Source organism: Amycolatopsis sp. MJM2582 (assembly GCF_000754115.1).
Classification (GTDB): Bacteria; Actinomycetota; Actinomycetes; order Mycobacteriales; family Pseudonocardiaceae; genus Amycolatopsis; species Amycolatopsis japonica.
This window is the reverse complement of record NZ_JPLW01000007.1, coordinates 416,434-531,776: the sequence shown is the minus strand read 5'-3', so window position 1 is coordinate 531,776 and position 115,343 is coordinate 416,434. Positions and strand designations below refer to the sequence as shown.

Genomic DNA, 115,343 nt, shown 5'->3' with positions numbered 1-115,343 from the left:
CGACGCGCAGGGACCCGCCGGAGGCGCCCCAGCCCGCGGCGGCCAGCGCGTCCTCCGAGTCGATCCACACCTGGTCGAGCCAGGGCAGCACACCGAACACCTCGCGGCCGGTGAGCTTTTCCAGCGTCTCCAGACCCGGCCGCAGCAGGCCCACGTCACCGCGGAACTTGTTGACCAGCCAGCCCGAAACCAGCGCCTGGTCCTCGGCGGACAGCAGCGCGAGGGTGCCGAACATCGCGGCCATGACCCCGCCGCGGTCGATGTCGCCGACGACGACCACAGGCAGGCCGAAGCGCCGAGCCAGCCCCATGTTGACGTAGTCGCCTTCGCGCAGGTTGATCTCGGCCGGGCTTCCCGCGCCTTCGCACAGCACGACGTCGAAACGCTTTCGCAGCGAAGAGAACGTGTCGAAGGCGATCTCGGCGAGCCCGGCCCGGCCCGTCGCGTACTCCCCCGCTTCCAGCGTGCCGAACGGTTTCCCGAGCGCGACGACATGGCTGCGCCGATCGCTCCCGGGTTTCAGCAGCACCGGGTTCATCGCGGCTTCGGGTTCGACGCGGGCCGCCCGTGCCTGCAGCCATTGCGCACGGCCGATCTCGGCGCCGTCGGCGCACACCATCGAGTTGTTCGACATGTTCTGGGACTTGAACGGCGCAACCCGCACACCCCGGCGCGCGAGCCAGCGGCACAACGCGGCGGTGACCAGGCTCTTGCCCGCGTCCGACGTCGTCCCCGCGACGAGCAGGCCGCTCATCGCGCGACCGCCACCGCGACGGCGAGCGCGGCGAGCCCGACCGCCCTCGACAGTCGGACCGCGCGGCGCACGTCCACCGGCTCCGGTTCGCGGCCGTCGCCGAGGACGCCGCGGCGTTCGGTGCGGCCGCCGTAGCTGTTCGTCCCGCCCAGTTTGATCCCGAGCGCGCCGGCGAAGGCGGCCTCGACCTGGCCCGCGTTGGGACTCGGATGGTGTTTCCCGTCGCGGCGCCAGATCCGGAACGCTGGCCTGGCGAAGCCGCCCGCCAGCGGCGCCGACGCCACGGTGAGCGCCGCGCCGACCCGGGACGGCACCAGATTCGCCAGATCGTCCGTCCGCGCCGACGCCCAGCCGAAGTTGGCGTATTTCGGCGATCGGTAGCCGACCATCGCGTCGAGCGTGTTGAGCGCGCGGTAACCCAGCAGACCGGGGATCCCGGCGACCGCGCCCCACAGCAGCGGCGCGACGACCGCGTCGGAGGTGTTCTCGGCGATGGACTCGGTGGTCGCGCGCGCCAGCTGTTCGGTGTCGAGGCCGGTGGCGTCGCGGGCGCACAGATGCGAAAGCCGCCGCCGGGCACCGGGCAGGTCGCCGTCGTCGAGCAGATGAGCCATGCGCGTGCCCTCGTCCGCGAGCCCCTTGCCGCCGAGAACCACCCAAGTGGACGCCGCGGTGAGCGCGAACCTCGCGAAGGGACGCTTCCGCGTCAAGAACTGGGCCGCGACCCCCAAACCGGTGACGGTGCCCGCACAGAGCGCGGTGTACGCGGCGCCCCGTACCTTCGAATCGGCGTAAACCCGCTGTTCGAGGGCTTGCGCGGCGCGGCCGAAGCCCGCGACCGGATGCCTCTTCCGTGGATCTCCGAACACGGCGTCGGCGACGTAACCGGTCACGAGTCCGGCTGCGGTGGCGGCTTGTCGGAGTGGCACGTGGCGAACGGTAGCGCGTGCACGAGAATGCGGGGTATGACCAAGCTGACGCATCGCCTCGCGAGGGTTCTGGAGACTCTCGCGCGGGCACTTCGCCGCTATTCGCGCGACGACGGCAAGGTGCTGATACTGGGCGGCGTCCGCTCTGGGAAGTCACACCACGCCGAGCGGCTCGCGTCCCGCCACCCGCACCTCACCTACGTCGCGCCCGGGCTGCCGCCGAGCGCCGAAGATCCCGAATGGGCCGCCCGGGTGGCCGCGCACCGCGCGCGGCGGCCGAGCCACTGGAAGACCGTCGAGACCACCGACCTGGCCACGGTGCTGCGCACGGCGACGCATCCGCTGCTCATCGACTGCCTCGGCACGTGGATCAGCCGGGTGCTCGACGAGGTCGGCGCCTGGGACCAGCGCAAGGGCTGGGAGCGGCGGCTCGACGACCGGCTGGAGGATTTCCTGGCGGCGTGGGCGCAGGCCGACGTGCCGGTGATCGCGGTCAGCAACGAGGTCGGCAGCGGTGTGGTGCCCGCGACGGTGTCCGGACGCGTGTTCCGTGATGTGCTGGGCGCGTTGAACAACCGGGTGTCCGCCGTGTCCGACCGGACCGTGCTGGTCGTCGCCGGACGGATGCTCGACCTGCCTTAGGGAGTCCCTATGCGTATCGCCACCCCGGACGCCGCCGCCGCGACCGCCGCGCGCGCCAGACTGGACGGACTGGTCAAACCGCTCGGTTCACTCGGACGGCTCGAAGACCTGGCCGCGTGGCTCAGCGCGGCGCACGGTGTCGTCCCGCCGCGGCCGCTCGACGACGTCCGCGTGGTGGTCTTCGCCGGGGACCACGGGGTTTCCGGGATGTCGGCTTATCCGCGTGAGGTCACCGCGGCGATGGTCCGAGTGTTCCTCGCCGGGAAGAGCGGGGTCAGCGTGCTGGCCGGGCTCGCCGGGGCGAAGGTGCGGGTGCTGGACATCGCGGTGGACTGGGACAGCGCGGACGTGCCCGCCGAGGTCACCGCGCACAAGGTCCGGCGGGGTTCCGGCGCGATCGACGTCGAGGACGCGCTCGCCGAGGGCGAGGCGCGGACGGCGTTCGAGCACGGGCTGGCGATCGCGGACGAGGAGATCGACGGCGGCGCGGATCTGCTCGTCCCCGGTGACATGGGGATCGGGAACACTACGGTCTGCGCGGCCGTGGTCGCCTCGCTGCTCGGTCTTTTCCCGGAAGACGTCGTCGGCACGGGCACCGGGATCGACGAGGCCGGGCGCGCGCGGAAACTCGCGGTCGTCGAGGCCGCGTTGATCAGGGCCGGTGCGGTGAAAGACCCCTTCACCTTGCTGACTTCGCTCGGCAGCGCCTGTCTCGCCGCGACGGCGGGCTTCCTCGTGCAGGCTGCGGTCCGCGGGGTGCCGGTGCTGCTCGACGGCGTGTTCTCCGGCGCCGCGGCGCTCGTCGCCCGCGAGATCGCGCCGGGTGCCGAGCGGTGGTGGCTGGCCGGGCATCGCTCGACCGAGCCGTCGCAGGCGTACGCGTTGAAGGCGCTCCACCTGGAGCCGATCCTCGACCTCGGGCTGCGGCTCGGCGAGGGCAGCGGCGCCGTGCAGGCGGTACCGGTGCTGAGGGCGGCCCGGGCGATCCTCGCGGACATGGGTCTGCTGGCGGATCTGGCTTGATCGCCGACGCGCTGAAAATGGCCGTCGGCACCCTGACCACCGTCCGGGTGCCGGCGCCGGGAGTGATCGACCGGCGGGTGGCGGGCGGGGCGATGGTGCTCGGCCCGCTGGCCGTCGTGCCGCTCGCGGCCGTCGCTTCGCTGATCGTCTTCCTGGGTGGGTTGATCGGTCTGCCCGCGTTCGCGTCGGCGGCGCTCGCGCTGGGCGCGGTGGCACTCGGCAGCCGCGGGCTCCATCTGGACGGGCTCGCCGACACGGCCGACGGTCTCGGCGCTTCCTACGACCGTGCTCGGGCGCTGGAGGTCATGCGGCGCGGGGATTCCGGGCCGACCGGGATCGCGACCCTGGTGCTGGTGCTGCTCGTCCAGGTCGGCGCGCTGGCCGGGGCGATCTCGGCCGGGCACGGGATCGCGGCGGCCGCCGTCGCGGTCGTCGCCGGACGCGGCGTCCTCTCGCTGTGCTGCGCGCGTGGTGTCCCGTCGGCGCGGCCGGAAGGGCTGGGCGCGACCGTCGCCGGTTCGGTGCCGGTGTGGGCGGCGGCCGCGGTCTTCGCCGTACTGGCGGGCGCGGCGGCGCTGGCGTTGCCGTGGTGGCAAGGGCTCGCCGCGGTGGCGCTGGGATATCTGGCCGCGTCCGCGCTGCTGGCGCGGTGCGTTCAGCGGCTGGGCGGGGTCACCGGGGACGTGCTCGGGGGTTGCGTCGAGGTCTCCGTCGCGGGGATCTTGCTGGCTTCGTCGTTCTGAGGAACCGTCAGTTTCTCGTCGATCTCCGGCAGCCAGAAGCACAACTCGAAGGTCTTCATCCCGGCCCACAAGCCGAGTTTGCGGCCCTGGGAAACCAAAGTGACCGACGAGAACAGCAGCAGCGCCGCGATCACGGCGGCGATGAACGGATGTTTGCCCGCGAAGATGTCGACGATCGCGGCGACGGCACCGAGCAGCAACGGCGGCGCGCAGTTGCGCACCATCAGCCCGGACGCGCGCAGCCGCGTGACGTCGGCCGCGACCTCCTTGTCGTGCAGTTGCAGCGCGCACAGCAGGAGATGCGGGCTCTCCTTCAGGAACGCGCGGTCCTTGGCCGCGGGCATCCGGCGCACGAACTCCACGGCGGCGTCCCGGTCCCGCCTGCGCGGCACGATCCGCTCCAGCGCTTCCCCGAGCGGATAGGCCAAATAGCCCAACAGGAAACTCAGGACCACGATCACGACGACCAGCACCACGGTCGGCACGCCGCCGATGCTCGCCGCCGTCAGGATGTGGAGCTTCGCCCCGAGGTAACCGAAGAACGCGACGTACAGCGCGCCGGGGATGGTGTAGGCGAAGAGATCGAAGACGCCGATCGCGAAGTTCACTCGCCTATCCAACCAGAAGCCGCCGTGCGCTTTGGCCGAGTTGGTCGTGAGTGGTAAGTCGCGTTCTAACGACACTTACCACTCACGAGCCCAAGGCGTCGGCGACTTCGTCGGCGTGCGGGATGGTCGCGGCGATGATGCCGTCCAGCACCTTCCGCGTCGCCGTCATCTCGTCGATCGCCGTGGTGATCCGGTCCCGCTCCCGGTACAACTCGGGCAGCAGATCGACGCAGGCGGGCGCCAGGCCGTTCCCCAGATCGACCATGCACGGCAGCACCCCGGCGATGGTCGCGGTGCCCAGCCCCGCGGACAGCAGGGTGCGGATGTTGCGCACCCGCGCGACATCCGCTTCCGAATATTCGCGGTAACCACTCGGCCTTCGCACCGGATGCAGAAGGCCCTGTTCCTCGTAATAGCGGAGCAACCGTTCCCGCACGCCCGTCCGCCGCACCAGCTCACCGATCCGCATGAGAACAACCATTACACGATCAGGAGTTGACTCTCACATCGATGAGAGACTTTAGCCTTGCCCCATGACCGATCAGAACCTCCCGGTGGCCGTCGCCGGACTCGGCCCGATGGGTGCCGCGCTCGCCGCCGCCCTGCTCGACCGCGGCCACGACGTGACCGTGTGGAACCGTTCCCCCGGCAAGGCCGCCCCCTTGGTGGCGAAAGGCGCGCGGCAGGCGGACGACATCGTGGACGCGGTGTCCGCGAGCCGTCTGCTCGTGGTCTGTCTCGCCGACTATGACGCGCTTTACTCCGCGCTCGGCCCCGCGCGGGAAGCCTTGCGCGGCCGCGTGGTGGTGAACCTGAATTCCGGCACGCCGAGGGAGGCACGCGAGGCCGCCCAGTGGGCGGAAGAACACGGAATCGGCTATCTCGACGGCGCGATCATGGTTCCTCCGCCCCTGGTCGGGCACCCCGGCTCGCTCTTCCTCTACAGCGGCCCCACCGAGGTTTTCGAGACGCACAAGGAGACCCTGGCCGATCTGGGCGATCCGACCCATCTCGGCACGGACCCGGGCCTCGCCGTGCTGTACAACACCGCGTTGCTGAGCATGATGTACTCGTCCCTGAACGGATTCCTGCACGCCGCCGCGCTGGTCGGCAGTGCCGGGGTCGGGGCGGCCGAGTTCACGGAGATCGCGGTGGACTGGTTCCTGCCCTCGGTGATCGGCGGGATCATCAAGGCCGAGGCGCCCACCATCGACAAGGGTGAGTATCCCGGCGAGCTCGCTTCCCTGGAAATGAACGTCACGACGCTGAAGCACATCATCGGCACCAGCGACGAGCAGCGAGTCGACGCCGGCATCCCGGCCGGGAACAAGGAACTGCTGGACCGGGCGGTCGCCGCGGGGTTCGGCAAGAGCGGCTACTCCTCGGTGATCGAGATCCTCAAGCGGGGAGCCGCCTGACCGCCGCGAGCGCCGCCAGGAAGCGGTCCGCCGTCTCCCGGTCCCGCACCGCCATCCGCAGGTACCGCCCGTCCAGCCCCGGGAAGGTGTCCCCACGCCGGACGGCGAAGCCGTTCTCCCGCAACCGTTCCCGAACGCCGTCGGCACCCGGCAGCCGCACGAGCACGAAAGGCCCCCGGGGCTCCCCCAGCACTTCGACACCCAAAGCGGTCAAGCCCGAAACCAGGTACTCCCGGTCCGCTTCCGCCGCCACGGCCAGTTTCTCGGCTTCCTCCAACGCCGCCGGACGGCAGCACGCCACCACGGCGACGGCGGCCAGCGACGACACCGACCACGGCGGCTGGACCGCGCGCAAACGGTCCACAATGGACTCATCAGCCAGGACGTACCCGGCACGCAGCCCGGCGATCCCCCACGTCTTCGTCAGGCTGCGGAGGACGACGAAACCCGGTTGTCCCGCAACGCTTTCGGTCTCGCCGGGGACGGCGTCGAGGAAGGCTTCGTCGACGACGACCAGCCGGTCCGGGCGGCCCAGCGCGAGCAGGTCCGCGGCCGGATGCAGGACGGAAGTCGGGTTCGTGGGGTTCCCGACGAAGACCAGATCGGCTTCCTCCGGGACTTCGCCCAGCCGGAAACCGTCGTCGGGCGACAGCACCACCCGGTGCACGGCATGGCCGGCCGCGCGCAGGGCGGCTTCGGGTTCGGTGAACTGCGGGTGCACGACCACCGCGCACGACGGCCGCAACGCCGTCGCCAGCAACGTGAACGCCTCGGCCGCGCCGGAGGTCACCAGGACCCGGGACTCGGGCAGCGAGTGCCGGGCGGCGACCGCGGCCGTGGCGGCGGTGACGTCCGGATAAGCGGCCAGATCGTCCAGTGCCGCCGCCAGTTCGGCGCGCAGCCAGGCGGGCGGCGCCGGCAGGCGGACGTTGACCGCGAGGTCGACGAGACCCTCGCCGACCTCGCGGTCGCCGTGATGCCAGAGGTCGTAGTCAGCCATGGGCGTGCACCGCGGCGGCGAACCGCTCGGCGAGTTCCGGGTAGCCCGCCCAGTGGACGTGCAGATACGACGCGTGCAGGGACGCCGACGCGAAACCGTCCGGAGTGCGGTCCCAGCCCCAGGCCGGGGTCGGGCCGCTCCCGGGTTCGATGATCGTGCGGTGGAATTCGTGCCCGGTGACGCGTTGCCCGGCGACCGCGAGCACACTGTCCGCGGGCGAGAAAGCCTTGCGGTATCCCAGCTTTCCGCGTTTCGTCATGGTGGCCGACGCGTCGAGGACGCCGGTCATCGGCGTCCCGTCGATGTCCTGGCACAGGTACAGCAGCCCCGCGCATTCCGCGACGACGGGCATTCCGTCGCCGACGGCGCGGGCGATCGCGGTCCGCAGCGGGAGGTTCGCCGAAAGCTCTTCGGCGTGCACCTCGGGGAAGCCGCCGCCGAAGTACAGCCCGGCGCAGCCTTCGGGGAGTTCCTTGTCCTGCAAGGGATCGACATCGACGACGTCGACACCGGCGGCGGCGAGCAGCTCGACGGCCTCGGTGTAGCGGAAGGTGAACGCCGGACCGGCCGCCGCGGCGACCACCGAACGTCGCCCCTCGACCGCGAACGGCGGTCGCCAGGGCTCCCCCGAAAGGCGGGAAGCCGAGCGCGCCACCTGCACGACGGCGCCGAGGTCCACGCCTTCGCTGATCCACGCGGCCAACTCCGGCAGCAGACGTTCGGACTCGCTCGCCCGTTCCGCCGCCGGGACCAGGCCGAGATGACGGCTGGGCGCGTGGATCTCTTCGTTGCGGTACAACGTTCCCAGCAGCGGGACGCCGGTCGCCTCCAGCGCGGTGACGATCTCGTCCGCGTGCCGCTGCGAGCCCAGCTTGTTGAGGATGACACCGGCGAGCCGCACGCGGGTGTCGTACTGCGCGAACCCGAGCACGGTCGCGGCGACACTGCGCGACGCGGCCGACGCGTCCACGACGAGCACCACCGGCGCGTCCAGCAACCGGGCGACGTGCGCGGTCGAGGCGAACCCCTCGGTGCCGAGCGCGCCGTCGAACAGGCCCATCACGCCTTCGATGACCGCGATGTCGGCACCGGCGGAACCGTGCCGCAGCAACGGGATCAGCCGGTCCTCGCCCTGGAGGAACGGGTCGAGGTTGCGCGGCGGCCGCCCGGTCGCCAGCGCGTGGTAGCTCGGGTCGATGAAGTCGGGCCCGACCTTGTGCCCGGACACCTTCAGCCCCCGCGCGCGCAACGCCGCCATCAGGCCCGCGGCGATCGTGGTCTTGCCGTGCCCGGAACCGGGCGCGGCGACGACCACGCGGTTCACCATTCGATGCCTCGCTGGCCCTTTTGCCCGGCGTCCATCGGATGCTTCACCTTCGTCATCTCGGTGACCAGGTCCGCCGCCTCGATCAGCTCCGGCGGCGCGTACCGGCCGGTGATCACCACGTGCTGGTGGCCGGGGCGTCCGGTCAGCGTCGAGACGACGTCGTCCACTTCGAGCCAGCCCCATTTGAGCAGGTAGCTGAACTCGTCGAGGACGTAGAAGTCGTGGGTCTCGGCGGCGAGACGGCGTTTGATCTCGGCCCAGCCCTCACGCGCGTTCTCGGCGTGGTCCTCTTCGGAGCCGGATTTGCGCGCCCAGCTCCAGCCTTCGCCCATCTTGTGCCACTCGACGGCGCCGCCTTGGCCGGTGTCCTCGTGCAGCTTGCCCAGCGCGCGGAACGCGGCTTCCTCGCCGACACGCCATTTCGCCGACTTGACGAACTGGAACACGCCGATCGACCAGCCCTGGTTCCACGCGCGCAGCGCCATCCCGAACGCGGCCGTGGACTTGCCCTTCATCTCGCCGGTGTGCACGGCGAGCAGCGGGCGGTTGCGCCGCTGGCGGGTGGTGAGGCCGTCGTTCGGCACCGTTTCCGGTTTGCCCTGTGGCATTACGCCGCCTTTCCGGAGATACGGCTGCGGACCGCGCCCGCGAGGGTGTCGGCGGCGACCTCGGTGACCGGAACGTGTTCCGCGCCAAGGTGTTCCGCCAGTTCGGCGGCGAGCCCGAGGCGCATCTTGCCGCTCTCGCAGTCCATCACGACCGAGGTCACGTTCCCGGCCAGCAGCCCGGCCGCCTGCCGCGCGCGCTGGACGGCGTCGGCACCGCTGGTCGCACGCCCGTCGGTGACGACGACCAGCAGCGGACGCCGCAACGGATCACGGACCGCTTCGATCCGCAGAACCCTTGCCGCTTCGAGAAGTCCCTCGGCCAGCGGCGTCCGGCCGCCGGTCGCGAGACCGTCCAAACGGGACGCCGCGGCGTCGACGCTGATCGTCGGCGGAAGCGCGAGTTCGGCGCCCGAGGCGCGGAAAGTCACCAGGCCCACCTTGTCGCGGCGCTGGTACGCGTCGAGCAGCAGCGACAGCACGGCGGTCTTGACCTCCCGCATCCGCTGGCGCGCGCCCATCGAACCGGACGCGTCGACACAGAACAGCACGAGGTTGCCCTCGCGTCCTTCCCGCCGCGCGAACCGCAGATCCTGGGGCCGCACCACGAGACCCGCGCCGCTGCGGCCGCGGGAGCGCTGATGCGGTGCGGCCGCGCGCACGGTCGCGAGCAGATGCGGATGCCCGTCCTTGGTCCCGGCGGGCTGGACGCCGATGGTCCGCCCGTTGTCGGTGATCGCCCTCGACCGCCGCCCGGCGGCACCCTCACCGGTGCCCTTCACCTCGAAACGCCGGGCACGGAAGGCTTCCCCGGCGCCGACCGGCTTCTGGTCGCCGCCACTCCCGCCGCCTGACGGCTCCTGGCCACCTTCCGAGGGCGGCGGGGCCTCACCGCCCTCGGGCGGGGTACCGGAACCGGAACCGGGACCGTCGTCGTCGGGACCGGGGCCTTCGGGTTCGGCGTCCTGCAACGCCTGCTCCAGCTGCTCCTCGGAGATCCCGGGCGCGTCGAAGGGATTGCGGCGACGACGGTGCGGCAGCGCGAGCCGGGCCGCGACCCGGACGTCGTCGGTGGTCACCTCGGTGCGTCCCGCCCAAGCGGCGTGCGCGACCGCGGTCCGCGCGGTGACGATATCCGCGCGCATCCCGTCGACCTCGAACGACGCGCAGACCTCCGCGATCTGCCGCAACGCATCGTCCGGCAGTTTGACCGACGGCAGAAGTCGTTGCGCCGCCTCGATGTCCGCGGCGAGTTCGGCGTCGGCCGCGGCGTACTGGCCGGCGAAACCGTCGGGATCCGCCTCGTAGGCGAGCCGCCGCCGGACGACCTCGACCCGCAGTTCGGGATCCCGGCTGGACGCGACCTCGACGGTGAGCCCGAAGCGGTCCAGCAGCTGCGGCCGCAGCTCGCCTTCCTCGGGGTTCATCGTGCCGATCAGAACGAACCGGGCCGCGTGCGACACCGAGACACCCTCGCGTTCGACGGTCGCGCGGCCCATGGCGGCGGCGTCGAGCAGCGTGTCGACCAGGTGATCGTGCAGGAGGTTGACCTCGTCCACGTACAGCAGCCCGCGATGCGCGGCGGCGAGCAGGCCGGGCTGGAAATCGGTGACGCCGTCGGCGAGCGCGCGTTCCAGGTTCAGCGAACCGATCACGCGGTCTTCGGCCGCGCCGACCGGCAGCTCCACCAGCCGCGCGGGACGACGGTGGGCGGGCGAGCCCTCCGCGTGCGGGCCGTCCGGGCAGGCCGGATCGGGCTCGACGGGATCGCAGGAGAACCGGCACGCCTCCACGACGTCGACGCCCGGCAGCAGACCGGCCAGCGCACGCACCATCGTGGACTTCGCCGTGCCCTTCTCACCGCGCACGAGCACCCCGCCGACGGCGGGCGAGATGGAGGAAAGCACCAGCGCCAGGCGCAGATCCGGCATCCCCACAACGGCGGTGAACGGGTACGGCTTCACAGCTCTCCCTCATCCTCGACGACCTCCGGCCGATCATCGCACAGGAAATCCGTCATCTACCGTGACGAACGTGCGCGAAAAATCACCCCTGACGGTCGTCGGGATCGGGGCCGACGGCTGGCCCGGCCTGTCCTCGCAGGCCAGGGAAGCGGTCCTGAACGCCGACGTGGTCGTAGGCGCTCCGCGTCAGCTCGCGTACCTGCCCGCCGGGCTGAAATCCGAGCCCTGGCCCAGCCCGCTCCTGCCCGCTCTGGACGACTTCCTCGCCGAACGCGAGGGCCGTGTCTGCGTGCTGGCCAGCGGCGATCCGCTGCTGTCCGGCATCGGCACGACACTGATCCAGCGTGGCTACGACGTCGAGGTCCTGCCCGCGCTCTCCTCGGTGACGCTCGCCCGCGCGCGGCTCGGCTGGTCGGCGGAGGAGACCGAGGTGGTGACCGTCGTCGGCCGCGCGATCGCCCGGGTGAGCCGCGCGCTCGCGCCCGGGCGGAAGATCCTCGTCCTCGGCGCGAACGCCGAAGACCTGCTCGACCTGCTCAAAACCCGCGGCTACGGCAAGAGCCGCGTCACCGCGCTGTCCGACCTCGGCGGCCCAGACGAACGCGTCGGCCCCGGCTCGCTGACCGTGTTCGCCATCGAGGCCGACGGCCCCGCGCTGCCGCTGACCGGGCTGCCGGACGACGCCTTCGAGCACGACGGCCAGCTCACCAAACGCGACCTGCGCGCGTCCGCGCTGGCCAGGCTCGCGCCGTCGCCCGGCGAACTGCTGTGGGACGTCGGCGGGGGCGCGGGCAGCGTCGGCATCGAATGGTCCCGGGTGCATCCGCTGAACCGGGCGATCGCGATCGAGCGGTCACCGGAGCGGGCCGCCCGGATCACCCGGAACGCGGACGCGCTCGGCGTCCCGGAACTCGACGTGGTGACCGGCGCGGCGCCGGAAGCCCTCGAAGGGCTGGCCACCCCGCAAGCGATCTTCATCGGCGGCGGACTGACCGTGCCCGGTGTCCTGGACGCCTGCCTGGCGACCGGCGCGCGGATCGTCGCGCACGGCGTGACCCTCGAAGCCGAACAGGCCCTGGCCCGCGCGTACGGCGAACGCGGCGGGGAACTGATCCGCGTCGCCGTCGAACAGGCCGCGCCGCTCGGCGGATTCACCGGCTGGACCCCGGCGCGAGCCGTGACCCAATGGAGCAAGTCGTGACTGTCCACTTCATCGGCGCCGGTCCGGGTGCGGCCGACCTCATCACCGTACGAGGCCGTGACCTGCTCGGCCGCTGCCGAACCTGCCTGTACCCCGGCAGCATGACCCCCACGGACCTGCTCGCCTATTGCCCGGACGACGCGGTGCTCGTCGACACCGCGAACCTCGACCTGCCCGCGATCGTCGAGCGCATGGTCGAAGCGCACGGCAAGGGCCACGAGATCGCGCGGTTGTGCTCGGGCGATCCGTCGATCTACAGCGCCGTCGCCGAGCAGATGCGCCGCCTCGACGCGGCAGGCGTTCCGTACGACGTCACGCCGGGCGTTCCCGCGTTCGCCGCCGCGGCCGCGCTGCTCAACCGCGAGCTGACCGTGCCCGAGGTCGGGCAGAGCCTGGTCATCACGCGGGCCCAGGCCCGGTCCACGGCCATGCCGCCGGGGGAAACGCTGGCGAACTTCGCGCGCACCGGCACCACGCTCGCGCTGCATCTCGCGATCAACCGCATCGAGCAGGTAGTCGACGAACTGCGGCCGTTCTACCGCGACGACTGCCCGGCCGCGGTGGTCGCGCTGGCCAGCCAGCCGGGTGAACAGGTGCTGCGCGGGACGCTCGGCACCATCGCCGCGCAGTCCCGCGAGGCCGGGATCAGTCGCGCCGCGATGATCTTCGTCGGGGAAGTCCTTGCCGCGGAAGGGTTTCCCGACAGTTTCCTGTATTCGGCCACCCGTGATCGAGCGAACCAACCGGAGTCGTTGTGAAGAGTCTTCGCTGGGGCCTGCTGGCCGCCGGGACCATCGCCGCCGAGTTCGCGGCGGGCGTCGAAGAGAGCAAGCACGGCGTGCTCGAAGCCGTCGCCGCGCGATCCGGTGACCGGGCGGCCGAGTTCGCGAGCCGTTTCGAGATCCCGAAATGCTACGGCGCCTACGAGGATCTGCTCGCCGATCCGGACGTCGACGCGATCTACATCTCGACGCCGCATCCGCTGCACGGCGAATGGGCGATCCGCGCGGCCGAGTCGGGCAAGCACATCCTGTGCGAGAAACCGCTGACGATGTCCGTCGCCGAGGCCGAGAAGGTCGTCGAAGCCGCCCGCGCGAACGACGTCTTCCTCATGGAGGCGTTCATGTACCGGCTGCATCCGCAGATCCGGCGGCTGGCCGAGCTGATCTCCTGCGGCGCCATCGGCGAGGTCCGCGCCGTGGACGTCGCCTTCAGCTACAACTTCGCCGTCCCCCGGCTCACCGATCCCGCGCTGGGCGGCGGCGGGATCTTCGACGTCGGCTGCTACTGCACGTCACTCGCGCGGCTGGTCTCGCAGGCGGCGACCGGGCAGGACGTCGTCGAGCCCGAAGAAGTGCTCGGGATGGCGAGGCTGGATGAGAACGGCGTCGACGAGGTCGCGTTCGGTCTGCTGCGGCTGCCGGGCGGGATCCTCGCGCAACTGGCCTGCGGTTTCCAGCTCACGCAGGACGATCACATCCGCGTGTACGGCTCGGACGGGCAGCTGTACGTGCCGAAACCGGCGTGGATCCACGAAATGCGCAAGCCGAAGACGTCGCGGATCGTGCTCACGCCGGAAGGCGGCGAGCCCGAGGTGATCGAAGTCGAGGCGACACAAGGCCTTTTCGCCCGCGAAGCCGACCACGTCGCGGCGCATATCGAAGACCGCCAGGCGCCTGAACTCACCTGGGCGGAGACGCTCGCGAACCTGCGCACGCTGGAACGGTGGCGCGAGGCTGTGGCCCGATGAAGCTGCTGATCCTGGGCGGCACCGGCGAAGCACGCGAGCTCGCGAAGGAGCTGGTGGCGCGCGGCGAGCACGTCGTGTCCTCACTCGCGGGCCGCGTCGCACGACCGAAGCTGCCTCACGGCGAGACCCGAGTCGGCGGTTTCGGCGGGCCGGAGGGGCTCGCGCGCTGGCTGACCGAGAACGACATCGACGCGGTGATCGACGCCACGCATCCCTTCGCCGAACGCATCGGCTCGAACGCGGCCATCGCGGCACGGGACACGGGCACACCGCTGCTCCGGCTCGCCAGGCCCGGCTGGACCGAAGAGCCCGGCGACACCTGGCACTGGGCCGACGACCTCGACCACGCCGCGCGGCTGCTCCCGGCGCTCGGCGGACGCGTGTTCCTCACCAGCGGGCGGCAGGGCCTCGCTGCCTTCGCCGGGCTGGATCTCTGGTTCCTGATCCGCTGCGTCGACCCGCCTGAGGCGCCGCTCCCCCGCCGTCACGAAATACTGCTGGACCGCGGGCCGTACACGGTGGAGAAGGAACGCGCGCTCATGGAGCGGCACGGCGTCGAGGTCCTCGTCACCAAGGACAGCGGTGGCGCGATGACCGCGGCGAAGCTCACCGCGGCCCGCGGGCTCGGCCTCCCGGTGGTCGTCGTGCGGCGGCCGGCGCGGCCGGAAACGGCCAGCGTAACGACAGTTCAGGGCGCTATAACCTGGCTTGGCGACAGGACGAAGGGCAGCCCTGCGTAAGCCGTTCGGACCAGACCCGTTAGCGTTGCGCCGATGCGTTTGATCGCTGTCACGCTGGGGTTGCTGTCCGCCTTGTGCGCATTGGCTTTCCCCTTCCTGCCGGTGGTGCAGGACACAGCGGAGGTCGTCTGGCCAACGGGCGGCGACACCCGCTCCGTCAACGCGCCCTTGACCGGGTACTGGGCGCAGGACCTGCGCGTCGACCTGCCGTGCACGACCGTCCGTTCGCTGGACGCGCGTTCGCAGGGCCAGGCGCTGTTGTTCTCCACCGTGCCCGACGGCCGCACCGACCCGCGCGCGGGCAAGGGCGTCGGCCTGCAGCTGCGCATCGACAACGGGGTGCTGCTCGCCTCCAGCCAGGGGCAGCAGATCGTGCAGCAGCCGCTTCCCGAGAACAAATGTGACGTAAAGCTGTCGGCGGACGCGAACCAGATGACGCTGACCGTCGCCGAGACCGTGGTGTTCCACGCCGAGGGCGACGTCCGGCCGCGGCTGGTCGGGATCTACTCGTCGATCAACGCGGGCAAGGACCCGATCGCCGGTCTGCACGTCTCGGTCGTCCCGGACACCCGCTACCAGACGTCGCCGACGGTGTGGAAGTGGATCATCGGCGTCATCGCGGCGCTGTCGTTCATCGGCTGCCTGATCGCGGTGTGGCGGATGGACTCCGGATTCGCCCGCCGCGCGCCGCGCTGGGCGCCGGTCGGCTGGTGGCGGCTGACCGCCCGCGACGCGACGGTGATCATCGCGCTCGGCGCGTGGGTGTTCATCGGCCCGGTCACCTCGGACGACGGCTACATCCTCACGATGTCGAGAGTGGCCGAAGAGACCGGCTACCTCACGAACTACCACCGCTGGTTCGGGGTCGCCGAAGCGCCGTTCGGCTGGTTCTACCACGTGTATCAGCTGATGGCGCACGTCAGCACGGTGCCGCCGTGGATCCGGCTCCCGTCGTTCGTGCTCGGCGTGCTGAGCTGGCTGCTGATCAGCCGCGAGGTCATGCCGCGCCTGGGCACCCAGGTCCGCACGAGCCGCGCCGCCGGCTGGGCCGCCGCCGCGGTGTTCCTGGTCTGGTGGATGCCGTTCAACAACGGGGTCCGGCCGGAACCGGTCGCCGCGCTGGGCTCGCTGCTGGCGATCTGCGCCGTCGAGCGCGCGCTGGTGACCCGCCGTCTGCTGCCGTTGTGCCTCGGGCTGACCGCGGCCGGGTTCACCCTGGCCGCGACGCCGACCGGGCTGATCGCGGTCGCGCCGTTCCTGGTCGCCGCGCGCCCGCTGTACAAACTGGTCCGCCAGCGCGCCGAGAACGGCTGGCTGCCGGTGCTCGCGCCGGTGCTGGCCGCCGGGCTGCTGGTGCTGGTCGTGGTGTTCGCCGACCAGACCTTCGCCACCGTGCAGGAGGCGACCCGGATCCGCACCCTGGTCGGCCCGAACCTGTCGTGGTTCCAGGAACTCGCGCGCTACCAGCTGCTGTTCGAAAGCCTGCCGGACGGCTCCGTGCCACGCCGGTTCCCCGTGCTGCTGGTGCTGCTGTGCACCGGGACCTGCCTGGTGGTGCTGCTGCGCCGCGGCCGGATCCCCGGCGCCGCGCTCGGCCCCAGCCGCCGCCTGATCGGCACGGTCGCGCTGTTCTTCCTGCTGCTGGCGCTGACCCCGACCAAGTGGACGCACCACTTCGGCGCGTTCGCCGCGGTCGGCGCGGCGATGGCGGCGTTGACCGCGCTGGCGACCAGTTCGACGGTGCTGCGCTCACGGCGTAACCGGGCGGCGTTCCTCGCCGGGCTGCTCGTGGTCGGCGCGCTGGCCGCGACCGGGCCCAACTCGTACTGGTTCGTCTCGAAACTCGGCGTGCAGTGGACGGCGGTGGCGCCGTCGATCGGCGGGATCCCGCTGTCGACCATCCTGCTGATCGCGGCGGCGATCTCCGGGGTGTACGCGTTCGTGGAGAACGTCCGCGCGCACCGGCCCGGCCTGCAAGCGGGACCGCAAGAAGGGCGGAGCCGGTCGCTGCGGCTCGGTTCGCTCTCGCTGGTGGTGGTCTGCGGTCTGATGGCCACGGGCGAGTTCGTCAGCATGGCGTGGGCGATCCACAACCAGCAGGGTTCCTACAGCCTCGGCGCCGCGAACTTCGGGCATCTGTTCGGCAAGAGCTGCAACCTCTCCGACCACGTGATGGTGGAACGGGACGCCGCGACCAGCATCCTGCGGGCCCAGCCCGAACAGCGGACGGTCCCGGTGAAGAAGGAGGAGCCGCCCGCCGGGCAGACCCCGCCGCCACTGCCGGATCCCGAGCAGGACAACGGCCGGGTGCAGACCGGGTTCCACACCCGCGCGATCGACGACAAGGATCCGCTGGCCGAACCGCCGCACGGCTTCAAACCCGACGAAGTCCCGATGTGGAGCAGCTTCCTCGACCCCGAGACGCGGGCCGGGCGGCTGCGCAGCGACTGGTACGCCCTCTCCGAGAAGCCGGCCGACGGCCAGATCGTGGTCGCCACCGCGGGCGCGGCCCGGCGACCGACGTCGGTCAGCCTCGACTACGGCGTGAACACCAGCGAAGGCGTGAAGGTCGTGCGCAGCCAGTTCGTGCTGCCGCCCGGCGCCGGGACCAACGGCTGGAACGACACCCGGATCAACCTGCGCGACCTCCCCGCCGAGACGACATCCGTGCGGATCAACATCGTCGACAACGACCTCACCGAGGACGGCTGGATCGCCGCGTCCGCGCCGCGCGTGCCGACGTTCACCACGCTGACCGAGAAGATCGCGGGCAAACCGGTGTACGTCGACTGGCCCGCGTCGTTCGTCTACCCGTGCGTGCAGCCGGTGACCTCGCACGACGGCATCTCGAAGATGCCCGAGTACCGGATCACCGCCGGCGCCGTCGCCGACGAGGCGAACTGGGCGTCCAGCACCAACGGCGGCCCGATCGGCTGGCTCGAAGAGGTCGCGGCCGAACCCGAGGTGCCCAGCTACCTGATCGGCCAGCCGAGCCAGTCCTGGGGCCAGCTGCTGCAGGTCGAACCGTTCACCGAGGGGATCGCGCCGACGATCGTCCACGGCGAGAAGGTCGTCCCCGGCTGGTGGTCCCCCGGCCCCGGACCGCGGCAGCCGAACGGCAAGGACCCGACCCGCTAGCCGTCACTCGCGTGATTGAGCCCGTAACACGCGTGATTGGGGCCGGAACTCACGAGTTCCGGCCCCAATCACGCGAGTGCGCTGTCTGATCACGCGAGTTACGCGTTCAGGCCCGCCAACGCGGGCGGCAGCGGAGCCTCGTGAAGGACGCCGAGGCGCTGCGTAGCGCGCGTCAGCGCCACATAGAGCTCAGCGGCACCTCGCGGTCCGTCGGCCAGGATCCGCTCGGGGTCCACGACGAGGACGGCGTCGTACTCGAGCCCCTTCGTCTCCGACGCGGGCACCGTGCCCGGCACGCCGGGCGGCCCGATCACGACACTCGTGCCTTCACGCCCGGCTTCGTCCTTGACGAACTCTTCGATGGCACCGGCCAGCGATTCCGCGTCGACCTGCCGTGCCCACGGCCGGACACCGTTGGACCGCACCGATTCCGGCGCCCGGACCTCGGGCGCGAACTCGGCGAGCACCGACGCGGCGACAGCCATGATCTCGGCCGGGGTGCGGTAGTTCACCGTCAGCGAGCGGTACACCCAGCGCCCCGGCACGTACGGCTTCAGCATCGCGTCCCACGAACGCGCTCCGGCCTCGGAGCGGCGCTGCGCCAGATCGCCGACGACGGTGAACGACCGGTTGGGACAGCGCCGCATCAGCACCCGCCAGTCCATTTCGGACAGTTCCTGCGCCTCGTCGACCACGACGTGCCGGTACGTCCAGTCCCGGTCCGCGGAGGCACGCTCGACGAGGCTGCGCGTGTCGTGCTCGACGAACCGGTCGGCGAGTTCGTCGGCGAAGAGCAGGTTCTCCGCCGACAGCATGACGTCCTCGTCCATCTCCTCGCGGTCGAGCTTCATCGTGTCGAACACGCCTTCGGCGTACTCGGCCTCGGCCTTCTTCTCCCGCGCGAGCGCCATCTCGGCGGCCTTGTCCTCCGCCTTGTCGCGGCCGAGCAGGTCGACGAGTTCGTCGAGCAGCGGCGTGTCCGACACCGTCCATGCCTCGCCGTCGGCGCGCAGCAACGCCTGGTCGGCCCCCGCCGCGCGAAGCCGCTCCGAGGACGACAGCAGCGTCCCCAGCAGACTTTCGGGCGTCAGGATCGGCCAGAGCGCGTCGAGCGCGGCGGTGAAGGTCTCGCTCTCCGCCAGTTCCTTCAGCAGGTCCTTCCGCAGCCGCTCCCATTCGTCGCGGTCGTCCCGGCTGAGCCAGCCGCGGCCGATCCGCGCGATCGCCCGCTCGGTCAGCACGTAGGTGACGATGTCGGTGAACGTCCCGCGCGCCTCGTTGTGCGGCAGGCCGCTCTTGCGTGCCTCGTCACGGGCCCATTCCGCGGTCTCGGCGTCGATCCGCACGGTGACGTCGGCGAGGTCGATCAACACCGGCTCCTCGGGCAGCCGCTGACGATCGGCGACGGCGGCCTTGAGGACGTCCAGCATCTTCAACGAACCCTTGAGCCGCGTGACCTCCGGCCCGTCCTCGGCGGTGACGTGCTTGCCGGGCACGAAATCGCCGGTGGTCATGAACACCACATCGGTCTCGCCCAGCGACGGCAGGACACGGCCGATGTGGTGCAGGAACGCCGGATTCGGTCCGACCACGAGCACGCCGTGGCGCTCCATCCGCTCGCGCTGCGTGTAGAGCAGGTACGCGACGCGGTGCAGCGCGACCACGGTCTTCCCGGTCCCCGGCCCGCCCTCGATCACCAGTACCCCGGGGTGCTCGTGCCGGATGATCTCGTCCTGTTCGGACTGGATCGTCGCGACGATGTCCCGCATCCCCTCGCCACGCGGCGCGTTGACGGCCGCGAGCAGCGCCGCGTCACCCTCCGCGTCGCCGCCGGGGCGGCCGAACACCTCGTCGGTGAACCCGAGCACCTCACGGCCGTGCGTGTGGAACTGGCGGCGACGGCGCATCTTCTCCGGCGTCGCGGCGGTCGCGGTGTAGAACGGGCGCGCCGCCGGCGCCCGCCAGTCGAGCAGCACCGGTTCGTAGTCGTTCTCCTCGTCGAAGAGACCGATGCGGCCGATGTACGAGGTCTCCCCCGCGAGGCTGTCGAGCCTGCCGAAGCACAGCCCGTTGTCGACGACGTCCAGCCGACGCGACTCCCTGGCCAGCGCGCGCACCTCGACGTCACGTTCCATCGCCGTCCCGCCGGTTCCGCCCAGCGCGGCCTGGTACTCCCCCTTCACCCGCGCGCGTTCGGCGTCCAGGCGCGTGTAGAGCCCGGCGACGTACTCGCGTTCGGACCGGAGCTCTTCTTCATGACCCTGAGTTGACACAGACTCCCATTTCGCCAGGTTTCGGCTACGGCGAGTGAGTCTGAGGCATCACCGGGGTCTTGTGGCAAGTCCCCCCATGCGCTATATGTTTATTACGGAGGAAGTTGCTCCGTCTACTTCTTGGCCCGGTCGGGCCCTGTATCCACGCAAGTCGACGTGTCGCGAAAGCCACTTTCGCGACGTTTGAGGCGGGGGCGCGAGTCGGCCCAGACGGTAGCGAAGGTCTCCTTCCCTACTCTGAAGGTAGCGAAGGAGTCCTTCGCAACGCTGCCGATGCGGCTTTGCTGAGCCCCATGCCCTGGACACGTCGCGAAAGCCACCTTCGCGACGTGTGATGTCCCGAAAGTGGCTTTCGCGACGCTCGGCCCACTGTCCTTTAGGGACAGTTCCGGAACTTGCTCATCCGCACGGTGGCGCGTATTCGAGCCCCGGAAAGTACTTCTCCCACTCTTCCCGCGTGATCCTCGGCGTCGCCAGCTCGCAGATCTCCTCCGCAACGCGCGCAGTATCCGTCTGCCACAGCTGGACACCGCTGCTCCCGATCGCGAGCGTATGCCCGTCGTCCCGGTACGCCAGCGAGTTGACCGTCGCCGCGAAGCCGGTGAGCTGCGTCGTCTCCACCGGTTTCCGCGGATCGGCCACGTCCCAGACGCGCACCGTCCGGAACGCCGACGCCGCCAGTTCCCGGCCGTCCGGACCGAACGCGAGCGGCCCGACTCCTTCGGCGTGCCCGCCCAATTTCGCGAGCCGCGCGACGTGCGCGCGATCGGTGATGTCCCACAGGTAGACGTTCCGGTCGCTGCTGCCCGCGGCGACCGTGCGGCCGTCGGGGCTGAGCGCCATCTTGAACACCGTGCCGCCGTCGGGCCGCAGGGTCGACACCAGGCTGGGCCGCTGGGGATCGGCGACGTCCCACAGGGTCACCGCGGACGAGTCCGGCCCCTGGCTCGCCACGAGCGTCCGCCCGTCCGGGGTGAACGCGAGCGACCACACGGTGCCGTCGCCGACCGGCAGATCCCGCGGCCCGGTGAACCGCCGGGGGTCGCTGACGTCCCAGAGCGTGATCGGTCCGTCGTCGCGGCCGGAGGCGAAGGTCTTCCCGTCCGGGCTGAAGGCGAGCGAGTAGGTCGGCAGGACCTCGGTCGACGCCAGCAGTTTCGGCGCCGTCGGATCGCCGATGTCCCAGCGCTGGAGCACGAAGGTCCCGGCCACCCCGGCACCGGCGTGCGCCGCCAGCGCGAGACTCCGCCGGTCCGGGCTCACCGCGACCGCGGTGACGGTCGCGGGCCCGGGCAGCTTCGAAAGCTGCCTCGGCGCACGGAGATCGTCCATCGCCCAGAGCCGCACGTCGTCCCCCGCGGTGACGAGGATGCGCCCCTGTTCGAGGAAGGTGCCGACGTTCCAGCCCGCGCTCGACGCCAGCGCGAGTTCCCCGACGTCCTGCAGCCGGACGGTGCGGTCGGCGCTGGTGGACACGATGGTCTTGCCGTCCGGGGAGAACGCGGTCCACCAGATGGCGTTCGTGTGCCCGGACAGCGGCGGCAGCTCCTTCGCCGGCCCCGTGACGTCCCAAAGACGCACCGACTGGTCGTCCCCCGCGGTCACCACGAGCCTGCCGCTCGGGCTGAACCCGGCCGCCCAGACCACGGCCGGGGTGGTCAACGTCGACAAGGACCGCGGCGCCGCCGGATCGGCGACGTCCCACAGCCTCGCGGTGCGATCCCAGCTGGTGGTGAGCAGCCGCCTGCCGTCGGGGCTCCACGACGGCGTGAGCTGAAGATCCTTGTGTCCGGAAAGGACGGAGCGCCGCCGTGGCGCGGACGGGGTGGTGACGTCCCAGAGCTCCGCCGTCCAGTTCGTGTTCGTGACCGCGAGCAGCGTGCCGTCGGGGCTCAGGACGGCGCGTTCGAGCTGTTCGGCCGGGATCCCGCCGAGCGGTTTCGGCGCGCCGAGGTCGCCGACGTCGGTGAGCCGGACCGTCCGGTCCACCGAGCCGCTGACGAGCAGGCGGCCGTCCTGGCCGAAGTCGAGGGAGAGCAGGACGTCCCGATGCCCCGTGACATCCGCTTTCCGCACCGGACGCCGCGGATCGGTCAGATCCCAGAGCCGGACCCGATGATCCCGGGTGGCCGTCGCCAGCGCGTGCCCGTCGCGGCTGAACGCCAGCGGTCCGCGGACCTCCTCCGATCCGGGCAGCGTCGCCAGGAGTTCCGGATGCCGCGAATCGGCGATGGACCACACCTGCGTCGCCCGGTAGGAGTCGGAGGTGATCATGAGCTGCCCGCTCAGCGCGACGGTGACGTCGCCGGGGTCGAAGGTCATCCGCGTGGCGAACGGCGCCGCCATGGCGGTGAGCAGGCCGTCGTGGGTCTCCTGGATCGGCGCGAGCCGGTACGCGGCGAGACTGAGCTGGGTCGACAAGGCCGGGTTGGACTCCCGCAACGTCTTCGCCTCGACGACGGCCTTGCGCGCGAGCGCCTCGTTCCGCTGTTCGGTGGCGGTCCGCCCGGCGTCGACGGCGTACCCGACGGCGACACCCGCCAGGAGCAACAGGACGCCGAGGAGCGCGACGAGTCTTCGCAGCCTCCGCGTCCGTTTGCGGCCGACGGCGGTCTCCTCGGCTTCGGCGTCGAGCCCGGCCTGAAGGAACGTCCGCTCGCGCGCGCTCAGCGCGTCCGGCTCCCGCTCCGCCCATTCGGCCGCGAGACCCAGCCGCGTGCCGCGATAAAGACTGCCCTTGTCGCGATCCAGCGACTCCCACAGCTCGGTCGCCTCGGCCAGCTGCCGATGCAGGCGATGCCCTTCGCGGTCCTCCGCGAGCCAGTCGCGCAGCCGCGGCCAGCCGCGGATCAAGGCCTCGTGGGCGATCTCGACGCCGTCCCGGTCGAGGACGAGCAGGCGCGCGTCGGCGAGGCGCTCGAGAACCTCCGTCGTCGCAGGATCGTCGTCGAGTTCGCGCCGGTTGAGACGGCGCTTCGTGTCTTCGGTGCCTTCGCCGAGCGCGGTCAGGCGCAGGAAGATCTGCCGCACGACGCGCTGCCGGTCCGGCTCCAGATCCGTGTAGACCGTCTCCGCGGTCCGTGCGATCGCGTTGAGGATCCCGCCCGCCGCCTCGTACGCCGCGCTGGTCAGCGTGATCCCTTGACGCCGCCGCCACGTCTCCAGCAACGCGTGCGAGACCAGCGGCAGCATCGCCGGCTGGCCGGTGGCGTCGGCGACGAGCGTCGTGACCAGCGCCGCCTCGACCCGGCACCCCGCGCGGACGGCCGGTTCGACGATCGCGGTCCGGAGTTCGTCGGCGGTCATCGGGCCCACCATCACCTGCGCGTCGGTGAGCGCCTCGACCAGACCGGCGTGACGGCAGAGGTGACCGTAGAAATCCGCGCGGACACCGAGGACGACCCGCGTGCCGTGCTCGTCGCGGGCGAGCGCGACCAGCGCGTCGATGAACTTCTCGCGTTCGATCCGGTCGCCGCAGAGCGTGTAGACCTCCTCGAACTGGTCGACGATCAGCAACCGTCCCTCGGCGTCGAGGTCCTCGTCGAGTGGATGCGCCCCTGGCGTGCGAAGGACGACGGGGCGTTCGCTCACCGGCGCCAGCCCTGCCCGCAGGACGGACGACTTCCCCGAGCCCGACGCGCCGAAGACGCCGACGAGCCGTCGTTCCGCGAGTTTGCCGGTCAGATCGGCGACCAGCCGCTCGCGGCCGAAGAAGCGGTCGGCGTCGGCCGTCTGGAACGCGGCCAGCCCGAGGTACGGGAGTTCGGTTTCGTCGCGTTCGCCGGAGGCCGCGGCGAGCCCGGCGGCGACCGCGCGCCACCGTTCCTCCCACGCCGCGACGTCACCTCCGCACGCGGCGACGTACGCCGTCGTCACCGCGAGTCCGGGCAGCTTCCGTCCGCCCGCGGCTTCGGAAAGCGCGGCGGCCGAGTAACCCGCGCGGGCCGAAAGCTCGCGGTACGTCGGCCCGCCGGCCTTCTCGCGAAGCAGGCGAAGATCCGCCGCGAAGCTCACGACGACGTCGTCACCCGGCCCCAGCGGGCGCTCGCGTCTCGGCACCAGGCCCCCCTGATCGTCGAACCGTTACCGATTGGACATTGTTCACCGAAAACGGCCCGACACTGTACAAAAGTTCTGCGCTACAACCGATGGCGTGCCGATTCGAACCCATGCGGTGACCGTGGTCTTCGCGGGCGTGCCCGAACCGCCCGCGTCCTCGGAGCTGGAGGTGGTCGCCCATACCCCCGACGAACGTGAAGCGGTCTGGCACGCCAGGGCGCTGCGGCCGGACGTCCTCGTCCTGTCCGTCCACCCGCCCGCGCTCGACGGGCTCGCCGTGACACGCGAGGTGTCGTCCCGCGTACCGGACACCGCCGTGCTGGTGCTGACCCCGCCCGGCGACGGCGAACTCGTGGTCGCCGCGATGCTCGCGGGCGCGCGCGGCGTCCTGTCCCGCGGCGCGGGCCCCGACGATCTGATCCGCTTCATCCGCGGGGTCGCGGCGGGCGCGGTCGTGTTCGGCGAGCGCGCCGCGGACGGGCTCTACGGCCTGCTCTCCGCTTCACAGCCGATGCGGGCGTTCCCGCGGCTGACCCCACGCGAACACGAGGTGCTCGACCATCTGGCCGGCGGGCTGACGATCCCGGACGTCGCGCGCCGGCTGGGGCTCGCGCCCAAGACCGTGCGCAACGTCGTCACCTCGATCCAGGCCAAGGCCGGCACGGACGACCGGGAGGTGCTGCTCGCCCAAGCCCGGAACGCCGGGCTCGGCCGTCACTCGTAAGTGCGAGGTGTCCAGACGACGCCGTTCTCGGCGCGGGTCTTCGACGAGCCGACGATCAGCAGGCAGCGCATGTCCACACTGGCCGGATCGAGGGTGCCGAGGGTGACCACGCGGACGTCCTCCTCGGGGCCGCCGACGTCGCGGGCGACGACCACCGGCGTCTCCGGCGCGCGGTGCCGGAGCAGGACGTCGCGGGCCTGCGCGAGCTGCGTGGTCCGCGTGCGGGACGCCGGGTTGTACAGCGCGAGCACGAGATCCGCCGCACCCGCCGCGTCGAGCCGTCGTTCGATGATCTCCCACGGCTTGAGCCGGTCGGAGAGCGAAAGCACGCAGTAGTCGTGGCCCAGCGGCGCGCCGACCCGGGACGCGGCCGCCTGCGCGGCGGTCACGCCCGGCACGATCCGCACCCGTGCGCCCGCGCCGTGTCCGGCCGCGACCTGCTCCAGTACGGCCGACGCCATCGCGAACACGCCGGGATCGCCCGACGAGACCACCGCGACCTTGGCCCCGCCGGCGGCCAGTTCGAGCGCTTCGACGGCGCGTTCGGCCTCGACGCGGTTGCCCGACGCGTGCCGCTGCTGACCCGCGCGCTGCGGCACCCGCGCGACGTAGGGGCCGTAGCCGACGATGTGCTCCGCCGCGGCCAGTTCCGCGGTCGCCTCGGGGGTCAGCCACTCCGGACCCGCCGGGCCGAGGCCGACGACCACGACCTCCCCGCCGGTGTGCGCTTCCACCTCGCGGGTGACTTCGGGTTCGTCGGCGAGCCGCGACGCGTAGGCCGGGCTGGGCAGCAGCGCCAGCGAGAAGTACGGCACCGACTCCGGATCGACGTCGGCGAACGGCTCGACGCGCTGTGCCTGCCAGGTCGCCCGTTCGACGTAGAAGGCGTCGTCCAGTTTCCCGGCTTCGGCCAGTGCCTCGCGGACGTTGCCGAACGTGCGGCCGAGTTTGAGCACCGCCGCGGCCTGCGTGTCGGCCAGACGTCGCGCGAGCTCCGGGGCGGGCAGCGTGCCGGGCAGGATCGTGAGGACCTCGTCGCGCTGCACCAGCGGGCGGCCGAGCACCGACGACGCCGCGCTGACCGACGTCACGCCCGGCACCACGGTCGCCTCGTAGCGGTCGGCGAGGCGTTCGTGCATGTACATGTAGGAGCCGTAGAAGAACGGGTCGCCTTCGCAGAGCACGACCACGTCGCGTCCGGCGTCGAGGTGTTCGGCGAGCCGTTTCGCGCTCAGCTCGTAGAAGTCGGCGATGGCGCCTTCGTAGCCGCCGGGGTGGTCGGTGGTCTCGGTCGTGACCGGGTAGACCAGCTTCTCCTCGATCTGGCCGTCCCGCAGGTACGGCTCGGCGACCGAACGCGCGATGCTCCGGCCGTGCCGCGCGCTGTGATAGGCGATGACGTCGGCCTCGCCGATCAGGCGCGCGGCCTTGACGGTCATCAGCTCGGGGTCACCCGGTCCGAGCCCGACACCCCAGAGTTTTCCGAGCCCGCTCATTCGACCTCACTCGCCATCGCGTTGATCGCGGCGACGGCCATCGCGCTGCCGCCACGTCGTCCGTGCACCACCAGGTACGGGGCCGGTGCCCGTTTCGCGAGCTCCACTTTGGACTCGGCGGCGCCGATGAAGCCCACCGGGACCCCGATGATCGCCGCCGGGGCACCGACGCCCTCTTCCAGCAGTTCCAGCAGGCGGAACAGCGCGGTGGGCGCGTTGCCGATCGCCACCACGGAACCGGGCAGCTTGTCGCGCCACAGCTCCAGCGCGGCCGCGGACCGGGTGGTGCCCATCCGCTCGGCCAGCCCGGGCACCTTCGGATCGGACAGCGTGCACAGCACCTCGTTGGCGGCAGGCAAACGTTTGCGGGTCACCCCGGAGGCGATCATGTTCGCGTCGCACAGGATCGGCGCGCCCGCTTCGAGTGCGGCACGGCCGGATTCCACCACGTCCAGGCTGTAGCGCAGATCGTCGACCAGGTCGACCATCCCGCAGGCGTGGATCATCCGCACGGCCAGCACCGCCACGTCGTCGGGCAGGATCGCGAGATCCGCCTCCTCACGGATGGTGGCGAACGAATGCCGGTAGATCTCGGCCCCGTCCCGGATGTAGTCGATCACTGTGTCCCTTTCTCCGCCAACGTCCTCGCCAGCTCGCCGACCGGGACGAACGCCCCGTCGACCAGATAACCGTCCTCCGTCGCGAGCACGTCGACGTGCTCGCGCGCGGGTTTGCCGCAGCGCCGTTCACAACCGGCGAAATGGGCTCGCGGCGTCCGCCCGACCCGCGCCGCGTCGGCCCGCACGTCGGCGAGCGACTTGGCACAGCCCGGCTGCCCGATGCAGGCGCTGACCCCGAGCGACGGCGCGTCCGGATCGGTGATCAGCCCCGTGTCCGCGGCCAAGGGACCGAGCACCAGGATCGATCGCCACGGCGTGACCACGGCGTTCCCGGCGTTCGCGATCGCGCGCGCCTGAGCCGAGGTGAGCCTGCCGAAGACCGGGGCGACCCCGATCGCGTCGCCGATCGGCCCGATCGGGAGGCCCGGGTTCACCTCGAACCGCCGCGGCTCCGTCGTTTCGCCCGGGACGCCCCTGAGCAGCGGCTCGACGTCGGCGAGTTCGCTGATCCGCCAGGCCGTCCCCCTCGTGCGCAGGAACGCGCGCGCGAGGGCGAGCAGCGTCTCGACGGCGTGCTCGGCGGGGACGCGCAGGCCGGTGTCCTCGCCCGCGAGCAGTACGGCGCCGTCGCGCCAGCAGACGTCGGCGCCCTCACCGGCGACGTCGCCCTGGCCGCCGTCGAAGGCGAAAAGGAAACGTCCCGGGAGTTCGGCCAGCTCCGGGACGGCACACAAGGCCTCGTCGAGTTCCCGAGCGAGCTTTTGCGCGGTCTCGCTCAGCGGTGAGGCGAGGATGTTGCGGACGCGTTCGTGCGACGGCGAAGGCAGGAGCCCGGCCGCGGCGAGCCTGCCCGCGAGCCCCGGCCGGGTGACGCCGCGCAGCTGCACGTTGCCGCGGGAGGTCAGGTGGAGGGCGCCGTCACCGAGGTCTTCGGCGGCGTCGGCGAGCGCCCTGAACTGAGCTGCCGAGATGGCGCCGCCGGGTAGCCGGATCCGGGCGAGCGGACCGTCGGCCGCGTCGTGCGTGGCGAAAACACCAGGGCACGCGTCGGCTCGGACACGTGCGCTCGTGGACATGCGCTCACTGTAGATGGCCGATTCCACCGAGAGTATGTCTCAGATCATATGTAGTAGGTGTGCTACATTCGATCGCAGCACTGAGATGGGGGTGACCAAATGAGAGATCCACACGACGTGATGATCTCCGTCAAAGATCTCCGGATGCGGTACGGCACGAACGACGTCCTCCACGGCGTCGACTTCACCGCCCACCGCGGCGAGGTGATCTGCCTGCTCGGCCCGAACGGGGCGGGCAAGACCACGACGATCGAGATCCTCGAAGGCTTCCGGATGCGGTCGGAGGGCGAGGTCAGCGTGCTGGGCGTCGACCCGGCGCACGCCGACGAGAACTGGAGGGCGCGGCTGGGGGTCGTCCTCCAGGCCTGGCGTGACCACGCGAAATGGCGGGTGCGCGAGCTGCTGGAGCACCTGGGCGGCTACTACGCGCCGTACTCCACGGATCGCATCAGGCGGCCGTGGGATCCGGACGAACTGGTCGCCGCGGTCGGCCTGACCGCGCACGCGGACAAGAAGGTCCGGATGCTCTCGGGCGGACAGCGGCGACGGCTCGACGTCGCGATCGGCATCGTCGGCCGCCCGGAACTGCTGTTCCTCGACGAGCCGACCGCCGGACTGGACCCGGAGGCGCGGCGCGAGTTCCACGAACTCGTGCACCGGCTGACCGATGACGACGACACGACGATCCTGCTGACCACGCACGACCTCGACGAGGCCGAGAAGCTGGCCGACCGGATCCTGATCCTGAACCACGGCCGCATCGTGGCCGACGGTTCGGCCGACGCGCTGAGCAGGCAGATCGCCGGCGAGGCCGAGGTGCGCTGGACGCTGGACGGCCAGCGGTTCGTGCACTCCACGACCGAATCGACTAAGTACGTGCACGAACTGTTCAAACAGCACGGGGACGCCATCGGCGATCTGGAGGTCCGGCGGGCGTCGCTCGAAGACACGTACATGACCCTGGTCCGCAAGGCCGAATCCCTGGAGGCGGTGGGCGCGCGATGAACACGATCCAGCACAGTGTCCGGCTGGGCTTCCGGCGCGGCTGGCTCGAGGCCCGCCAGATGATGACCAACTGGGAAGACCTTTTCAACACCTTCCTCTACCCGGCGATCTTCGTGATCGTCATGTTCTTCATGCGCGACGCGAAATTGCCGGGCATGGAGTTCTCGCTCGGCGCCGCCACCGTGCCGAGCGTGCTGGGCGCGTCGATCGTGTTCACCGGCATGCTCGGGATGGCGGGAGTCCTCGCCGTCGAACGTGAGGACGGCACGCTCCTGCGCGCCAAGGCCACCCCGAACGGGATGATCGGCTACCTCGTCGGCAAGGTCGTCACGGTGTCGATGAGCACCGTCATCGGCATGCTGCTGGTACTGATCCCCAGCCTGATCCTGTTCGACGGCATCGCGCCCGGCGGGCTGACGTCGTGGCTGGGCCTGCTGTGGGTGCTGGTGCTCGGCCTGCTCGCCACCATGCCGATCGGCGCGATCTTCGGCTCGCTGACCTCGAACGCGCGCAGCATCGGACTGATCATGCTGCCGACACTGGGGATCGGCGCGATCTCGGGGATCTTCTACCCGATCACCGCGCTGCCGGAATGGCTGCAGTACCTCGGGCAGGTGTTCCCGATGTACTGGCTCGGCCTCGGCATGCGGTCGGCGCTGCTGCCGGACTCGACGGTGGCCATCGAGATCGGCCAGTCCTGGCGGCCTTGGGAGACCCTCGGCGTGCTGTCGGTGTGGGCCGTGATCGGATTGACGCTGGCCCCGGTCGTCCTGCGGCGCATGGCGCGGCGCGAGTCCGGGTCCTCGGTGGCGGCACGACGGGAAAAGGCGATGCAGCGAATTGGCTAGCTCATGAGCGAGGTCGTTTACAACCGGATCGCGATGTTGCGGGCGGAACGGGGCATTTCCCGCCGCGAACTCGCCGATGCGCTGGGCGTGCACTACCAGACCATCGGCTACCTCGAACGCGGCGAGTACAGCCCGAGCCTCTACCTCGCCCTGCGGATCGCGGAGTTCTTCGAGGTGGCGGTGGAGATCATCTTCTCCACCGCCCCTTTCCCGCGGATCGGGGACTCTTCGTCGGAGCGGTCGGCGTGAGCCTGCTGGAGCGGGCGCACGCGCACGCGGTCCGGCTGGGGCGCGATCGCATCGGGGGCGAGGAACTTCTGCTCGCCGTCTTCGACGACGGCGTCGGACACGCTCTCCCGGATGCTTTGGGGATCTCTCGCGATGTCCTTGTGGGGCAACTGGAGAAAGCTCCTTCGTCGCCTGCCGCCGGGACCGTCGACGGTTATCCGGTCACGACCGAAGTCCTTGACGTGCCGCGGTCCTCGGGTTTGGTGGAGCTGGTCGTCGGCCTGCTGGCCGCCGGGGGCGGAGCGGCTCGCGTCCTGGGCGAACACGGGGTGACCGAGGAGCGGGTGCGGGAGGCTTATGCGCGGATCTGGGCTCCCTTTCTGGATGAGAACGCCGTCTGGGGAAGTTCCGTTGCGTGCCGCCCTGCGGATCCGCCCGCTGAGATCGAGGCGCTGACTTCCGAGATCGCCGAATATCGGCGACGCAAGGAAGTGGCCGTCGATGCGCAGGAGTACGCCCAGGCTGGCCTCATCCGCGACAAGGAGAAAGAGGTCGAGCGGCGGCGATCCGTGCTCATCCGGGAATGGGCGGCCACCGTCGATCCGGTGGATCTGGCCGAGGCGGTCGTTTCGCTGCGGGCCGAGGTCGCCGCCCTTCGCCGCATTTAGCCGACTAATTGCGTGGGGTTCCTCGCATTTAGTCGACTAAATGCGAGGGTTGCCCAGGGTGATTCGGCGTTGTCGACTGCTTCACCCTTCAGTGTTGTCGGCGCGAGTTGGCTTGTTGCTTAAAATTACGAACACAAGTTCGATTTCTTCGGGTATTATGGAGGGGTGTCCGAGACCTTTCTCCCCGAGTTGCCGCAGGAGTTGTGGCGCGCTGGCAAGCTGGAGCTTGCGCATGGTGTGCAGCAGTCGTTGCAGGTGATCCGGATAGCGACCGCCTGCTTAGGGCGGTTCCTGGCGGAGATCGAGTCTCGTGGCGTCAAAGACTTGTACGGGCACGGCAGCACGGCGAGCTGGTTCGCGGAGATTGCGGGGTTGTCTCGGGGCGAGGCGGGTGCGGTGGTGAAGCGGGCGATCGCGTTGAATCCGACGCGGGCTTTGGATGGCACGGAGGTTCCGCCGGTCGCTCCCGCCACCGCTGCGGTCGCCGCTCAGGGATTGGTCGGGGATGAACGGATCGATCAGATCCTGGAGATCTTGAAACGGCTCCCTGCCGATACTTCTGCCGAGGATCGGGAGAGCGCGGAGAAGATCCTGGCCGAGCTTGCCCCGAACGCCGGACCCCGCCAACTCGCCAACGCCGAAGCGAAACTGCAGGACTGGCTCAACCCCGACGGAAACGAACCCAAAGACCCCGAACCCAAAGAACCACGCCGCGAAATCACCCTGGAACGCCGCAAAGACGGGTTCTGGAAACTCACCGGCCTCCTGGACGACGAGACCGGGGCCCGCACCGCCGCCGCCCTGGAAGCACACGCCCAGCCACGGCCAGTGGACGAGTTCGGCCAGGCGGATCTGCGGATGAAGTGCGAACGCATGGGAGACGCCTGGGCCGAGTTGCTCGATCTGGCGATCGCCTGCCCCGACCAGCCCGGGACCAGCGGCTACCGGACCCTCGTCCACGTCACCATCGGACTCGAGGAACTCAAATCCGGCCTCGGCACCGCCTGCCTCGACTACGTGGGAACGATGACCGCCCGCGAAGCCCGGCTCGCGGCCTGCGATTGCCTCATGCTGCCAGTGGTCATGGGTGCCTCAGGTGAACCTCTGGATATGGGACGCCTCCGAAGATTCGTCACCCCAGGCCAAAGACGTGCACTCAACATCCGCGATGGTGGCTGCGCATTCCCCGGGTGTCACCGGAAACCTAAGAACTGCCACGCCCACCACATTCACCACTGGGCAGACGGCGGACCAACTGATCTCCGGAACCTAGTCCTCCTGTGTGGCTTCCATCATCGCCTGATTCACCACGGTGACTGGCAAGTCCGGATGGCCGCTGACGGCCTACCGGAGTTCATTCCACCCCAATACCGGGACCCACTCCGAAAACCCCGACGCAACACCCTGCACCACGTCTGAACCCCGAAGAGCCCGTCGGCCACGCCGGCGACGGGCCCTTCGTCATGCCCGCAGTCGGCGACTGTGTGGGTTTCGGGACATCTGACGTCCCAAAACCCACACAGTCCATCACCACTGGACCAGTCACGACCTACCCGCCGCACGGCAACAGCCGCCAAGCCAACATGAAGACCTCCTCATCCGTCCTTAACGGACGATTCAGAAGCGAGTCACAAGCTCATCACCGTGACCGCCTACACCTACACGACCAGCCCACAGAGAAAACCCACCAACCCCGGAAAACCCAAGCACACCAAGGCATGGCTGATCCCCACAGCAGCCATCCCGGCGCTGAGCACCGCGCTCGTACCCGGCGGACCGGGATGGCAGGGCGCACTGGTCCTGGCCGTCTTCGCCGCGGCAGTGGGCGCCTGGATCCTGACCAGCCTGGACGACACCTGGATCGCGCTGGCGGCGGTGGCCGTCCTCGCCGTGGCAGGGGTGCTGGCGCCCGCCGACCTGTTCGCCACCCTCGGCGCGGATCTGGTGTGGCTGCTGATCGCGGCGTTCGTGCTGGCGGCGGGGCTGACCGCTTCAGGACTGGTCGACCGGTTCGTGGCCGTGGTCCCGGCGCGGGCGCGATCGGTGCGCGGGCTGGCGCATCTGTCGACGGTCGCGGTGGTGGTCTCGTCGCTGGTGGTCCCCTCGACGTCGGGGCGGGCGGCGCTGGCCGTGCCGGTGTTCACCGCCTTGGCGAGCGCACTCCCGCGGATGGTCAAGGCGCTCTCGGTGCTGTTCCCGACGGTGGTGCTGCTGTCGGCGGTCTCGACGCTCATCGGCGCGGGCGCGCATCTGGTGGCCGACCAGCTCCTGCGTGAAGCGACCGGCGACGGCATCGGCTTCCTGCGCTGGCTGTTGCTCGGCCTGCCGCTGGCGGTGGTCTCGTCCCATCTCGCGGCCGAGGTCGTCTTGCGGTTGTTCACCACCCGCGAAGACCGTCGTGAGCGGTTCGACCTGCGCTCCAGGTTCCCCACGCGAGGACCGTGGACCCGGACGGAACGGTTCGCGGCGGTCACCATCGGGGCCGTATTGGTGCTGTGGTGCACCGAGCCGTGGCACGGACTACCGCCCGCGCTGGTCGGGCTCGTCGGCGCTTTGGCGATGTGCGTGCCACCGCATCGGGTCACCACGGGTACGGCCCTGAAGAGCGTGCCGTGGTCGTTGCTGCTCTTCACCGCCGCGACGGCCGCGCTGGGCGGCGCGCTGGTGGGGTCGGGCGCGGCGGCGTGGGTGGCGGACGTGGCCTTGAGTCCCGTCCGGGGTGCGCCGGCGTGGGTGGTGCTGGCGGCGGTGATCGTGGTGAGCACGGCCGCGCATCTGGCGGTGCAGTCCCGCTCGGCGCGGTCTTCGGTGCTGGTGCCGGTGGTGATCCCGCTCGCGGCGGCCACCGGGCTGGCCCCGGCCGCGGCGGTGTTCGCCTCCACCGCGGCGGCGGGGTTCTGCCACACCCTCACCTCGTCCGCGAAACCCGTCGCCCTCTTCTCCGACATCGACGGCGTGCCGACCTATTCGTCCCGCGACCTGCTCCGGCTTTCGAAAGTGCTCGCGCCGCTGCACGTGGTCGTCGTCGCCGTCTTCGCCTTGCTCGTCTGGCCGCGCCTCGGCCTCTCGCTCATCCCGTGAACCACCAGGAGGAAGTCATGCGGATCGTCGTCGCCCCCAGTGGGTTCAAGGAAAGTCTCGGTGCCGAAGCCGCCGCCGACGCCATCGCCGAGGGCGTGCTGCGGGTCGTCCCGTTCGCGGAGATCGACCGCGTCCCGCTCGTGGACGGCGGCGAGGGGTCGGCCGCGGCCCTGGCCGGGAGCACCGGCGGGAAGATCGTGGACACCGTCGTCACCGGTCCGGTCGGGCTGCCGGTGCGCTCCCATTTCGCGATCCTCGGCGACGGGTCGACGGCGGTGGTCGAGATGGCAGCGGCCGCGGGGCTTCGCCTGGTGCCCGCCGATCGGCGCGATCCCGGGCGCACCACCAGCCGGGGCGTCGGCGAGCTGATGATCGCCGCGCTCGACTCGGGTTGTTCGTCGGTGCTCGTCGGGTGTGGCGATTCCGGCGTGTCCGACGGCGGGGCCGGGGCGCTCCAGGCGCTGGGTGCCCGGGTGCTCGATCGCGCCGGTCAGGAGGTGGGGCCCGGCGGGGCGGAGCTGGCGCGGGCCCGGCACATCGACGTGTCCGGACTCGATCCGAGACTCGCGGGCACCGAACTCCGGCTGGCGGTCAACCCGCACAACGTCCTGTGCGGCCCCCGCGGCGTCGCCAGGGTGTTCGGCCCGCAGAAGGGCGCCACTCCCGAGCAGGTGGAGCGGCTGTCGGCGGCGCTCGACAACTGGGCCGACGTCCTGCGCCGCGATCTGGGCGCCGACGTCGCGCTCGTCCCCGGATCGGGTGCTTCCGGCGGTCTCGGCGCGGGGCTGTGCGCGGCGCTGGGAGCCCGGCTGCTGCCACGCTTCGAGGTGCTGCTGGACCACGTCGACCTCGACACGCGACTGGCGGCGGCCGATCTCGTGGTCACCGCCGAGGGCACGATCGACGCCCAGACCCCGCACGGGAAGGTGCCCGCCGAGGTCGCGCGCCGGGCCAAGGCGCACGGCAAGCCGGTGGTCGCGCTCGCCGGGCGGATCGGCATGGACGCCGACACCACCTACGCGGTCGGCATCGACGCCTTCCAGGCCATCCAGCCCGGTCCGGTGGATCTGGACGAGGCGATCCTGCGCGGCGCGGAGTTCCTCACCGACGCCGCCGAACGGTTGCTGCGGATGGTGCTGGTCGGCACCCGCCTGTCCGCGCCCGTTATGTGAAGATTCCTTCATCTTGTCCTCATCTTCGCCACATCGACGACCGGAAGGGTGGAGCCATGGCCCGTTCGCCGCGTATCGCCCTGCTCATCGCCGCCGTGGCACTCCCGCTCGGTGCGGCCGCGGTCACCTGGGCATGGCCGGAGCCGCCCGCACCGCAGGCGCCGATCGAGGTGAAACTGAAGGAACATCCGACGTCGACCACCCAGCCCCCTCCGCCGAGCAGTTCCACGCCGGTGGTCGTGCCACCGCCCCCGGTGGTCCCGCCCGGCGACGACCAGGACGACGACGGTGCCGACGACGACTGAAACCAGGATGCGGGCGATCCCCGCGCGCGTCCGGATCATGGGCTGGCTGCTGCTGCTCGTCGCCGTGGTGACGGTGTCGACGACGCTGGTCACGTACAACCTGTTGCTGCGTGAGGTCGACAGCGACGTCAACGCCGCGCTCGAGCAGGAGGCCGCCGAACTCGGCCAGGTGCTGGCCGAGGGGGTGGACCGCGCCACCGGGCAGCCGTTCCCGGACGTGCGGTCCGCGCTTTCGGCGCATCTGCGCCGCCAGTACGTCGACGACGACGAAGTGGTGCTGGCCTGGACGCCGTCATCCGGGCCGATCCTGCAGGACCGCGAGGAACCGTTCCGGCTGGGCGAGAGCCCGGCGGTGCTGGATCCGATCCTCGCCGACCCGGCGCGCAGCGGCAGCGTCGAGACCCCCGCCGGGGAGATGCGCTGGATCCGGGTCGACGCGTCCGGCACCCGAGAGGGTGACCGCGGTTCGTTCGTCGTCGGTTACTTCGTGGACCGCGACCGCGCCGAGATCGCCACCACCGTGCGGACCCTGCTGTTCGTCGGGCTGCTGGGGCTCGTCCTGGCCGGGGCCGCGGCGTGGCTGGTCGCCGGGCAGATCCTCGCCCCGGTGCGGCTGGTGCGCCGCGCCGCCGCCGAGATCACCGAACACGACCTGACCCGCCGCATCCCGGTGGACGGCCGTGACGACGTCGCCGCGCTCGCCGAACAGTTCAACGCCATGCTCGACCGGCTCGACCTCGCGTTCGCCACCCAGCGGCGCTTCCTCGACGACGCCGGCCACGAACTGCGGACACCCATCACGATCGTGCTCGGCCATCTCGAACTGCTCGACGACGACCCGGTCGCGCGGGCCGAGGCGATCCGGCTGTGCGTCGACGAACTGGACCGGATGAACCGCATCGTCGGCGATCTCCTGCTGCTGGCGAAGGCCGAGCAGCCCGACTTCGTCACCCTGGCTCCCACCGACGTCACCGAGCTGACCAGCGATCTTTACGCCAAGGTCCGCACCATCGGCGATCGGCGCTGGCGGCTGGAGGCGCTCGGCGAGGGCCAGGTGCCGCTCGACGAGCAGCGCACGACCCAGGCCGTGGTGCAGCTGGCCCAGAACGCCGTCCAGCACACCGAAGACGGCGACGAGGTCCTGATCGGCTCGGCCGTCACCGAGGACACCGTGTCGTTCTGGGTGGCCGACCACGGCCCGGGAGTGCCGAGGGAGGACGCCGAGAAGATCTTCCAGCGGTTCAACCGGGGGCCGTCGGGCGGCCATCGGAGCGGGGCCGGGCTCGGGCTGGCGATCGTGCGCGCCATCGCCGAGGCGCAGCACGGCCTGGTGCGCCTGGAATCCGCGCCGGGGCACGGTGCCCGGTTCACCATCGAAATCCCGGTCCGTTCAGCCGAAGGAGGCACGCCGTGGCCCGTATCCTGATCGCCGAAGACGAGGAGCGCATCGCCTCGTTCGTCCGCAAAGGGCTCATCGCCAACGGCTTCACCACCACAGTCGTCGCGGACGGTGAGCAGGCCCTCCAGTACGCCCTCGGTGACGGCTACGACCTGCTGGTACTCGACCTCGGCCTGCCCTCCCGCGACGGCCTGTCCGTGCTGCGGACGCTGCGCGAACACCACAACACCACCCCGGTGGTGATCCTCACCGCGCACGATTCGCCGCAGACCACCCTGGCCGGGCTGGAGGGCGGCGCCGACGACTACATGGCCAAACCGTTCCGCTTCGACGAGCTGCTGGCCAGGATCCGGCTCCGCCTGCGCCGCACCGAACTCGTCGCCGAGACCACGGTGCTGCACGCGGGCCCGCTGTCGCTGGATCTGCGCACGCGCCGCGCGGACGTCGACGGCACCGGCGTCGACCTGACCTCGCGCGAGTTCGCCCTGCTGGAGCTGTTCATCCGGCACCAGGGCCAGGTGCTGACCCGTGAGCAGATCCTCTCCCACGTGTGGGGGTACGACTTCGACCCGGGCTCCAACATCGTCGACGTCTACGTCCGCACCTTGCGCCGCAAGATCGGGGCGGGCCACATCCGCACCGCACGCGGGATGGGGTACGCGTTCGACCCCGGTCACACATCACCTTGACTCCCGCCGGAGCGCACCGGAGAGTGAACTCGACCCATGCGACGGCAGAGGGAGGAACCCGGTGAAAGTCCGGGGCGGTCCCGCCACTGTCACCCTCCCGGCACGGGAGGGGAGCCAGGAACTCCGGCCGTCGCGACCACCCGACCCGGGGCGCGGACACCCCGAGTGAGGACTGCCGTGATCCTGCTTCTGTCCACTTCGGACACCGACCTGCTCAGCGCCCGCTCCAGCGAAGCCGAGTACCGGCTGGCCAACCCGGCCCGCCTCGACCTCGCCGAGCTGCCCGCCCTGCTCGACGGCGTGAACATCGTCGTCGTCCGGATCCTCGGCTCCGAGCGCAGCTGGCAGGAGGGGCTCGACACGGTCCGCGCGAGCGGCGCGCACGTGGTGGTCCTCGGCGGTGAGCAGACGCCGGACGCGCAGCTCATGAAGCTGTCCACCGTCCCGGCGGGCACGGCGGCGGAGGCGCACGCGTATCTCGCGCAGGGCGGCCCGGCCAACCTCACCCAGCTGCACCGGTTCCTGAGCGACACCCTCCTGCTCACCGGTGACGGCTTCGAGCCGCCCGCCGTGCAGCCGCTGTGGGGTGTCCTGGAGCGCGAACCGAAGAGCACCGAGGGTCCGGTCGTCGCGATCCTCTACTACCGGGCGCATCACCTGTCCGGGAACACCGAGTTCGTCCACGCCCTCGCCGACGCCGTCGAGGACGCCGGGGGCCGCGCGCTCCCCATCCACTGCGCCTCCCTGCGCACCCGCGAGCCGGAGATGATGGCCGAACTGGCCAAGGCCGACGCGCTCCTGGTCACCGTGCTGGCCGCCGGCGGCACCCGCCCGTCCGAGGTCGGCGCCGGTGGCGACGACGAGGCGTGGGACGTCGCCGAGATGGCCGCGCTCGACATCCCGATCCTGCAGGCACTGTGCCTGACCAGCGACCGCGAGACCTGGTCCGCGAACGACGACGGCCTCTCGCCGCTCGACGCGGGCAACCAGATGGCCGTCCCCGAGTTCGACGGCCGCCTCATCACCGTCCCGTTCTCGTTCAAGGAGATCGACGACGACGGCCTCCCCAAGTACGTGCCGGACGCCGAGCGCGCTTCGCGGGTCGCCAAGATCGCGCTCGCGCACGCGCGGCTGCGCCACACTCCCCCGCCGGAACGCCGGATCGCGCTGATGCTGTCCGCGTACCCGACGAAGCACTCCCGCGTCGGCAACGCCGTCGGCCTCGACACGCCCGCGTCCGCGATCGAACTGTTGCGCCGCATGCGGGACCAGGGTTACGACCTCGGCGAGGATCCGTTCCCCGGCGTCGAGCCCACCGGCACCGACCAGCCCGACGGCGACGCGCTGATCCACGCGCTCATCGCCGCGGGCGGCCAGGATCCGGAGTGGCTCACCGAGGAACAGCTGTCCGGCAACCCGATCCGCGTGCCCGCGGACAAGTACCGCGAGTGGTTCGCCGAGCTGCCCGCGGAGCTGCGCGAGGGCATGGAGGAGCACTGGGGCCCGGCGCCCGGCGAACTCTATGTGGACAACGGGGACATCGTGCTGGCGTCGCTGCAGTCCGGCAACGTCATCCTGATGATCCAGCCACCGCGCGGTTTCGGCGAGAACCCGGTCGCGATCTACCACAACCCGGACCTCCCGCCGAGCCACCACTACCTGGCCGCGTACCGCTGGCTGGAGGAGGAATTCGGCGCGCACGCCGTCGTCCACCTCGGCAAACACGGTTCGCTGGAATGGCTTCCCGGCAAGACCGCCGGTCTCTCGGACTCGTGCGCGCCGGACGCCGTCCTGGGCAATCTGCCGCTGATCTACCCGTTCCTGATCAACGACCCCGGCGAGGGCGCGCAGGCGAAACGGCGCGCGCACGCCACGATCGTCGACCATCTGATCCCGCCGATGGCCCGCGCCGAGAGCTACGGCGACATGGCCCGGCTGGAACAGCTCCTCGACGAGCACGCCAACATCGCCGCGATGGACCCGGCGAAACTGCCCGCGGTCCGCGCGCAGATCTGGACGCTGATCCAGGCCGCGAAACTGGACCACGACCTCGGTGTCGAAGAACGCCCGCACGACGCGGAGTTCGACGACTTCCTGCTGCACATCGACGGCTGGCTGTGCGAGGTCAAGGACGCCCAGATCCGCGACGGCCTGCACATCCTCGGCGCCGCGCCGGTGGGCGAGGCGCGGATCAACCTCGTGCTCGCCATGCTGCGCGCCCAGCAGATGTGGGGTGGCAAACAGGGCGCGGTCCCCGGTCTGCGGTCCGCGTTGGGGCTCAAGGAGAACAGCGACGCCCCACTGTCCGAAGTGGACGCCATCGAGCAGACGGCGCGCTCGCTCGTCGAGGCGATGGAGGCCAGGGACTGGTCCCCCGCCGCCGTCGCCGAAGTCGTCGCCGAGGTGCCGGAACACCAGGAGGTCGCCCGCGTGCTGACCTTCGCCGCCACCGAGATCGTGCCGCGCCTGGCGGGCACCGGCGCCGAGATCGACGCCGTGCTCCACGCGCTCGACGGTGGCTACATCCCGGCGGGCCCCAGCGGTTCTCCCCTGCGCGGCCTGATCAACGTGCTGCCGACCGGCCGCAACTTCTACACCGTCGACCCGAAGGCCATCCCGAGCCGTCTCGCGTGGGAGACCGGACAGGCGCTCGCGGACTCGCTTCTCCGCCGCTACAAGGAGGACACGGGTGACTGGCCGCGTTCGGTCGGCCTCTCGGTCTGGGGCACCTCGGCGATGCGCACGTCGGGTGACGACGCGGCGGAAGTCCTCGCCCTGCTGGGCGTCCAGCCGGTCTGGGACGAGGCTTCGCGGCGTGTCACCGGGATCGAGGCGATCCCGCTCGCCGAACTCGGCCGTCCGCGGATCGACGTCACCGTGCGGATCAGCGGGTTCTTCCGCGATGCCTTCCCGCATGTGATCACCCTCCTGGACGACGCCGTGCGCCTGGTGGCGAACCTCGACGAGCCGGACGAGCAGAACTTCGTGCGGGCCCACACCCGCGCGGATCTCGCCGCGCACGGCGACGAACGCCGGGCCACCACGAGGATCTTCGGCTCCAAGCCGGGCGCGTACGGAGCGGGCCTGCTGCCGCTGATGGATTCCGGGAACTGGCGCGACGATAAGGATCTCGCCGAGGTCTACGCGGTCTGGGGCGGCTTCGCCTACGGCCGCGACCTCGACGGCAGGCCGGCGCGCGAGGACATGGAGAACTCGTACAAGCGGATCGTGGTCGCGGCCAAGAACACCGACACCCGCGAACACGACATCGCCGACTCCGACGACTACTTCCAGTACCACGGCGGGATGATCGCGACGGTCCGCGCGCTGACGGGGACCGCGCCCGCGTCCTACGTCGGCGACAGCACCACCCCGGACGCCGTCCGCACCCGCACGCTCGGCGAGGAGACCGCCCGCGTCTTCCGGGCCCGCGTGGTCAACCCGCGCTGGCTGGCGGCGATGCGCAAGCACGGCTACAAAGGTGCTTTCGAGCTGGCAGCGACGGTCGACTACCTGTTCGGTTTCGACGCCACCGCGGGTGTGGTCGGTGACTGGATGTACGAGAAGCTCACCGAGTCCTACGTGCTCGACGAGGTCAACCAGGAGTTCCTGCGCCAGGCCAACCCGTGGGCGCTGCGCGGCATCATCGAGCGGCTGAACGAGGCGGCCGATCGGGGACTGTGGGCGGAGCCGGACGCCGATCTTTTGGCTCAGTTGCGCGAGGTCTACCTATCGCTGGAGGGGGATCTCGAATCGTGACATCACCCGCTGGAGCAGTGCCGTGGCACTCCCGGCGGTACCACTGTCGTATGCGCAGAACTTAGCGTGACAAGGGCGGTGGGACGTCAATGATCGGGAGGACAGCGATGATCAAGCGTCTGTTGAGGGTCGTGCTTCGCCACGGTTGCTGCTCGGCGTGCACCGGTCAGGGCTGCGGCTGCTGCGACGCCTGCAAGTAGCTCACAGGTGGACGCCCGGGATATGGGTGTTCGCGCGGCGGACGTCGGCGGCGAGGGCGGGTACCTCGATCACCCGGCGTCCGGCCGCCTCCAGTGTCTCGGCGCCGACGCAGTCGACGAACACCGACGGCTCGCGCCAGGCGAAGACGACGCGCGAGATGCCGGCGTCGAGGATGAGCTGGGTGCAGCTTCGCGGATGTGACGTCCGCGAGCTGCACGGCTCCAGTGACGTGTACATCGTCGCCTCCGCCAGCCTCGGATCCCCTGGTTCGAGTTTGGCGAGCGCGGCTTCTTCGGCATGGTTGGCGGGATCGCCGTCGCCCGAGAAACCGGTGGAGAGCACTTCGCCGTCGGCGGCGGTGATCACCGCGCCGACGCGGAACGTGCGCGGCGGGCAGTTCTCCGCCAGCGCGATGGCCTCGCGCAGGTGCCGGATGTCCACATCGGACGGTTCCGGCGTCGCGTGGTACTCGAGAACGGCTATGTCACCCAGCCTTGTGCTTTCGACCAAGGTCAGCCCGCGCGGGTACGCACCTGGCCCTACGAAGCGCGGCGCGTTCGGGTCGCCGACGAAGAACGGCGCGACGGCCAGATGCAGCTCGTCGACCAGGCCTTCGGTGAGGAACTGGGTGTGGATCGCGCCGCCGCCTTCGACCATCAGCCGCCGGATGCCGCGCGCGTGGAGATCGGCCAGCATTTCATTCAGGCCGGACAGTTCGGCGACGGTCGCCTTCACCCCCGTGACGACGCCGGGCGGCGCGTAGACCAGCTTCTCGGTGTCGCCGACGGTGAAGAACTGCGCCGCCGGATCGAGTGACCCGCTCCGGGTGAGGGTGACCTTGACCGGCTGCTCCGGGCGTCCTTCCGCGACCCTTTTCGCCACGAGCTCCGGCGAACGCACCAGCAACCGCGGGTTGTCCGCCCGCACCGTGTTCGCGCCGACGAGGATCGCGTCCGACGCGGCGCGCAGGCCGTCCACCCTGGCCCAGTCCTCCTGGTTCGACAGCACCAGCCGGGTGTCGCTCGCGTCGTCGAGGTAGCCGTCGAGCGAGACCGCGGCGGAGAGCAGGACATGAGGGCGTTCGATCACGCTCGCCAGTATGCCTCTCGCGGGTCTTTGGGACAGGTCGTGACTCGGGGCTCTGTGGCGGGTCGTTCGTTGCCGGGATTCGGCGACAGCCTGGGCCGGGGGTGGGTGTCGCGTCGGGGCGACGCCCTGGTGCCGTTGCCGGGATTCGGCGACAGCGCCTGCCGGGGACCGGGGACCGGCCCGATGCCGCATCAGGGCCGACGCACCTGGCGGCCGTTACCGCAATTCGGCAACGACCACCTGCGGGAACCCGGGACCGTCCGATGTCACGTGACCAAGGACGACACCCTCGGCGTACCGAAATTCGGCGACAGCGCCTGCCTGCACCAGGGACCGCCCCCGTGCCGCGTCAGGGCCGACCGCACGGCGGCCGTTACCTTAATTCGGCAACGACCACCTGCGGGAACCGGGACCGGCCCGACGTCACGTGACCGAGATCGACACGCCTGCACCGTTGCCGCAAATCGGCGACAACGCCTGCCGACACCAGGGACCACCCCCGCACCGAATCAGGGCCGAACGCACCGGCGACCCTTGCCGCAATTCGGCAACGACCGCGGAATCCACGACGCTAACCGCAGCCACATGACCGACTCCCCCGCGTTGCCGCAATTCGACGACAGCGCCCAGGGCACCAGGGACCGTCCCCGTGTCGCCGAATATCGGCGACGGTGGTTGCGGTCGCATGATCCAGAGCTGCGACCGGGCCCACGAAAATCGATCGCCACCCGGCCACCCAAGAGCTACCCTGCCACGGTGATCTTCTGAGACGAACCTGCGCCCTCATCCACCTCCTTCGCAGGGAGTCTCATGTCTTCTTCCTTGACGCTTTCCGACGTCACCTTCACCTGGCCCGACGGCGCCCCGGCGTTCGACCGCCTTTCGCTCACCCTCGGCACCGGCCGCACCGGCCTGGTCGGCACCAACGGATCCGGCAAGTCCACGTTGCTCAGGCTGCTCGCCGGCGAGCTGCGGCCCACGACGGGTTCCATCACCACACCGGGTGAACTCGGCTACCTGCCGCAGAACCTCGTCCTCGACACCGGCCGCCGCGTCGACGACGTGCTCGGTGTCACCGCGATCCGCGCGGCGATCAGGGCCGTCGAGGACGGTTCCGCCACCGAAGAGCACTTCGCCACCATCGGCGACAACTGGGACGTCGAGGAACGCATCCGCGCGATCCTCGACCGGCTCGGCCTGGCAGCCGTCCGCCTGGATCGGCGGGCGGGCGAGCTGTCCGGCGGCGAACTCACGTTGCTCGGGCTGGCCGCCCTGCTGCTGCGCCGTCCCGCCGCGTTGCTGCTCGACGAGCCCACGAACAACCTCGACCTGCGGGCCCGTGAACTCGTGCACCGCGAGGTCGCGGGCTGGGGCGGGATCCTCGTCGTGGTCTCGCACGATCGCGAACTGCTCCGGCTGGTCGACCGGATCGCCGAGATCCGGGACCACGAGGTCACCTTGTACGGCGGCAACCTCGCGGACTACGAACACGCCGTCGAGGTCGCGCAGGAGGCCGCCCGGCGGCATGTGCGCGCGGCGGAGTCGGACGTCAAACGGCAGAAGCGGGAGCTGGTCGAGGCCGGGATCAAACTCGCCCGGCGGGCCCGCTACGGCCAGCAGATGTGGGACCGGAAACGCGAACCCAAGGTGCGGATGCGCAAACGTCAGGAGGACGCGCAGATCGCCGCGGGCAAGTACCGGAACCTGCACACCGACCGGCTGGAAGGCGCCGTCGAGGCCCTGAAGGCCGCGGAGGAACTGGTGCGGGAGGACGCCGAAATCCGCGTCGAGCTGCCGGAGACGACCGTCGCCCGCGGCACGGACGTGCTCCGGATCGACGCCGTGCCCTGGTTCGGGCCGGCGGTGGACCTGCACGTCATGGGCCCCGAGCGGATCGCACTCACCGGCCCGAACGGGTCGGGGAAGACCACCCTGCTGCGGACGATCGCCGGCGAGCTGCCGCCGAAGTCGGGTGAGGTGGGGCTCTTCGTCCCTGCGAAACTGCTCCCCCAGCGGATCGACGTGCTGGACGACACCCTGTCCATTGTGGACAACGTGCGGCTAATCGCGCCGTCGCTCACGGACAACGAGATCCGCGCGAGGCTCGCGCGGTTCCTGTTCCGGGGCAAGGCGGCCGACCGCGAGGTGGCGTCGTTGTCCGGCGGCGAGCGGTTCCGGGCGGCGCTGGCGACGTTGCTGCTGACCGAGCCCACGCCGCGGCTCCTGCTGCTCGACGAGCCGACGAACAACCTCGACCTGGCGAGCGTGCGGCGGCTCACCGAGGCGCTGCTGGCCTACCGGGGCACGCTGATCGTGGCGAGCCACGACCGGCCGTTCCTCGCCGACATCGGCATCACCCGGTGGCTCCCCCTCCGCAATTAGTCCTCTGGATGCGGTACTTGCGCGTGCAAGTACCGCATCCAGAGGACGAAACGCGGGGGTGGGTCAGGCGTCGAAGTCCACGGTGACGGCATCGGAGACGGGCACCGACTGGCAGGTGAGGACGAAACCGGCGTCGACTTCGGCCTTTTCCAGCGCGAAGTTGCGCCGCATGTCCACCTTGCCGTCGCAGATCTTCGCCCGGCAGGTGCCGCACACGCCGCCCTTGCAGGCGAACGGCAGATCCGGCCGGAACTTCTGCGCGCCGTCGAGCACCGACGTCCCGCGTGGCAGCGTCATCGTCGTCGACCGGCCGTCGAGCACCAGCGTGACCTCGCTGGACGCGCCCACGACGGCCGGGTCGACGTGATGCACCGGCTCCGGCGGAGTGTCCACATAGAACAGTTCCTGATGCACGCGTTCATCGGCGACGTCCAGCGAGCGCAGGAGTTCCTGTGCTCCGGTCACCATCTCGAACGGCCCGCACAGCCACCAGTGCGCGACGTCCTCGACCGGGATCAGCACGCCGCACAGGCGCCGCAGCTTCTCCGCGTCGAGCCGCCCGGTGAACAGTTCGGCCTCGCGCGGTTCACGCGAGAGCACGTGGACGAGTTCGAGCCGCGCGGGGTAACGGTCCTTCAGATCCGCGAGGTCGTCGGCGAACATGACGGTGTCCGTGCGGCGGTTGCCGTAGAGCACGGTCACCGTCGCGTCGGAGTCGCTGAGCAGCGAGGACGCGATCGACAACACCGGCGTGATCCCGGATCCGGCCGCGATCAGCACGTGATGCCCGGCCGCTTCCAGATCGGGGCTGAAGTTGCCGGTCGGCGGCGCCACCTCGATCTCGTCGCCGGGTTTCACGTCGCGCACGAGCCACGACGAGAACAGCCCGCCCGGTACCTCGCGGACGCCGACCCGCGGCGCCGCGCCGACGGGCGCGCAGATCGAGTACGACCGGCGCTCGTCGCGGCCGTCGATCTCGCGGCGCAGGGTCAGCGATTGCCCCGCCTTGAAACGGAAGGTGTCCGCGAGCTCTTCGGGCACGTCGAAGGTCACCGCGACGGCGTCGTCGCACAGGCGCTGGACGTCCGCCACCTTCAGGGCGTGGAATCCCGTGCGGCGCAGGGTTGCGGTCACGCTAGATCTCCTTGACGTGTTCGAACGGTTCGAGGCAGAACCGGCAGCGGCGCAAGGCTTTGCACGCGGTCGCGCTGAACCGGGACTGTTCCTCGGTATCCGCGGAACCACAGTTCGGGCAGCGGACCGACGACACCGCCGGGCTCAGCGTGAGCGGGATCGGCCCGGTCCGCCGCGGCGCGGCGCCCGGCGGCGCGATCCCGGCCTCGGCCAGTTTCCGTTTGCCGTCTTCGGTGATCCAGTCGGTGGACCAGGCCGGCTGCAGCACCGTGCGGACCTCGACCTCGCCGTAACCCGCGCCGGTCAGCGCGTGCACGAGGTCGTCGCGCATGGTGTCCATCGCCGGGCAGCCGGTGTAGGTCGGGGTGATCGCGACGACCACCCGACCGTCCTCTTCGGACACTTCTCGCAGCACGCCGAGGTCGGCGAGGGTGAGCATCGGCAGTTCCGGGTCGGTGACCGTGGCCGCCACGGCGTACGCGGTCACCATGTCGCGTCCGGATGTTCCCTGGCGACACTCTGCAGCGTCGCCAGCAGGTAGCCCATCCGCTCGGTGTGCACGCCGTCGCGGCCCATCCGGCCGGAAACCCCGGCGAGGGCACCGACGTCGGGACGTTTCAGCGTCGCGGCGGCCAGCACCTGGTCCAGGATCGCGTCGAACTCCGGCCGCAGCGACGGCGACTCGACGAACTCGACCTCGTGCGCCGCGAAAAGCTCGTCCACGTACGGCCAGACCGCGTCGAGGCCTTCCTGCATCCGCGCGTGGGACAGCTCGGTACCGTCGCCGAGGCGCACGGCCCACTGGGCGGCGTAGTCGCGGTGGTACGCGACTTCCTTGACACCCTTGTCCGCGATGGCCGCGAGCACCGGGTCCACAGAGGACTGAAGCCGTTGCAGCAAAGCGAGCCGCCAGATCGAGAACACCAGCAGCCGCGCGATCAGATGCCCGAAGTGCCCGCCTTCGAGCTCGGCCAGCCGGACGTTGCGGTACTCCTGCTCGCTCCGGAAGAAGGCGTACGAATCCTCCGAACGCTCGCTGCCGTCGGCCTTGCCCGCGCGGGCCAGCAGCAGCCGGGCCTGGCCGAGCAGGTCGAGCGCGATGTTGGCGATCGCGACCTCGTCCTCGAGTTCGGGCGCGTTCGTGCACCACTCCTGCAGCCGGTGCGAGAAGATCAGCGCGTCGTCGCCGAGCATCAGGCAGTAGGCCGCCAGCCTGTCACCGTCCACACCGGACGGGACCGTGGTGTCCACACCGGACAGCGGATCCTCGAACCCGGTGCCGAAGGCCCAGCGGGAGTCGTTCTCCTCGGTGATCGCCTCGTAGGCGTTGTCGAAGCTCATATCAGATGTGAGGGACGTTGTCGGGGATTTCGTAGAACGTCGGGTGCCGGTACACCTTGTCGCCGCTGGGCGCGAAGAACGGGTCCTTCTCGTCCGGCGAGGAAGCGGTGATGTCCGACGCGCGCACGACCCAGATCGACACGCCCTCGTTGCGGCGGGTGTACAGATCCCGCGCGTGGTGCAACGCCATGTCGTCGTCCGCCGCGTGCAGCGAACCCACGTGCACGTGGTTCAGCCCGCGCTTGCCCCGGACGAACACCTCGTACAACGGCCAGTCGTGTTTCATCGCGAACCCTTCTTCGCTGCGTGCGCCGAGGCGGCTTCCCGCACCCACGCGCCGTCTTCCTGGGCCCGCCGCCGGTGCGCGACGCGCTGGGCGTTGCAGGGGCCGTTGCCCTTCAACACGTTCTTGAACTCGTCCCAGTCGACGGCGCCGAAGTCGTAGTGCCCGCGCTCGGCGTTCCACTTCAGGTCCGGGTCCGGGAAGGTGACACCCAGCGCCTCGGCCTGCGGAATTGACATGTCGACAAAGCGCTGGCGCAGCTCGTCGTTGGTGTGCCGCTTGACCTTCCACGCCATCGACTGCGCGGTGTTCGGCGAATCCGCGTCCGGCGGGCCGAACATCATCAGCGACGGCCACCACCAGCGGTTCACCGCCTCCTGCACCATCTCGCGCTGCTTCTCGGTGCCGCGCATCATGGTCATCAACAGTTCGTAACCCTGCCGCTGGTGGAAGGACTCCTCCTTGCAGATGCGGATCATGGCGCGCGCGTACGGCCCGTACGAGCTGCGGCACAACGGGACCTGGTTGCAGATCGCCGCGCCGTCCACCAGCCAGCCGATCACGCCGACGTCGGCGAAGGTCAGCGTCGGATAGTTGAAGATCGACGAGTACTTCTGCTTGCCGTTGATCAGCTTGTCGGTCAGATCCGCGCGGTCGGCGCCGAGCGTGGCGGCCGCGGAGTACAGGTACAGCCCGTGCCCGGCCTCGTCCTGCACCTTCGCGAGCAAGATCGCCTTACGCCGCAAGGAAGGCGCGCGGGTGATCCAGTTGCCCTCGGGCTGCATGCCGATGATCTCCGAATGCGCGTGCTGCGCGATCTGCCGGATCATCGTCTTGCGGTAACCCTCGGGCACCCAGTCACGCGGTTCGATGCGCTGGTCGCGCTCGATCGTCGCCTCGAAATGCCGTTCGAGGTCTTCTTCCGGCAACGTCGCGGTCATGACTGCTCCTTCGCCACCAGGGTGAGGACGTCGTACTTGGCGACCGAGTCACCGTCGGCGTTGGTGACGTCGGCGTCCCAGCGGACCTCGCCGTACTCCTGGTCGATCCGCGGGGTGATCTGCTTGGCGGTCAAGGTCACGGTCAGCGAGTCGCCGACCTTGACCGGGGTGAGGAACCGCAGGTTCTCCAGGCCGTAGTTCGCCAGCACCGGGCCGGGTTCGGGCGAGACGAACAGGCCCGCCGCGAACGAGACCACGAGGTACCCGTGCGCCACGATCCCGCCGAACAGCGGGTTCGCCGCCGCGGCCTCGGGATCGGTGTGGGCGTAGAAGGTGTCGCCGGTGAACTCGGCGAAGTGGTCGACGTCCTCCTGGGTGACGGTGCGCGGGCCGGCGACCACGGAGTCGCCGATCTTGAGCTCCGCCAAGGACTTCCGGAACGGGTGGACGTCGCCTTCGGCGCGCGGCGCACCCGCGACCCAGCGGCCGGTGACCGTGCTCAGGGCGGCGGGCGAACCCTGGACCGCCGTGCGCTGCATGTGGTGCAGCACGCCGCGGACGCCGCCCATCTCCTCGCCGCCACCGGCGCGGCCGGGGCCGCCGTGCACCAGCTGCGGCATCGGGGAACCGTGACCGGTGGATTCCTTGGCGTCTTCGGCGTCCAGCACCAGCAGGCGGCCGTGGTACGGCGCGACGCCGAGGACGACCTCGCGCACGAACTCCTTGTCGGCGGAAACGACGGAGCCCACGAGGCTGCCACCGCCGCGGGCGGCGAGCTCGATGACCTGCTCGGTGGAGGTGTAGGGCAGCAGCGTCGACACCGGGCCGAACGCCTCGACCTCGTGCGGCTCGGAGCGCTCCGGGTCGGCCTTCAGCAGTACGGGTGAGATGAACGCGCCGCGTTCGGCGTCCGCGCCGACCACCTCGACCTGCTCCGGGTCGCCGAAGACGACGGTGCCGACGTCCAGCAGCGCCTTGAGCGACCGCCGGACCTCCTCGCGCTGCTCCAGGCTGGCCAGGGCACCCATCCGGACGCCCTCGGCGGTCGGGTTTCCTACGGTGGTCTTCGCCAGCCGTGCGCTCGCGGCTTCGGCGACGTCGTCGAGCAGGTCGGCGGGGACGAAGGCGCGGCGGATGGCGGTGCACTTCTGGCCGGCCTTGACCGTCATCTCGGTGGTCAGCTGCTTGACGTAGAGGTCGAACTCGGTGGTGCCGGGTTTGGCGTCCGGGCCGAGGATCGACAGGTTGAGCGAGTCGGCCTCGGCGTTGAACCGCACCGAATTGCGCACGATCGCGGGGTGCGCGCGCAGCTTCTGCGCGGTCGAAGCGGAACCGGTGAACGACACGAGATCCTGTGCGGTGACGTGGTCGAGCAGGTCGCCGACGCTGCCCGCGACGAACTGCAGCGTGCCCTCGGGCAGGATGCCGGATTCGATGATGATCTCGACCAGCCGCGCGGTGAGGTACGCGGTCTGGCTGGCCGGCTTGATCAGGCTCGGCACCCCGGCGAGGAACGCGGGCGCGAACTTCTCCAGCGGACCCCACACGGGGAAGTTGAACGCGTTGATCTGGACGGCGACCCCGCGCAGCGGCACGGCGATGTGCTGGGCGACGAAGGTGCCGCCCTTGCTCAGCGGCTCGACGTTGCCGTCGACGTAGACGGTGTCGTTCGGCAGTTCGCGCTTGCCCTTGCTGGAGTAGGCGAACAGCACGCCGATGCCGCCGTCGATGTCGACCATCGAGTCGCCCTTGGTCGCACCCGTCCGCGCGGAGAGCGCGTACAGCTCCTCGCGATGTTCGCGCAGATGGGAGGCCAGCGCCTTCAGCAGCGCGGCACGCTGATGGAAGGTCAGCTCGCGCAGCGCGGGGCCCCCGACGCGGCGGCCGTACTCCAGCGCGGCGGCGAAGTCGATGCCGTCGGACGAGACCCGGGCGACCTCTTCGCCGGTGGAGGCGTCGTGCAGCGGTACTCCGTCACTTTCCGCCGTGTGCCACCCGCCGGAGACGTAGCTGCGCAGCAATGCCATGGGTCGACCCTTCACATGGTGGATTTACAGACCGTCCGTTCAGTAATTCAACTGTAGCTCCTGACCGGGGTCTTGCAAACCCCCCGAAGGCGGTGGACCCTTGACATCTGCCCGAGGGCGCGCCTTTACTTGCGGCACCCTTTAACAACCGTCCGTTCGGTCAGTAACCAGGTGGTCTCGTATGACTGGCAACGCCGCGCACACGATGTTCGCCGACGACCAGGCGTCGAAGGCGCTGGGCATCGAGCTGATCGAGGCCGCCGAAGGCCACGCCGTCGCCACCATGCGGATCAACGAGACGATGGTCAACGGCCACGACATCGCCCACGGCGGCTACGTCTTCCTGCTGGCCGACACGACCTTCGCCTGCGCCTGCAACAGCCACGGCCCGGTGACCGTCGCGGCCGGCGCGGAGATCTCCTTCGTCGCGGCGGGCAAACTCGGCGACCACCTCATCGCCACCGCCACCGAACGGACGCGTTACGGCCGCAACGGCATCTACGACGTCACCGTGCACCGGGAGACCCCCGACGGGCCGGAGGTCGTCGCCGAATTCCGCGGCCGCAGCCGCACCATCCAGAAGGCGTGACGATGACTTTCAGCGACGAAGCCGAGAACCTCACCATCGACGAACTCCAGGCGCTGCAACTGAAGCGCCTCCAGTGGACGCTGCGGCACGCGTACGACAACGTGCCCTTCTACACGCGGAAGTTCGACGAGGCGGGCGTTCACCCGGACGACTGCAAGGCGCTGGAAGATCTGGCGAAGTTCCCCTTCACCACCAAACAGGATCTGCGCGACAACTACCCGTTCGGCATGTTCGCCGTGCCCGAGTCGCAGGTCAGCCGCATCCACGCGTCCAGCGGCACCACCGGGAAACCGACCGTCGTCGGCTACACGTCCGAAGACATCGACACCTGGGCGACGGTGATGGCGCGTTCGATCCGCGCCGCGGGCGGGCGGCCGGGCGACAAGGTCCACGTCGCCTACGGCTACGGCCTGTTCACCGGCGGGCTCGGCGCGCACTACGGCGCCGAAAAGCTCGGCTGCACGGTGATCCCGGCGTCGGGCGGCATGACCGCGCGGCAGGTGCAGATCATCACCGATTTCAAACCCGAGATCATCATGGTCACCCCGTCGTACATGCTGACGCTGCTCGACGAGTTCGAGCGGCAGGGCATCGACCCGCAGACGAGTTCGCTCAAGGTCGGCATCTTCGGCGCCGAGCCGTGGACCGAGCAGATGCGCACGGAGATCGAGGAACGCGTCGGCATCGACGCGGTCGACATCTACGGCCTGTCCGAGGTGATGGGCCCCGGCGTCGCGCAAGAATGCGTCGAGACCAAGGACGGGCTGCACATCTGGGAGGACCACTTCTTCCCCGAGGTGATCGACCCGTTCACCGAAAAACCGACCGACGCCGAGGGCGAACTGCTGTTCACCTCGCTCACCAAGCAGGCGCTGCCGATCATCCGGTACCGCACGCGCGACCTGACCAGGCTGCTGCCGGGGACCGCGCGGCCGGCGTACCGGCGGATGGAGAAGGTGACCGGGCGTAGCGATGACATGATCATCCTGCGTGGCGTCAACGTCTTCCCCACGCAGATCGAGGAAGTCGTGCTGGTGACCCCCGCGCTCGCGCCGCATTTCCAGCTGATCCGGTCCACGAAGGGCCGGATGGACCACCTGACCGTCCGCGTCGAAGCGCGTCCGGACGCGACCGCCGAGCAGCGCGCCGAGGCCGCCGCCCGGCTGATCGCCGGGGTGAAGGACGGGGTCGGCGTGAGCGTCGGCGTCGAGGTCGTCGACCCGGACACGCTGGAACGTTCGCTGGGCAAGATGCGCCGCGTCCTCGACGAACGGGACCGCGCTTGAGCACCCCCGCCCGCCGGGGGCGCCCCGGGTACGACCTCGAGTCGCTGCTGCAGGTCGCGGTGAAGCTGTTCAACGAGCGCGGCTACGACGGCACCAGCATGGAGGACCTCTCCCGCAAGCTCGGCATCACGAAATCCGCGATCTACCACCACGTGCCGAGCAAGGAGGAGCTGCTGCGGCTCGCCGTCGACCGCGCGCTGAACGGCCTGTTCGCCGTCGCCGCCGAGACGGAATCCTTCGAGGGCAAGGCGATCGAAAAGCTGGAGCATCTGGTGCGGGGCAGTGTCCTCGTGCTGGTCGACCAGCTGCCGTTCGTGACCCTGCTCCTGCGGGTGCGCGGCAACACCAAAATCGAACGGGCGGCGCTCGCGCGGCGGCGCGAATTCGACCGGCTCGTCACGGAACTGGTGAAACAGGCCGAAACCGAGGGCGACGTGCGCCCCGACATCGATCCCGCGGTCACCGCGCGCCTGCTGTACGGCATGGTGAACTCGCTGATCGAGTGGTACCGGCCGCGTCGTGGTTCGGCCGGGACGGAGCTGGCGGACGCGGTGTGCAAGATCGCCTTCGACGGCCTGCGGACCCAATAGCCGGACGTTCAGCCTTTCGGCGGCCGCCGCGCCTGCCAGACCAGCGCGTCGCGCAGTTGCTGGATGAGCTGTTCGTCGTCGGCCTCCGACGGATCCACCCCGAGCGGGATCCAGCGTTCGCAGACCTCGGCACCGTTCTCGAAACTCGTGATCACGATCCCCGCGTAGGAGACGCTTTCCTCCCCGCTGTCACCTTGGATGCGGACGTCACGATGCTGCAGCCGCACACTGACCCACCGCCCGGCGCGGCGAACCGGATCGCGCTCAGCACTGGTCATTCGTCCCTACCCATGACACCCGGTCCCCCCGCCCCGAACGTCGCCGCGAAGGCCCCGGGGGTTACCGAGGGGTTGTTCCGAATGAGTAACGGCAGGCGGCCACGTGAAACGGTTACGCTCGGCCCATGAGCACCGATCCGGAAGCCCGGCGGCGCCGCCTCGAACGGTAGCCTGCGAAATCGTGGAACTCCTCCCCTTCGGTGAATACGCGGCCTCTCTCAACCGGAAGCGCACTGCGGCCGGAGTACTGCTCCGCGATGACCGGTCGCGAGTGCTGCTGGTGGAGACCACGTACAAACCTGAGTGGGAGATCCCCGGAGGGGCGGTCGAGGCGGAGGAGACGCCGTGGGCGACTGCGGCCCGCGAGCTCCACGAAGAGCTGGGCATCACCCGATCTCTAGGCGCGTTGCTGGTCGTCGACCACGTCCCCACACAAGGCGTCATGCCGGAGGGATTGGCTTTCGTGTTCGACGGCGGCTTGATCACCGAAGAAGAAGTAGGCGCTATCGAGTCGACAGACCCTGAGATCCGGTCTGTGAGGCTGTGCCCGCCAACGGAGGCTGGTCGGCTGGTGAAGCCGCCCCTCCATGGCCGGATCAACGCCGCGTTGTCCGCGGTCGACCGCGGAGTGACGATGTTCTGCGAGTCAGGCAACCCGTCCGAAGCTCTCTTCGAAACGGTTACGCTCGGCCCATGAGCACCGATCCGGAGACCCGGCGGCGCCGCCTCGAACCGGCCGCCCGGCGGGCCGAGATCCTGACCGCGGCCCGGCGGCTGTTCGGCGAGGGCACGTACGCCTCGGTTTCGACCTCGGACATCGCGAAGGCCGCCGGAGTGGCCCGGCCGCTGATCAACCACTACTTCGGCGGCAAACGCGAGCTGTACCTGGAAGTCGTCCGGCAGATGATGATCGTCCCGGCGCCGGTGATCGAGAACCTGCCGGAGACGACCGCCGAAGAGCGGCTCGCGATCAGCGTCCGGCATTGGATCGAAGTCGTCGAGCGCAACGAGCAGGCCTGGCTGACGGCGATCGGCCCGGAGGCGGTGGGCCGCGATCCGGAGATCGAGCGGATCATGCTGGAGGGTGACGAGATCGCCGCCGATCGCGTGCTCGCGGCCGCGTTGATGAGCGACGTCACCGAGGGTCGCGAAGAACTCCGCGCGATGATCCGGTCGTACGGCGGGATGCTGCGCGCGGCGTCACGCGAATGGCTGATCCGCGGCACGCTCGGCCGGGAGGAGCTGCGGGTCTTCCTCACCGAGTCGATCCTGCACCTGCTGCGGGTCACCTACCCGGTCGTGCTCGCAACGCGTTCCGCCGGGCGTAGGCCGCCGGCGTCATCCCCTTCCAGCGTTTGAAGGCGTAGATGAAACTCGACGCCTCCGCGTAGCCCAGCCGCAGCGCGACGTCCTCCACGGTGAGCGCGCCGGTGTCCAGCAGTTCCTCCGCCAGCGCCTGGCGGACCTCGTCGAGCAGGGCCCGGTAGCCGGTCCCGGCCTCGAACAGCCGTCGCCGCAGGGTCCGGGGGCTGAGCGCGAGCTGCCGCGCGACCTCCTCCATACCCGCGTCGACCCCGCCGAGCCGCACCAGTCTTTCGCGCACCTGCTGGGCGATCCCGGACCGCTCCCGTTTCCGTGACACCAGCAGTTCGCATTGCGCGGCGCAGACCGCGACGGTCTGGTCGTTGGCCTGCGGCAGCGGTTTGTCGAGCAGGAGCGGGTCCAGGGTGGCGACATGTGACGGCGCCGAGAACGACGGCGCCAGCCCGAAGGTCCGCACGTATTCGTCCACAGTGGAGGGTTTGTCGTGCCGGAAGGCCAAGGAGCGCAAGGAGATGTCCGGCAGGATGTCGCGCATGACGGTGTGGATGGCGCCGAGGTCGCGCAGCAGCAGGAAGCGGGCGACGTCGCCGGGCACGCGGCTGTCGTCCATGGCGAGCGCGAGCCGTCCCGCCTCGACGGTCACGTGCGGGATGCAGAACGTGAAGCTCAGGTCCAGGTAGCGCAGGGCGAAGCGCATCGCGTCCCCCAGCGTCGGGCTGCTGATGCACGCGAACCCGAAGATGCCGAACGCGCTGACCCGGTATCGCCTGCTCAGCCGCAGCGCGACGGCGTCCTCGCCGCCGAGCCCGCGGACGAGGGCCCGGACCACGGCGAGTTCCTGACGCGCGTCGACCTGGCCGTCCACGGGGGCGTGCTCGTAGGACTCCAGCCCCTCGACGCCGTTCTCCGCGGCGAAGCGGGCCATGAGCACGATGCTCGCCGTGCCGCGCGGGTAGTCCCAGTCCCGGATCACCGGCGGCGGTAGTTCCATGGCCGGGATTATGGATCCCCTGGCGTCGATCGGCCCATTGAGGACCATAACTGTCCTTGATCCCCTTTAGGGTGAGCGGCATGTCCGACACGTTGAGCAGGCGCGCGCTGAACCGCGCCATGCTGGACCGGCAGTTGCTGCTCCGGCGTTCGAAGATGACCGCGCTCGAAGCGGTCGAGCATCTGGCGGGCCTGCAGGCGCAGGCGCCGAACCCGCCGTACTTCGCGCTGTGGACCCGGCTGCACGGCTTCCGCCAGGAAGACCTGGCGAGCCTCCTGCTGGACAAGAGTGTCGTGCGGATCGCCCTCATGCGCGGCACGGTGCACCTGGTCACGCCGTCGGACGCGCTCGCGTGGCGCCCCATCGTGCAGCCGCTCTACGACCGCTCGGTGCTCGGCAACACCCAGCACGGCCCCGACATCAAGGGTCTCGACCACCAGGAGATCGCCCGCACCGCCCGCAAGCTGTTGGGCGAGCGGCCGCTTTCGTCGGCAGGCCTCGGCGCGGAACTGGCGAAGCATTGGGAGGGCGTCGCGCCGTCGTCGCTGGTGCACGTCGCGCGGGCACTGCTGCCGCTGGTGCAGATCCCGCCGCGCGGCGTCTGGGGCAAATCCGGGCAGCCGACGTACCAGACCACCGGGGACTGGCTGGGCGCCGAACCGGACACCGCGCCGTCGCCGGAAGCGATGTTCCGGCGCTATCTGGCCGCGTTCGGGCCGGCCAGTGTGCAGGACGCGCAGGCCTGGGCCGGGATCACGAAACTCGGCGACGTCGCCGAGCGGCTGCGGCCGGAGCTGCGGACGTTCCGTGACGAGAACGGCCGCGAGCTCTTCGACCTGCCCGAGGCCTCGCGTCCGGATCCGGACACCCCCGCGCCCGCGCGGCTGCTGGGACCGTTCGACCAGACCGTCCTGTCCTACGCCGACCGCACGCGGGTGATCAGCGACGAGTACCGCAAGGTCGTCATCACGCAGAACGGCCTGGTCAAGGGCACCATCCTGGTCGGCGGCATGGTGAAGGGCTTCTGGGAGATCAAGACGGTGAAGAAGGCGGCTTCGGTGGTGATCACGCCGTTCGAGCGCGTCCCGAAGCGCGATCTGGACACCCTGGAGAGCTCCGCGCACCGCCTCCTGGCCTGGGCGCACCCGCAGGCGGAGACCCACTCGGTGCATTTCGTCCTCTGAATGCGGTAGTTGGCAGCGCGAACCACCGCATTCAGAGGACGAAATGCGGGAGGGGCGTGGCCGGAAATCTCGATCGAGTGGCCGCTCGTGTACTTCCACCAGGGGTGACCGCTGGGTAACTTCGATCGGCATGGGCGATACGAGTGTGCTGATCGTAGGGACGGGCTTCGGCGGGGTCGGGACGGCGATCGAGCTCAAACGCGCCGGCTTCGACGACTTCACCATCCTGGAGAGCGCCGACGAACCCGGCGGCGTCTGGCGGGAGAACACGTACCCCGGCGCGGGCTGCGACATCCCGTCGCCGCTGTACTCGTTCTCCTACGAGCCCAATCCCGACTGGCCGAAGCGGTTCTCGCTGCAACCGGACATCCACGAGTACCTCAAACGCGTGGTGCGCCGCTACGGGCTCGAACCGCACATCCGGTTCGGCGTCCGCGCCACCTCCGCGACCTTCGACGAGGAGCGCGGGCTCTGGCGGGTGGAGACCGCGGGCGGCGAGACGTACGAGGCGAACGTCTTCGTCCCCGCCGTCGGCCAACTCTCGCGCCCCGTCCAACCGGACATACCCGGCCAGGAGACCTTCGAAGGCGCCAGTTTCCACTCCGCGCACTGGGATCACGACGTCGACCTGCGCGGCAAGAAGGTCGCGGTGATCGGCACCGGCGCGAGCGCGATCCAGTTCGTGCCCGAACTCCAGCGCCAGGCGGGCGAACTGACCGTTTTCCAGCGCACCGCGCCCTACATCATGGCGAAACGGGACACCAGCTACCGGCGCTGGCAGCAGCGGCTGTTCCGGCATCTGCCCGCCACCCAGTTACTCGGCAGGCTCCGGATCTTCCTGCTCGCCGAATACGCGACCTACGCGATGACGAAGCATCCGTTGCTGGCCAAGGTCTTCGAGCTGCGGACGGCCCAGCTGCGCCGCCGTCACATCAAGGACCCGGCGCTGCGCGAGAAACTCACGCCGGACTACCCGCTGGGCTGCAAACGGATCCTGTTCACCAACGAGTACCTGCCCGCGCTGGCGCAGCACAACGTCGCCGTCGAGACGCGGCGCATCAGCGCGATCACCCCGTCCGGCGTGCTCACCGAGGACGGCGTCGAGCACGAGGCGGACGTCATCGTCTACGGCACCGGTTTCGCGGCGACCGACTTCCTCGGCGAGCTGAAGGTGGAAGGCCTCGGCGGAAAAGCGTTGTCGGACGCGTGGAAGGGCGGCGCGCGGGCGTACCTCGGCATGACCGTGCCGGGCTTCCCGAACCTGTTCTGCGTCTACGGCCCCAACACGAACCTCGGCGCGGGCTCCATCATCTACATGATCGAACGGCAGGCCCGCTACATCCGCCAGGCCGTCGAACATCTCGCGAAACCCGAAGTGTCCTATATGGACGTCGTCCCGGAGGTCGAGCAACGGTACGACGAGGAGATCCAGCGGCGGCTGGGCAAGAGCGTCTGGACGTCCTGCGCCAGCTGGTACCGCCAGGAGAACGGGCGCGTGAGCACGAACTGGCCCGGTCTGGTCACCGAATACGACCGCCGGACGAAGACGCTCGACCTCGGCGACTACCGGACGGCGGGACCGCGGTGAACTACGACGTGCTGGTGATCGGCTCCGGTTTCGGCGGCAGCGTGACCGCGTTGCGGCTCACCGAGAAGGGCTATCGGGTCGGCGTGCTGGAGACCGGACGCCGCTTCGCCGACGACGAGTTCGCGAAAACCTCCTGGCGGCTGCGGAAATACCTGTGGGCGCCGAAACTGGGCTGCTTCGGCATCCAGCGCCTGACCCTGCTGAAGAACACGTTCGTCCTGAGCGGCGCGGGTGTCGGCGGCGGCTCGCTCGTCTACGCGAACACGCTCTACGAGCCTCCGGACACCTTCTACCGGGATCCGCAGTGGGCGCACATCACCGACTGGAAGGCCGAACTCGCCCCGCATTACGACCAGGCGAAACGGATGCTGGGCGTGGTCGAGAACCCGCTGGTCACCCCGGCCGACCGCGTGCTGCGGGAAGTCGCCGAGGACATGGGGATCGCGGACACCTACCGGCCGACCCCGGTCGGCGTCCACTTCGGCGCACGCGACGTCGACCCGTTCTTCGGCGGTGAGGGCCCGCTGCGGAAACCGTGCACGCACTGCGGTGAGTGCATGACCGGCTGCCGGGTGGGCGCGAAGAACACGACCGTCAAGAACTACCTGTACCTGGCGGAGAAGGCGGGCACGGAGGTCCACCCGCTGACCACCGCGGTGTCGGTCCGGCCGATCGGCGGCGGCTACGCCGTCGACACCGTCCGAACAGGACGGTGGGTCCGCAAGGCCCAGCGGACCTTTACCGCCGAGCACGTCGTGTTCGCCGCCGCTTCCCTGGGCACGCAACGACTTCTGCACTCGCTCAAGGATTCGGGCATCCTGCCGGAGCTGTCGCCGCGGTTGGGCCTGCTCGCCAGGACGAACTCCGAGGCCGTCCTCGCCGCGCGCTCGCTGCGCGACGACACGGACTTCACGCGCGGCGTCGCGATCACGTCGTCGATCCATCCCGACGCCGTCACGCATGTCGAACCGGTGCGCTACGGCAAGGGCAGCAACTTCATGGGCCTGCTGACGACGGTGCTCGTCGACGCCGAACCGGGCAAACGCCGATGGGTGCTGGGCGCGCGCGAACTGTGGCGGAACCGACGGAACCTGGTGCGGCTGCACAACCCGCGACGCTGGTCGGAGCGGATGGTCGGGCTGCTGGTGATGCAGACGCTGAACAATTCCGTGACCACGTACACGAAACGCGGGCTCTTCGGCCGCCGGATGACCACGAAACAGGGCGTCGGCGACCCGAATCCCGAGTGGATCCCGGCCGGGCACGAGGTCACGCGGCGGGTGGCTGACAAGATCGGCGGGCTGGCGCAGGGAGCGTGGACGGATCTGGCGAACATCCCGATCACCGGGCATTTCATCGGCGGCTGCGCGATCGGCGACAGCGCCGAGACCGGCGTCGTCGATCCGTACCAGCGGGTGCACGGATATCCGGGGCTGCACATCGCCGACGGCTCGGCGATCTCGGCGAACCTCGGCGTGAACCCGTCGCTGACCATCACCGCGCAGGCGGAACGCGCGATGTCGTTGTGGCCCAACAAAGGCGAGGACGATCCCCGGCCGCCGCTCGGCTCCGCCTACCGGCGCCTGTCCCCCGTCGCCCCGCTGAAGCCCGTCGTCCCTCCGGAGGCCCCGGCGGCCCTCCGCCTGCCCCTCACACCCCTCTAACCCCCCGCGTTTCGTCCTCTGGATGCGGTAGTTCGCCCTGCCAACTACCGCATCCAGAGGACGAAACGCGTGAAGTGGAAAGGGCGGAGCACCGTCGCCCGCGCGACGACGGTGCCCCGCCCCGGTCTAGCGGATCATCACGGGAGGCCGGCCAGGCCCGCGCTCACCGTGTTCGACCACGCGTAGCCCTGCGAGGCGTCCCAGTTGATCGACCAGGTCATCGCGCCGCGGATCGCCGGGTACGTCGTCGAGGGCTTGAACGAGCCGCAGTTCGTGCCCTTCGCGAGGCAGTTCAGCGCGCTGACCGTGTTGCCGGGCGCCTGGTAGCCGCCACCGGCCGCCGAGCCCGACGCGGGCAGGCCGAGACCGACCTGGTCGGCCCGCAGACCGCTCTGCAGCTGGATGCAGGCCAGCGCGGTGAGGAAGTCGACCGTGCCCTGCGAGTAGACCTTCTGGTCGCAGCCGAGCATCGAGCCGCTGTTGTAGTACTGCATGTTGACGATGGTCAGGATGTCCTTGACGTTCAGCGCCAGCTTGAAGTACTCCGCCGCCGGGCTCTGCATGTCGATCGTCTGCGGCGCCATGGTGATGACGGTGCCGCCCGCCGCGTGGATGCTGCGCAGCGCCTGCGCCATGTAGGTCGCGTTGACGCCGTTCTCGAGGTCGATGTCGACGCCGTCGAAACCGTAGGTCGCGATGAGCGACTTCATGCTGTTGGAGAAGTTCGTCGCCGCGGCCGAGGAGTCGACGCGGATCGTGCCCTTCTCGCCGCCGACGGACAGGATGACCTTCTGCCCGCGCGCCTGCGCCGTCTTGATGTCGGCCTTGAACTGCGCGTCGGTGTAGCCGCCGAGCTGGCTCGACAGACCGGAGTCGAGGGTGAAGGTGACCGCGCCCGGCGTGGTCGTCGCGTCCGCGAAGGACACCGCGATGATGTTGTACTTCGTCGGGACGTCGGCGAGCTTGAGCGCCTTCGCGCCGTTGTAGAAGTTCTGCCAGTAGCCGGTGATCACGTGCTTCGGCAGGTTCCCGGTCGGCGGGGTGCTCGTCGTGGTCGTCGGCGGGTTCGACGTGGTGGTCGTCGGGCTCGTGGACGTCGTCGGCGTGGTCGGCGTGGTGGTGGGCGAGCCGCCGGGGCCGTCGAGGTTCACGTCGTCGGCGAAGTACGCGGGCTGGCCGTACCAGCCGTGCAGGTAGATCTCGACGCTGGTGGTGGACGCGCCGGTGGTGAAGCTCAGCGAGAGCTGGCTCCAGCTGCCGCCGCCCGGCGTCCAGGTGTTCTTGTCACCCGTCCCGGTGCCGGTGACACCGAGATAGGTGTAGCTGCCCTGCACCCACGCCGAAAGCGTGTACGCGGTGTTGGCCTTGACCGGCACGCTCTGCGAGCAGCGGGCGTTGTCCTGTCCGGCCGGGGTGGCGCTGAGCGCGCGGCTTCCCGAGTGGACCGGCGTGGTGACCACGGAGGACGTGCCGGAGCAGGTCCAGCCGCTCGTGGTCCCGAGTTCGAAGCCCGGATTGGTCAGGATGTTGGCGGCCGAGGCGTTGCCCGAGACCGCGAAAGTCACCCCCAGGCACACGGCCAGTGACGACAGCAGGGCGAGGAACGCGTGTTTCGGCTTCACTTTCACGACTGGCCTCCACGAACGGGTGATGTCGGCCACATCAAAATGGTACAGACCAATACAACTGTCAAGGGTTCGGTTAGGGGAGGCCATACGAAAGTCGGCTCGGCGCGAGCGGCAGAATGCAGGGTCCGAGAGCACCCGAGGGCGGATTTCAGGAGCGTGGGAGTGAGCGTGCAGGGCCTGCAGACAGTCGAGCAGAAGATCGCCGAAGAACTCGGCGTGCGCGAGGGGCAGGTCAAGGCGGCCGTCGACCTGCTGGACGGCGGATCGACCGTGCCGTTCATCGCCCGGTACCGCAAAGAGGTCACCGGGATGCTGGACGACACCCAGCTCCGGACCCTCGAAGAACGCCTCCGCTACCTGCGGGAACTCGGCGAGCGCAAGGTCGCGGTGCTGGAGTCGATCCGCAGCCAGGGCAAGCTGGACGAGGCGCTCGAAGCGTCGATCATGGCGGCCGACACCAAGTCCCGTCTCGAGGACATCTACCTGCCGTACAAGCCCAAGCGGCGGACGAAGGCGATGATCGCCCGCGAGGCCGGTCTGGAGCCGCTCGCCGACGGGCTGCTGAGCGACCCGAACACCGACCCGCAGGCCGCCGCCGCGGTGTTCGTCGACGCCGACAAGGGTGTCGCGGACGCACAGGCCGCCTTGGACGGTGCCCGCGCGATCCTCGTCGAGCGCTTCGCCGAAGACGCCGACCTGATCGGCGAGCTGCGCGAGAAGATGTGGGCGGAAGGCCGCCTGGCCTCGAAGGTCCGCGACGGCAAGGCCGAAGAGGGCGCGAAGTTCTCCGACTACTTCGACTTCTCCGAGCCCTACACCAAGCTCCCTTCGCACCGGATCCTCGCGATGTTCCGCGGCGAGAAAGAAGAGATCCTCGACCTGTCGATGGAGTCGGAGGAGCCCTCCGAAGAGCCGCGCACCGGGCCGACCGAGTACGAGAACCGCATCGCGCACAAGTTCGGCATCGCCAACGAAGGCCGTCCGGCCGACAAGTGGCTCGGCGACACCGTCCGCTGGGCGTGGCGGACGAAGATCCTGCTGCACCTGGGCATCGACCTGCGGATGCGGCTGCGCCAGTCGGCCGAGGACGACGCCGTCCGCGTGTTCGCCGCGAACCTTCGCGACCTGCTGCTCGCCGCCCCGGCGGGCACCCGCGCCACGATGGGCCTCGACCCGGGCTTCCGCACCGGCGTCAAGGTCGCCGTCGTCGACGCGACCGGCAAGGTCGTCGACACGCACGTGATCTACCCGCACCAGCCCGCGAACAAATGGGACCAGTCCATCGCCGAACTCGCCGCGCTGTGCGCCCGGCACAAGGTGGACCTGATCTCGATCGGCAACGGCACCGCGTCGCGCGAGACCGACAAGCTCGCCGGCGAGCTGATCAAGAAGCACCCGGAACTGAAGCTGACGAAGGCCGTCGTCTCGGAGGCCGGCGCGTCGGTCTACTCGGCGTCGGCGTTCGCTTCGCAGGAACTGCCGGGCATGGACGTCTCGCTGCGCGGCGCGGTCTCGATCGCGCGGCGGCTGCAGGACCCGCTGGCGGAACTGGTGAAGATCGACCCGAAGTCGATCGGCGTCGGGCAGTACCAGCACGACCTGTCGGAGATCTCGCTGTCGCGGTCACTCGACGCGGTGGTCGAAGACTGTGTGAACGCCGTCGGCGTGGACGTCAACACCGCGTCGGCGCCGCTGCTGACCCGCGTTTCGGGGATCACGACGACGCTGGCCGAGAACATCGTCGCGCACCGCGACGAGAACGGGCCGTTCAAGACCCGCAGCGGGCTCAAGGAGGTCGCGCGGCTGGGCCCGAAGGCCTTCGAGCAGTGCGCGGGCTTCCTCCGGATCCCGGACGGCGACGACCCGCTCGACTCGTCCTCGGTGCACCCCGAGGCGTATCCGGTGGTGCGGCGGATCCTTTCGTCGACCGGCACCGACATCCGTTCGCTGATCGGCAACACGCGGACGCTGCAGGCGCTCAAGCCCGCGGAGTTCGTCGACGACACCTTCGGTCTCCCGACGGTGACCGACATCCTCTCCGAACTCGAAAAGCCGGGCCGCGACCCGCGTCCGGCGTTCAAGACCGCGACCTTCGCCGACGGTGTCGAGAAGATCGGCGACCTCAAGCCGGGGATGCGGCTGGAAGGCGTCGTGACGAACGTGGCCGCGTTCGGCGCGTTCATCGACGTCGGCGTGCACCAGGACGGGCTCGCGCACGTGTCGGCGCTGTCGAAGAACTTCGTCAAGGACCCGCGTGAGGTCGTGAAGCCGGGCGACATCGTCAAGGTGAAGGTGCTGGAGGTCGACGTGCCTCGCAAGCGGATCTCGCTGACCCTGCGCCTGGACGACGAGCCCGGCAAGCCCGCCCGCGAGCAGGGCGGCGGCGGTCGTGACCGCGGCCAGGGCGGCGGTCAGCGTCAAGGCGGCCAGCGCGGCGGCCAGGGCGGCCGTGGCGGCGGCCGGGACCGCGGCGGCAACTTCGGTGGCGGCGGCGCCATGGCGGACGCGCTCCGGAAGGCCGGCTTCGGCAAGTAAGGCTACTTTGCGCGTGAAGGCCCCCTTCCCTCGGCTGAGCCGAGGGAAGGGGGCCTTCACGGGACTTCAGGGATTCATCGCGTAGGTACCGGAGAGATCGCGGACCAGCGACCACACGTGGTCGAAGCGGTCCGCGTCCACGACCGGCTTCCGGATCGATGCGAGCGCCAGCGCCTGCTGCGCCTCGGTCGACGACGACTTTCCGTGCAGGTCGATCGCCGCGACGCTGAAGTCCTGCACCAGCACGGCGAAGATCTGGTCGACGACCTCGGTCTCGATGCCGGTGATCTCCGCCTGCTCCAGCACCAGCTGCCCGTAGACGACCAGCGTGAACAGCTCGGTCAGCGCGAGGCCGAAGTCGAGGTCCTGCTGCTGCGCCTCGTCCGGGGCCGCGTCGGTGAACAGCTTCACCAGCGCCTCGGCCTGTTCGGTGAACCGCGCGACGTTCGGGATCGCGGACGCCTTGGCGTAGGCCTCGCGCCAGTCGTGGAACCGCACCTTCGACAGCCCGCGCGCGGGGCCCTGGCGGAACAGGAACTCGTCGTCCGCCGCGTCGGAACGGGTCGGCACCGGCTCGTAAGCCTGCGGCGCGAACAGGTACGCGGGCACGAACTTCGCGATCAGCGCGAGGTTCACCGCCACCGTACCTTCGAGCTTCGGCAGGCCGTCGATGTCGTTCTTGGACATCGCGAGATAGGTGTCGGCCTCGAAACCCTTGGCCGCCACCACATCCGCGACCAGGCCGATGACCTTCTGCGCCTCGGTGGTCACCTTCATCTTGGTGATCGGGTTGAACAGCAGGTACCGGCGGTCGTCCGCGTTCGCGCTGCGGAAGTAGTCCACGGCGCGGTCGGAGAACAGCTTCATCGCGACGAGCCGCGCGTACGCCTCGACGAATTCCCGGCGCACGTGCGGGAAATCGGTGACCTTCTTGCCGTAGAGCACCCGGTTGTGCGCGTGCGTGATCGCCTCGTACAGCGAGTGCGTCGACATCCCGATACCGCCGAAGCACAGGTTGAACTTGCCGATGTTGACCGTGTTCAGCGCCGCGGAGAACGCTTCGGCGCCGACGTGCAGGATGTCCTCTTCGGACACCGGGTAGTCGTTGAGCTCGAACTCGGCGACGTACATCTGCGACGGCACGACGTTCTTCACCACGCGGTAGTTCGGGTGTTCCGAGTCCGCGTAGAAGAACACGTACTGGTCCGGCCCCTCGACACCTTCGATGCGGCCGAAGACCGACACCGTCCGCGCGCAGTTCCCGTTGCCGATGTAGTACTTCGAGCCGTTCGCGCGGTAGCCGCCCGCACCGCCCGGGGTGAGCACGAGGTCCGACGAGTAGATGTCGGCCCCGTGCTCCTTTTCGGACAGTCCGAACGCGGCGACGCCGCCGGCCGCGAGCGAGTCCGCCGCGCGTTTGCGGGCGGCCTCGTTCGCGCTCTGCCACACCGGGCCCAGGCCGAGGATGGTGACCTGCCACGGGTACCAATAATTCAAGCCATAGAAGCCGAGGATTTCCGACAGCGCCGCGACCCGCGCGGTGTCCCAGCGCTTGTCGGGGTTCCCCTCGGCGTTGGCGCCGGGAGTGAGGAAGGTCGAGAACAGCCCTTCCTTGCCCGCGAACTCGATGAAGTCCGCGTAGAAGGTCCGGTCGTGGTAGTCCTCGACGAGCTTGCGCTTGCCACGCTGTTCGAACCACTCGATGGTGGCACGCAACAGGCGACGCGTCTCCGGGTCGAACTGCTGGGGGTCGTACCCACCCGGGTTCAGCAACAACGCGGTCGCCTTTTCGCTCATGGTCACTCCTGGTCAGCCGAAGTTACTACCCGGTAACCGTAGCGCCTCGCTTCGCCGTCCGGCCACCGAACTCGACCGAAGTCACCCGTCCACGCTCGTCCCGCAGGAACCGCGCGGTGGGCTTGCGGGTGTCCGCGGCCGGGGCGATCGCGTCGTCGCCGACGAACACGGCCTCGAACGGCGGAGGCGACGGGAAGTCCTCGATATCGGCGACCATCTGAGCGCAGAGGGCGCCGTCCCGGTCGCTGATCACGAACGCCAGGTCACCGGTCTGGTAGCGGCCCAGGTACTCGGCGATATCCGGCTGGGGCACGGGCGGCGGGCTCACGAGCGGCGGCAGCCCGACCACGTTCTCCAGACACCAGTCGACGATCTTGGCGCCCAGCGCCGATCCGCCCGCGCTGTTGGTCAGCACCGTGACGGCGAAATCGTGCTCGGGCAAGGTCACGAACTCCGACAGCTGCAGATTGCTCACGTTGCCGCCGTGCCGGACCAGCCGGGCCTCGCCGTGCGTCGTGTGCAGCCAGCTCAGGCCGACCTCTTCGAAGCGCAGCGCCGCCTTGCGCTGCGGCGCGCGCATGAGATCGCGGGTGGCCTCGCTGAGCGGCGCCTTCCCCTCGGCCTCACCGGTCAGGAAGAACCGCGCCCACTTCAGCTGGTCACCCGCCGTCGACCAGAGACCGCCGCTCGCGCTGTCCGCGCGGGTCAGGCCCACGGTGTGCTCGACCGCCGGTCCGCCGTCTCGCAGGACGTGACCGACGGCGTGACGGCGCGTGAGCACCTCCCACGGCAGGTAATACGACTCGGTCATGCCGAGCGGTTCGAGCAGCCGGGCGCGGACGACGTCTTCGAAAGGCTCGCCCGCGGCCACCTCGACGACCCGCCCGGCCAGCTGGAACCCGGCGTTGCAGTAGGAGAACACCTCGCCGGGCGCGAAATTCTGCGGGAGGTCGCCGAACTTCGCGATCGCGAGGGCCAGCGCGTCGTCACCCCACCCGGTGGTGAAGTCCACGTCGCCGAGGAACCCGGCCGAATGCGTGAGCAGCTGGCGCAGGGTCACCGTCTTCCGCGCCACCGGATCCGCCAGCGGGAGATCGGGAAGGTGTTCGACGACCGGCCGGTCCAGGTCCAGTACCCCGTCTTCGACCAGTGCCATGACGGCGGCCGCGGCGAACGTCTTGCTGGTGGAGCCGATCATGAACAACGTGCCGGGGTCGACCGGGAGCCCGGTGTCCACACTGGACACTCCGGTGGCGAACACCGACTCCTCGCCCCGGTGCGTCACCCCCACCACGGCCCCGGGGACGCTCGCGCGACGCGCCTCCTCGTCGAGCACCCCTTGCAGTTCCTGAACGTTCGACACCCGTGTCCCCTTTCGTCCGGTCAGGTCAGCGTTTCACCGTGAGGGCGGGTCCGGCTCGTACGAACCGACGAACATCGGCGGGCCGGTGCGGGCGATATCACGTAGCCCGGGAGATCACGACCCAGTACACTGGTCTTGCGGTCCGCTCAGTTCTGCCTCGGGCCGCGTTTCGTTGTCGAAGACCACGCGCCGCGGCCCCCGAGGTCTGCGCCGGGCAGGACAACCGTTTCTACTCTTACGGAGATACCAGGGCGCCCGTGCGCCCACACGCTTATGAGCACACCTACCTTCACCGAACTCGGCCTGTCCAAGACGATCGTCGACGCCCTCGCCGAACAGGGCGTCACCAGCCCGTTCCCGATCCAGGCCGCCACGCTGCCGCATTCGCTGGCAGGCCGGGACGTCCTCGGCCGCGGCCGCACCGGCTCCGGCAAGACGTACGGTTTCGTGCTGCCCGTCCTCGCCCGGCTCGCCGACGGCCCGACGCGGCGCCGCCCCGGCCGCCCGCGCGCGCTGGTCCTGGCGCCGACCCGCGAGCTGGCGACCCAGATCGAGGCGTCGTTCCTGCCGCTGGCCAAACCGCTCGGCCTCAAGGTCACCACGATCTTCGGCGGGGTCAGCCCGAACCCGCAGATCACCCGCCTGCGTGACGGCGTCGACATCGTCGTCGCCTGCCCCGGCAGGCTCGCCGACCACATGCGGTCCGGCGAGGCGAAGCTCGACCACGTCGAGATCACCGTGCTGGACGAGGCCGACCACATGGCCGACCTCGGCTTCCTGCCCGACGTGCGGCGCATCATGGCCGAGACCCCGGAGCGCGGGCAGCGTCTGCTGTTCTCCGCGACCCTCGACGCGGGTGTCGACGTGCTGGTCAAGCGCTTCATGCACGACCCGGTGACGCACAGCGTCGACTCGGCGCAGTCGCCGGTCGCGACCATGAAGCACCACGTGCTGCACCTGGAGGAGACCCACCGGCTGCCGGTGCTGATCGACCTCACCGCCGCCCCGGGCCGCACGCTCGTGTTCACCCGTACGAAGCACCGCGCCAAGCAGCTGACGCGCAAGCTCATGGCCTCCGGTGTGCCGGCGGTCGAACTGCACGGCAACCTCGGCCAGACGGCGCGGACCCGCAACCTGGAGGCGTTCGCCTCCGGCGCGGCGAAGACGCTGGTCGCGACCGACATCGCCGCGCGCGGTATCCACGTCGACGACGTCACGCTGGTCATCCACGCCGACCCGCCGGTCGAGCACAAGGCGTACCTGCACCGCTCCGGCCGGACCGCGCGGGCCGGGGCGTCCGGCACCGTCGTCACGCTGATGACCGACGCGCAGGTCGGCGACGTCCGCGACCTCACCCGCAAGGCGGGTATCAAGCCGACCACGACACAGCTCGGCCCCGGCCACCCGCTGCTGTCGGAGCTGGCGCCCGGTGAGCGTTCGTTCACCGCGTCGCCGCGGCGGCCGATCGTGGACACGCGGCCGAAGAAGGTCAGCGCCTCCGGTGAGGCCATCCCGGCCAAGGGTGACGACGAAGAGCGTCCGGCTCGCGGTGGGCGTGGCGCCCGCGGTGGGCGTGGCCGCGGTCCCTCGGCCGGTGGCCGTGGCGCTTCCGGCGGCGGACGTCGCGGTGGCTCCTCGGACAGCCGTTCGCGTCAGCCCCGTACCGAAGGCGACCGTCGCGGCGCTTCCGCGGGCCAGGGCCGCCGCGGGGCCGAGTCCACCGGACGTCGCGAAGGCGCGCCCAAGGGCGGTCAAGGTCGTCGCGCCGCCGCCGAGGCACAGCCGCGCCGTGGCTCCGGCGCCGCGAAGTCGCAATCCTCGCGGAACCAGTCCGGCGGTGCTCCGGCCCGTCGTGGTGGTGCCGCCGCGTTCTCGTCGGGAACCCGGGCCGGCTCGCGCCGCTCGCGCTGACCCACCCCGGACACGCGTGATTGAAGGCGGATCACGCGTGTCCGGAGGCGTAACTCGCGTGATCGAAGGCGTAACTCCGTGATCCGGCTCCAATCACGCGAGTTACGCCTCTGATCACGCGAGTGACGGCTCCGATCACGCGCGACGGGCGGCGGAGCGGGCCTCGGCGGCCGCGCGACGTTCTTCGAAACGTGACGCCTGGGTGTCGAGGGCCTTCAGGAACTGGTCGAGTTCGTCCCGCGCCTTCTCCCCCACCTCACCGAGCCCTTCGAGCTCGAAGATCTTCCACTGCCGCAGCAGCGGCCAGATCACCTCGTCGTGGTGGATCCGCAGGTCGTAGATGCCCGCCTTCGCGATCAGCGCGGCCTTCCGCACGAAGCTCGGGATCACCGCGCCCGGCATCTGGAACTGGACGACCTCGTCGGTGATGGCGCGCATCATCGCGTCGGGTGAAAGCTCCAGCGACGCCTGCACCAGGTTGCGGTAGAAGAGCATGTGCAGGTTCTCGTCCATCGCGACCCGCGCGAGCAGCTTCTCGCACAACGGATCCTGCGTGTACTTCCCGGTGTTGCGGTGCGAGATCCGCGTCGCCAGCTCCTGGAAGGACACGTACGCGAAGACGTTCAGCAGCGCCTTATCGCCGCTGTCGTAGCCGGTCTCCATGGTCTGCATCCGCATACGCTCCAGCTCGACCGGATCGACCGCACGCGTCACCAGCAGATAGTCGCGGATGCAGATGCCGTGGCGGCCCTCCTCGGCGGTCCAGCGGTGCACCCACGTCCCCCACGCGCCGTCGCGGCCGAAGGCACGCTCGATCTCGCGGTGGTAGCTCGGCAGATTGTCCTCGGTGAGGAGGTTGACCTCCAGGGACGTCCGCGCGATCGGCGACACCCGCGACTGCTCGGGATCCCACGCCTCGCCGCCGAGATCGGCGAAGTTCCGTCCCTCGTCCCACGGCACGTACTCGTGCGGCATCCATTCCTTGGCGACCGAGAGATGCCGGTTGAGGTTCTCCTCGACCGTCCCCTCGAGCTCGAGCATCAGCCGGGTGGTTTCGGGGACCGCCATGCGTTTCGTCCTTCCAGGGTACGGAAAACGCTACCTACGACACCGTAACTTACGGTGTCGTAGGTTTGCCACCTCCGGAAGATGAACGACTTACAGCGAGGCCGTCAGCCCCCTCGCCCGCAGCACCGAGCGCTCCAGCGGACGGAACACCAGCAGCTCGATACCGACGCCGACCAGCAGGATCAGGAAGATCGCCGACATCACGGCCTCCATGCTGTTGAACGACGAGCCCTCGTTGAGGTACGCGCCGAGCCCCTTGCCCAGCGCCGGGGACAGCGCGATCAGCTCGGCGGCCATCAGCGAACGCCACGAGAACGCCCAGCCCTGTTTGAGCCCGGCGAGGAATCCGGGCAACGCGGCGGGCAGCAGGATGTGCCTTGCCGACGAGAGCCGGTTCGCGCCCATCACCTGTCCGACGCGCGGCAGGATCGGCGGGATCTGGTCGATGCCCGAGACGAGGCCGTTCGCGATCGAAGGCACCGAACCCAGCAACACCACGAAGTAGATCGAAGCGTCGTTCAGCCCGAACCACAGGATCGCCGCCGGCACCCACGCCACCGACGGAAGGCTTTGCAGCCCGGTCAGGAACGGCCCGACCGCGGCGCGCACGATGCGGACCTTCGCCACCAGCAGGCCGAGCGGGGTCCCGATGACCACGCCGATCAGGAAGCCCAGCGCCGCCCGGTGCACCGACGTCCAGACGAATTCGAAGATCTCGCCGTCGACGGTGATGCCGACGAGTTCGTCCCACACGGCGAGCGGCGCGGGCAGCATCGCCTCCGGCCAGAACGCGGCGGCCCAGAGCGCCTGCCACAGCGCGACCAGCAGCGCCAGGAAGACCACCGGCGGCACGAAGCCGCGCAGGAACCGCTTGCCCCGGCTTTCCCGGCGTTCCCCGGTCGGGGTGTCGAGCGAATCGAGTCCCGCGCCGACGGCCTCGTCGGCGTCTTCCACCGCGGCTTCAGGGCGGTCAAGCCGCGGCATGGGTACTGATCACCTCCCGGAGGTGACCGGTGATCTCCAGGGTCAGCTCTTCGGCGTCGGAGGCCTGGACGTCGCGCCATTCCCGCACGACCCGGCCCGGCCGCGACGAGAGCAGCACGACCCGCTGGCCCAGCCGGACGGCCTCGCGGACGTCGTGGGTCACGAACAGCACCGAGGTGCCGGTGCTGCGGTAGACGCGCAGCAGTTCACCCTGCAGGACGTCGCGGGTGATGGCGTCGAGCGCGGCGAACGGCTCGTCCATCAGCAGCAGCGACTGCTCCGCGTCACCGCCGACGCGCAGGGTCGCGGCCAGCGCCCTGGCGAGCGCGACACGCTGCCGCATCCCGCCGGACAGCTCGTGCGGCCGCTTGTCGCCCGCGCCGCCGAGGCGGACGAGTTCGAGCAGTTCGGCCGCTTTCTCGCGGCGCTCGGCCCGGCCGAAACCGGCGAGCCGCAGCGGCAGTTCCACGTTGCGGGCCGCGGTCAGCCACGGCATCAGCGCGGCTTCCTGGAACATGACCGCGGGCCGGGAGGTTTCGAGCGTGATCGAGCCCGACGTCGGCTGGTCGAGGCCGGCGACCAGGTTCAGCAGGGTGCTCTTGCCACAGCCGGAGGCGCCGAGGAGACAGACGAACTCGCCGGGCGCGACCGTCAGGTCCATCCCGTCGAGGGCCACGACGGCGCGGCCGGTCGGCCCGAACGCCTTCCGCACCCCGTCGAGCCGCACGGCGACCTCGGTGGACAAGCCGGGCTCCAAGGTGGTCGTCATCGCTGATCCCCTCCGGTCACTTCGTCAGCCCGGGCGCGTTCACGCCGGGCTTGCCCTGCTCTTTGAGCACGGCGTTGAGCGGGCCGAAATCGGCGAACCCCTTGAGGTCCACCGCGGACTTCACCACGCCCGCGGTCACCGAATCCTGGGCGAGCTGGGTGAAGGTCGACGCCACCGGATCGATGCCGAGTTCGATACCGGAGAACGCGCGATCGAGGACGGCCTCGCTCAGTGTGCTGCCCGCGAGAGCCTTGAGTTCTCCGTTGACCACCTTCTTCGCCTCGGCGGGGTTGGTCTTCGCCCACTCGATGGCGGCGAGTTCACCCTTGAGGATGGCGGTGACGGTCTCCGGGTGCTGCTGCAGGAACTCGCTGCGGACGATCACGACCGTGGTCGGGAACTTGCCCTCCGGCCAGAGGTTCTTCTCGTCCAGCAGGACCTTCGCGCCCGCGTCCAGCACGAGCCGCGAGGACCACGGTTCGGGCAGCCAACCGCCGTCGAGCTCGCCCTTCTTGAAGGCGTCGAACGTCTTCGGGTTCTCGAGGTTGGTGATCTTGACGTCGGGCAGCTTCTTCTCGGCGATGAACTTCTTGAGCGCGACGTCCTGGGTGTTCGCCAGCGACGGTGTCGCGATGTTCTTGCCGGTGAGCTGCTCGGGAGCGGTGATCTCGGGCTTCACCACCAGCTGCGCGCCGCCGGTGACCGCGCCGGAGACCAGCTGGATGGCGCCCTTGGACTTGGTGAAGGCGTTGATCGCGGGCCCGGAGCCGATGAAGGCGATGTCGAGCGAGTTGCCGAGCAGCGCGTTGACCTCTTCGGGTCCGGCGTTGAACGTCTGCGTGGTGAGCTTCGTCGAGCCGATTTCCTTGGCGAAGAAGCCGTTCTTGACGCCGATCAGCGCGGGCGCGTGCGTCACGTTGGGGAAGTACCCGACACGCACCTCGGCCGCGGCGCCCTGGCTCTTCTGCTCCGCCGGGGCGGCGCCGCTGTCCGCACGTGAACACCCCGCGATCCCGCCAGCCAAGGTCAAGGCGGCGAAGGCCGCGGCCAGCAAACGGGTTCTGTGGTGGGTGCTCACGGAAGGTCGCCTTTCGGAGGGTACGACTTCGGCTCGGGTGGTGGCGCGAGAGTCGCATGTTCACCCACGTGACTGCATCGCCATCCGAATGACGGGAAAGATGCTGAGAATCCTTGACACCTGGCGGAACAGGTGTTCCACATATCAGGACCGGTGTAACGGTCCGGGCCGAACGGACGAATCACGCTTAGTGGTGACGCACCCTCGGACCGTCGCAATGGCGGGCGTGCTGACCGCCGGTATCGGCATGGGCGTCGTCGCGACGACGCTCAAGATCGCCGACGGCACGCACACCGTGCTCGACACCACCCTGTCGTCCACGACGGGGTTCCTCTTCCTCCTCGCCGGCGCCGTCGCGCACGTGCGCCGGGCCTCGAACCCCATCGGCCTGCTCATCGCGCTGGCCGGGCTCGCGTTGTTCACCGAGGACCTCCAGTTCTCCGACGAGCCGCTCACGCACACCCTCGGCCTGGCGCTCCCGGCCGCGTCCAGTCCGGTGATCGCGCATCTCGTACTCGCCTTCCCCCACGGGAAACTCCGGTCCCGAGGGGAGCGGATCCTCGCGTTCTCCGCGTACGCCGTGGTCTTCGGGTCGGCCGTCCTCGGCCTGCTGGTCAACGACGATCCGCGGAACCTCGCCGCGGTCGCCGCCTCGCCGGAGGCCGAACAGCTGGTCAAACGGCTGCTGGAGCTGGTCGGCGCGCTGATCGGCGGCGGGGTCGTGGTGGTGCTGCTCTACCGCTGGCTCGCCGGGCGGCTTCCGCAGCGGCGGCTGCTCTCCCCCGTCCTCGCGATCGCCGTGGTCGGCGCGGTGAGCACCACGGTCGGCAGCGCGCTCGGCTCCGGGCACCCGTTCTCCGAACCGCTGCTGGACGTCTACCGGATCTCGTTCTGCCTGTGGCCGCTGACGTTCCTGATCGGGGTGCTGCGGGCGCGGGTCGGCAACGCGGAGATGATCCGGCTCCTGCTGGAACGCGACGGCTCCGGGCTGGCCGCGCTCGTGCAGGACGACGAGGTGTGGAAGGACAGCCGGTCGATCGACGCGCTCAACGCCGCCGCGGGGCTCGTGCTGGACAACCAGCGGCTGGCCGCGGAACTGGAGGAACGTCTCGTCGAGGTCCAGGCCTCCCGCGCCCGGATCGTCGCCGCCGCGGACGACGAGCGGCGACGGGTCGAACGCGACCTGCACGACGGTGCACAGCAACGCCTGGTCAGCGTCGTACTGCTGCTGCGGATGGCGGAACGACGGCTCGGGGACGACCTCACCCCCGCCGTCGCGACCCTGCTGACCGGCACGATCGACGAACTGCAGGCCACCGTCACCGAACTGCGTGAACTCGCGCGCGGACTGCGGCCCCCGATCCTCACCGAGGCCGGGCTGATCCCCGCGGTCCGGTCGCTGCTGGACCGCGTCCCGATCGCCGTCGACCTCGCGGGGGCGGACGTGCCCAGGCTCAGCGGCGCCGTCGAGGCGACGGCGTACTTCGTCGTCTCGGAAGCGGTCACCAACGCGTTGAAACACGCGCAAGCCGAGCAGGTCCGGGTGTGCATCCGCGTCGGGGAGGACGGCCTGCGGGTGGACGTCCACGACGACGGCGTCGGCACGGCCGACCTCGGCGGCGGTTCCGGGCTGCACGGCCTCCGTGACCGGGTCCGCGCGCTCGGCGGCGAACTGACCGTCGCGAGCGAACCCGGCTCGGGCACCACGGTTTCGGCCGTCATCCCCTTGGACGCCTAGCCCCTGCCGCGATCCGGCGCGCGTGTTTGCAGGGACGACTCGCGCCGGCGACCGACTGACGGCTAAGCGAGCCCGCGGATCGCGCGCGCCGGCGGCCGCACACCCTGGATCGACGCGACCATCTCCAGAACATGCCGGGTACGCCGCACTTCGTGCACCCGGAACACCTTCGCCCCTTCGGCCACCGCCCAGGCCGTCGCGGCGAGGGTGCCGTCGACCCGTTCCGCGAGTTCCACGCCGAGTGTCTCCCCGACGAAGTCCTTATTGGACAGTGCCATCAGCACCGGCCAGCCGGTGTCCGCCAGTTCCCGCGCGTGCCGCAGGAGCGCGAGGCTGTGCCACGTGTTCTTGCCGAAGTCGTGCGTCGGGTCGATCAGCACCCCTTCACGCGGGACACCGAGCGCCACGACGGCTTCGGCGTGGGCCGTCGTCTCCGCGACGACGTCCGCGACGACGTCCGGGTAGCGCACCCGGAACGGGCGGGTGCGCGGGACGGCGTTCCCGGTGTGCGAGCAGACGTAGCCGGTGCCGAATTCCGCGGCGACCTCGGCCAGTTTCGGATCGGCGCCCGCCCAGGTGTCGTTGATCAGATCCGCGCCGGCCTCCGCCGCGCGCCTGCCCACCTCGTGGCGCCAGGTGTCGACGCTGATCACCAGGTCGGGATGCAGTTCCCGGATCCGCTCGACGAACGGGACCACCCGTCGGATCTCTTCCTCGACGTCGACGTCCGCGCCGGGGCCCGCCTTGACCCCGCCGATGTCCACGATGTCGGCGCCCTCCGCCACCACCCTGGAGACGGCGGCGAGCGCGTCCGGATCCGAGAAGGTCGCGCCCTTGTCGTAGAACGAATCGGGGGTCCGGTTGACGATAGCCATGACCAGGGCGCGGTCCCTGGCGACGCGGCGCCCGCGGAAGGTCAGCTCGTTCACGCACCGATCGTAGGCGAGCGCGGGCCAGAGGACGGAAAGTGCCGCCCAGCGGGACCGTCCCGGCGACCGGGAGCGCCCATTCGAGTGGCATATCTGATATATGACGTAAGAGATCGGATCTCTCTTGACTCGCCGTCGAACACGCGGGTAGACGTTGTTCGGCCGGGATGGCGACGGACGGCGGATCGGCGTCCCGGCCACTCATTCTCCCGGTTCCCCGGCGCAGGAAGGACCTCGAATGACACCGGATCCTCTTCGCGCGGCACGGCTTTCGCGACGCACCGTGCTGGCGGGAACCGCGGGCGCCCTCGGCGCGCTCACCCTGCCCGGCGTGGCCACCGCGGCACCGGTGGACTGGTCGCGTGCGGTCGTCGACTCGACGATGAAACGCCACACCCCGGCCACGCTCGGCGGCTGGGGCTACACCCGTGGTCTCTACCTCTACGGCCAGTACCTGGTGTACCGGCGCACCGGCGAGAAGTCCTACCTCGACTACATCCTCGCGTGGTACGACCGATTCATCACCGACAGCGGTATTTCCAACGGGTTCACCAATCTGGACGCGATGCGCTCCGGGCAGATGTTCCCCTTGCTGTACACCGAAACCGGGCAGGCGAAGTACAAGACCGCGGCGGAGCAGCTGCGTGGCCGCTTCCCGTCCTATCCCCGGACGTCCGACGGCGGGATGTTCCACGCCACGAGCAGGGTCGGGCAGCTGTGGGCGGACGGCGTGTACATGGCGCAGCCGTTCCTCGCCCTGTACGGCAAGACCTTCGGCGATGCCGGCTACTGCTACGAAGAGGCCGCGAAGAACGTCAGCGTCTATTTCGACCACCTCAAGGAACCCGCCAAGGGCCTGCTCTACCACGCCTACGACGAGGACGGCTCGGAACCGTGGGCTTCGGGCGCCGGACGGCATTCGAAGTACCACTGGGGGCGGGCGATCGGCTGGCTCGGGATGACGGCGATCGACCTCCTCGAAATCCTTCCCCGCGACCATCCGCGGCGGCGTCGTCTCGTGGATATCGTCGGATTCCTCGCGGCCGGCTACCGGCGCTGGCAGGACCGGGCTTCGGGCCGCTGGTTCCAGGTCGTCGACCGGGGCGGCGACAAGGACAACTGGCTGGAGACCTCGGCTTCGGCGATGTACACGTTCCTGCTGTCCCGCGCGGTGCAACGCGGCTACGTCGGCCCCGAGTACGGGCCTGTGGCCGCGAAGGGGTACCGCGGGGTGCTGTCCCAGGTTTCGACCAATCCCGAAGGATTGACCGATATCGCGAACATTTCCGAAGGCACCAACGTCGGCGACACCGCGTATTACTACGCGCGTAAACGCAACACCAACGATTTCCACGGTCTCGGCGCGTTCCTCATCATGAATGAGCAACTCGCCCGCTGAGGTCGCCGCACCGGCCGAAGGACGCCTTCCCCGCTTCCGAGCTGGGGAAAGCGTCCTTCGGTCGGTTTCCGGGCGGGTGCCGGGTATTGACCGGAGGCGCTAACATCGCGTGCTGCGACGCCCACTCCCAGGAGGGACGACCGGATGCGCGAGACGCCGCCCCCGGCTTCTTATACCCGGCTCGAACTCGGTGACACCAGCACGATCCCGGTCGGTGTGACGGTTTCCCCGCACATCTCACTGGTTTCGATGCTCGTCGAGGTCGTCGGCGGGTACGACCGCGGCCTGCCCGCCGCCTGGCGCCGTCAGGTGGGCTCGGCGATCCCGGAGCAGGGATACCGCGCGGCGAGCGCCCTCGCCCGCCGCGGCACTTCGGTGCAACCGGACTTCATCGTCCCGATCAGCCCCGGCGCGGACTCCTCCGCCGCCGCACAGGCGGAGATGCTGCGCGAACTGCCGGAGGCCGACGTGCTGAAAGGCCTGGAAGAGGTCTTCGGCGACCGGTTGCCCGCACAGTGGCGGCAGGCCGCCGACCAGCCGAGACGCTGGGCCGCCTCGCTCGCGGACGCCTTCACCGCGACCAGGCTGGCGACCGAAAATCTCTGGACCAAGGCCCGGCCCCTGCTCGACCGCGAGATCGAACGCATCGGCGTCGCCTCCGTCCGCGGTGGGACGGACGCGGTACTCGGCCTGCTGCGACCCCATTTCCGGTTCAGCAACGGATGTCTCCTGCTGCCAGACGCCGAGCCTGCGCGATACACCACCCGCGGCCGCAAACTGATCCTCGTCCCGATGCTCGCGGGCAGCCGTTCGGTGGTGTCCAACTTCGACGAAGAGGACGCCATCTGGATCGGCTACCCGTTGCCGGGGCTCGACGGTCTGCTCGACGGTGGCAAGACCGAACCGGTCCCCGGTGTCGACGGGCTCGACCTGGTGGTCGGCGCCCACCGCGCGAAACTGTTGCGGCATCTGGGAAAACCCGCCCGGATGGGCGAGATCGCGAATCTGCTGTCGTGCGCGGCGAGCACCGCGACCTACCACTGCGAACAGCTCGTTTCGGCGGGGCTGATCCAGCGGCACCGCGAGGGCCAGGTCGTCCTGGTGGTCCGGACTCCTCGCGGTGACGCGCTGGTGGACCTGCTCTCCTGACTAGACCCGCTGCAGTCCCGGCTTGCCCGCCTCGACGACGTACGAACGGTCCGCGGCCAAGGTCACCTTCGAGAAGTCGTACTCGGTGGTGTCCGAAACCGTCATGAAATCCGCCCGCATCTGGGTTTGTGACGCCGTCACCCGGACATAGCCGCGCTTTCCCCGGCAGTACTTGATGTGCGGGTTGTTCGAGAGCCACGTCGACGACGGGTCGGTCGCGGTGTCGCTGTTGCTCGTGACCGAGGTCGTCACGAGTTCCGAACCGAACACCGGGTCGCTGTGGTTGAAGTAGTCGCGGCGCAGATCGGCCGCCCAGTGCCGGTGGACGTCGCCGGTCAGCACGATCGGATTCGGCACCTTGCGGTCCACGATGCCCTTCGCGATCCGGTCGCGCGAAGCCTCGTAACCCTGCCAGGAGTCGGGGCTCTCGCACGTCGCCTTGTTGCCGTCGCCGTCACGGGTGGCGAAGAAGACCTGCTGGCCGAGGAAGTCCCACTTCGCCGGCTGCGTCTCCAATGCCTTCAGCAGCCACGCTTCCTGTGTGGTGCCGAGGATGCTGCGCGACGTCGACCGCATGTCGGTGCACGCCGGTCCCGTCGAACCGGACGGGTCGGGCACCTGCACGCTGCGGTACTGACGGGTGTCGAGCATGTGGAACCGGGCGAGGTTCCCCCACGTGAACTGGCGGTACAGGCGGATCGACGCGCCGCTCGGCTTGGCGGTCGACCGGATCGGCATGTTCTCGTAGAACGCCTGGAATCCGGCGGCCTTGCGGTCCGCGGTGGCCGGGCTGGTGGTGCCGTTCCAGTTGTTCATCACCTCGTGGTCGTCGAAGACCACGATCCACGGCGCCATCGCGTGCGCGTTCTGCAGGTCGGCGTCGGTCTTGTGCTGGGCGTGCCGCGCGCGGTACTGGGCGAGGGTCGTGACGTCCTCGGTGAAGGCCAGCCTGCGCGGATTCCGCTCGGCGGCGGCACGGCCGGATTTCCGCTCGTACATGTAGTCGCCCAGGAACAGCACCAGTTCGGGGTTGTCGGCCAGCATGCCCTTGTACGAGTGGTACCAGCCTTCCTCCCAGTGCTGACACGAGGAGAAGCAGTACTTCAGCTGGTTCACCGCGGCACCGGCGGCGGGAGCGGTCCTGGTCCGGCCGACCGGCGAGATGTAGCCGCTGGTCTTGAACCGGTAAAAGTATTCACGTCCCGGCTCGAGTCCGACCGGTTCGATGTGCACGCTGTGCCCGGAGGCGCGGGCCGCGGTCGCGGTGCCCCGCTGCACGATCGAGGTGAACGCCTGGTCGTTCGCGAGCTCCCAGTCCACTGTGTACGAAGCGTCCGGCATCCCGCCGAAACCGTCGGGGTTCAGCGGGGCGGGCGCGAGCCGCGTCCACAGCACGACACTGTCCGGCAGCGGATCACCCGAGGCGACCCCGAGCTGGAACGGATCGTGGATGGCGGGTGCCGCCGCCAGCGTTCTCGCGTTCGCCCACGAAGGCACCGTCGACGACAACGCCGCCGCCGAAACCGCCGCGGCACCGCCGAGGAGTACCGCCCGCCGATTCACCTGGCCCATGAAAATTCAACCTTTCGAAGTGGGGAAAGAACGGGGAGGGATTTCACGCGGCGTAATCGGTGATGCCGCCACTACAGGCTTCGAGCGTCGGATTGGCGGCGGCGTTGGCGACGCAGACCTTGTAATAGACCCACGATCCCTTCGCGACCGGCACGGCCTTGTCGACGTGGGTGCCGTTGCCGCCGGAAGCCCAGACGTAGAACGGGCCGGCGCCGCCCTTCAGCCAGTAGGCGACCACGGCGGACTTGCCGTCGGCGTCCTTGTCGTAGACGAGGAAATGAGCGTCCGACGAACGGAACTGCCCCTCGCCCGCGCAGACGCCGGTCGAACATTCGGCGCTGCCGGAACCGACTCCGCAGTCGGGCGCGATGCGCTGATCGGAACCGGTGTAGACGTAACCGTCCGAGATGTAACCGCCCAGCGCGGGAACGTAGTCCCACAACGTCGTCGTGCCCAGCGGGCCGGCGACGGAGGTCCCGATCGTCTGGCAGTCGATGGTCACCGTGGCGCCGTTGGCGACCGTGCGCACCGCGGTCGAGGAGGTGCTCGGGGCGCGGCGGACGTTCAGCGGATCACCCGCCGTCTTCACGGTCCCGGTGGCCGCGGCCACCGCGGGAGTGGCTCCGGCGAGGCCCAAGGCGCCCGCCGTCACCAGCACGAGAAAGAAACCGGCAAGCCGCCGGACACTTGAACGCTTCATGACCGCAGGGTCGACCGGGGTCGTACACGTCACGTACAAACACCGACCGGTGTCTGCACATGCATGCGAATGGATCTAGCCAACCATGGCGGGACGGCAATATTATCGGCGGATATGGGGCTCCTGCCGTATTGGCGGTTTAGGTGACTATTCTCGGGTTTCGCGTTCTCGGTCCGCTCGAAGTGGCGGTGGACGGGCAGGTGGTGCCGCTCGGCGGCCCCAAACCCCGTCTGCTGCTGGCCGCTCTCCTGCTCCAGCCCAACGTCGTCGTCTCCACCGAACTGCTGATCGAGGTCCTGTGGCCTTCGTCGGCTCCCCGGTCGGCGGCCGCGAACATCCGCACCTACGTCCACTCACTCCGCAAACGCCTCGCCGACCACGACCCCGCGCTCGGGGAGCGCATCGGGAGTCGGGCGTCCGGCTACATCCTCAAGGCCACGCCCGAGGAGATCGACCACATCCGGTTCGGCGAACTGGCCGCCCGCGCGCAGGACGCGCTCGGCCGCGGCGAGGCCGAATCCGCTCTCGACCTGCTGGATCAGGCTGAAGCCCTGTGGCGCGGGGAAGTACTCGAAGGCCTCCCCCACGACCACGGCTGGGGCGCGACCGTGGCGCGGCTGTCGGAACTGCGGCTGGCGGTGCAGGAACAGCGGCTGCGGGCGAGGATCGAACTCGGCCGGACCGCGGAGGCCGTCGCCGAACTGCGCGGCCTGGTCACCGAGCATCCCCTGCGCGAGGAACTCTGGCAGCAGCTGATCGTCGCGTTGCGGGCCGACGGCCGCACGGCCGACGCGATCGAGGCCTACGAAACGGCCGAGAAGGTGCTGGCCGAGGAGCTCGGCACCGAACCGGGCCCGCGGCTGAGGGAGCTGCGGGCCTCGCTGGTCCTCACGCCGTCCGCGACCCAGGACGCGGTGTCCGCGGCCCTGACCCGGCCGATGGCGCCGGTCTGCCAGCTGCCGCTGGACCTGCCGGACTTCACCGGCCGCGACGACGTGGTCGGCGAGCTCGTCGGTCTCTTCCGCGAGCGCCGCGAACAGGGGAAGCCGGCGATCGCGGTGCTTTCCGGGGCGCCGGGGATCGGCAAGTCCTCCGTCGCGATCCGGGTGGCGCACGCGGTCCGGGACGACTTCCCGGACGGTCAGCTGCACGTCGACCTCGCCGGGACGTCGTCCTCGCCCCGGCCCCCGATGACGGTGCTCGCCGAGCTGCTCCGCGCGCTGGGCGTCCCCGACGCGGGGCTGCCGCGCGATCTTCCCGAACGCGCGGCGTTGCTGCGGTCCCGGCTGTCGACCATGCGGATGTGCGTGGTCCTCGACGACGCCGGCAGCGCGGCGCAGGTCCGGCCGCTGCTGCCCGGCGCGGGGTCGTGCGCGGTGCTGATCACCAGCCGGATCCGGATGCCGGATCTGGCCGGGGCGACCCCGGTCGACGTCGAGCTCCTTCCCGAAGCCGAGGCCGCGAAGCTGCTCGAAGGCATCGTCGGTGCCCAGAGGGTCGCCGCGGAGCCGGAGTGCGCGACCGCGATCCTGCGTCACTGCGGGTATCTGCCGCTGGCGATCCGGGTCGCCGGGGCGAAGCTGACCCACCGGCCGGGCTGGACGTTGCGGGTGCTGGCGGACCGGCTGCGGGACGAGAGACGAAGATTGGACGAACTCCGCGTCGGCGATCTCGCCGTGCGGGCGAGCGTCACCCTCAGCTACGACCTGCTGCCCATGTCGGCGGCGACCGCGTTCCGCGGCCTCGGCGGGCTCGGCTCGGTGCAGTTCCCCGGCTGGGTGGTCGCGGCCCTGCTCGGCCGCGAACACGGGGACGACGTCCTCGACGTGCTGGTGGACGCCCATCTGGTCGAGCTCAGCGGCTCGGACACCACCGGCGAGCCTCGCTACCGCCTGCACGACCTGTTGCGGTGTTACGCGCTCGAACTCCGCGCGCAGGACGTCCCGGCGAAGGCGCACGGCGCCACGAAACGGGTGCTGGAGGGCTATCTCGCGCTCGCGGTCGAGGCCGCGGACCGGTTGCCGATCCACTTCTTCGGCCTCTACCGGGACGACACCGCGGCCCAGCCCGCGCTCCCCCGGGGGACCGGCAGGCTGATCGAGGATCCGGCCGCGTGGTTCGCCGCCGAACGGCACACCTGTGTCGCCGCCGTCTCGCTGGCCGCCGACCTCGGCTTCGATTCGCTGGCCTGGCGGCTCGCCGCCGCGCTGGCACCGTACTTCGACCAGCGCGGTCACCAGGACGACTGGCTGCAGACGCACGCCGTCGCGCTGGCCGCCGCCCGGCGGTCCGGCGAGGTCCGCGGCGAGGCGATCATCCAGCGCAACCTCGGGCAGATCCAGCTGTACCAGGACAGTTACGCCGAGGCCCTGGTCGCGTTCGAGCAGTCGCAGCTGCTGTTCGACAAGGTCGGCGACGCGCAGGGCGCGGCGATCGCGCTGGCCGGGCTCGGCACGGTGCTGCGGATCAAGGGCGAGGACACCGTCGCGCTGGAGCACTGTCACGCGGCGCTCGACCAGTTCTCGGCGGCGGGCGACCCGCATGGCGAGGCCCTCGCGCGGATCGCGATCGGTGCGGTGTGGCTCGCGCGGCGCCGGTTCGCCGAAGCGGAACGCTGGTTCACCGAGGCCCTCGAACAGTCCGCCCGGATCGGGGACCGGCATCGGGAGGCGCACGCGTTGAAGCGGCTCGCGATGCTGCGTCAGCACCAGGGCGACCTCGCGGGCGCGCGGGAGTGGGTCGACCGCGCCATCGCCCTCTTCAACGAACTCGGCGACGACCACTGCGTCGGCTACGCGAACCAGAATCTCGGCGAGCTGTACCTGCACAGCGGCGATCTGGCGCACGCGCAACTGCTGCTGGTCAATTCGCTGAGCGTGCACCGGCGGAACGGGGATCGCCGATCCGAGGCCGAGGTGTCGCAGTTGCTCGGCGAACTGCACGAGGCGCTGAGCCAGCCCGAGCGGTCGCGGACCTATTCGGAACGCGCGCTGGCGTTGTGGCGGGAACTCTCCGCACGGCCGCAGGAATCCGCGCTCGCTTCGCGCCTTCAGGAGTCGGCAGAAGCGTCCTACAACGACTCCGCGAGCGCCTGACCGTTTCGCCTTTCGGCACCTGAGCGCGGTGTTCACGCACCGCGATCGGGTGCCGACTTGCGTTTGTATCGATCGTGTACAGCCCCCGGCGAAGCTCCCTTCGTAGCAACCGAGAGTGCTCGAAGGGAGACCGGAATGGTCCGGACCGTGAAGGCCCGCCGGGTGATGGCGGCCGTGCTGGCCATGGGGGCGGTCACCGCGCTCGCCGCCAGCCCCGCGAACGCCGCGCCCGAAGGAAGCTGGCGCGCCGACCTGTCCACTGTGGACGGCGACGACGTCAACGTCCGCAGCGACGGCGGTGTGCTCAGCCTGGAAAACGCCGCCTGGCACAGAAAACCCGACTCCATCGGCAGCCAGGGTTACCTGCTGCTGGCCGAGCAGAAGCTCGGGAAGCCGGTCAACCGCGTCACCGCCCAGGTGACCGCCGACGCGCCGAAGGGCACCGAGGTCGAGGTCGACGTCCGCGGCAAGCTCAACTCCCAGGACTGGACGGAGTGGACTCCCGCCGACGGTGGCGCCCAGCTGTCCGCTTCGGTCTCCACGGTCCAGGTCCGCGTCGGACTGCGCACGGTCAACGACGGCGTGACCGCGAAGGTCAGCGACGTCACCCTCCTGGGTGAGCTCGCGCCGCAGGTGAACGCGATCGGCGCGGCCGCTGCCCCGCTGACGTACAAGGTCTACGGCACCCGCGAAGGCCTCGTCGGCGGCACCACCGCCAACGGGCACGTGATCAAGTCCCGCGACCACTTCGTCGCCCTCCCCTCGGGCCGCGGCCTGGCGCCGAAGAACACCGGCAACTACACCGTCCGCATCTGCCGCACCGACAACAGCCGCTGCGAATACGCGCCGGTGTGGGACGTCGGCCCGTGGAACACCAAGGACGACTACTGGAACCCGTCGGCCACCCGCCAGATGTGGAAGAACCTGCCGCAGGGCAAGCCCGAGGCGCAGGCCGCGTACCAGGACGGCTACAACGGCGGCAAGGACGAGTTCGGCCGCAAGGTGGCCAACCCGGCGGGTATCGACCTCGCGGACGGCACCTTCTGGGACGGCCTGAAGATGACGGACAACGGCTGGGTCAACGTCTCCTACCTGTGGACCGGCTCCGGCCCGACCGGCGTCGTCAGCACCGCGGGCGACCCGATGAACGTCCGCGCTTCGGCGAGCACCTCGGCGGCGATCAAGGGCCTCGCGGCGAACTACGCGAAGGTCAACATCGAATGCTACGTCGAGGGCGAGACCGTCACCGGCAAGTTCGGCACCAGCAACATCTGGGACCGGATCGGGCCGGGACACTACATCTCCGACACCTACCTGCAGACCGGCTCGGATCTGCCGGTGGCACCCAAGTGCTGACGCACTCCTGAACCCGCTTCGGCCGAAGGCCCCGCTATCGCGGTGGCAGGGCGCCCTGCCACTCGTCGTGACCCGAGATGCCAGGCCGCGCCCTGCCGACGTCGATCGCGGTCGCGGGTTCATAGGTCGAACACAGATCGCGAAGGCCCGGCGTACCCCATAACGCCGGGCCTTCGCCCTTTCGTCCGCCCCTTTTCCCGCTCGTGAGGACCTTGGGCCGCGGCGTCCGCCATCGAGACTTGCGGTAGCCACGACCTGAGGGGGTCCCCATGAATCCGCCCGAAACGACCACGTTGCGCGAAAAGCTCTCCGGCACGGTGGTCACCGCCGCCGATCCGGGCTACGACACCGCCCGCGCCGTGTGGAACGGCGACATCGACCGGCGTCCGGCGGTGGTCGCCGAATGCGCCACCCGCGAAGACGTCGTCACCGCGCTGGCCTTCGGCCGCGAGAAGGGTCTTGAGATCACCGTTCGCGGTGGCGGGCACAGTTTCAGCGGGTCCGCCGTGGCCGACGACGGTCTGGTGATCGACCTCGGCGGGCTGCGCCGGATCACCGTCGATCCCGACGCCCGCACCGCGCGGGCCGGGGGCGGCGCCGTCTGGGCCGACCTCGACGAAACGACGCAGCGGTACGGGCTCGCGACGGTCGGCGGCACGGTGAGCGACACCGGCGTCGGCGGTCTCACCCTCGGGGGCGGCTTCGGCTGGCTGACCGCGAAACACGGGCTCACGATCGACAATCTGCTTTCGGCGGAGATCGTCACGGCCGACGGCCGGATCCTGCGGGCGTCCGAAGCAGAGCATCCGGATCTGTTCTGGGCCTTGCGCGGCGGTGGCGGGAACTTCGGCGTGGTCACGGAATTCGAGTTCCGGCTGCACCGGGTCGGTCTCGCCGAGGTCGGGCTGTTCTTCTGGACACTGGCGGACGCGCCCGACGCGATGCGGTTCGCGAAGGACGTGATCGCGACGCTGCCGCCGGGTACCGGTTCCATGCTCGTCGGGATCACCGCGCCGCCCGCGCCGTTCGTCCCGCCGGAGCACCACTTCGCGCCGGGACTCGCGCTGGTCGTCGCCGGCTTCGACGGCCCCGAACGGCACGAGCGGCTGGTCGAGCGGATCCGAGGCGGGCTGCCCACGGCGTTCGAACTCGTCACGCCGATGCCCTACGCGGAGCTGCAGAAACTACTCGACCCGACCGCGCCCCGGGGCATCCTCGCCTACGAGAAGTCGCTCTATGTCTCGTCACTGTCCGAAAAGGTCATCGACGTGATCGCCGCTCGCCTGCCGGACAAGGCGTCGCCGACGACCGTGATGCCGATCGTGCCGTTGCAGGACACGTTCTCGACGGTGCCCGACGACGCGACCGCGTTCGGCGGGCCGCGGACGCCGGGGTTCGTCATCGGCCTCGCGGCGACCGCGCCGACGCCGGAACTCCTGGCCGCCGACCGGGCTTGGGTGCGGTCGTTGTGGGAGGAACTCCTGCCGCATTCCAACAACTACGGCGGTTATCTCAACTTCATGAACGAATACGACGAAGATCGCGTGCGCACGGCGTTCGGCGCGGAGAAGTACGCGCGGCTGGCCGCGATCAAGGCGGTGTACGACCCGGACAACGTGTTCCACCACAACGCGAACATCCGTCCCGCTGAGTGACGCGTCTATTCACAACCATGAATGGTCTTCACAAGTCCGTAATCGTCGTGCGAAACTCCCGTGACGCGTTCCCACTGACGAATGGCGGGCATTGTGAACGTTTCCCGGCGAACCCTCTTGACCACCGCTGCCGGTGCCGCCGTCGCGGCGACGACGATCACCCCGGCCGCCCGTGCGGCGGGGGAAGAAGCTGACGGATTAAGCACTTTCCGCCGAACGGCCGATTACGCGGTGACCAAGCTGCGGGCCGTCGCCCCCGGCGTCACGGCCTTTCCGGAGATCACCCGATTCGAGAAATGGACCTATTCGCAGAACGGCGGCTGGATCGGCGGATTCTGGCCGGGCACTTTGTGGCTCGCCTCGATCTACAGCGGTGATCCGTTATTCCGCACACTCGCCATGACGTCGGCGGAAAAGCTCGCGCCGCGCCAGTACGAGACCAGGGATCACGACCTCGGATTCCTCTTCTACCCGTCGTGGGTGACCGGCTGGCGGCTCACCGGCGACGAAAAGTGGCGGGCCGGCGCGCTCAACGCGGCCGTGTCGCTTATCCAGCGCTACAACGAAAAAGGCCGGTTCATCCGGGCGTGGGGCGCGCTCGGCACGCCGGGCAACGCGGGCCGGGTCATCGTCGACACGATGATGAACCTGGATCTGCTGACCTTCGCGAGCCAGCAGACCGGAGACCGGAAGTACCTCGACATCGCCGTCGCACACGCGAAGACCACCGAACGGGTCTTCGTGCGCCCGGACGGTTCGACCCCGCACGTCTTCGATTTCGACCCGGACACCGGCGGCGAGATCGGGCCGAACACCGTGCAGGGCTACAGCCCGACGTCGTGCTGGTCGCGCGGTCAGGCCTGGGGCATCTACGGGTTCACCACCATGTACCGGCGCTCCGGGGATCCGCTGTTCCTGCGGACCGCGCGACGCCTGGCCGACTTCGCGCTGCGCGCGCTGACTCCGGACAACGTGCCGGTGTGGGACTACCTCGCACCGCAGGCGCCGTACGACATCAAGGACTCCTCCGCCGGGGCCGTGATGGCGTGCGGATTGCTCGACCTGGCGAAGGTGGCGAACCGGCCGCAGTACCGCGAAGCCGCGATCCGGATCCTCACCGCGCTGTGCGACACGTGCCTGACCGCGAAATCCACGCAGGCCGAGGCGATCATGGCGCGGGGCACGCGCAACCGGCGGGCCGAGGACGGTGTCGAGGTTTCGTTGCCGTACGGCGACTACTACCTGCTGGAGGGCATTCTGCGGGTGCTGATGCCGCGGGAGATCGACCGGACCATCGATCTGTCGAGCGTCTGAGCCGGGCGGGCTTTCCGGCTGCGGCGCGGTGTTGCGAAAGCCACTTTCGCAACGTTGAAGGTTGCGAAAGTGGCTTTCGCAACGCGTTCCGGCGCGGCCGCGCGTGACCAGTGGTGTAACCGGGAGCGCCGAAGAACGGCTCAGTGACCACCGTGGTGCGCGTGGACCTTCGCGTGCCCCAGCCCGCGCCCGATCATCCACTTGTTCACCGGCACCGTCAGCACGAACGCCACCGCCAGCGAGAACACCAGCGCACCCCAGAACAGCAGGGTGCCGAGCCCGGCGTCCATGGCGCCCGGCACCACCAGCATGACCGCGTTGTCGACGATCTCCATGACCGCGATCGACACGGTGTCGGCGGCCAGCGCCACCTTGAGCGCGGCGCCGAACGGCAGCCCCGACTTCAGCACGCCACGCATGGTCAGCGCGTAACCGAAGACGAAGGCGAGCACCACCGAGAGGATGACCGTCGCCAGGTTGCCGAGGCCGAGCGCGGTGCCGATGACCATGCCGAGGACCTCACCGATCGCACAGCCGGTGAGGCAGTGCAGGGTCGCCGACACCGCCATCGACCAGCTTGCTCCATGCCTTGCGTCGTCCATACGGGAGACCATACCCCCCGCCCGTATTGACCGCAGGGCGAGTCGTCGCTCACCGTCACCCCCGAAGGCCGACTGGGTAATCGCCCCAGGTCGATGAACTCACTTCCGTAACCCTTTGCGCTCATCCGGTTGACCGGGGTAACCGGAGACCCCTAGTTTCGCCGGAGGTCTCCACCGCGCGTAGACCGATCGGCTGGTTCAGATGGTTCCGTGACTATGGGGTGGAGATGCGAGGGCCGACGAAGACGCTCGTCGTTGCCACTGTGCTCGTTTTGGGCATGGTGTTCGGGCTGGCCGGATGCGACGACGAAGAGCCGGCGGGCATGGCGGCCAGGCCGATCCGGATCGCGTTCGTGCCGAAGGTCGCCGGCATCCCGTACTTCGAGGCGATGAACACCGGCGGGCGGGCCGCGGCCAAGCAGCTCGGTGTCGAATGGACCTCGACCGGTCCGGTCACGGTGGACCCCGCGGCGCAGGTCTCGATCGTGCGCGGCCTCGTCGACCAGCAGGTGGACGTCATCGCGATCGCGCCGAACGATCCCAGGGCGATCGCTCCCGCGATCACCGACGCGCGGGCCAAGGGCGTCCATGTGATCACTTCGGACACCGACGCACCAGGCACCGATCGCGAGCTCTTCGTCAATCAGGCGACCTCGGAAGGCATCGGCAAGGCGCTCACCGACGCACTGATGAAGAAGATGGGGAACGCGGGCAAGTACGCGATCGTCTCCTGTGGCGAGACCGCCGAGAACCTCAACGCGTGGATCGCCGTTCAGCGTGCCTATACCGCTACCCAGTACCCCCATGCCCAGCTCGTCGAGACGGTCTACGCCGGTGAGGACAAGGACAACGCCACCGCGCTGGCCAAACAGCTGATGACCAAGTACCCGGACCTCACCGGCCTGGTCGGCGAATGCACGACGTCCGCACCCGGCGTCGCCGAAGCGGTCCGCTCGCAGCAGAAGATCGGCCGCGTCTTCACCGTCGGCGTCGGGACCCCGCAGGCGATCAAGCCGTACCTGCTGGACGGTTCCGCGTCGCTCTCGGTGCTGTGGAACGTCGAATCGCTCGGCTACCTCACCGCCTGGGCGGGCAAGCAGATCGCCGAGGGCAAACTGCCCGGCCCGTCGAACAAGGTCAACCTCGAACTCCCCGCGATCAAGTACGAGGAAGACAAGAAGACCCTGCTGCTGGGCGACCCGCTCCTGATCACGCGCGAGAACGTGGACCAGTTCAAGTACTGACTCACCGCGCCCGCCGGACGGCACCGGCCGCCGCGCCACCGCCGAGGATCAGGACCAATGCGGTCAAGCCCCACCGTCGTTTCTCCTTCGTGCGGGCGTGCGCGTCGACCTCCGCCGCCACCTCCTTCCGCTCCCTGGGCGCCGCCGAACGAGACGGCCTCGGCGGGGAAACGGGCGGCTGCGGCATCACCTGGGGAGCGGACGTGGGCGCCGGACTCGACGACGGCGAAGGCGAAGGCGAAGGCGTCTGCGACGGACTCGGAGTCGGGCTCGGGCTCGGTGAGGGAGACGGTGACGGACTGGGCGACGGCGGCGTAGAAGTAGGCGTGGGTGTGGGCGTCGGTTTGGGCGGTTCCGGCTTCGGCGGCTCAGGCTTGGGCGGCTCAGGTTCCGGCGCGGTGAGACAGCCCGCGGCGTCCGAACCCGCCAGCGGCGGCCCCGAAAGCACCACGGTCACCTGCCCGCTCCGGTCCAGCCGGTAGAGCACACTGCGCCCGCCGATCCGGTTCGCCGTGGCGTACAGGGCACCGTCGCGGCCGAGCACCACCGAGCCGTAGACGTCGGCGGGCGGGAAACGCGCGTCTTCGGCTTCACGGACCTTGCCGGTCTCCGGATCGATGGTGATCACGGCGCCTTTTCCGCGCCAGGTGGTGGAAACTCCGTACAGCAAACCGTTGTGGTAGGCGAAATCGTTGACGTCGTGGGCGAGCGTGATCGGCCGCAGGAACACCGTCTTGATCACCCGCAGGAACCGCTCCCCCGGCGTCAAGTCCACTGTGTACAGTGTGCCGTTCCTGAGCAGGTACCAGGAATCCCCGCCGATCGCGCCGGCGGTCACCCCGGCGACAGGGCTCCACAGCGGCAGCCGGTTCCCGGCGCGGGTGATCGGGCCGAGGTCCCGGGTCTTCCCCGCCCGGTCGATCGTCACCGCGTGCGCGCCCCGGCTGAGTCCTTCGGCGACACCGAAGACCAGATCACGCGTCGCGGAATAGCCGAGCGCGTTGAGCCGGTAGCCCGGCTCGGTCACCCGTGACGTCGTGCCGGAGCCGACATCGAGCCAGCGCAGTTTCGACTTGCCGTACGACCCGGTCTCCGCCTGCACCACCAGGCACGATTCGGCGGCTCGCGCGGCCATCGGCGCCAGGAGCGCCGACGCCCCCACCAGCCCGGCGACGGCCACCGTCGCCGCCGCGCGGGTCACCCCGTCCACAGTGCTCACCGGCTCAAGAGATCCTCGCCAGCGCGGCGGTGAACGCGTCCGGCGGGATCCGCACCCCACCGCCGAACGGGTTCTGCAGCTGGTAGATCGCGAACAGCAGCAACGTGACCGTGCCGGCCAGGGTGGACACGATCACCAGATGCGCGGCCAGCCGGGTACCGCCGAACAGGTTGGGCAGCAGTGCCGAGATGAGGCTGCCGAGGATGAGCGCGAACCACACGACACCGCCGACCCGGCCGCCCACGACCGCGTTGAGCCGCTCCTGCCGGGCCTCGTAGACCTGCCAGAGCTGCGTGTTCGCCTCGGTCTTGCGCTCGCGGAGCCAGTCGTCGTCCGTCGGGGCCTTGTCCACGGCCTTGCGCAACCGGTCGAGCTGCGTCCAGCCGGCGTCCGGGAGGGTCGTCTGCCCTCCGGCCATCAGCGGCCATTCCTTCTGCTCGACCGTGGTGATGTACTCGGTGCTCAGCTTCCGCACCTCGTCCTTGACCTCGGCCCCCAGCGAATCGGCGGCCCAGACGGCGGCGACCAGGCTGTCCGCCTCGTGGTAGGAGCCTTCGCGCGCCGCGCTCGCGGAATCGAAGAGGGAGATCAGGATGAACGCGACCAGGACGGCGTGCAGCCCGCCGACGATGGTGAACACCTGGCCGGCGGCGTCGTTGTTGTCAGGCCGTCCTTCGTCCCAGCCGAACTTGCGGACGAGGTAGCCGACGAGTCCCGCGAGGGCCGCCGCGCCGACGACCCAGGCGATGCCGGTCAGGTAAATACCCATTCGAGTCCTTCCAGGCGGGAGACTGCTGAAACTAGTTCACCCTTCGACGAACGGAAAAGACCGGTTGAATCAATTCATACCAGCGGCGGACGGAGAGAAGTCGATCATCACCGGCTCGGCCCAATTTCCCACGACTCGAAACCATTTCCGACACGCGCCGGAAAGGCCCGTCACCGGTCGGAGAACCCCGCTTCACGACCGGGTGAGCGGCCACCACGAGACGTCACCAGCCTCGCAACATACGGGCATTTCGCGTAGTGACGGCACCCGATCAGCCGCAGCAGAACGCGCGTCCGGCCCAATCCGGCAAACAGGTGAACCTCTCCGTAGACCCGATCGAGCTGTTTGACCGGGCATTACGCCTTGCTATGTTGACTTTGCGCCCACCCCACTCGAATGGGTATCCGCGAATTGCGAAAAATCGCGGTTCACCGGGTCGACTGAAAGGGAGTCCGTTGACGACCATCGAGACCCATACCGGCGCCCGGCCCGCCGGCGAGGTACTGACCTGGAGCCGGAATCTCCTCGACCCGGCTTTGCGTGAAGCCGTCGACGGACTGCCCGAGTCGATGCGGCTCATCGCCGGTTACCACTTCGGCTGGTGGGACGAACACGGTCGTCCGTCCACTTCGGACAGCGGGAAGGCGCTGCGGCCCGCGCTGGCGTTGTTGTCGGCGCAAGCGGTCGGCGGGGACGCCGAGACCGCCGTCCCGGTGGGCGTCGCGGTGGAGATGGTGCACAACTTCTCCCTGTTGCACGACGACGTGATGGACTCCGACACCACGCGGCGGCACCGCCCGACCGCCTGGACCGTTTTCGGCACCGGCGCGGCGATCCTCGCCGGGGACGCCTTGCTGTGCCGTGCCTTCGAGATACTGGCGCCGTTCGGGCAGACCGCGCTGCGGGTGCTCAGCACCGCCGTGATCGACCTGCTGGAAGGGCAGAGCGCCGATCTGAAGTTCGAGGAACGCGGTGACGTCGACACCGCCGAATGCGTTCGCATGGCCGAGGGGAAGACCGGCGCGTTGCTCGGGGCGTCGTGCACGCTCGGAGCGCTGGCCGGAGAAGGGAGGCAGGATCAGGTCGACCGGCTGACCGAGTACGGGAGGGCACTCGGGCTGGCGTTCCAGCACATCGACGATCTCCTCGGGATCTGGGGCGATCCGGCGGTGACCGGGAAACCGGTCCACTCGGATCTCTCCAACCGGAAGAAGTCCTTGCCGGTGGTGGCCGCGCTCCACTCGGGGACGGACGCCGGGCGAGAACTGGATGCCTTGTACCGCAAGGAAAACCTCGACGCCGCGGAGTTGCCCCACGCGGCGGAGCTGGTGGAACGGGCGGGCGGCCGGACGTGGAGCCAGGAGCAGGCCGACGCGCTCCTGACCGGCGCGCTGCACCATCTCGCCGTCGCGAACCCGGTGCCCCGCCCAGGCGCCGAGCTCGCGGCCCTCGCGAAACTGGTGGTGCGGCGACGGTATTGAAGCCGGGCGCGGTAAGGCAGGGGTGGGCGGGGAAGAGCCCACCCCTGTCCCCTCAGGTCAGCGGCCGGGCCGGGTCAAGCCCTGGTCACCGGCACCGCGACTGAGGACGACCTCGTCGGTCGCCTTGAGCGCTTCCGCGCCGGCGTTCCCGGCCGGTCCCGCGGTCAGGTCGAGCAACCGGATCGGCGGGCCGAGCTGGACCAGCGTCGGAACGTATTCGGCCTTGCCGACCTTCCAGCGGTCGCCGTCCCGCACGAACCGGAACCGCGCCGCGGCGCCCTGTTCGGTCGAGCCCTTCGGTTCCGAATGGCGGGCGACGCTGTTGCCGAGGCCGTAGGCGACCCACTTGCCGTTGATCTGCTCGAAGGGCTGCACGACGTGCGCGTGGTGGCCGATGATCAGGTCGATCGAGTCGTCGCCGAGGAGTTTCTTCGCCAGCGTGCGCTGTTCGGCGGTCGGATCGTGCTGGTATTCGGTGCCCCAGTGCAGGCTCGCGAGGACGACCTGGGCGCCCGCCTTCCGCGCGGCCTTGGCCTGGGCGATCACGGCCTCGGCGTCGATCTGGTTGACCAGCCAGGGTTTGCCCGCGGGCACCTTGATCCCGTTGAACCCGTAGGCGAAGGAGATCTGGGCGACCTTGACACCGTTGACGTCGACGATCAGCGGCTTCTTCGCCTCTTCGGCCGAACGCGCCGAACCGGTGTGCTTGATCCCCGCCTCGTCGAGTTTGTCGAGCGTGCGGGTCGCGCCGTCCACGCCCTGGTCGATCGTGTGGTTCGACGCGGTCGAGCAGTTGTCGTACCCGGCGTCCTTGAGCGCGTCGACGATCTCCGGCGGCGCATTGAACGACGGGTAGCCGCTGTACGGCCCGCCCTTCGGCGCGAGCGGGGTCTCGAGGTGACAGATGCCGAGGTCGGCCCCGGAGATCAGCGGTTTGATCCCGGCCAGCAGCGGCCGGTAGTCGATCTTGCCGCCGCCGTCCTCCTTCGCCTGCTCGGTCAGCGCGGGGTGGATCAGCACGTCGCCGGTGGCGACCACGGTGAACGACCCGTCCGGCGCCTGGCTCGCCTGCGGAGCCTCGGAGGCGGCGGGCGGCGGCTGCTGCTCAGGGGTGCCGCTGCACGCGGCGAGCAGGACGGCGGCGCCGAGGAGGGCGGTGGTCTGGCGGACGCGGGAGCTGAACATCGATTCCCTCAATCGGGTGACAGTCCCCTCCATCCTGCCTTACCGGCCCGCCGCCCCGACGAGATCGGCCTCCAAGCACGCGAGTTCCGCCTTCAATCACGCGAGTTCGGCGTTCAGGCCAGGCAGTCGCCGGGTTCTCCCCGCCGCAGCGCCGGATCCTCCTGGGTGAAGGTCCGCGCGACCCCCGGCCCGCTGGACCGCGTCTCGAACCGGACGGTCACCCGGCCGTGCCCGGCGCCCTGCACCCAGCCGGTGCCGAACTCGTCGTGGACGACGTCGTCGCCGGGCCGCCAGCTCGACGAGACCACGGCCACCGGCGCGGGCGCCCGTTCGACCACCGGCACGTCCGGCGCCGGAACGGAAAGCGTGAACAGCGGATCCTGATGCGGCACCGACAGCCCGGACAACGCGACACCGGCCAGCCGCACCCCGCCGAATTCGGTCGGGTCGATCAGCAGCCGTTCCGCCATCGCGGCGAGCTGGTCGAATTCGTCAGTGGGCGAGGCCATCGTCTCCGAACGCGTCACCGTGCTGAAATCGGTGTGCCGCAGTTTCACCACGACCGTCCGCGCGACCCGGCCTGCGTTGACCAGCCGCCGGTGCGCGTGCACGGCGAGGTCGCGGACCTCGCGCCGCAGGCTCGGCAGGTCGATCAGGTCGCGGTCGAACGTCGTTTCCGCGCTGACCTGCTTGAGCTCCGCGCGGTCGGACACCGGCCGGTCGTCGACGCCGGTCGCCAGCCGCCGCAGGTCCCGCCCGACCACACTGCCCAAAGTGGACACCGCGTCGGCGTCGGAGAGCTCGGTCAGCTGCCCCAGTGTCCGGACGCCGATCGCGCGCAGTTTCCCCTCCGCCACCGGGCCGATCCCCCACAGCACCCTGGTCGGCAGCGGCGCGAGGAAATCGCGTTCGGTGCCCTGGTCGACGACGAGCAGCCCGTCCGGTTTCGCCAGATCCGAAGCGACCTTCGCGACCTGTTTCCCCGACGCCGCCCCGATCGACGCGACCAGGCCGATGTCGGAGCGGATGTGCTCCCGCAGGCGCGCACCGAACTCCCGCACATCCTCCGACGAAGCCCCGGCCAGTGACGGCGGTTCCGCGAAGGCCTCGTCGAGGGAGATCCGTTCCAGCACGGGCGCGTACGTGGCGACGAGGTCGAACACCCGGGTGCTCAGCAATTCGTACAGTTTGAACCGCGGCGGCAGGATGACCCCGTTGGGCGGCAGCAGCCGCCGCGCCTGCGACATCGGCATCGCCGATTTGATCCCGTGTTCGCGCGCCTGATAACTCGCCCCGGCGACCACGCCGCGCGGGCCCGCGCCGCCGACCAGGACCGGGCGGTGCGCCAGGGTCGGCCGGGTCAGCTGTTCACAGGAGGCGTAGAACGCGTCCATGTCGAGGTGGATGACCCACCGGTCATGCCCGCCCATCGCCCGGCACCTCGAGAAGACGGTGCAGGGCCTTCGTGTACTCCTCGAACGCGGCCCGGCCACGCGTGGTCAGCTCGACCAGTGTCACCGGCGTGCGATGTTCGAAGGCCTTGGTGATCCCGACGTAGCCGGCGTCCTCGAGTTTGCGCAGATGCGTCGACAGGTTGCCCGGCGTCATGTCCAGCAGTTGCTGCAACCGCGGGAAGGTGATGCTGTCCCCCGGCCCCAGGCTCGACAGGGCCACGGTGACCCGCAGCCGCGCCTGCGCGTGGATCACCGGATCCAGCTGGGGCAGCCCGTCCTCACTCATCGCGCCCGCACCAGGAAGACCAGGGACGCCACCAGGAAGCCACCGCCGCCCGCGACGCTCAGCACGAGGAAGTTGTACGGTCCCCCGGCCAGCACACTCGCCGCGCCGCACGCGATGATCCACACGCCGAGGCCGTACTGCAGTTTGCTCTGCCACAGCATTCCGCCGGCGAGGTACATCAGGCCGGTCAGCATGAGCGCGGTCCCGGACCAGAGCAACGGGATCAGGTCGGCGTCGATGCCCAGACGGATCAGCGCGGTGTTCACCACCGTCAGCCCGCCGAACGCGATCATCCAGCTCCACCCGTACATCGCCCCGACGAGCCGGGACGGGCCGTGTACGCCGCGGCCCGCGCGGATGCCGTAGATCGCCGAGTACGTCATGGCCCCGGCGAAACCGACGACGGTGAGCACGGCGGCGACCCACAGCGGCATCAGCGCCGTCGGCGGAGTGGAGACGTAGATCAGCCCGAAACCGAACAGCCACACCAGACCCCAGACGGCGAGCAGCACGGCCGGATTCGGCCCGATCTCGCGCCGGGTCCGCTCCGACTGCGTGGCGATGAGCGCGAGCGACTCCTCGGGCGTCATCGGCCGCTCGTCGCCGTCCCGTTCATCCTCCACCACTTGGGAAAACTAACACGGGTTCACAGCCTCGCCGTGTCGAGCCGGAACCTCGCCATCACCACGAGCGCGGGCACCACCAGCCACGCCGCGAGCACTCCGACGGCGGTCACCATGCCCGAGCCGCCGAGCACCGGAGCGCGGCCGATCTCGCCGAGCCAGTACGTCGGCATGAGGTGCCCCGCGGTGTTCATCCAGCCGGGCAGCACCTGCAGCGGGATCCACAACCCGCCGAACATGCCCAGCGGCAGCATCAGCGCGCCGGTCACGGCCTGGACGGTGTCGCCCTTGCCGAACAGGCCGATCATGAGGCCCAGTACGGCGAACGGCAGCGTCCCGAGCCACAGCGTGCCGAAGATCGTGAACCACTGGCCGGTTTCGAGCCGGATGCCGCGGATCATCCCGGCTGCGAAGATCACCAGCAGGACGGGCAAGGCGACGAACAGTCCGGCCGCCACCTTGACCATCAGGTAGCCGGACGCGCGCAACGGCGTCAGCCGCAGGGTGCGCTGCCAGCCGTCGGTGCGCTCGGTGGCGACGCGGGTGCCGGTGAACAGCGCGGCGGTCATGGCGCCGTACGCGGCCATGTTCACCATGGTCACCGTCGCGGTCGAGATGCCAGGAGCGATCTCGCGGGCACCGAAGATCCCGCCGAACAACAGGAACATCGCCAGCGGCATGCCGATGGTGAACAACGCGAACTGCGGGCTGCGGACGATGCGCTTGATCTCCAGCGCGAGGTAGGCGGGGTTCATCGCAAGGCTCCTTCGGCCCCAGCTGTGTTTCGCCGTTCAGGCGCGTCTGTGTTCTGCCCTTCAGGCGCGTCCGTGGTCAGCGCGATGAAGGCTTCTTCCAGTCCCACAGCGGTGATTTCGATGTTCGCGGCGAGCGGGAACTCGCGCAGCAGGCCGCGGATGGCGGCGTCGGAGTCGGCACAGTTCAGTTCCGCGTGCCCGGCGCGCAGCACGGCTCGCGAGACCCCGGGCAGCGCGGCGAGCGCGGCTTGGGTGGCGTCCGGGACGACGGCGCGCAGCACCCGCCCGGCGACCGCGGCCCGCACCTCGCCGACGGGACCGTCCGCGACGACCCGGCCGTGCCGCATGAGCACCACGCGGTCCGCGTAATCCTCGGCCTCGGCGAGGTAATGCGTCGCGAAGAGGACGGTGCGGCCCGTCTCGGTGTACTCGCGCATCGACGCCCAGAACCGGCGCCGCCCGTCGACGTCCATGGCCGCGGTGGGTTCGTCGAGCACCAGCAGATCCGGATCGCCGACCAGCGCGAGCGCGAACCGGACCCGCTGCTGCTCGCCGCCGGAAAGCTTGCCGCAGCGGCGGTTCGCGTACTCGGTGACACCCGCCCGCTTGAGCACCTCGCGGACCGGCAGCGGATTCCGGTGCAGCGACGCGAACAGGCCGACGAGTTCGGCGACCGTGGCGTCCCGCAGCAGCGTCCCGTTCTGCGCCATCGCGCCGACCATCCCCCGGTCCATCGCCTCGGCCGCGCTGAGCCCGGCGACCCGGACCCGGCCGTCGTCCGGCCTGCTCAGCCCCAGCAGCATGTCGATGGTGGTCGATTTGCCCGCGCCGTTCGGCCCGAGCAGCGCCACCACCTCCCCTGGCGCGACCCGCATGCTGACGTCTTCGACGGCCAGGACGTCACCGAAGCGCTTGACCAGCCCTTCGAGGCTGAACGCGTCCGCCATGACTCTCCCCCTTCGAGCACTCTGAACTACAAAGCTCATTCGCACTTTGTAACACAAAGTCCCCTGCCTCGGAAACCCCGTAGCGCGTGAAGGCCCCCTTCCCTCGGCTGAGCCGAGGGAAGGGGGCCTTCACGCGCATTCCTTAGGCGGGCACCCGGGAGAGCGCCGCGTCGGGGGCCGAAGCCGTAGCCGCGGCGGGTGCCGGAGGCGGCACCGGGAGCGGCAACGGCGCGCACTCGACGTCGGCGGTGCGTCCCGGCTTGCGGTCGGGCAGTGCCCCGGTCGCCAGGTAGTCGGCGATCCGGTTGTCGACGCAAGCGTTTCCGCGCGGGGTGATGGCGTGGCTCGTGCCGCCCGGCTCACCGATCAGGCGAGCGCCGGGGAACCGGCTACGCACCTCGAGGCTGCCCTCGTACGGCGTCGCCGCGTCGAGCGTCTCGCCGATCATCAGCACACTCGGCACCTTCGAGCCGTCGACCTTGACCGGCTTGGCGGGCTTCGCGGGCCAGTACAGGCAAGGCGCGTTGAACCAGGCGTTCTGCCACGTGAAGTACGGCGCCTTCTCGTACGTGCGCCAGTTGTCGCGCTTCCACTGCTGCCAGCTCGGCGGCCACTTCACGTCCGTGCACTGGACGGCGAGGTACACGGCGTACCCGTTGTCGTCACCGCGTCCGCCGAAGGCCTCGAACAGACCCTTCATCGTCTGCCAGTCGCCCTTGTTGACGAATTTCGCGAGCGCGTCACCGAGCAGCGTCCAACGCAACTGGTAGTACGACGCCTGCTGGAAGACGTCGAGGAGTTCGTCCGGTCCGATGAAACCACCGGCCGGAACGGCGGCCACCTTCTTCAACTGCTCGTTGAAGACCTGCTTCACCGCGGCCTGCGTCTTGCCGAGGTGATAGACGTCGTCGTGCTGCGCGACCCAGCCGAACCAGATGTTCAGGTTGACGTCGAAGGCCACGTCCTGGTTGAGATTCGCCTGGTACCAGACATTGCGGGGGTCCACAGTGGAATCGAGGACCATCCGCCGGACGTGCTGCGGGAACAGCGTCCCGTAGACCTGGCCGAGATACGTGCCGTAGGAGTACCCGTAGAAGTTCAGCTGCTCCACGCGGAGCGCCTTGCGGATACTGTCCATGTCCTTGACCGTGTCGGTCGTCTTGATGTTCTCCAGCAGCGCGCGGCTGTTCTTCTCCGAGCACGCGTCGGCGTAGGACTTCGAGCGCTGCAGCCAGGTCTTCTCCAGCTGCCGCGTCGTCGGCACGTAGTTCGGCCGGTTGTAGTCCATGTAGTCCGGGATGCACGAAAGCGCGGGTTTGCTGGAGCCGACGCCGCGCGGGTCGAAGCCGACCCAGTCGTAGGCGTCGCCCGCGTGGTTCGGCACGCGCGTGCCGCGGGTGGCGAGCAGCAGCCCGGAACCACCGGGGCCGCCCGGATTCGTGAGCATGACGCCCTGGTACTGCGCCTCGGGTGTCTTGTGCTTGACGCGGCTGAGCGCGAGCTGGATCTTCTCGCCGCGCGGCCTCGAATAGTCCAGTGGAACGGACAGGTGACCGCATTCGGCACCGGCGTTGATCAACGTCGGGTCGGTGCACGCTCCCCAGGTGATCGTCTCGACGGGCTGCGCCGCCTCCGCCGCGCCGGCGGGCGCGGTCACCGCGACCGAGGCGAGCGTGGCCGCGGTCAGCGCGGTGATGAGAACACGTCTCAAGGTTTCTCCCTTTCCCTCCAAAGGTGAAAGCCCCGAAACCCTATCCACGTCCATGACCTGCGGAAGCCTTCCGGCGAAGGTCCCTACCAACGGCGGGTCCCGATCGCGGCAAACCGGGCAACCGGTTAATCGGTTGGGAGGCCTCGCGGGCCTCGCTAGGCTGTCGATCATGATCCGCCGCATCCGCGTTCGCGCCCTCTGACCCCACTTCACGGATCCGGACAGGACACATGCAGAACCAGCACATCGCCATGATCGGCTCCACCGCGCCGAGTCACATCTATCCCTCGTTGGCGATCATCCGCGAGCTCGTCGCTCGCGGGCATCGGGTCAGCTACGCCGTGGGCGAGCCGCTCACCGGGTTGATCGCGCCGACCGGGGCCGAGGTCGTCTCGCACCCCTCGATCCTCCCGCTCGGTGATCAGTCGGCGTGGCCGGAGGATCCGGCGTCGCAGATGCGGGTCTTCCTCGACGAAGGCATCCAGGCGATGCCGGTGCTCACCGACTTCTACGACGACAACCGCCCGGATCTGGTGCTGTACGACATCGGCGGGCTTCCGGGGCCGCTGCTGGCGAGGCGTTACGGCGTTCCCGCGGTGCAGCTTTCCCCGACGTATGTCGCCTGGGAAGGCTACGAGGAGGACATGGGCGAGATCGTCACCGCGATCCGGACCTCACCGTCCGGAAAGGACTATTTCGCCACGTTCACCCGCTGGCTGAACGAGAACGGCATCGAGGCCGACGCCTGGGACTGGATCTCCCATCCGGAGCAGGTGCTCGCGCTGCTGCCGAGGGCGATGCAGCCCAACGTCGAGCGGGTGCCGTCGTCGGTGCGGTTCGTCGGCCCGGCACTGGACCCGGAACGTCTGGCCGATCGGAGCTGGACCCCGCCGTCGAGCGGCCGGAAGGTCCTCCTGATGTCGCTCGGCACGGCGTTCACCGACCAGCTCGACCTGTTCCGCGCGTGCGTCGACGGGTTCCGCGACTCGGACTGGCACGTGGTCATCTCGATCGGCCAGACCGATCCGGCCGCGCTCGGGCCGCTGCCGGAGCACATCGAGGTGCGGTCGTTCGTGCCGCAACTCGCGGTGCTGGAGTCCGCGTCGGCGTTCATCACGCACGCCGGTATGGGCGGCAGCACGGAATCGCTGTGGTACGGCGTGCCGACCGTCGCGATCCCGCTGGCGACCGACGGTTTCGGCAACGCGGCGAAACTGGCCGAACTCGGCGTCGGTGAACAGCTTCCGGCCGACGAGGTGACGGCATCGACGCTGCGTGCCGCCGTCGAGCGGGTGGCCGGTTCGCCCTCGGTGGCCGCGCGGCTGGCCGAGGTGCGGGCCGAGACCCGCGGGAACGGCGGGATCGAGCGGGCCGCCGATGCCGTGGAGTCCTTCCTCCCGTAGTCCCTCAGGAACGCCATGAAAGGTCCTTTCCTTGCAAAATTTGCAAGGAAAGGACCTTTCATGGCACGCGCGTCAGGTGCCCCGGATCTCGTTCAGGTAGTTGTAGATGGTGTACCGCGTGACGTCGAGTTCGCCGGCGAGGTGGTCCACCGAATCCTTGATGAGGAAGAACCCCGCCTCGTCCAGTTCCCGGACCACGGCCGCCTTGTGGCGTTTCTTCATCAGGTCCACCGGGATCCCCGCCTTGGCCACCGCGCGCCCGACCAGGAACCGTTGCAGGCTGTCGACGTCCGGCGGGAACGTCTCGGGCTCGTGCCCGTTGGCCTTCGGCGCACCGTCGGACAGCCGGTTGACGCACAGGCAGCCGATCGCGACCCCGTCCGCGTCCCGCAGGAACAACGTCGACGAGCGGATCGCGCGCCCGTCGGGGCCGTGGGTCTCGTAGTTCGTCAGATCCTGCGTCGTACCCCGGCGGACGAGCCCCAGCAGCAGATCCGTCATCGGCCCGCCGACCGTCCGGCCGGTGAGGTCGCCCGCGATGGCGACGATCGAATCCGGCAGCCTGCTCAGATCGTGCAGCAGGACTTCGTTGCCCGGCCCCAGCATCGCGGCGAGCGCGTGCACCGCCGGGACGAGCGCGGTGAGCAGATCGCCGGAGGCCGCGGACGCGACAACGGGCGCCTCGAAGACACGAGCCGGCTTCTTCAGCCGTTCCAACGCCGAACGCACCTGTTCCGCCGCACTCGCCGGAGTGGACGCGTGCGGCGACAGCCGGACGTGTTCCGGCCGCACGGTCGCCGCGATCCCGGCGTTCGCCAGCGCGGAACCCACCTGTTCGGCCGCGTGCCCCGCCAGTGTGAAGGCGAGGATCCCGGCCCGTCGCTCGACGGCGGAAACCACCTCGCCACCAACGGATTTCACGGCTTCTTCGAGTTCGCCGACCCGTTCGGCGATCCGCCCGGCGATGGCGCCGACGCCCGCTTCCTCGACCAGTTCCAGCGCGGCCGCGAACGCGCCCGAGGTGATCGGGCTCAGGTTCGAGATCGACCACGCGGCCGCGGTGTCGTCGGCCGGATGGATCTCGTCGTCGAACAGGCCGGGGTCGCGGGCGCCGGTCCAGCCGGAGAGGATCGGCTCCATCCGCTCCAGCGCGCGATCCGACAAGACGGCGAAGCCGGTGCCCCAGCCCGCCCGCAGCCATTTCTGCCCGCCGACGACGAGTACGTCCGCGACCTCCCACGGCGCCTCGGTCACGCCGAAGCCCTGGATCCCGTCGACCACGAGGAGCCGGTCCCCCGCCACCTCGCGGATGGCCGCCAGATCGGCGCGGTACCCGGTGCGGAAATCGACCGCGCTCACGCTCACCAGCGACGTCTCCGAAGTCAGCGCCGCCTTGACCGCGTCCGCGGTGACATTGCCCAGCGGCAGCCGCCGCACGGTCAGCCGCCCCGCCTGTTCCGCACGCGCCCACGGGTAGGTGTTGGCCGGGAACTCCGCCGCCGACACCAGCGCCTCACCGCCCGGCGCGTTGAACGCCGCCTGGAACAGGCCGAGACTGGTGTGCGGCAACAGCACCGTGTGGTCGGTGTCGCTGCCGGAAAGCCGCGCCGCGGCGGCCTTGGCCCTGGTCTCCTGCCGCATCAGGTCGTCCACAGTGGACGGACCGGCCTTGGTCGAAGCGTCCAGCAGGCTCGCCGTCGTGTCGAGCACGGCGTGCGACGGCGGTCCGAACCGGGCGAAGTCGAGGTACCCGGCGGGCTCGCCGAACTGCAGCAGGTACCGCGGCGAGATCCGCGTCATGCGAGGACCCTGGCCAGGAACTGCTTGGTCCGCTCGTGCTTCGGCGAGCTCAGGAGCTCCCCCGGCGGACCGGTCTCGACGACCGTGCCGTCGGCCATGAACACCACCTCGTCCGCGGCCTCGGCCGCGAACCCCATCTCGTGCGTCACCACGACCATCGTCATCCCCTCCGCGGCCAACGTACCCATCACCGCCAGCACCTCGCCCACGAGTTCCGGGTCGAGCGCCGACGTCGGCTCGTCGAACAGCATCAGCTTCGGTTTCATCGCGAGCGACCGGGCGATCGCGACCCGCTGCTGCTGCCCGCCCGAAAGCTGCGCCGGGTACGCGTCGGCGCGGTGCGCGAGGCCGACCCGGTCGAGCAGGTCGAGCGCCTGCTCCCGGGCCTCCTCCAGGGGGACGCCGAGCACGCGCACCGGCCCCTCGACGACGTTCTGCAGCGCCGTCCGGTGACCGAACAGGTTGAAGCGCTGGAACACCATGCCGATGTCGCGCCGCTGCCGGGCGACCTCGCGTTCCTTCAGCTCGTACAGTTTGCCGTCGCGCAGCCGGAACCCGATCGGCTCGCCGTCGACCCAGACCTGCCCGGCGTCGATCGTCTCCAGATGGTTGACACAGCGCAGGAAGGTGCTCTTCCCGGCGCCGGACGGGCCGAGCAGGCAGACGACCTGTCCTTTGTGGACTTCGAGGTCGATCCCGCCCAGCACCTCGGTGTGGCCGTAGCTCTTGCGGACGCCGACGGCCTTGAGCAGTGGCTCAGACACGTTCACTCCTCACCAGTGGCGCGGTGCGCAGGGCCTTGGCGGCGCGGGAGAACGCGCTCCGCGACCGGTCTTCGGAGTCGAAGGCGCGCTCCAGATAGTGCTGCCCCACCCCGGCGACGGTCACCACGACCATGTACCAGACGGCGGCGGCCAGCAGGGTCTCCATCACCAGCAGGTTGTTGGACGAGATGTTGTTGGCGGCGTGGATCAGTTCGGTCACGCCGATCACCGACGCCATCGACGTGCCCTTGAGCATGTTGATGAAGTCGTTGCCGGTCGGCGGGATGATCACCCGCATCGCCTGCGGCAGCACCACGCGGCGCAGTGTCGCGCCCGGCGACATCCCGATCGACTTCGCCGCCTCGGTCTGTCCACTGTCGACACTGTTCAGCCCGGCGCGGACGATCTCCGCCATGTACGCGCTCTCGTTGAGCGCCAAGCCGAGCAGCGCGGCGGTGAACGCGGTGATCAGCACGTTGGTCTGCTCGTGCAGCAGGTGGCCGCCGAACGGCAGCGGGATCGAGATGAACTCGAAGACCAGCGCCAGGTTGTACCAGATCAGGATCTGTAGCAGCACCGGAAGCCCGCGGAACAGCCAGATGTAGCCCGCCGCGAACCAGCGCGCCACCGGATTCGCCGACCGGCGCATCAACGCGATCACGATCCCGATGACGATCGCCGATGCCTGCGCGATCACCGCGAGGAGCACGGTGTTGAGCAGGCCGACCGCCATCACGCGGTACCACAGGAACTCGGGGACCGAATCCCACTGGATCTGGGCGTTGCCGAGCGCGATCCCGAGCAGGATCAGCAGCGCCAGGATGATCGCGGCGCTGACCCACCGGCCCCAGTGTTTGCGCCGGACGATCGGCAGCGGCTCAACTTCCGCCATTGAGCTTCGCCTCCTTGAGCGCGCCCTGCTCGACGCCCCAGGCCTGGAGGATCTTGCCGTAGCCGCCGTCGGCGATCAGCGACTGCAGTGCCTTCTGGATCGACTCGGCGAGCGGCTTGTTCTCCTTGTTGACGCCGATCCCGTACGGCCCGCCGTTGATCGGCTCGCCGGGGACGACCTCGAAGAACTTGCCCTCGCCCGCGGTCCGCGAGATGTAGACCGCGCTGGGCAGGTCGTTGAGGATGGCGGCGACCCGGCCGGTGCGGAGCTGGTTCTGGTTCTGGGTGTCGGAATCGGTCGCGGTGACGGTCAACGCGGGCTTGCCCGCTTGCGCGCATTTGCCGTTCTGTTCTTCGGCGAACTTCTGGTGGCTCGTGCCCTGCACCACCGCGACGTTCTTGCCGCACAACGTGTCCGGGCCGGAGATCCGGTCGGGGTTGCCCTTGCGGACCATGATCGTGATGCCGGACGAGAAGTAGTCGACGAAATCGATCTGCGCTTGCCGGGTCTTCGTGTCGTTCATCGCGGCCATCGTGAGGTCGACGCGGCCGGACTGGAGGCTCGTGATCAGCGAACCGAACGCCATGTCCTGGTGGTGCACGGTGACGCCCAGCTTCTTGCCGATGGCCTTGGCGAGGTCGACCTCGTAGCCGATCGGGGTCTTGCCGTCGGCGGCGTAGAAGTTGTTCGGCGCGGACTGCAGGTTCGAGGCCAGGTGCAGCATCCCGGCCTGCGTGTACTTAGCGGGCAGGGTGCCGGCGACGGCGGCGTCCTTCTGGACGGACTCGATCAGCGCGGTCGTGTCCGGGATCGCGGCGGGCGCGCCGGGGGCCGCGGGTTCCTGGCCGCCGGCGCCGTCGGGCCCGCCTCCGCAGGCCGCGGCGACGAGCGCGGCCAGGCCGGTGAGCACGGCCAGGCGCCAGGTTCGGTTCAGGGTGAGCGGCGTCGACGGCATGACGGACCTCCACGGGGGCTTCGGGTGGTCGCCGACGCTACAACTGGGTGTTGAAGAGGTCAACTGGGTGTTGAAATCTTGTCCGGTCAGATGTCATGAAAGGGCCGTTCAGGACAAAAGATGTCCTGAACGGCCCTTTCATGACACTTCAGTAAGCGGTGGTCACCGCCGGATCAGACCGCGATGTAGTTCCCCGAGAGGATGATCAGGACCTGCACGGTGATGCCGGTGCCGTAGTAGTCGTCGGCCTGCGGCGACCAGGACGTGACGCGGGTCCACAGCTTGTCCAGCCATGCCTGGCTGCCCGGGTCGTTCATCGCCGCGATGGCGAACGACGCGGTGAAGCAGGGGTGCTCGCCGGATTCGCCCGAGATCTTGGAGCCCGACAGCGTGTAACCCTGGTTGATCTTGGCGGGGTCGCCACCGGTGGCCTGCTGGATCCAGGTGTTCATCTTCCGCACCTGACCCTGCGCCGGGCTGCCCGACACGGTGACGCCGTCGACGCCGAGGCGCCACGGGTCACGGCAGGCGTTCCAGCTGAAGTGCTGCGGGTGGTCCTCCATGAAGTCCGACGGCGCGGGCTTCGGCGTGGCGTTGGTGCCGACGACGAAGTCCGGGATGAGGCCGGTCTTCGGCGCGTACTTCTCCTGCAGCTGCGTGACGGCCTTCTCCTGCCGGGCCCGCACCTGCCCCCAGAACGAGTCCCCAGTGGCCTTTTCGAACGCGCGAAGGTGCCCCGGCATCCAGTCCGAGGAGCGCGAGCTGTTGATGTACTTGCCGCTGTCGGCCCAGTCCGCTAGCCGCATGAACTTGGTGTCGGGGTTGACCTCGCTGCGCTTGATCGCCTTGATGATCCGCAGCGCCTCGGCCTTGTAGTTGACCGAGCCCCCGCTTCCCCAGACCTTGTCGGCGATGAGCAGGCCGTAGGCGATCTCGAGGTCGCCGTCGGTCGCCGAGTCGCCGCCGTTGACGCTCTTGCAGTTCGGGTCCTGTTCGGCGGCGTGCAGGTCCTTGTCGATGACGGACGGGTGCGCCTTCACGAACTTGAGGATGCCGTCGAAGACCGTGCGCGCCTGCGGGTCCTTGTCGCCCATCATGGCCGCGATCGTCATGCCGTAGCCCTGCCCCTCGGCGACGAAGGCGTGGTCGGCGTCCGGCGCCTTGACCGCGTAGGTGCCCGTGCCGCACTTGGTGGTCAGGAAGTTCTTCTTCCAGAAGTCGTAGTACTTGGCCAGCGCCGCGTCCTGCGCCGACTGGCTCGCCGACGGACGCAGAACGCCCGGCAGGTAAGGCGTCCCCTGAGTGGTCGCCGCGGTGGCGGGGGCGGTCGTGGCGACCAGCCCGGCGGTCAGCACGGCCGCGGCCAGCACTGTCCGAACGGTCTTTCTCATGGCTCCTCCGGAAACGTCGTTGGTGGCGGCGGCGCGTTCCGAGAGTGACATCCGGATCGGGCAAAAACAAGAGAGTTAAGAAAGTTTCCTTACTATTACCTCAAATGACGCCTACGTGAACAGTGGCCTAGCGTTGACCCCATGAAGATCGACCTGAGCGAACGCGGCGAAGCCTTCCGGGAATTCTGGACCGAACGGCATCTCGCCACCCTGACCACCGTCCGCCCGGACGGGACCCCGCACGTCGTCGCGGTCGGGGTCACGGTGGACTTCGAGGCCGGAATCGCCCGGGTGATCACCTTCCGCTCGTCCAAGAAGGCACGCCTGGTCAAGGAAGCGGGCGAAAACGGCATTCCGGTCGCCGCCTGCCAGATCGACGGGCCTCGGTGGTCCACTTTGGAGGGACGCGCGGTCCTGCGCGAAGACCCGGAGTCCGTGCACGACGCCGAGAATCGCTACGCCGCGCGCTATCGGCAGCCCAAGCCGAACCCTGAGCGGGTGGTCATCGAGATCACGGTGACGCGGGTGCTCGGCAACGCCTAGCCGGGTCCCGCCTACGTGCGTGTCGTCCGTCCGATCACGCGCGACCGCTGAACCTCACGGTGGTCGTGAGTGGCGTTTCGGGTTAGAACCCGAAACGCCACTCACGACGACGGTGGATCAGGCACTCCTCTCCGCTAACCGGCGAGCACCAACCGCGTGTACTCGTCCAGGATCTCGCCGAGGTCGGTGAACCCACCCGCCGACGCCACCTGCTGATAACCCACCAGCATCGCCAGCCCCAGCGAGGTCACGACCTCCGCGCGACGCCGGTCGGGGATCAGCTCGGCCACCACCCTCCCGACCGTCTTCACCCGGGCGTCATCGACGCGTTTCTGCGCCACGCGAACGGTTTCGTCGTTCGCCGCCCAGGCGCGGATGGCCGCCTCCGCGCGATGACGGAGTCCGCGCGTCAGGCTCATCAGCGCGGCGAAATCCGCCTCGGGGCCGCCGGAACCGAAGTCCAGTTCCCGCAGGATCCGGACCTGCCGCTGCGCCCAGAAGTCGAGCAAGGCGCCCACGAATCCGGGCCAGCCGCCGAAATGGTGGTAGAAGGATCCGCTGGTGACACCGAGGCGTCTGCCGAGCGCGCCGACGTTGAGCCCGGCGAACCCGGACTCCGCGAGGATCTCCAGCGCCGCGTCGAAGTACTGCTCGCGGCTGACCGTGGAAGGCATCAGACGGCGCGCTCCCGCCCCTCCCAGTACGGGCGCCGCAACGTGCGTTTGAGGATCTTGCCGGTCGCGTTGCGCGGCAACGCCTCCACGAGCTCGACCGTGCGCGGGCATTTGTAATGCGCCAGTCGTTCCCGGCAGTACTCGACGAGTTCGTCGGCGTCGACGCGCTCTCCCGGAGCCGGGGCGACGACGGCCTTGACCTGCTCGCCCCAGCGGTCGTCGGGGATCCCGATCACGGCGACCTCGCCGACCGCGGGATGTTCGGCGATGACCCGCTCCACCTCGGGCGAGTAGACGTTCTCGCCACCGGTGATGATCATGTCCTTCACGCGGTCTTCGATGAAGACGAAACCTCCGTCGTCGACCCTGCCGACGTCACCGCTGCGGACCCAGCCGTCGACGATCGTCTCGGCGGTCGCCTCGGGTTTGCCCAGATAGCCCGCCATCGCCTGATCGGTGCGGAACCACAGCTCACCGGGGGTCCCCGGTTCGGCGTCTTCGAGGGTCGCCGGGTCCACGACGCGCATCCCCACCTCGGGGAGCACCGTGCCCGCCGACGCCAGCCGCTCGGGCCGGGCGGGGTCGCGATGCGCGTCCGGATCGAGCGTCGTCACCACCCCGGACAGCTCGGTCATGCCGTAGACCTGCACGAACCGGGTGTCCGGCCAGGCCGCGAGTGCCTTGCGCAGCAACGGGAGCGGCATCGGCGAAGCGCCGTAGCCCAGGTACTTCAACCGCTTGAACGCGGCGACGGCCTGCTCCCCCGCCTGCATGATGCCGGCGACCACGGCGGGCACCAGGAACGCGTGCGTGACGCCTTCGGCGAGCGCGCCCAGCAACGACCTGCCGTCGGGCTCGCGCGTCATCGTCGTCGGCTGCCCGTAGTGGAAACCGATGATCGCGTAACAACTCCCACCGACGTGGAACAGCGGCATCGCGACCAGGTTGCGGTCGCCGTCGCCCATCGGGAACGCGGCACCGGCGTTGCGGCTGTGCGCCAGCAGGTTCCGGTGCGTCAGGACGGCGCCCTTGGGGAAACCGGTGGTACCACTGGTGTAGATGATCAGCGCGCCGTCGTTTTCGTCGACCTCGGGTGAGACCTCGGCAGGGGCCGCGCCGGCCAGGAAGTCCTCGTACTGGTCGTCTTCTCCCCCGACGACGATCACGCGCTCGATCGACGGCAGCCGATCGCGCAGCGCCTCGACGGCGGGCAGCAATTCCGGGCCGGCGAAGACGATCCGCGCGCCACTGTCACCGAGGACGTACGCCAGTTCCTCAGGGGCGAGACGCCAGTTGACGACCGCGTTCGCCGCCCCGAGAGAGGACGCGCCGAAGGTCACCTCCAGGCAGGCGGGCGTGTTCTTGTCGACGAAGGCGACCCGGTCGCCTCTGCCGATTCCGGCGGCCGCGAGCGCGCCGGTGACGCGCCTCGCCCGGTCGTCGAGTTCGGCCCAGGTGAGCCGCCGCCCGGGGAACGAGAGGGCCTCCCGCTCGGGGATCGCCTTGGCCCAGTGCGCGAAAAGTTCACCGAGAAGCCGCACATCCGGACGCGCGTCGTCGGGCATGCCGGACCCCTTTCGCCTGGTCAGAGCCGCCATAGAGTGCTCTATGGTGACTCGGTGACCGGCAGGCGTCAAGCCACGAACAGGCTGAGCAGTCCCTCGACCGAGCGCACGATCACCCGGGCGGCGGCGCGTTCGGCGTGCGCGGCGTCGGCGCGTTCCGCCTCGTGCCGCCAGCGGACGAGGGCGCTTTCGGCACCCGCGTGGATCTCGGCCGGATCCGCGTCGGGTTCGAGACCGAGCCGCTCGGTGGGCGCGAGTCCCTGCGCGCCGAGCAGCCGGACGGCCTCCTCGGCGCTCTCCCCGGACAACGCCGTCCGGCCCCCGCGGATACCCGCGATGAGCCGCAGTTCCCGGAAGTCGTGCGCGGCCGCGGCGAAACGTTCCACGCGGGCGGCCAGCCGGTCACCGTGCGGAAGGGGTTCCGCGGCGAGAAGGCTTTCCAAGCGCAACACCGCCGTGCGCGCCTTCAACGCTTCGGCACGCGCGACGAAGCATCCGGCGAGCGTGTCCCTCAGGTCGCCGAGACCGCTTCGGTGCACGAGTTCCGCCGAGAGTTTGAGCCTGCTGTCGCAGCCGGTGCGGATCAGGGTGATCGCCAGCCGGACGCCGTAGAGTCCGAACCGCGACACCAGGTGTTTCCGCGACTCCGGCGAGACCCGCACCGGGAACGGATCGTCCACAAAGGAATCGACGGACAGCAGATACCGCTCCAGCTCCGGCCGGGAGATCGACGCGAGCGCGCGCAGCACCTCGAATTCGTCGTCCCGCAACGCTCGTCCCGCGTAGCCCAGCTGTCCGGCGACCGCGATGACTCCTTGGAATCCCGCGCAATCCGGGTTTTCGCGCCAGGCCCGGCGTGCCAGCTGTTTCGCGGTGAGCAAGGCGTCGATCCGGCCCGCGCCGACCTCGTCCGCCCGGCCGAGCACCAGCACCGAGTTCACCGCCGTCTGCCGCGCGAACGCCGAACCGCCCACCGGCCGGGTGCCGGCGAGTTCGTCGGGTTCGAGATGGCGCACCAAACGCACCGTCGCGTCGACGTGTTCGGCGAAGGCCGGAGTGTCGAACAGATCGATCTCGCGCAAGGCCCGCGTCGGCCATTCCGCCAGCGCGGAGACCAAAGTGGACTTCCCGGTCCCCGGCGTGCCGATGAAGCCGACGCGCAGCGGTTCGTCCAGCCGCTCCAGGCATTCCCGCAGCATCGCCACGGCGTGCGGGCGGTCCCGGTAATGCGCGGCGGCCTCGTTCAGCAGTTCCCGGACATCGAGCGTGGTCACGCCGACAGCTCCCGGCGCGGCGCGGCGCCGGTGCCGAGTGCCCCCGCCTTCCGGTGCAGGACGGCCAGCCGGTCGATCTCCTTCTTGACCCGCTGAGTACGCCGGTCCCGTTCGGCGGAGCCCGCGATGATCAGTTCCCGTTGCCGCGTCAGCTCTTCCGAAAGCTGGTCGGACAGCGCGGCGAAATGGTCGCGCAGGCGCCGCTGCACCTGACGGACCTCGTCCTTGATCTCCTTGCTGAACCGGATGAACACGTCGTCCACATGGCGCTGCGCCGCGGCCTTCGCCAACGCCTGACGGCGCTGCAACCGCATCCCGCCTTCGTCACGCACGCTCTTGGTGGCGAACGCGACACCGGCGCCGAGCGACACCGGGTTGATCAAGGGCAGCCCGGCGAGACTGGTGACCAGACCGAACATCAGCACGCCGCCGTAGGAGCCGCGCAAGCCGGTGAAGAGTTTCTGCCCGATCTTGAACCGCTCGATCTTGGGCGTGCCGACCTCGGGGATCGAGTCCACTCCGGACCCGGTCAGCGGCAGTTCCGGGGCGTGGCCGTAATGCGGCCCGAAGGTCGACGCGACGGCTTGCGCGATCCACTCCGACCGGTCGGACACCCAGTTGTAGTTCGTCTCGACGGCCTCGGCGAGGTTCTCTTCCAGCCAGGTCTGGAACTCCGGCCAGATCTGCACCGGGTCGCCTTCGTCGAAGGTGCGGTCGACATGCCGCACGATCACCCGGGTCCGCTCGCGCAGATCGTATTCGGCGTCGGAGATCAGGTCGGTGATCTCGTCGGACAACATGTTCTGCCAGCGCACGTTCTGCCGCCGCAGTTCCTCGGTGCGCCGTTGTGCCTGGTGCAGCAGGGTGACCTGGTCGACGCCGTTGTCCTGCGAGACCGCGTTCAGCCGGGTCTGCAACGTCTCGACCAGTTCGACCGCCGCCGCGCGCACACTCACCGCGGCGGCGAGCGCGCGGGTGCGTTCGATCGGGCGGGCGGCCTGTTCTCCCACCCAGTTCAGGAGTTCCGGGAAGCCCGACCGACCGTTGAGGGCCGCGTCACCGGCCTTCGCGGCGGCTTGCCGCACCGTCGCGGACACGGGGAAGACGTCGGCGACGACACCGGTCTCCGACAGCGCGGCGCGATTGCGGGCGGCAAGTTCCCGCCAGTCGGGGCTCACGTCGATCTTGGTCAGCGCCAGCACCAAAGCGGGGCACCAGGTCCGGATGTGCCTCGCCAGCGCGAGTTCGGCGGGCTGGAGTTCCTGTGTCGCGTCGGAGACGAGGATCACCGCGTGCGCGTCGGCGAGGACGTCGAGGGTGGCCGCCGTGCGCGGGGACCGGGGATCCCCGATCGCCGGGGTGTCCACGAGCACCAGGCCCGTGCCGAGGAGTTCGCGCGGCAGGCCGACTTCGACCCGGCGCAGCGACCCGGGCGGCCGGATCTCGAGTTCCTTGGCGAGGTCGCCGACCGGCACGTTCTCCCGCGCGTGCCCGACCAGGATGGCGGCGGGGTCGGCGGCGTACCCGATCTCCGTGGGAACGGCGGGCGTACTCGCGTCCCCGACCGCGCAGACCGGCGCGTTCAGCAGTGCATTGAGCAGGTATCCCTTGCCCTGCTTGGGAAAACCGACCACCGCGATCCGGGTGCCCGGCGCCCGTTGGTCACGTCTGCGCCGGAGTCGTTCGGCCAGGTCGGCGCGACCGTGGGCGGCACAGGCGTCCAAGGTCTCGTTGAGCACGTCGAGCCAGGCGGGGGCTGTCACGGGGATGCAGTGTTCCCTTAACCAAGCGCGGAATCAATGTGGCATGGGCCAACATGCCGTGCGGGCCCCGCGACCTGCGACGGTCGCGGGGCCCTGGCACAGAGCTGAAAAATGTTCGGATCAGCCGATGTGGATGTCGTTGTTCGAGGCGATGTCGCCGGCCCCGAGGTTGATGTCGCCCACGTGGCCGATGTTGTTGGCCACGCCGGAGACGACGTCGTGCACGTCGTTGACGCCCGCGTGGTTCGCGACATCGTTCACGACGTTGTCGGTGACGTCGGTCGCGACGTTGTCGGTCACGTCGCTCGCGACGTTGCCGTTGCCGATGTCGTGCGCCTTGCCCGCGATGTCGTGCACCTTGGTGGTGACGTCCGCGACGCCCGTCGTCTGACCGATGACGCTGGTGAGGTCGCCGACCGTGGACAGGAAGTTCGGGGCGTCGCCGGCGACACCGTCGGCGCGCGGCAGGTCGCTGGTCAGGTCGCCGACGGCCGGGACCGAGTCGACGGCGGGCAGACCGGCGGTGTCCACGGCCGGGACGCTGTGGGCCAGGTCGGTCGCGCTGTCGACGGCGCCGTTGGCGAGGTCGCCGGCCTGGCCGACGGAAGCGGCGTCGAGGCCACGCGAAAGGTCGTCGGTCAGGCCGAAGCTGCCGACGGTGTTCTGCGCGAGGGCGGTCACGCCGGCGGCGGCGTTCGACACGTCGGTCACGTCGGAGACGGCCGGGACGCCGGACAGGCCCGGGACGTCGACCGGCAGGTCGCCCACGGCGGGCACGGCCGGGACGGCGGGCAGGTCGCCCAGCTCCGGCACGCCGCCGAGCTCCGGCAGACCCGGCACGGCCGGGAGACCGGCCTCGGGCAGGCCCGACAGGGAGCCCGCACCGGGGACCGCGACCGGCAGACCGGCGGTCAGCGCGGTGAGCTGGTCGATCGCGCCCTGGACGCCGTCGGCGCACTCGCCGTCGGTGCCGTTGACGGCGTTCGTGACGCCGCCGAAGCCGGCCAGATTGTCGGCGGTGGCGGCGGTGGTTCCGGTGAGGTCGGTGGCGGTGCCGACCGGGACGAAGTCGAGCACCAGCGGGACGACCTCGTGCACGTCGGCGGCGTTGATGTCACCGAGGCCGGCGTCGGCCAGCACCTGCTGCGGGTCGTTGGCGAACGCCGCGCGGGCCGCGGTGTCGTTCAGCAGGTTCAGCGTGAAGTCGTGCAGGGTCTGGACGGAACCCATGAAAGGACTCTCCTGGGGGTCTAGGTCGGTGGGGCGGGCCCAGCGGCCGGAGGGCACGGCTGAGCGCAGGTCACCGAAGCTAGTGAGCCGGTACCCGTGGGCACATCGGGGATCACTCCTGGTCGTCACTCACTCAGCCAATAGGGGATCGGTATGACATCGTTAGGGCGTTAGGGGCTTAACCGAGACGCACTCGGTTGGGTTTAATGCCAACCCTCACCCGGATGGGTCAAGCCGTTCAGGTGAGTGGCCCTATTTGGTCCTTAGGGGCTGGTCAAGCGAAGGAGGATGCTCGTTGCCCTACGTCCTCGGCATCGATATCGCCTCGACCCGCACCACCGCCGCCACCTGCGTGAACTCCGGCGACGGGTGGAGCGTGCCCGAGCCGTCGTGGCTCGGCGCGCGCGGCCCGGCGGCGGCGTCGGCGGTGTTCCTCGACGACGACGGCTACCTGCTCACCGGGGACGCCGCGGTCGAGGCGGGCCGGTCCGCGCCCGCCCGTCTGCTCACCGGGTTCCACGAACGGGTCGGCGACGACGTTCCCGTGATCGTCGGCGGCGAGCGGTTCCCCGCCGAATCCCTCCGCCCGGTCCTCGTCGGCGCGGCGGTGGGCAAGCGGCCCAACGCTTCGGGGCGGA

95 protein-coding genes, 1 pseudogene and 1 riboswitch (1 of these 97 running past the window's edge) are annotated in these 115,343 nt (G+C 69.8%); of the genes and pseudogenes, 44 read left to right on the top strand and 52 right to left on the bottom strand.

All coding sequences use genetic code 11. The features are described from left to right. Window positions 1–754: the 5' portion of a cobyric acid synthase gene (locus tag ED92_RS36910; RefSeq protein ID WP_037346670.1), read on the bottom strand. 707 nt of this gene lie to the left of the window's left edge; only the first 754 of its 1,461 coding nucleotides appear in the window; its start codon is at window positions 752–754; its stop codon lies off the left edge, out of view. After that, on the bottom strand, window positions 751–1,683 hold the full coding sequence (locus tag ED92_RS36905) for a cobalamin biosynthesis protein (RefSeq protein WP_037346669.1): 933 nt from the start codon (window positions 1,681–1,683) through the stop codon (window positions 751–753). Before ED92_RS36905 ends, ED92_RS36910 begins: the two co-directional genes overlap by 4 nt. Before the next feature lie 36 nt (window positions 1,684–1,719). Between ED92_RS36905 and ED92_RS36900 the strand changes: the two genes are divergently transcribed. From ED92_RS36900 to ED92_RS36890, 3 genes are read left to right on the top strand one after another with little or no spacing between them, the layout of a single operon-like run. Further along, window positions 1,720–2,325 (top strand): bifunctional adenosylcobinamide kinase/adenosylcobinamide-phosphate guanylyltransferase, encoded by a 606-nt coding sequence (locus tag ED92_RS36900; RefSeq protein WP_037346667.1) that lies wholly within the window; start codon window positions 1,720–1,722, stop codon window positions 2,323–2,325. A gap of 9 nt (window positions 2,326–2,334) precedes the next feature. Beyond that, window positions 2,335–3,348, top strand: a complete 1,014-nt coding sequence (gene cobT, locus ED92_RS36895; protein WP_037346665.1) for a nicotinate-nucleotide--dimethylbenzimidazole phosphoribosyltransferase — start codon at window positions 2,335–2,337, stop codon at window positions 3,346–3,348. Then, window positions 3,345–4,091, top strand: a complete 747-nt coding sequence (locus tag ED92_RS36890) for an adenosylcobinamide-GDP ribazoletransferase (RefSeq protein ID WP_152611102.1) — start codon at window positions 3,345–3,347, stop codon at window positions 4,089–4,091. Before cobT ends, ED92_RS36890 begins: the two co-directional genes overlap by 4 nt. Here the strand turns inward: ED92_RS36890 and ED92_RS36885 are convergent. Next, window positions 4,004–4,699, bottom strand: a complete 696-nt coding sequence (locus tag ED92_RS36885; RefSeq protein ID WP_235213470.1) for a hypothetical protein — start codon at window positions 4,697–4,699, stop codon at window positions 4,004–4,006. The two genes, ED92_RS36890 and ED92_RS36885, sit on opposite strands and share 88 nt — an antisense overlap. 82 nt (window positions 4,700–4,781) lie before the next feature. Continuing rightward, entirely contained in the window at window positions 4,782–5,168 is a 387-nt protein-coding gene (locus ED92_RS36880; protein WP_037346664.1) for a MerR family transcriptional regulator, read from the bottom strand. A gap of 64 nt (window positions 5,169–5,232) precedes the next feature. Here ED92_RS36880 and ED92_RS36875 point away from each other — a divergent pair, with 64 nt between their 5' ends. Further along, window positions 5,233–6,117: an NAD(P)-dependent oxidoreductase gene (locus tag ED92_RS36875; protein WP_037346663.1), complete on the top strand. Its 885-nt coding sequence runs from the start codon at window positions 5,233–5,235 to the stop codon at window positions 6,115–6,117. Here the strand turns inward: ED92_RS36875 and cobC are convergent. Genes cobC through ED92_RS36855 form a run of 4 tightly spaced genes read right to left on the bottom strand, consistent with a single transcriptional unit; the run spans window position 6,098 to window position 11,013 of the window. Continuing rightward, a complete protein-coding gene (cobC, locus tag ED92_RS36870) occupies window positions 6,098–7,117 on the bottom strand; it encodes an Rv2231c family pyridoxal phosphate-dependent protein CobC (protein WP_037346662.1) in 1,020 nt (339 codons plus the stop codon). The genes ED92_RS36875 and cobC overlap by 20 nt on opposite strands. Continuing rightward, window positions 7,110–8,444 carry a cobyrinate a,c-diamide synthase gene (locus tag ED92_RS36865; protein WP_037346661.1) on the bottom strand — a complete coding sequence of 445 codons (1,335 nt, stop codon included), beginning with the start codon at window positions 8,442–8,444 and terminating at the stop codon, window positions 7,110–7,112. The genes cobC and ED92_RS36865 overlap by 8 nt, the downstream gene beginning before the upstream one ends. Then, window positions 8,438–9,052 (bottom strand): cob(I)yrinic acid a,c-diamide adenosyltransferase, encoded by a 615-nt coding sequence (gene cobO / locus ED92_RS36860; protein ID WP_016332072.1) that lies wholly within the window; start codon window positions 9,050–9,052, stop codon window positions 8,438–8,440. Before cobO ends, ED92_RS36865 begins: the two co-directional genes overlap by 7 nt. Beyond that, window positions 9,052–11,013, bottom strand: coding sequence for a putative cobaltochelatase (locus ED92_RS36855; RefSeq protein WP_037346660.1), 1,962 nt, complete (start codon window positions 11,011–11,013; stop codon window positions 9,052–9,054). Before ED92_RS36855 ends, cobO begins: the two co-directional genes overlap by 1 nt. A gap of 61 nt (window positions 11,014–11,074) precedes the next feature. Here ED92_RS36855 and ED92_RS36850 point away from each other — a divergent pair, with 61 nt between their 5' ends. From ED92_RS36850 to ED92_RS36830, 5 genes are read left to right on the top strand one after another with little or no spacing between them, the layout of a single operon-like run. Further along, window positions 11,075–12,214, top strand: coding sequence for a bifunctional cobalt-precorrin-7 (C(5))-methyltransferase/cobalt-precorrin-6B (C(15))-methyltransferase (locus ED92_RS36850; protein WP_037346659.1), 1,140 nt, complete (start codon window positions 11,075–11,077; stop codon window positions 12,212–12,214). Continuing rightward, window positions 12,211–12,972: a precorrin-4 C(11)-methyltransferase gene (gene cobM, locus ED92_RS36845; protein ID WP_037346658.1), complete on the top strand. Its 762-nt coding sequence runs from the start codon at window positions 12,211–12,213 to the stop codon at window positions 12,970–12,972. The genes ED92_RS36850 and cobM overlap by 4 nt, the downstream gene beginning before the upstream one ends. Beyond that, complete coding sequence (locus ED92_RS36840) at window positions 12,969–13,964, top strand: Gfo/Idh/MocA family protein (protein WP_037346656.1); 996 nt, start codon at window positions 12,969–12,971, stop codon at window positions 13,962–13,964. The genes cobM and ED92_RS36840 overlap by 4 nt, the downstream gene beginning before the upstream one ends. Then, window positions 13,961–14,704, top strand: coding sequence for a cobalt-precorrin-6A reductase (locus ED92_RS36835; protein WP_037346654.1), 744 nt, complete (start codon window positions 13,961–13,963; stop codon window positions 14,702–14,704). The genes ED92_RS36840 and ED92_RS36835 overlap by 4 nt, the downstream gene beginning before the upstream one ends. Before the next feature lie 33 nt (window positions 14,705–14,737). Continuing rightward, complete coding sequence (locus tag ED92_RS36830; protein WP_081976016.1) at window positions 14,738–17,842, top strand: arabinosyltransferase domain-containing protein; 3,105 nt, start codon at window positions 14,738–14,740, stop codon at window positions 17,840–17,842. Window positions 17,843–17,940: 98 nt separating this feature from the next. Here ED92_RS36830 and helR read toward each other — a convergent pair whose 3' ends face one another. Beyond that, window positions 17,941–20,115 carry an RNA polymerase recycling motor ATPase HelR gene (helR, locus tag ED92_RS36825; RefSeq protein WP_037346653.1) on the bottom strand — a complete coding sequence of 725 codons (2,175 nt, stop codon included), beginning with the start codon at window positions 20,113–20,115 and terminating at the stop codon, window positions 17,941–17,943. 399 nt (window positions 20,116–20,514) lie between these two features. Next, window positions 20,515–24,174, bottom strand: coding sequence for an NACHT and WD repeat domain-containing protein (locus ED92_RS36820; RefSeq protein ID WP_052121096.1), 3,660 nt, complete (start codon window positions 24,172–24,174; stop codon window positions 20,515–20,517). A gap of 94 nt (window positions 24,175–24,268) precedes the next feature. On the opposite strand from ED92_RS36820, the gene ED92_RS36815 reads away from it, so the two are divergent. Then, window positions 24,269–24,898 (top strand): response regulator transcription factor, encoded by a 630-nt coding sequence (locus ED92_RS36815; protein ID WP_235213469.1) that lies wholly within the window; start codon window positions 24,269–24,271, stop codon window positions 24,896–24,898. Here ED92_RS36815 and ED92_RS36810 read toward each other — a convergent pair. The 3 genes from ED92_RS36810 to ED92_RS36800 are packed head-to-tail and all read right to left on the bottom strand — an operon-like array spanning window position 24,889 to window position 28,090. Further along, window positions 24,889–26,394 (bottom strand): precorrin-2 C(20)-methyltransferase, encoded by a 1,506-nt coding sequence (locus tag ED92_RS36810; protein WP_037346649.1) that lies wholly within the window; start codon window positions 26,392–26,394, stop codon window positions 24,889–24,891. The genes ED92_RS36815 and ED92_RS36810 overlap by 10 nt on opposite strands. Beyond that, window positions 26,391–27,014, bottom strand: coding sequence for a precorrin-8X methylmutase (locus ED92_RS36805; protein WP_016332061.1), 624 nt, complete (start codon window positions 27,012–27,014; stop codon window positions 26,391–26,393). The genes ED92_RS36810 and ED92_RS36805 overlap by 4 nt, the downstream gene beginning before the upstream one ends. After that, window positions 27,011–28,090 (bottom strand): precorrin-3B synthase, encoded by a 1,080-nt coding sequence (locus ED92_RS36800; protein ID WP_037346648.1) that lies wholly within the window; start codon window positions 28,088–28,090, stop codon window positions 27,011–27,013. The genes ED92_RS36805 and ED92_RS36800 overlap by 4 nt, the downstream gene beginning before the upstream one ends. 99 nt (window positions 28,091–28,189) lie before the next feature. Between ED92_RS36800 and ED92_RS36795 the strand changes: the two genes are divergently transcribed. From ED92_RS36795 to cobN, 11 genes are all read left to right on the top strand, one after another. Then, window positions 28,190–29,095 (top strand): ABC transporter ATP-binding protein, encoded by a 906-nt coding sequence (locus tag ED92_RS36795; RefSeq protein WP_037346647.1) that lies wholly within the window; start codon window positions 28,190–28,192, stop codon window positions 29,093–29,095. Next, window positions 29,092–29,943 carry an ABC transporter permease gene (locus tag ED92_RS36790; RefSeq protein WP_037346645.1) on the top strand — a complete coding sequence of 284 codons (852 nt, stop codon included), beginning with the start codon at window positions 29,092–29,094 and terminating at the stop codon, window positions 29,941–29,943. Before ED92_RS36795 ends, ED92_RS36790 begins: the two co-directional genes overlap by 4 nt. Before the next feature lie 3 nt (window positions 29,944–29,946). After that, window positions 29,947–30,192, top strand: a complete 246-nt coding sequence (locus ED92_RS36785; protein WP_005162705.1) for a helix-turn-helix transcriptional regulator — start codon at window positions 29,947–29,949, stop codon at window positions 30,190–30,192. Continuing rightward, window positions 30,189–30,839 carry a Clp protease N-terminal domain-containing protein gene (locus tag ED92_RS36780; protein ID WP_037346643.1) on the top strand — a complete coding sequence of 217 codons (651 nt, stop codon included), beginning with the start codon at window positions 30,189–30,191 and terminating at the stop codon, window positions 30,837–30,839. Before ED92_RS36785 ends, ED92_RS36780 begins: the two co-directional genes overlap by 4 nt. A gap of 165 nt (window positions 30,840–31,004) precedes the next feature. Further along, window positions 31,005–32,258, top strand: a complete 1,254-nt coding sequence (locus ED92_RS36775) for an HNH endonuclease signature motif containing protein (RefSeq protein WP_037346641.1) — start codon at window positions 31,005–31,007, stop codon at window positions 32,256–32,258. 225 nt (window positions 32,259–32,483) lie between these two features. Continuing rightward, window positions 32,484–33,920 carry an SLC13 family permease gene (locus ED92_RS36770; RefSeq protein WP_037346640.1) on the top strand — a complete coding sequence of 479 codons (1,437 nt, stop codon included), beginning with the start codon at window positions 32,484–32,486 and terminating at the stop codon, window positions 33,918–33,920. Between the two features lie 17 nt (window positions 33,921–33,937). Next, complete coding sequence (locus ED92_RS36765; RefSeq protein WP_037346638.1) at window positions 33,938–35,092, top strand: glycerate kinase; 1,155 nt, start codon at window positions 33,938–33,940, stop codon at window positions 35,090–35,092. Window positions 35,093–35,148: 56 nt separating this feature from the next. After that, window positions 35,149–35,397 (top strand): hypothetical protein, encoded by a 249-nt coding sequence (locus ED92_RS36760; RefSeq protein ID WP_037346637.1) that lies wholly within the window; start codon window positions 35,149–35,151, stop codon window positions 35,395–35,397. Next, complete coding sequence (locus ED92_RS36755; protein WP_235213468.1) at window positions 35,381–36,823, top strand: HAMP domain-containing sensor histidine kinase; 1,443 nt, start codon at window positions 35,381–35,383, stop codon at window positions 36,821–36,823. The genes ED92_RS36760 and ED92_RS36755 overlap by 17 nt, the downstream gene beginning before the upstream one ends. Next, on the top strand, window positions 36,808–37,485 hold the full coding sequence (locus ED92_RS36750) for a response regulator transcription factor (protein WP_037346635.1): 678 nt from the start codon (window positions 36,808–36,810) through the stop codon (window positions 37,483–37,485). Before ED92_RS36755 ends, ED92_RS36750 begins: the two co-directional genes overlap by 16 nt. Window positions 37,486–37,536: 51 nt before the next feature. After that, a riboswitch (cobalamin riboswitch) is annotated at window positions 37,537–37,609 on the top strand. A 53-nt stretch (window positions 37,610–37,662) separates the two neighbouring features. Next, window positions 37,663–41,244, top strand: a complete 3,582-nt coding sequence (gene cobN, locus ED92_RS36745) for a cobaltochelatase subunit CobN (protein ID WP_037346634.1) — start codon at window positions 37,663–37,665, stop codon at window positions 41,242–41,244. Between the two features lie 201 nt (window positions 41,245–41,445). On the opposite strand, the gene ED92_RS36740 is transcribed toward cobN, so the two are convergent. Beyond that, window positions 41,446–42,534, bottom strand: a complete 1,089-nt coding sequence (locus ED92_RS36740; protein ID WP_037346633.1) for a dihydrofolate reductase family protein — start codon at window positions 42,532–42,534, stop codon at window positions 41,446–41,448. An 810-nt stretch (window positions 42,535–43,344) separates the two neighbouring features. Between ED92_RS36740 and ED92_RS36735 the strand changes: the two genes are divergently transcribed. After that, complete coding sequence (locus ED92_RS36735; protein WP_037346632.1) at window positions 43,345–44,916, top strand: ABC-F family ATP-binding cassette domain-containing protein; 1,572 nt, start codon at window positions 43,345–43,347, stop codon at window positions 44,914–44,916. A 63-nt stretch (window positions 44,917–44,979) separates the two neighbouring features. On the opposite strand, the gene paaE is transcribed toward ED92_RS36735, so the two are convergent. The 6 genes from paaE to paaZ are packed head-to-tail and all read right to left on the bottom strand — an operon-like array spanning window position 44,980 to window position 50,642. After that, window positions 44,980–46,050 carry a 1,2-phenylacetyl-CoA epoxidase subunit PaaE gene (gene paaE, locus ED92_RS36730; protein WP_037346630.1) on the bottom strand — a complete coding sequence of 357 codons (1,071 nt, stop codon included), beginning with the start codon at window positions 46,048–46,050 and terminating at the stop codon, window positions 44,980–44,982. 1 nt (window position 46,051) lies between these two features. After that, the gene (paaD, locus tag ED92_RS36725) at window positions 46,052–46,540 is read right to left on the bottom strand and encodes a 1,2-phenylacetyl-CoA epoxidase subunit PaaD (RefSeq protein WP_037346628.1); all 489 of its coding nucleotides are present in this window, start codon (window positions 46,538–46,540) and stop codon (window positions 46,052–46,054) included. After that, window positions 46,534–47,391 (bottom strand): 1,2-phenylacetyl-CoA epoxidase subunit PaaC, encoded by an 858-nt coding sequence (gene paaC / locus ED92_RS36720; RefSeq protein ID WP_037346627.1) that lies wholly within the window; start codon window positions 47,389–47,391, stop codon window positions 46,534–46,536. Before paaC ends, paaD begins: the two co-directional genes overlap by 7 nt. A gap of 1 nt (window position 47,392) precedes the next feature. Further along, window positions 47,393–47,677 (bottom strand): 1,2-phenylacetyl-CoA epoxidase subunit PaaB, encoded by a 285-nt coding sequence (gene paaB, locus ED92_RS36715; RefSeq protein WP_037346994.1) that lies wholly within the window; start codon window positions 47,675–47,677, stop codon window positions 47,393–47,395. Then, window positions 47,674–48,615 carry a 1,2-phenylacetyl-CoA epoxidase subunit PaaA gene (gene paaA / locus ED92_RS36710; protein ID WP_037346626.1) on the bottom strand — a complete coding sequence of 314 codons (942 nt, stop codon included), beginning with the start codon at window positions 48,613–48,615 and terminating at the stop codon, window positions 47,674–47,676. The genes paaB and paaA overlap by 4 nt, the downstream gene beginning before the upstream one ends. Then, window positions 48,612–50,642: a phenylacetic acid degradation bifunctional protein PaaZ gene (gene paaZ / locus ED92_RS36705; RefSeq protein ID WP_037346625.1), complete on the bottom strand. Its 2,031-nt coding sequence runs from the start codon at window positions 50,640–50,642 to the stop codon at window positions 48,612–48,614. Before paaZ ends, paaA begins: the two co-directional genes overlap by 4 nt. A 205-nt stretch (window positions 50,643–50,847) precedes the next feature. Here paaZ and paaI point away from each other — a divergent pair, with 205 nt between their 5' ends. Genes paaI through ED92_RS36690 form a run of 3 tightly spaced genes read left to right on the top strand, consistent with a single transcriptional unit; the run spans window position 50,848 to window position 53,107 of the window. Further along, window positions 50,848–51,231 carry a hydroxyphenylacetyl-CoA thioesterase PaaI gene (paaI, locus tag ED92_RS36700; RefSeq protein WP_369797477.1) on the top strand — a complete coding sequence of 128 codons (384 nt, stop codon included), beginning with the start codon at window positions 50,848–50,850 and terminating at the stop codon, window positions 51,229–51,231. Window positions 51,232–51,233: 2 nt separating this feature from the next. Further along, a complete protein-coding gene (gene paaK / locus ED92_RS36695) occupies window positions 51,234–52,517 on the top strand; it encodes a phenylacetate--CoA ligase PaaK (protein ID WP_037346992.1) in 1,284 nt (427 codons plus the stop codon). Next, window positions 52,514–53,107, top strand: coding sequence for a TetR/AcrR family transcriptional regulator (locus tag ED92_RS36690; RefSeq protein ID WP_034323145.1), 594 nt, complete (start codon window positions 52,514–52,516; stop codon window positions 53,105–53,107). The genes paaK and ED92_RS36690 overlap by 4 nt, the downstream gene beginning before the upstream one ends. An 8-nt stretch (window positions 53,108–53,115) precedes the next feature. On the opposite strand, the gene ED92_RS36685 is transcribed toward ED92_RS36690, so the two are convergent. Continuing rightward, window positions 53,116–53,385, bottom strand: a complete 270-nt coding sequence (locus ED92_RS36685) for a hypothetical protein (protein ID WP_037346621.1) — start codon at window positions 53,383–53,385, stop codon at window positions 53,116–53,118. Between the two features lie 181 nt (window positions 53,386–53,566). Here ED92_RS36685 and ED92_RS36680 point away from each other — a divergent pair, with 181 nt between their 5' ends. Both ED92_RS36680 and ED92_RS36675 read left to right on the top strand, forming a co-directional pair. Then, complete coding sequence (locus tag ED92_RS36680) at window positions 53,567–54,082, top strand: NUDIX hydrolase (RefSeq protein ID WP_037346619.1); 516 nt, start codon at window positions 53,567–53,569, stop codon at window positions 54,080–54,082. Then, complete coding sequence (locus tag ED92_RS36675) at window positions 54,079–54,744, top strand: TetR/AcrR family transcriptional regulator (protein WP_037346617.1); 666 nt, start codon at window positions 54,079–54,081, stop codon at window positions 54,742–54,744. The genes ED92_RS36680 and ED92_RS36675 overlap by 4 nt, the downstream gene beginning before the upstream one ends. Here ED92_RS36675 and ED92_RS36670 read toward each other — a convergent pair. Continuing rightward, entirely contained in the window at window positions 54,671–55,699 is a 1,029-nt protein-coding gene (locus ED92_RS36670; RefSeq protein ID WP_037346615.1) for an AraC family transcriptional regulator, read from the bottom strand. The two genes, ED92_RS36675 and ED92_RS36670, sit on opposite strands and share 74 nt — an antisense overlap. An 80-nt stretch (window positions 55,700–55,779) precedes the next feature. Between ED92_RS36670 and ED92_RS36665 the strand changes: the two genes are divergently transcribed. From ED92_RS36665 to ED92_RS36655, 3 genes are all read left to right on the top strand, one after another. Then, window positions 55,780–56,883: a winged helix DNA-binding domain-containing protein gene (locus tag ED92_RS36665; RefSeq protein WP_037346989.1), complete on the top strand. Its 1,104-nt coding sequence runs from the start codon at window positions 55,780–55,782 to the stop codon at window positions 56,881–56,883. 130 nt (window positions 56,884–57,013) lie between these two features. Beyond that, window positions 57,014–58,471: an NAD(P)/FAD-dependent oxidoreductase gene (locus ED92_RS36660; RefSeq protein ID WP_037346613.1), complete on the top strand. Its 1,458-nt coding sequence runs from the start codon at window positions 57,014–57,016 to the stop codon at window positions 58,469–58,471. After that, the gene (locus ED92_RS36655) at window positions 58,468–60,135 is read left to right on the top strand and encodes a GMC oxidoreductase (RefSeq protein ID WP_037346611.1); all 1,668 of its coding nucleotides are present in this window, start codon (window positions 58,468–58,470) and stop codon (window positions 60,133–60,135) included. Before ED92_RS36660 ends, ED92_RS36655 begins: the two co-directional genes overlap by 4 nt. A 137-nt stretch (window positions 60,136–60,272) precedes the next feature. On the opposite strand, the gene ED92_RS36650 is transcribed toward ED92_RS36655, so the two are convergent. Further along, window positions 60,273–61,763, bottom strand: coding sequence for a chitinase (locus ED92_RS36650; RefSeq protein ID WP_037346610.1), 1,491 nt, complete (start codon window positions 61,761–61,763; stop codon window positions 60,273–60,275). Between the two features lie 162 nt (window positions 61,764–61,925). Here ED92_RS36650 and ED92_RS36645 point away from each other — a divergent pair, with 162 nt between their 5' ends. After that, window positions 61,926–64,298, top strand: coding sequence for a Tex family protein (locus tag ED92_RS36645; RefSeq protein ID WP_037346609.1), 2,373 nt, complete (start codon window positions 61,926–61,928; stop codon window positions 64,296–64,298). Between the two features lie 66 nt (window positions 64,299–64,364). Here the strand turns inward: ED92_RS36645 and ED92_RS36640 are convergent, their stop codons facing one another. Both ED92_RS36640 and ED92_RS36635 read right to left on the bottom strand, forming a co-directional pair. Next, complete coding sequence (locus tag ED92_RS36640; protein WP_037346605.1) at window positions 64,365–66,095, bottom strand: acyl-CoA dehydrogenase; 1,731 nt, start codon at window positions 66,093–66,095, stop codon at window positions 64,365–64,367. A 25-nt stretch (window positions 66,096–66,120) separates the two neighbouring features. Continuing rightward, a complete protein-coding gene (locus ED92_RS36635) occupies window positions 66,121–67,458 on the bottom strand; it encodes a serine hydrolase (RefSeq protein WP_052121095.1) in 1,338 nt (445 codons plus the stop codon). A gap of 273 nt (window positions 67,459–67,731) precedes the next feature. Between ED92_RS36635 and ED92_RS36630 the strand changes: the two genes are divergently transcribed. Further along, window positions 67,732–69,369, top strand: a complete 1,638-nt coding sequence (locus ED92_RS36630; protein ID WP_037346600.1) for a DEAD/DEAH box helicase — start codon at window positions 67,732–67,734, stop codon at window positions 69,367–69,369. A gap of 135 nt (window positions 69,370–69,504) precedes the next feature. Here ED92_RS36630 and ED92_RS36625 read toward each other — a convergent pair whose 3' ends face one another. The 4 genes from ED92_RS36625 to ED92_RS36610 all read right to left on the bottom strand — a co-directional run bounded on the left by ED92_RS36625 (window position 69,505) and on the right by ED92_RS36610 (window position 73,268). Continuing rightward, a complete protein-coding gene (locus tag ED92_RS36625; RefSeq protein ID WP_037346597.1) occupies window positions 69,505–70,437 on the bottom strand; it encodes an acyl-ACP desaturase in 933 nt (310 codons plus the stop codon). Between the two features lie 90 nt (window positions 70,438–70,527). Then, entirely contained in the window at window positions 70,528–71,421 is an 894-nt protein-coding gene (locus ED92_RS36620) for an ABC transporter permease (RefSeq protein WP_037346594.1), read from the bottom strand. Continuing rightward, window positions 71,408–72,190, bottom strand: coding sequence for an ABC transporter ATP-binding protein (locus ED92_RS36615; RefSeq protein ID WP_037346592.1), 783 nt, complete (start codon window positions 72,188–72,190; stop codon window positions 71,408–71,410). The genes ED92_RS36620 and ED92_RS36615 overlap by 14 nt, the downstream gene beginning before the upstream one ends. Window positions 72,191–72,206: 16 nt before the next feature. Then, window positions 72,207–73,268 (bottom strand): ABC transporter substrate-binding protein, encoded by a 1,062-nt coding sequence (locus tag ED92_RS36610; RefSeq protein WP_037346589.1) that lies wholly within the window; start codon window positions 73,266–73,268, stop codon window positions 72,207–72,209. A 217-nt stretch (window positions 73,269–73,485) separates the two neighbouring features. On the opposite strand from ED92_RS36610, the gene ED92_RS36605 reads away from it, so the two are divergent. After that, complete coding sequence (locus ED92_RS36605) at window positions 73,486–75,006, top strand: sensor histidine kinase (protein ID WP_152611100.1); 1,521 nt, start codon at window positions 73,486–73,488, stop codon at window positions 75,004–75,006. 62 nt (window positions 75,007–75,068) lie between these two features. On the opposite strand, the gene folP is transcribed toward ED92_RS36605, so the two are convergent. Next, complete coding sequence (gene folP, locus ED92_RS36600; RefSeq protein WP_037346586.1) at window positions 75,069–75,935, bottom strand: dihydropteroate synthase; 867 nt, start codon at window positions 75,933–75,935, stop codon at window positions 75,069–75,071. 238 nt (window positions 75,936–76,173) lie between these two features. Here folP and ED92_RS36595 point away from each other — a divergent pair, with 238 nt between their 5' ends. Both ED92_RS36595 and ED92_RS36590 read left to right on the top strand, forming a co-directional pair. Continuing rightward, window positions 76,174–77,334 carry a glycoside hydrolase family 105 protein gene (locus ED92_RS36595; RefSeq protein ID WP_037346583.1) on the top strand — a complete coding sequence of 387 codons (1,161 nt, stop codon included), beginning with the start codon at window positions 76,174–76,176 and terminating at the stop codon, window positions 77,332–77,334. Window positions 77,335–77,478: 144 nt separating this feature from the next. Beyond that, the gene (locus ED92_RS36590; RefSeq protein WP_037346582.1) at window positions 77,479–78,483 is read left to right on the top strand and encodes a helix-turn-helix domain-containing protein; all 1,005 of its coding nucleotides are present in this window, start codon (window positions 77,479–77,481) and stop codon (window positions 78,481–78,483) included. Here ED92_RS36590 and ED92_RS36585 read toward each other — a convergent pair whose 3' ends face one another. Both ED92_RS36585 and ED92_RS36580 read right to left on the bottom strand, forming a co-directional pair. Beyond that, entirely contained in the window at window positions 78,484–80,055 is a 1,572-nt protein-coding gene (locus ED92_RS36585; RefSeq protein ID WP_037346580.1) for an alkaline phosphatase, read from the bottom strand. Between the two features lie 43 nt (window positions 80,056–80,098). Further along, a complete protein-coding gene (locus ED92_RS36580; RefSeq protein ID WP_037346577.1) occupies window positions 80,099–80,755 on the bottom strand; it encodes an SH3 domain-containing protein in 657 nt (218 codons plus the stop codon). Between the two features lie 143 nt (window positions 80,756–80,898). Here ED92_RS36580 and ED92_RS36575 point away from each other — a divergent pair, with 143 nt between their 5' ends. The 4 genes from ED92_RS36575 to ED92_RS36560 all read left to right on the top strand — a co-directional run bounded on the left by ED92_RS36575 (window position 80,899) and on the right by ED92_RS36560 (window position 88,175). After that, window positions 80,899–83,850, top strand: coding sequence for a BTAD domain-containing putative transcriptional regulator (locus ED92_RS36575; protein ID WP_152611099.1), 2,952 nt, complete (start codon window positions 80,899–80,901; stop codon window positions 83,848–83,850). 135 nt (window positions 83,851–83,985) lie between these two features. After that, on the top strand, window positions 83,986–85,206 hold the full coding sequence (locus tag ED92_RS36570) for a hypothetical protein (RefSeq protein ID WP_037346573.1): 1,221 nt from the start codon (window positions 83,986–83,988) through the stop codon (window positions 85,204–85,206). Between the two features lie 269 nt (window positions 85,207–85,475). Beyond that, window positions 85,476–86,861 carry an FAD-binding oxidoreductase gene (locus tag ED92_RS36565; protein ID WP_037346571.1) on the top strand — a complete coding sequence of 462 codons (1,386 nt, stop codon included), beginning with the start codon at window positions 85,476–85,478 and terminating at the stop codon, window positions 86,859–86,861. Between the two features lie 93 nt (window positions 86,862–86,954). Then, window positions 86,955–88,175 carry a glycoside hydrolase family 88 protein gene (locus tag ED92_RS36560; protein WP_037346570.1) on the top strand — a complete coding sequence of 407 codons (1,221 nt, stop codon included), beginning with the start codon at window positions 86,955–86,957 and terminating at the stop codon, window positions 88,173–88,175. Window positions 88,176–88,315: 140 nt separating this feature from the next. On the opposite strand, the gene ED92_RS36555 is transcribed toward ED92_RS36560, so the two are convergent. After that, a complete protein-coding gene (locus ED92_RS36555; protein ID WP_200882794.1) occupies window positions 88,316–88,744 on the bottom strand; it encodes a DUF4396 domain-containing protein in 429 nt (142 codons plus the stop codon). 260 nt (window positions 88,745–89,004) lie between these two features. Here ED92_RS36555 and ED92_RS36550 point away from each other — a divergent pair, with 260 nt between their 5' ends. Continuing rightward, window positions 89,005–90,021: an autoinducer 2 ABC transporter substrate-binding protein gene (locus ED92_RS36550; RefSeq protein ID WP_369797474.1), complete on the top strand. Its 1,017-nt coding sequence runs from the start codon at window positions 89,005–89,007 to the stop codon at window positions 90,019–90,021. Between the two features lies 1 nt (window position 90,022). Here the strand turns inward: ED92_RS36550 and ED92_RS36545 are convergent, their stop codons facing one another. Together ED92_RS36545 and ED92_RS36540 are read right to left on the bottom strand one after the other, a co-directional pair. Next, complete coding sequence (locus ED92_RS36545; protein WP_052121094.1) at window positions 90,023–91,240, bottom strand: hypothetical protein; 1,218 nt, start codon at window positions 91,238–91,240, stop codon at window positions 90,023–90,025. A gap of 4 nt (window positions 91,241–91,244) precedes the next feature. Then, a complete protein-coding gene (locus tag ED92_RS36540; RefSeq protein ID WP_037346566.1) occupies window positions 91,245–92,009 on the bottom strand; it encodes a DUF4239 domain-containing protein in 765 nt (254 codons plus the stop codon). 455 nt (window positions 92,010–92,464) lie between these two features. On the opposite strand from ED92_RS36540, the gene ED92_RS36535 reads away from it, so the two are divergent. Then, complete coding sequence (locus ED92_RS36535; protein WP_037346564.1) at window positions 92,465–93,490, top strand: family 2 encapsulin nanocompartment cargo protein polyprenyl transferase; 1,026 nt, start codon at window positions 92,465–92,467, stop codon at window positions 93,488–93,490. A 57-nt stretch (window positions 93,491–93,547) separates the two neighbouring features. On the opposite strand, the gene ED92_RS36530 is transcribed toward ED92_RS36535, so the two are convergent. The 7 genes from ED92_RS36530 to ED92_RS36500 form a co-directional block, all read right to left on the bottom strand. Next, a complete protein-coding gene (locus ED92_RS36530) occupies window positions 93,548–94,675 on the bottom strand; it encodes a CapA family protein (RefSeq protein ID WP_037346562.1) in 1,128 nt (375 codons plus the stop codon). A gap of 113 nt (window positions 94,676–94,788) precedes the next feature. Then, window positions 94,789–96,105, bottom strand: coding sequence for a DNA polymerase IV (locus ED92_RS36525; protein ID WP_037346561.1), 1,317 nt, complete (start codon window positions 96,103–96,105; stop codon window positions 94,789–94,791). Continuing rightward, on the bottom strand, window positions 96,092–96,415 hold the full coding sequence (locus ED92_RS36520; RefSeq protein ID WP_016332004.1) for a transcriptional regulator: 324 nt from the start codon (window positions 96,413–96,415) through the stop codon (window positions 96,092–96,094). Before ED92_RS36520 ends, ED92_RS36525 begins: the two co-directional genes overlap by 14 nt. Further along, complete coding sequence (locus tag ED92_RS36515) at window positions 96,412–97,041, bottom strand: hypothetical protein (protein ID WP_081976015.1); 630 nt, start codon at window positions 97,039–97,041, stop codon at window positions 96,412–96,414. Before ED92_RS36515 ends, ED92_RS36520 begins: the two co-directional genes overlap by 4 nt. A 20-nt stretch (window positions 97,042–97,061) precedes the next feature. Beyond that, window positions 97,062–97,793, bottom strand: coding sequence for an ABC transporter permease (locus ED92_RS36510; RefSeq protein ID WP_037346560.1), 732 nt, complete (start codon window positions 97,791–97,793; stop codon window positions 97,062–97,064). Continuing rightward, window positions 97,790–98,740 carry an ABC transporter ATP-binding protein gene (locus tag ED92_RS36505; protein ID WP_052121093.1) on the bottom strand — a complete coding sequence of 317 codons (951 nt, stop codon included), beginning with the start codon at window positions 98,738–98,740 and terminating at the stop codon, window positions 97,790–97,792. The genes ED92_RS36510 and ED92_RS36505 overlap by 4 nt, the downstream gene beginning before the upstream one ends. 142 nt (window positions 98,741–98,882) lie before the next feature. After that, window positions 98,883–100,451, bottom strand: coding sequence for an alpha/beta hydrolase (locus ED92_RS36500; protein WP_152611098.1), 1,569 nt, complete (start codon window positions 100,449–100,451; stop codon window positions 98,883–98,885). A gap of 230 nt (window positions 100,452–100,681) precedes the next feature. On the opposite strand from ED92_RS36500, the gene ED92_RS36495 reads away from it, so the two are divergent. Continuing rightward, the gene (locus ED92_RS36495; protein WP_037346559.1) at window positions 100,682–101,854 is read left to right on the top strand and encodes a macrolide family glycosyltransferase; all 1,173 of its coding nucleotides are present in this window, start codon (window positions 100,682–100,684) and stop codon (window positions 101,852–101,854) included. Window positions 101,855–101,926: 72 nt separating this feature from the next. Here the strand turns inward: ED92_RS36495 and ED92_RS36490 are convergent, their stop codons facing one another. The 5 genes from ED92_RS36490 to ED92_RS36470 form a co-directional block, all read right to left on the bottom strand. Next, the gene (locus ED92_RS36490) at window positions 101,927–103,654 is read right to left on the bottom strand and encodes an aminotransferase class V-fold PLP-dependent enzyme (RefSeq protein ID WP_037346558.1); all 1,728 of its coding nucleotides are present in this window, start codon (window positions 103,652–103,654) and stop codon (window positions 101,927–101,929) included. Further along, window positions 103,651–104,418, bottom strand: coding sequence for an amino acid ABC transporter ATP-binding protein (locus ED92_RS36485; RefSeq protein ID WP_037346556.1), 768 nt, complete (start codon window positions 104,416–104,418; stop codon window positions 103,651–103,653). Before ED92_RS36485 ends, ED92_RS36490 begins: the two co-directional genes overlap by 4 nt. Next, window positions 104,411–105,310 (bottom strand): amino acid ABC transporter permease, encoded by a 900-nt coding sequence (locus ED92_RS36480; protein WP_037346554.1) that lies wholly within the window; start codon window positions 105,308–105,310, stop codon window positions 104,411–104,413. Before ED92_RS36480 ends, ED92_RS36485 begins: the two co-directional genes overlap by 8 nt. Beyond that, window positions 105,297–106,265: an ABC transporter substrate-binding protein gene (locus ED92_RS36475; RefSeq protein WP_037346552.1), complete on the bottom strand. Its 969-nt coding sequence runs from the start codon at window positions 106,263–106,265 to the stop codon at window positions 105,297–105,299. The genes ED92_RS36480 and ED92_RS36475 overlap by 14 nt, the downstream gene beginning before the upstream one ends. Before the next feature lie 173 nt (window positions 106,266–106,438). After that, window positions 106,439–107,656, bottom strand: coding sequence for a glycosyl hydrolase family 8 (locus ED92_RS36470; protein WP_037346977.1), 1,218 nt, complete (start codon window positions 107,654–107,656; stop codon window positions 106,439–106,441). A gap of 141 nt (window positions 107,657–107,797) precedes the next feature. Here ED92_RS36470 and ED92_RS36465 point away from each other — a divergent pair, with 141 nt between their 5' ends. After that, window positions 107,798–108,199, top strand: coding sequence for a PPOX class F420-dependent oxidoreductase (locus tag ED92_RS36465; protein ID WP_037346550.1), 402 nt, complete (start codon window positions 107,798–107,800; stop codon window positions 108,197–108,199). Between the two features lie 134 nt (window positions 108,200–108,333). Here ED92_RS36465 and ED92_RS36460 read toward each other — a convergent pair whose 3' ends face one another. The 5 genes from ED92_RS36460 to ED92_RS36440 form a co-directional block, all read right to left on the bottom strand. Continuing rightward, the gene (locus ED92_RS36460; protein ID WP_037346548.1) at window positions 108,334–108,873 is read right to left on the bottom strand and encodes a TetR/AcrR family transcriptional regulator; all 540 of its coding nucleotides are present in this window, start codon (window positions 108,871–108,873) and stop codon (window positions 108,334–108,336) included. Further along, window positions 108,873–110,438, bottom strand: coding sequence for a long-chain-fatty-acid--CoA ligase (locus ED92_RS36455; protein ID WP_037346546.1), 1,566 nt, complete (start codon window positions 110,436–110,438; stop codon window positions 108,873–108,875). The genes ED92_RS36460 and ED92_RS36455 overlap by 1 nt, the downstream gene beginning before the upstream one ends. 68 nt (window positions 110,439–110,506) lie before the next feature. Further along, window positions 110,507–111,712: a GTPase gene (locus tag ED92_RS36450; protein ID WP_037346544.1), complete on the bottom strand. Its 1,206-nt coding sequence runs from the start codon at window positions 111,710–111,712 to the stop codon at window positions 110,507–110,509. Then, window positions 111,709–113,475 (bottom strand): dynamin family protein, encoded by a 1,767-nt coding sequence (locus ED92_RS36445; protein ID WP_037346543.1) that lies wholly within the window; start codon window positions 113,473–113,475, stop codon window positions 111,709–111,711. Before ED92_RS36445 ends, ED92_RS36450 begins: the two co-directional genes overlap by 4 nt. Window positions 113,476–113,595: 120 nt before the next feature. Beyond that, window positions 113,596–114,705 carry an IniB N-terminal domain-containing protein gene (locus ED92_RS36440; protein ID WP_037346542.1) on the bottom strand — a complete coding sequence of 370 codons (1,110 nt, stop codon included), beginning with the start codon at window positions 114,703–114,705 and terminating at the stop codon, window positions 113,596–113,598. Between the two features lie 295 nt (window positions 114,706–115,000). On the opposite strand from ED92_RS36440, the pseudogene ED92_RS36435 reads away from it, so the two are divergent. Further along, window positions 115,001–115,343, top strand: a pseudogene (locus tag ED92_RS36435) (molecular chaperone DnaK); the annotation flags it as partial.

Bases quoted from the DNA above. Each gene is read 5' to 3' on its own strand.
- ED92_RS36900 (WP_037346667.1), top strand. From the start codon at position 1,720: ATGACCAAGCTGACGCATCGCCTCGCGAGGGTTCTGGAGACTCTCGCG.
- cobT (WP_037346665.1), top strand. From the start codon at position 2,335: ATGCGTATCGCCACCCCGGACGCCGCCGCCGCGACCGCCGCGCGCGCC.
- ED92_RS36880 (WP_037346664.1), bottom strand. From the start codon at position 5,168: ATGCGGATCGGTGAGCTGGTGCGGCGGACGGGCGTGCGGGAACGGTTG.
- ED92_RS36875 (WP_037346663.1), top strand. From the start codon at position 5,233: ATGACCGATCAGAACCTCCCGGTGGCCGTCGCCGGACTCGGCCCGATG.
- cobC (WP_037346662.1), bottom strand. From the start codon at position 7,117: ATGGCTGACTACGACCTCTGGCATCACGGCGACCGCGAGGTCGGCGAG.
- ED92_RS36865 (WP_037346661.1), bottom strand. From the start codon at position 8,444: ATGGTGAACCGCGTGGTCGTCGCCGCGCCCGGTTCCGGGCACGGCAAG.
- cobO (WP_016332072.1), bottom strand. From the start codon at position 9,052: ATGCCACAGGGCAAACCGGAAACGGTGCCGAACGACGGCCTCACCACC.
- ED92_RS36835 (WP_037346654.1), top strand. From the start codon at position 13,961: ATGAAGCTGCTGATCCTGGGCGGCACCGGCGAAGCACGCGAGCTCGCG.
- ED92_RS36830 (WP_081976016.1), top strand. From the start codon at position 14,738: ATGCGTTTGATCGCTGTCACGCTGGGGTTGCTGTCCGCCTTGTGCGCA.
- ED92_RS36810 (WP_037346649.1), bottom strand. From the start codon at position 26,394: ATGAGCGGGCTCGGAAAACTCTGGGGTGTCGGGCTCGGACCGGGTGAC.
- ED92_RS36800 (WP_037346648.1), bottom strand. From the start codon at position 28,090: ATGTCCACGAGCGCACGTGTCCGAGCCGACGCGTGCCCTGGTGTTTTC.
- ED92_RS36795 (WP_037346647.1), top strand. From the start codon at position 28,190: ATGAGAGATCCACACGACGTGATGATCTCCGTCAAAGATCTCCGGATG.
- ED92_RS36790 (WP_037346645.1), top strand. From the start codon at position 29,092: ATGAACACGATCCAGCACAGTGTCCGGCTGGGCTTCCGGCGCGGCTGG.
- ED92_RS36785 (WP_005162705.1), top strand. From the start codon at position 29,947: ATGAGCGAGGTCGTTTACAACCGGATCGCGATGTTGCGGGCGGAACGG.
- ED92_RS36765 (WP_037346638.1), top strand. From the start codon at position 33,938: ATGCGGATCGTCGTCGCCCCCAGTGGGTTCAAGGAAAGTCTCGGTGCC.
- ED92_RS36760 (WP_037346637.1), top strand. From the start codon at position 35,149: ATGGCCCGTTCGCCGCGTATCGCCCTGCTCATCGCCGCCGTGGCACTC.
- ED92_RS36735 (WP_037346632.1), top strand. From the start codon at position 43,345: ATGTCTTCTTCCTTGACGCTTTCCGACGTCACCTTCACCTGGCCCGAC.
- paaD (WP_037346628.1), bottom strand. From the start codon at position 46,540: ATGGTGACCGCGTACGCCGTGGCGGCCACGGTCACCGACCCGGAACTG.
- paaC (WP_037346627.1), bottom strand. From the start codon at position 47,391: ATGAGCTTCGACAACGCCTACGAGGCGATCACCGAGGAGAACGACTCC.
- paaB (WP_037346994.1), bottom strand. From the start codon at position 47,677: ATGAAACACGACTGGCCGTTGTACGAGGTGTTCGTCCGGGGCAAGCGC.
- paaA (WP_037346626.1), bottom strand. From the start codon at position 48,615: ATGACCGCGACGTTGCCGGAAGAAGACCTCGAACGGCATTTCGAGGCG.
- paaZ (WP_037346625.1), bottom strand. From the start codon at position 50,642: ATGGCATTGCTGCGCAGCTACGTCTCCGGCGGGTGGCACACGGCGGAA.
- paaI (WP_369797477.1), top strand. From the start codon at position 50,848: ATGTTCGCCGACGACCAGGCGTCGAAGGCGCTGGGCATCGAGCTGATC.
- paaK (WP_037346992.1), top strand. From the start codon at position 51,234: ATGACTTTCAGCGACGAAGCCGAGAACCTCACCATCGACGAACTCCAG.
- ED92_RS36685 (WP_037346621.1), bottom strand. From the start codon at position 53,385: ATGACCAGTGCTGAGCGCGATCCGGTTCGCCGCGCCGGGCGGTGGGTC.
- ED92_RS36675 (WP_037346617.1), top strand. From the start codon at position 54,079: ATGAGCACCGATCCGGAGACCCGGCGGCGCCGCCTCGAACCGGCCGCC.
- ED92_RS36670 (WP_037346615.1), bottom strand. From the start codon at position 55,699: ATGGAACTACCGCCGCCGGTGATCCGGGACTGGGACTACCCGCGCGGC.
- ED92_RS36665 (WP_037346989.1), top strand. From the start codon at position 55,780: ATGTCCGACACGTTGAGCAGGCGCGCGCTGAACCGCGCCATGCTGGAC.
- ED92_RS36660 (WP_037346613.1), top strand. From the start codon at position 57,014: ATGGGCGATACGAGTGTGCTGATCGTAGGGACGGGCTTCGGCGGGGTC.
- ED92_RS36640 (WP_037346605.1), bottom strand. From the start codon at position 66,095: ATGAGCGAAAAGGCGACCGCGTTGTTGCTGAACCCGGGTGGGTACGAC.
- ED92_RS36630 (WP_037346600.1), top strand. From the start codon at position 67,732: ATGAGCACACCTACCTTCACCGAACTCGGCCTGTCCAAGACGATCGTC.
- ED92_RS36625 (WP_037346597.1), bottom strand. From the start codon at position 70,437: ATGGCGGTCCCCGAAACCACCCGGCTGATGCTCGAGCTCGAGGGGACG.
- ED92_RS36620 (WP_037346594.1), bottom strand. From the start codon at position 71,421: ATGCCGCGGCTTGACCGCCCTGAAGCCGCGGTGGAAGACGCCGACGAG.
- ED92_RS36615 (WP_037346592.1), bottom strand. From the start codon at position 72,190: ATGACGACCACCTTGGAGCCCGGCTTGTCCACCGAGGTCGCCGTGCGG.
- ED92_RS36605 (WP_152611100.1), top strand. From the start codon at position 73,486: ATGGCGGGCGTGCTGACCGCCGGTATCGGCATGGGCGTCGTCGCGACG.
- ED92_RS36595 (WP_037346583.1), top strand. From the start codon at position 76,174: ATGACACCGGATCCTCTTCGCGCGGCACGGCTTTCGCGACGCACCGTG.
- ED92_RS36590 (WP_037346582.1), top strand. From the start codon at position 77,479: ATGCGCGAGACGCCGCCCCCGGCTTCTTATACCCGGCTCGAACTCGGT.
- ED92_RS36585 (WP_037346580.1), bottom strand. From the start codon at position 80,055: ATGGGCCAGGTGAATCGGCGGGCGGTACTCCTCGGCGGTGCCGCGGCG.
- ED92_RS36580 (WP_037346577.1), bottom strand. From the start codon at position 80,755: ATGAAGCGTTCAAGTGTCCGGCGGCTTGCCGGTTTCTTTCTCGTGCTG.
- ED92_RS36570 (WP_037346573.1), top strand. From the start codon at position 83,986: ATGGTCCGGACCGTGAAGGCCCGCCGGGTGATGGCGGCCGTGCTGGCC.
- ED92_RS36565 (WP_037346571.1), top strand. From the start codon at position 85,476: ATGAATCCGCCCGAAACGACCACGTTGCGCGAAAAGCTCTCCGGCACG.
- ED92_RS36555 (WP_200882794.1), bottom strand. From the start codon at position 88,744: ATGGCGGTGTCGGCGACCCTGCACTGCCTCACCGGCTGTGCGATCGGT.
- ED92_RS36550 (WP_369797474.1), top strand. From the start codon at position 89,005: ATGCGAGGGCCGACGAAGACGCTCGTCGTTGCCACTGTGCTCGTTTTG.
- ED92_RS36540 (WP_037346566.1), bottom strand. From the start codon at position 92,009: ATGGGTATTTACCTGACCGGCATCGCCTGGGTCGTCGGCGCGGCGGCC.
- ED92_RS36530 (WP_037346562.1), bottom strand. From the start codon at position 94,675: ATGTTCAGCTCCCGCGTCCGCCAGACCACCGCCCTCCTCGGCGCCGCC.
- ED92_RS36525 (WP_037346561.1), bottom strand. From the start codon at position 96,105: ATGGGCGGGCATGACCGGTGGGTCATCCACCTCGACATGGACGCGTTC.
- ED92_RS36520 (WP_016332004.1), bottom strand. From the start codon at position 96,415: ATGAGTGAGGACGGGCTGCCCCAGCTGGATCCGGTGATCCACGCGCAG.
- ED92_RS36510 (WP_037346560.1), bottom strand. From the start codon at position 97,793: ATGAACCCCGCCTACCTCGCGCTGGAGATCAAGCGCATCGTCCGCAGC.
- ED92_RS36505 (WP_052121093.1), bottom strand. From the start codon at position 98,740: ATGGCGGACGCGTTCAGCCTCGAAGGGCTGGTCAAGCGCTTCGGTGAC.
- ED92_RS36495 (WP_037346559.1), top strand. From the start codon at position 100,682: ATGCAGAACCAGCACATCGCCATGATCGGCTCCACCGCGCCGAGTCAC.
- ED92_RS36490 (WP_037346558.1), bottom strand. From the start codon at position 103,654: ATGACGCGGATCTCGCCGCGGTACCTGCTGCAGTTCGGCGAGCCCGCC.
- ED92_RS36480 (WP_037346554.1), bottom strand. From the start codon at position 105,310: ATGGCGGAAGTTGAGCCGCTGCCGATCGTCCGGCGCAAACACTGGGGC.
- ED92_RS36475 (WP_037346552.1), bottom strand. From the start codon at position 106,265: ATGCCGTCGACGCCGCTCACCCTGAACCGAACCTGGCGCCTGGCCGTG.
- ED92_RS36470 (WP_037346977.1), bottom strand. From the start codon at position 107,656: ATGAGAAAGACCGTTCGGACAGTGCTGGCCGCGGCCGTGCTGACCGCC.
- ED92_RS36465 (WP_037346550.1), top strand. From the start codon at position 107,798: ATGAAGATCGACCTGAGCGAACGCGGCGAAGCCTTCCGGGAATTCTGG.
- ED92_RS36460 (WP_037346548.1), bottom strand. From the start codon at position 108,873: ATGCCTTCCACGGTCAGCCGCGAGCAGTACTTCGACGCGGCGCTGGAG.
- ED92_RS36455 (WP_037346546.1), bottom strand. From the start codon at position 110,438: ATGCCCGACGACGCGCGTCCGGATGTGCGGCTTCTCGGTGAACTTTTC.
- ED92_RS36440 (WP_037346542.1), bottom strand. From the start codon at position 114,705: ATGGGTTCCGTCCAGACCCTGCACGACTTCACGCTGAACCTGCTGAAC.